The 112989-nt window shown below is 73.2% G+C and carries 103 protein-coding genes, 1 tRNA gene, 4 pseudogenes and 1 riboswitch (2 of these 109 cut by a window edge); of the genes and pseudogenes, 48 read left to right on the forward strand and 60 right to left on the reverse strand.

Features of this window, described 5'->3' with window-relative positions:
- The 9 genes from ACLQ2V_RS06140 to ACLQ2V_RS06180 form a co-directional block, all read right to left on the reverse strand.
- Positions 1 to 535, reverse strand: partial view of an ABC transporter permease gene (locus tag ACLQ2V_RS06140; RefSeq protein WP_425717378.1) — the 5' portion only. The gene continues 395 nt to the left of window position 1, outside the view; 535 of the gene's 930 nt are visible here — the first part of the coding sequence; it begins with the start codon at positions 533 to 535; its stop codon lies off the left edge, out of view.
- A complete protein-coding gene (locus tag ACLQ2V_RS06145; protein WP_425717379.1) occupies positions 532 to 1482 on the reverse strand; it encodes an ABC transporter permease in 951 nt (316 codons plus the stop codon). Before ACLQ2V_RS06145 ends, ACLQ2V_RS06140 begins: the two co-directional genes overlap by 4 nt.
- Positions 1483 to 1497: 15 nt before the next feature.
- Entirely contained in the window at positions 1498 to 3105 is a 1608-nt protein-coding gene (locus tag ACLQ2V_RS06150; RefSeq protein WP_425717380.1) for an ABC transporter substrate-binding protein, read from the reverse strand.
- 188 nt (positions 3106 to 3293) lie between these two features.
- Complete coding sequence (locus ACLQ2V_RS06155) at positions 3294 to 4040, reverse strand: thioesterase II family protein (protein WP_425717381.1); 747 nt, start codon at positions 4038 to 4040, stop codon at positions 3294 to 3296.
- Between the two features lie 4 nt (positions 4041 to 4044).
- Positions 4045 to 4965, reverse strand: a complete 921-nt coding sequence (locus ACLQ2V_RS06160; RefSeq protein ID WP_425717382.1) for an alpha/beta hydrolase — start codon at positions 4963 to 4965, stop codon at positions 4045 to 4047.
- Complete coding sequence (locus ACLQ2V_RS06165; RefSeq protein ID WP_425717383.1) at positions 4962 to 5516, reverse strand: GNAT family N-acetyltransferase; 555 nt, start codon at positions 5514 to 5516, stop codon at positions 4962 to 4964. The genes ACLQ2V_RS06160 and ACLQ2V_RS06165 overlap by 4 nt, the downstream gene beginning before the upstream one ends.
- A 16-nt stretch (positions 5517 to 5532) precedes the next feature.
- The gene (locus ACLQ2V_RS06170; RefSeq protein WP_425717384.1) at positions 5533 to 7341 is read right to left on the reverse strand and encodes a non-ribosomal peptide synthetase; all 1809 of its coding nucleotides are present in this window, start codon (positions 7339 to 7341) and stop codon (positions 5533 to 5535) included.
- Positions 7342 to 7569: 228 nt separating this feature from the next.
- Complete coding sequence (locus ACLQ2V_RS06175; RefSeq protein ID WP_425717385.1) at positions 7570 to 9192, reverse strand: hypothetical protein; 1623 nt, start codon at positions 9190 to 9192, stop codon at positions 7570 to 7572.
- Positions 9193 to 9778: 586 nt separating this feature from the next.
- Positions 9779 to 10099, reverse strand: coding sequence for an antibiotic biosynthesis monooxygenase family protein (locus ACLQ2V_RS06180; RefSeq protein ID WP_425717386.1), 321 nt, complete (start codon positions 10097 to 10099; stop codon positions 9779 to 9781).
- A gap of 277 nt (positions 10100 to 10376) precedes the next feature.
- On the opposite strand from ACLQ2V_RS06180, the gene ACLQ2V_RS06185 reads away from it, so the two are divergent.
- From ACLQ2V_RS06185 to ACLQ2V_RS06210, 6 genes are all read left to right on the forward strand, one after another.
- Complete coding sequence (locus tag ACLQ2V_RS06185) at positions 10377 to 11120, forward strand: LPXTG cell wall anchor domain-containing protein (RefSeq protein ID WP_425717387.1); 744 nt, start codon at positions 10377 to 10379, stop codon at positions 11118 to 11120.
- Between the two features lie 230 nt (positions 11121 to 11350).
- Entirely contained in the window at positions 11351 to 11929 is a 579-nt protein-coding gene (locus ACLQ2V_RS06190; protein ID WP_425717388.1) for a TIGR03086 family metal-binding protein, read from the forward strand.
- 422 nt (positions 11930 to 12351) lie between these two features.
- A complete protein-coding gene (locus tag ACLQ2V_RS06195; RefSeq protein ID WP_425717389.1) occupies positions 12352 to 12552 on the forward strand; it encodes a hypothetical protein in 201 nt (66 codons plus the stop codon).
- Positions 12549 to 12953, forward strand: coding sequence for a type II toxin-antitoxin system VapC family toxin (locus ACLQ2V_RS06200; protein ID WP_425717390.1), 405 nt, complete (start codon positions 12549 to 12551; stop codon positions 12951 to 12953). Before ACLQ2V_RS06195 ends, ACLQ2V_RS06200 begins: the two co-directional genes overlap by 4 nt.
- Before the next feature lie 45 nt (positions 12954 to 12998).
- On the forward strand, positions 12999 to 13316 hold the full coding sequence (locus tag ACLQ2V_RS06205; protein ID WP_425717391.1) for a hypothetical protein: 318 nt from the start codon (positions 12999 to 13001) through the stop codon (positions 13314 to 13316).
- Positions 13317 to 13348: 32 nt separating this feature from the next.
- Positions 13349 to 13645 carry a DivIVA domain-containing protein gene (locus ACLQ2V_RS06210; protein ID WP_425717740.1) on the forward strand — a complete coding sequence of 99 codons (297 nt, stop codon included), beginning with the start codon at positions 13349 to 13351 and terminating at the stop codon, positions 13643 to 13645.
- A gap of 31 nt (positions 13646 to 13676) precedes the next feature.
- Here ACLQ2V_RS06210 and ACLQ2V_RS06215 read toward each other — a convergent pair.
- The 3 genes from ACLQ2V_RS06215 to ACLQ2V_RS06225 form a co-directional block, all read right to left on the reverse strand.
- A tRNA-Arg gene (locus tag ACLQ2V_RS06215) sits at positions 13677 to 13749 on the reverse strand.
- Between the two features lie 244 nt (positions 13750 to 13993).
- Positions 13994 to 15454, reverse strand: a complete 1461-nt coding sequence (locus tag ACLQ2V_RS06220; protein ID WP_425717392.1) for a protein adenylyltransferase SelO — start codon at positions 15452 to 15454, stop codon at positions 13994 to 13996.
- Positions 15455 to 15675: 221 nt separating this feature from the next.
- Positions 15676 to 15984 (reverse strand): hypothetical protein, encoded by a 309-nt coding sequence (locus tag ACLQ2V_RS06225; protein ID WP_425717393.1) that lies wholly within the window; start codon positions 15982 to 15984, stop codon positions 15676 to 15678.
- Between the two features lie 269 nt (positions 15985 to 16253).
- Between ACLQ2V_RS06225 and ACLQ2V_RS06230 the strand changes: the two are divergent.
- Positions 16254 to 16960: pseudogene (locus ACLQ2V_RS06230) on the forward strand (ATP-binding protein); the annotation flags it as partial.
- A 186-nt stretch (positions 16961 to 17146) separates the two neighbouring features.
- Here the strand turns inward: ACLQ2V_RS06230 and ACLQ2V_RS06235 are convergent.
- Positions 17147 to 17326 carry a hypothetical protein gene (locus ACLQ2V_RS06235; RefSeq protein ID WP_425717764.1) on the reverse strand — a complete coding sequence of 60 codons (180 nt, stop codon included), beginning with the start codon at positions 17324 to 17326 and terminating at the stop codon, positions 17147 to 17149.
- An 848-nt stretch (positions 17327 to 18174) separates the two neighbouring features.
- Between ACLQ2V_RS06235 and ACLQ2V_RS06240 the strand changes: the two genes are divergently transcribed.
- The 13 genes from ACLQ2V_RS06240 (at position 18175) to ACLQ2V_RS06300 (ending at position 33212) form a co-directional block, all read left to right on the forward strand.
- Entirely contained in the window at positions 18175 to 18297 is a 123-nt protein-coding gene (locus ACLQ2V_RS06240; RefSeq protein ID WP_425717394.1) for a hypothetical protein, read from the forward strand.
- A gap of 107 nt (positions 18298 to 18404) precedes the next feature.
- Complete coding sequence (locus tag ACLQ2V_RS06245; protein ID WP_425717395.1) at positions 18405 to 19775, forward strand: ABC transporter substrate-binding protein; 1371 nt, start codon at positions 18405 to 18407, stop codon at positions 19773 to 19775.
- Between the two features lie 10 nt (positions 19776 to 19785).
- Positions 19786 to 21723, forward strand: coding sequence for a B12-binding domain-containing radical SAM protein (locus ACLQ2V_RS06250; RefSeq protein ID WP_425717396.1), 1938 nt, complete (start codon positions 19786 to 19788; stop codon positions 21721 to 21723).
- Positions 21720 to 22832, forward strand: a complete 1113-nt coding sequence (locus tag ACLQ2V_RS06255; RefSeq protein ID WP_425717397.1) for a HesA/MoeB/ThiF family protein — start codon at positions 21720 to 21722, stop codon at positions 22830 to 22832. The genes ACLQ2V_RS06250 and ACLQ2V_RS06255 overlap by 4 nt, the downstream gene beginning before the upstream one ends.
- Positions 22833 to 22838: 6 nt before the next feature.
- Positions 22839 to 24134 (forward strand): MFS transporter, encoded by a 1296-nt coding sequence (locus ACLQ2V_RS06260; RefSeq protein ID WP_425717398.1) that lies wholly within the window; start codon positions 22839 to 22841, stop codon positions 24132 to 24134.
- Positions 24131 to 24931 carry a class I SAM-dependent DNA methyltransferase gene (locus ACLQ2V_RS06265; protein WP_425717399.1) on the forward strand — a complete coding sequence of 267 codons (801 nt, stop codon included), beginning with the start codon at positions 24131 to 24133 and terminating at the stop codon, positions 24929 to 24931. Before ACLQ2V_RS06260 ends, ACLQ2V_RS06265 begins: the two co-directional genes overlap by 4 nt.
- 73 nt (positions 24932 to 25004) lie before the next feature.
- The gene (locus ACLQ2V_RS06270; protein WP_425717400.1) at positions 25005 to 25979 is read left to right on the forward strand and encodes an aldo/keto reductase; all 975 of its coding nucleotides are present in this window, start codon (positions 25005 to 25007) and stop codon (positions 25977 to 25979) included.
- A 58-nt stretch (positions 25980 to 26037) separates the two neighbouring features.
- Positions 26038 to 26778, forward strand: coding sequence for a 2OG-Fe(II) oxygenase (locus tag ACLQ2V_RS06275; protein ID WP_425717401.1), 741 nt, complete (start codon positions 26038 to 26040; stop codon positions 26776 to 26778).
- A 19-nt stretch (positions 26779 to 26797) separates the two neighbouring features.
- On the forward strand, positions 26798 to 28717 hold the full coding sequence (locus ACLQ2V_RS06280; protein ID WP_425717402.1) for a RiPP maturation radical SAM C-methyltransferase: 1920 nt from the start codon (positions 26798 to 26800) through the stop codon (positions 28715 to 28717).
- Positions 28714 to 29319 (forward strand): DUF5825 family protein, encoded by a 606-nt coding sequence (locus tag ACLQ2V_RS06285; protein ID WP_425717403.1) that lies wholly within the window; start codon positions 28714 to 28716, stop codon positions 29317 to 29319. The genes ACLQ2V_RS06280 and ACLQ2V_RS06285 overlap by 4 nt, the downstream gene beginning before the upstream one ends.
- A 16-nt stretch (positions 29320 to 29335) precedes the next feature.
- Positions 29336 to 30094: a 2OG-Fe(II) oxygenase gene (locus ACLQ2V_RS06290; RefSeq protein WP_425717404.1), complete on the forward strand. Its 759-nt coding sequence runs from the start codon at positions 29336 to 29338 to the stop codon at positions 30092 to 30094.
- An 18-nt stretch (positions 30095 to 30112) separates the two neighbouring features.
- Positions 30113 to 31510, forward strand: coding sequence for a hypothetical protein (locus tag ACLQ2V_RS06295; RefSeq protein ID WP_425717405.1), 1398 nt, complete (start codon positions 30113 to 30115; stop codon positions 31508 to 31510).
- A gap of 82 nt (positions 31511 to 31592) precedes the next feature.
- Positions 31593 to 33212: an ABC-F family ATP-binding cassette domain-containing protein gene (locus ACLQ2V_RS06300; RefSeq protein WP_425717406.1), complete on the forward strand. Its 1620-nt coding sequence runs from the start codon at positions 31593 to 31595 to the stop codon at positions 33210 to 33212.
- Between the two features lie 8 nt (positions 33213 to 33220).
- Here ACLQ2V_RS06300 and pabB read toward each other — a convergent pair whose 3' ends face one another.
- The gene (gene pabB / locus ACLQ2V_RS06305; RefSeq protein WP_425717407.1) at positions 33221 to 35356 is read right to left on the reverse strand and encodes an aminodeoxychorismate synthase component I; all 2136 of its coding nucleotides are present in this window, start codon (positions 35354 to 35356) and stop codon (positions 33221 to 33223) included.
- 378 nt (positions 35357 to 35734) lie between these two features.
- Between pabB and ACLQ2V_RS06310 the strand changes: the two genes are divergently transcribed.
- Positions 35735 to 37522 (forward strand): N-acetylglutaminylglutamine amidotransferase, encoded by a 1788-nt coding sequence (locus ACLQ2V_RS06310; RefSeq protein ID WP_425717408.1) that lies wholly within the window; start codon positions 35735 to 35737, stop codon positions 37520 to 37522.
- Between the two features lie 22 nt (positions 37523 to 37544).
- On the opposite strand, the gene ACLQ2V_RS06315 is transcribed toward ACLQ2V_RS06310, so the two are convergent.
- Entirely contained in the window at positions 37545 to 38690 is a 1146-nt protein-coding gene (locus tag ACLQ2V_RS06315) for a carboxylate-amine ligase (protein WP_425717409.1), read from the reverse strand.
- A 361-nt stretch (positions 38691 to 39051) separates the two neighbouring features.
- On the opposite strand from ACLQ2V_RS06315, the gene ACLQ2V_RS06320 reads away from it, so the two are divergent.
- Positions 39052 to 39765: a GAF and ANTAR domain-containing protein gene (locus tag ACLQ2V_RS06320; RefSeq protein ID WP_425717410.1), complete on the forward strand. Its 714-nt coding sequence runs from the start codon at positions 39052 to 39054 to the stop codon at positions 39763 to 39765.
- A 71-nt stretch (positions 39766 to 39836) separates the two neighbouring features.
- Positions 39837 to 40244 (forward strand): four-helix bundle copper-binding protein, encoded by a 408-nt coding sequence (locus ACLQ2V_RS06325; protein ID WP_425717411.1) that lies wholly within the window; start codon positions 39837 to 39839, stop codon positions 40242 to 40244.
- Between the two features lie 75 nt (positions 40245 to 40319).
- Here ACLQ2V_RS06325 and ileS read toward each other — a convergent pair whose 3' ends face one another.
- The 3 genes from ileS to ACLQ2V_RS06340 form a co-directional block, all read right to left on the reverse strand.
- Complete coding sequence (gene ileS / locus ACLQ2V_RS06330) at positions 40320 to 43442, reverse strand: isoleucine--tRNA ligase (protein WP_425717412.1); 3123 nt, start codon at positions 43440 to 43442, stop codon at positions 40320 to 40322.
- A 384-nt stretch (positions 43443 to 43826) separates the two neighbouring features.
- Entirely contained in the window at positions 43827 to 44162 is a 336-nt protein-coding gene (locus tag ACLQ2V_RS06335) for a YnfA family protein (protein ID WP_425717413.1), read from the reverse strand.
- A 140-nt stretch (positions 44163 to 44302) separates the two neighbouring features.
- Entirely contained in the window at positions 44303 to 45835 is a 1533-nt protein-coding gene (locus tag ACLQ2V_RS06340) for a glycosyltransferase family 2 protein (protein ID WP_425717414.1), read from the reverse strand.
- Between the two features lie 260 nt (positions 45836 to 46095).
- Here ACLQ2V_RS06340 and ACLQ2V_RS06345 point away from each other — a divergent pair, with 260 nt between their 5' ends.
- Entirely contained in the window at positions 46096 to 46545 is a 450-nt protein-coding gene (locus ACLQ2V_RS06345) for an ATP-binding protein (RefSeq protein WP_425717415.1), read from the forward strand.
- A 116-nt stretch (positions 46546 to 46661) separates the two neighbouring features.
- On the opposite strand, the gene ACLQ2V_RS06350 is transcribed toward ACLQ2V_RS06345, so the two are convergent.
- The 3 genes from ACLQ2V_RS06350 to ACLQ2V_RS06360 all read right to left on the reverse strand — a co-directional run bounded on the left by ACLQ2V_RS06350 (position 46662) and on the right by ACLQ2V_RS06360 (position 48474).
- Positions 46662 to 47018 carry an STAS domain-containing protein gene (locus ACLQ2V_RS06350; RefSeq protein WP_425717416.1) on the reverse strand — a complete coding sequence of 119 codons (357 nt, stop codon included), beginning with the start codon at positions 47016 to 47018 and terminating at the stop codon, positions 46662 to 46664.
- A gap of 160 nt (positions 47019 to 47178) precedes the next feature.
- A complete protein-coding gene (gene trpS / locus ACLQ2V_RS06355; protein WP_425717417.1) occupies positions 47179 to 48237 on the reverse strand; it encodes a tryptophan--tRNA ligase in 1059 nt (352 codons plus the stop codon).
- A gap of 63 nt (positions 48238 to 48300) precedes the next feature.
- Entirely contained in the window at positions 48301 to 48474 is a 174-nt protein-coding gene (locus tag ACLQ2V_RS06360) for a hypothetical protein (RefSeq protein WP_425717418.1), read from the reverse strand.
- Positions 48475 to 48857: 383 nt separating this feature from the next.
- Here ACLQ2V_RS06360 and ACLQ2V_RS06365 point away from each other — a divergent pair, with 383 nt between their 5' ends.
- Positions 48858 to 50105, forward strand: a complete 1248-nt coding sequence (locus ACLQ2V_RS06365; protein ID WP_425717419.1) for a DUF2786 domain-containing protein — start codon at positions 48858 to 48860, stop codon at positions 50103 to 50105.
- 25 nt (positions 50106 to 50130) lie between these two features.
- On the opposite strand, the gene ACLQ2V_RS06370 is transcribed toward ACLQ2V_RS06365, so the two are convergent.
- The 5 genes from ACLQ2V_RS06370 to ACLQ2V_RS06390 all read right to left on the reverse strand — a co-directional run bounded on the left by ACLQ2V_RS06370 (position 50131) and on the right by ACLQ2V_RS06390 (position 54629).
- On the reverse strand, positions 50131 to 50631 hold the full coding sequence (locus tag ACLQ2V_RS06370) for a hypothetical protein (protein ID WP_425717420.1): 501 nt from the start codon (positions 50629 to 50631) through the stop codon (positions 50131 to 50133).
- A gap of 154 nt (positions 50632 to 50785) precedes the next feature.
- A complete protein-coding gene (locus ACLQ2V_RS06375) occupies positions 50786 to 50959 on the reverse strand; it encodes a CsbD family protein (protein ID WP_425717421.1) in 174 nt (57 codons plus the stop codon).
- A gap of 128 nt (positions 50960 to 51087) precedes the next feature.
- Positions 51088 to 53346 (reverse strand): heavy metal translocating P-type ATPase, encoded by a 2259-nt coding sequence (locus ACLQ2V_RS06380; protein ID WP_425717422.1) that lies wholly within the window; start codon positions 53344 to 53346, stop codon positions 51088 to 51090.
- A gap of 14 nt (positions 53347 to 53360) precedes the next feature.
- Positions 53361 to 54326, reverse strand: a complete 966-nt coding sequence (locus ACLQ2V_RS06385; RefSeq protein WP_425717423.1) for a hypothetical protein — start codon at positions 54324 to 54326, stop codon at positions 53361 to 53363.
- A 93-nt stretch (positions 54327 to 54419) separates the two neighbouring features.
- Positions 54420 to 54629, reverse strand: coding sequence for a heavy-metal-associated domain-containing protein (locus ACLQ2V_RS06390; protein WP_425717424.1), 210 nt, complete (start codon positions 54627 to 54629; stop codon positions 54420 to 54422).
- Between the two features lie 150 nt (positions 54630 to 54779).
- Between ACLQ2V_RS06390 and ACLQ2V_RS06395 the strand changes: the two genes are divergently transcribed.
- Positions 54780 to 55082 carry a metal-sensitive transcriptional regulator gene (locus ACLQ2V_RS06395; RefSeq protein WP_425717425.1) on the forward strand — a complete coding sequence of 101 codons (303 nt, stop codon included), beginning with the start codon at positions 54780 to 54782 and terminating at the stop codon, positions 55080 to 55082.
- A 309-nt stretch (positions 55083 to 55391) separates the two neighbouring features.
- A riboswitch (cyclic di-AMP (ydaO/yuaA leader) is annotated at positions 55392 to 55522 on the forward strand.
- Positions 55523 to 55526: 4 nt separating this feature from the next.
- Positions 55527 to 56549, forward strand: coding sequence for a coiled-coil domain-containing protein (locus ACLQ2V_RS06400; protein ID WP_425717426.1), 1023 nt, complete (start codon positions 55527 to 55529; stop codon positions 56547 to 56549).
- 102 nt (positions 56550 to 56651) lie between these two features.
- On the opposite strand, the gene ACLQ2V_RS06405 is transcribed toward ACLQ2V_RS06400, so the two are convergent.
- The gene (locus ACLQ2V_RS06405) at positions 56652 to 57428 is read right to left on the reverse strand and encodes a carbonic anhydrase (protein ID WP_425717741.1); all 777 of its coding nucleotides are present in this window, start codon (positions 57426 to 57428) and stop codon (positions 56652 to 56654) included.
- A 237-nt stretch (positions 57429 to 57665) separates the two neighbouring features.
- Between ACLQ2V_RS06405 and ACLQ2V_RS06410 the strand changes: the two genes are divergently transcribed.
- The 4 genes from ACLQ2V_RS06410 (at position 57666) to ACLQ2V_RS06425 (ending at position 60051) form a co-directional block, all read left to right on the forward strand.
- On the forward strand, positions 57666 to 57995 hold the full coding sequence (locus tag ACLQ2V_RS06410) for a helix-turn-helix transcriptional regulator (protein ID WP_425717427.1): 330 nt from the start codon (positions 57666 to 57668) through the stop codon (positions 57993 to 57995).
- Between the two features lie 88 nt (positions 57996 to 58083).
- Entirely contained in the window at positions 58084 to 58521 is a 438-nt protein-coding gene (locus ACLQ2V_RS06415) for a hypothetical protein (protein WP_425717428.1), read from the forward strand.
- 248 nt (positions 58522 to 58769) lie between these two features.
- On the forward strand, positions 58770 to 59630 hold the full coding sequence (locus ACLQ2V_RS06420) for a hypothetical protein (RefSeq protein WP_425717429.1): 861 nt from the start codon (positions 58770 to 58772) through the stop codon (positions 59628 to 59630).
- Positions 59631 to 59715: 85 nt separating this feature from the next.
- A complete protein-coding gene (locus tag ACLQ2V_RS06425) occupies positions 59716 to 60051 on the forward strand; it encodes a YkvA family protein (RefSeq protein WP_425717430.1) in 336 nt (111 codons plus the stop codon).
- A 142-nt stretch (positions 60052 to 60193) separates the two neighbouring features.
- On the opposite strand, the gene ACLQ2V_RS06430 is transcribed toward ACLQ2V_RS06425, so the two are convergent.
- Together ACLQ2V_RS06430 and ACLQ2V_RS06435 are read right to left on the reverse strand one after the other, a co-directional pair.
- Positions 60194 to 60442 (reverse strand): ferredoxin, encoded by a 249-nt coding sequence (locus ACLQ2V_RS06430; RefSeq protein WP_425717431.1) that lies wholly within the window; start codon positions 60440 to 60442, stop codon positions 60194 to 60196.
- A 292-nt stretch (positions 60443 to 60734) separates the two neighbouring features.
- Positions 60735 to 60920, reverse strand: coding sequence for an antitoxin (locus ACLQ2V_RS06435; RefSeq protein ID WP_425717432.1), 186 nt, complete (start codon positions 60918 to 60920; stop codon positions 60735 to 60737).
- Between the two features lie 487 nt (positions 60921 to 61407).
- Here ACLQ2V_RS06435 and ACLQ2V_RS06440 point away from each other — a divergent pair, with 487 nt between their 5' ends.
- Positions 61408 to 62526, forward strand: coding sequence for an AI-2E family transporter (locus ACLQ2V_RS06440; protein WP_425717433.1), 1119 nt, complete (start codon positions 61408 to 61410; stop codon positions 62524 to 62526).
- Between the two features lie 85 nt (positions 62527 to 62611).
- Here the strand turns inward: ACLQ2V_RS06440 and ACLQ2V_RS06445 are convergent, their stop codons facing one another.
- Entirely contained in the window at positions 62612 to 63295 is a 684-nt protein-coding gene (locus ACLQ2V_RS06445) for a dienelactone hydrolase family protein (protein WP_425717434.1), read from the reverse strand.
- Positions 63296 to 63453: 158 nt separating this feature from the next.
- Here ACLQ2V_RS06445 and ACLQ2V_RS06450 point away from each other — a divergent pair, with 158 nt between their 5' ends.
- The 3 genes from ACLQ2V_RS06450 to ACLQ2V_RS06460 all read left to right on the forward strand — a co-directional run bounded on the left by ACLQ2V_RS06450 (position 63454) and on the right by ACLQ2V_RS06460 (position 64495).
- On the forward strand, positions 63454 to 63846 hold the full coding sequence (locus tag ACLQ2V_RS06450; RefSeq protein ID WP_425717435.1) for a MerR family transcriptional regulator: 393 nt from the start codon (positions 63454 to 63456) through the stop codon (positions 63844 to 63846).
- Entirely contained in the window at positions 63816 to 64187 is a 372-nt protein-coding gene (trxA, locus tag ACLQ2V_RS06455; RefSeq protein WP_425717436.1) for a thioredoxin, read from the forward strand. Before ACLQ2V_RS06450 ends, trxA begins: the two co-directional genes overlap by 31 nt.
- Positions 64188 to 64312: 125 nt before the next feature.
- Positions 64313 to 64495 (forward strand): hypothetical protein, encoded by a 183-nt coding sequence (locus ACLQ2V_RS06460; protein ID WP_425717437.1) that lies wholly within the window; start codon positions 64313 to 64315, stop codon positions 64493 to 64495.
- Positions 64496 to 64682: 187 nt separating this feature from the next.
- Here ACLQ2V_RS06460 and ACLQ2V_RS06465 read toward each other — a convergent pair whose 3' ends face one another.
- The 3 genes from ACLQ2V_RS06465 to ACLQ2V_RS06475 form a co-directional block, all read right to left on the reverse strand.
- Positions 64683 to 67055: a glycoside hydrolase family 65 protein gene (locus tag ACLQ2V_RS06465; RefSeq protein WP_425717438.1), complete on the reverse strand. Its 2373-nt coding sequence runs from the start codon at positions 67053 to 67055 to the stop codon at positions 64683 to 64685.
- The gene (locus tag ACLQ2V_RS06470) at positions 67052 to 67804 is read right to left on the reverse strand and encodes a beta-phosphoglucomutase family hydrolase (protein WP_425717439.1); all 753 of its coding nucleotides are present in this window, start codon (positions 67802 to 67804) and stop codon (positions 67052 to 67054) included. The genes ACLQ2V_RS06465 and ACLQ2V_RS06470 overlap by 4 nt, the downstream gene beginning before the upstream one ends.
- Before the next feature lie 83 nt (positions 67805 to 67887).
- On the reverse strand, positions 67888 to 68355 hold the full coding sequence (locus ACLQ2V_RS06475; protein WP_425717440.1) for a DUF4442 domain-containing protein: 468 nt from the start codon (positions 68353 to 68355) through the stop codon (positions 67888 to 67890).
- 624 nt (positions 68356 to 68979) lie between these two features.
- Between ACLQ2V_RS06475 and ACLQ2V_RS06480 the strand changes: the two genes are divergently transcribed.
- On the forward strand, positions 68980 to 71184 hold the full coding sequence (locus ACLQ2V_RS06480) for a protein kinase domain-containing protein (protein WP_425717441.1): 2205 nt from the start codon (positions 68980 to 68982) through the stop codon (positions 71182 to 71184).
- 76 nt (positions 71185 to 71260) lie between these two features.
- Here the strand turns inward: ACLQ2V_RS06480 and ACLQ2V_RS06485 are convergent, their stop codons facing one another.
- From ACLQ2V_RS06485 to ACLQ2V_RS06515, 7 genes are all read right to left on the reverse strand, one after another.
- The gene (locus ACLQ2V_RS06485; RefSeq protein ID WP_425717442.1) at positions 71261 to 72496 is read right to left on the reverse strand and encodes a hypothetical protein; all 1236 of its coding nucleotides are present in this window, start codon (positions 72494 to 72496) and stop codon (positions 71261 to 71263) included.
- Positions 72497 to 72610: 114 nt separating this feature from the next.
- Positions 72611 to 73915, reverse strand: coding sequence for an ABC transporter ATP-binding protein (locus ACLQ2V_RS06490; RefSeq protein ID WP_425717742.1), 1305 nt, complete (start codon positions 73913 to 73915; stop codon positions 72611 to 72613).
- Between the two features lie 107 nt (positions 73916 to 74022).
- Positions 74023 to 76248 carry a bifunctional glycosyltransferase/CDP-glycerol:glycerophosphate glycerophosphotransferase gene (locus ACLQ2V_RS06495; RefSeq protein WP_425717443.1) on the reverse strand — a complete coding sequence of 742 codons (2226 nt, stop codon included), beginning with the start codon at positions 76246 to 76248 and terminating at the stop codon, positions 74023 to 74025.
- A gap of 16 nt (positions 76249 to 76264) precedes the next feature.
- Positions 76265 to 78373 (reverse strand): DUF5941 domain-containing protein, encoded by a 2109-nt coding sequence (locus ACLQ2V_RS06500; RefSeq protein ID WP_425717444.1) that lies wholly within the window; start codon positions 78371 to 78373, stop codon positions 76265 to 76267.
- On the reverse strand, positions 78370 to 79152 hold the full coding sequence (locus ACLQ2V_RS06505; protein ID WP_425717445.1) for an ABC transporter ATP-binding protein: 783 nt from the start codon (positions 79150 to 79152) through the stop codon (positions 78370 to 78372). The genes ACLQ2V_RS06500 and ACLQ2V_RS06505 overlap by 4 nt, the downstream gene beginning before the upstream one ends.
- A 34-nt stretch (positions 79153 to 79186) precedes the next feature.
- Positions 79187 to 80014, reverse strand: a complete 828-nt coding sequence (locus ACLQ2V_RS06510; protein ID WP_425717446.1) for an ABC transporter permease — start codon at positions 80012 to 80014, stop codon at positions 79187 to 79189.
- A gap of 44 nt (positions 80015 to 80058) precedes the next feature.
- Positions 80059 to 81429 carry an L-serine ammonia-lyase gene (locus tag ACLQ2V_RS06515; RefSeq protein ID WP_425717447.1) on the reverse strand — a complete coding sequence of 457 codons (1371 nt, stop codon included), beginning with the start codon at positions 81427 to 81429 and terminating at the stop codon, positions 80059 to 80061.
- A gap of 325 nt (positions 81430 to 81754) precedes the next feature.
- Between ACLQ2V_RS06515 and ACLQ2V_RS06520 the strand changes: the two genes are divergently transcribed.
- Positions 81755 to 81958, forward strand: a complete 204-nt coding sequence (locus ACLQ2V_RS06520; protein WP_425717448.1) for a PspC domain-containing protein — start codon at positions 81755 to 81757, stop codon at positions 81956 to 81958.
- Positions 81959 to 82036: 78 nt separating this feature from the next.
- Here ACLQ2V_RS06520 and ACLQ2V_RS06525 read toward each other — a convergent pair whose 3' ends face one another.
- The 7 genes from ACLQ2V_RS06525 to pdxH form a co-directional block, all read right to left on the reverse strand.
- Positions 82037 to 82774, reverse strand: a complete 738-nt coding sequence (locus tag ACLQ2V_RS06525; protein WP_425717449.1) for a DUF4230 domain-containing protein — start codon at positions 82772 to 82774, stop codon at positions 82037 to 82039.
- A gap of 155 nt (positions 82775 to 82929) precedes the next feature.
- The gene (locus tag ACLQ2V_RS06530) at positions 82930 to 84099 is read right to left on the reverse strand and encodes an acyl-CoA dehydrogenase family protein (RefSeq protein WP_425717450.1); all 1170 of its coding nucleotides are present in this window, start codon (positions 84097 to 84099) and stop codon (positions 82930 to 82932) included.
- Positions 84100 to 84163: 64 nt separating this feature from the next.
- On the reverse strand, positions 84164 to 84469 hold the full coding sequence (locus ACLQ2V_RS06535) for a type II toxin-antitoxin system VapB family antitoxin (protein ID WP_425717451.1): 306 nt from the start codon (positions 84467 to 84469) through the stop codon (positions 84164 to 84166).
- 223 nt (positions 84470 to 84692) lie between these two features.
- Positions 84693 to 85295 (reverse strand): nitroreductase family protein, encoded by a 603-nt coding sequence (locus ACLQ2V_RS06540; protein ID WP_425717452.1) that lies wholly within the window; start codon positions 85293 to 85295, stop codon positions 84693 to 84695.
- Between the two features lie 40 nt (positions 85296 to 85335).
- Positions 85336 to 86265: an aldose 1-epimerase family protein gene (locus ACLQ2V_RS06545; RefSeq protein WP_425717453.1), complete on the reverse strand. Its 930-nt coding sequence runs from the start codon at positions 86263 to 86265 to the stop codon at positions 85336 to 85338.
- 10 nt (positions 86266 to 86275) lie between these two features.
- Positions 86276 to 87577: an MFS transporter gene (locus ACLQ2V_RS06550; RefSeq protein ID WP_425717454.1), complete on the reverse strand. Its 1302-nt coding sequence runs from the start codon at positions 87575 to 87577 to the stop codon at positions 86276 to 86278.
- A complete protein-coding gene (pdxH, locus tag ACLQ2V_RS06555; RefSeq protein ID WP_425717743.1) occupies positions 87574 to 88263 on the reverse strand; it encodes a pyridoxamine 5'-phosphate oxidase in 690 nt (229 codons plus the stop codon). Before pdxH ends, ACLQ2V_RS06550 begins: the two co-directional genes overlap by 4 nt.
- 246 nt (positions 88264 to 88509) lie before the next feature.
- Here pdxH and ACLQ2V_RS06560 point away from each other — a divergent pair, with 246 nt between their 5' ends.
- The 4 genes from ACLQ2V_RS06560 to ACLQ2V_RS06575 all read left to right on the forward strand — a co-directional run bounded on the left by ACLQ2V_RS06560 (position 88510) and on the right by ACLQ2V_RS06575 (position 93952).
- Complete coding sequence (locus ACLQ2V_RS06560) at positions 88510 to 89616, forward strand: citrate synthase 2 (protein WP_425717455.1); 1107 nt, start codon at positions 88510 to 88512, stop codon at positions 89614 to 89616.
- A gap of 318 nt (positions 89617 to 89934) precedes the next feature.
- The gene (serC, locus tag ACLQ2V_RS06565; RefSeq protein ID WP_425717456.1) at positions 89935 to 91062 is read left to right on the forward strand and encodes a phosphoserine transaminase; all 1128 of its coding nucleotides are present in this window, start codon (positions 89935 to 89937) and stop codon (positions 91060 to 91062) included.
- Between the two features lie 185 nt (positions 91063 to 91247).
- Positions 91248 to 92339, forward strand: coding sequence for a septation protein SepH (gene sepH, locus ACLQ2V_RS06570; RefSeq protein ID WP_425717457.1), 1092 nt, complete (start codon positions 91248 to 91250; stop codon positions 92337 to 92339).
- Positions 92340 to 92965: 626 nt separating this feature from the next.
- Positions 92966 to 93952: an aldo/keto reductase gene (locus tag ACLQ2V_RS06575; RefSeq protein ID WP_425717458.1), complete on the forward strand. Its 987-nt coding sequence runs from the start codon at positions 92966 to 92968 to the stop codon at positions 93950 to 93952.
- 76 nt (positions 93953 to 94028) lie between these two features.
- Here ACLQ2V_RS06575 and ACLQ2V_RS06580 read toward each other — a convergent pair.
- The 6 genes and pseudogenes from ACLQ2V_RS06580 to ACLQ2V_RS06605 form a co-directional block, all read right to left on the reverse strand.
- A pseudogene (locus tag ACLQ2V_RS06580) lies at positions 94029 to 94451 on the reverse strand (2'-5' RNA ligase family protein); the annotation flags it as partial.
- A 171-nt stretch (positions 94452 to 94622) separates the two neighbouring features.
- A pseudogene (locus tag ACLQ2V_RS06585) lies at positions 94623 to 94820 on the reverse strand (2'-5' RNA ligase family protein); the annotation flags it as partial.
- 18 nt (positions 94821 to 94838) lie between these two features.
- On the reverse strand, positions 94839 to 95348 hold the full coding sequence (locus tag ACLQ2V_RS06590) for a hypothetical protein (RefSeq protein ID WP_425717459.1): 510 nt from the start codon (positions 95346 to 95348) through the stop codon (positions 94839 to 94841).
- Between the two features lie 91 nt (positions 95349 to 95439).
- Positions 95440 to 96720: an MFS transporter gene (locus tag ACLQ2V_RS06595; protein ID WP_425717460.1), complete on the reverse strand. Its 1281-nt coding sequence runs from the start codon at positions 96718 to 96720 to the stop codon at positions 95440 to 95442.
- A gap of 64 nt (positions 96721 to 96784) precedes the next feature.
- Positions 96785 to 97234, reverse strand: coding sequence for a MarR family winged helix-turn-helix transcriptional regulator (locus tag ACLQ2V_RS06600; RefSeq protein ID WP_425717461.1), 450 nt, complete (start codon positions 97232 to 97234; stop codon positions 96785 to 96787).
- A gap of 128 nt (positions 97235 to 97362) precedes the next feature.
- Positions 97363 to 98841 (reverse strand): NCS2 family permease, encoded by a 1479-nt coding sequence (locus ACLQ2V_RS06605; RefSeq protein WP_425717462.1) that lies wholly within the window; start codon positions 98839 to 98841, stop codon positions 97363 to 97365.
- 136 nt (positions 98842 to 98977) lie between these two features.
- Between ACLQ2V_RS06605 and ACLQ2V_RS06610 the strand changes: the two genes are divergently transcribed.
- Positions 98978 to 99211, forward strand: coding sequence for a DUF2530 domain-containing protein (locus ACLQ2V_RS06610; protein WP_425717744.1), 234 nt, complete (start codon positions 98978 to 98980; stop codon positions 99209 to 99211).
- A 209-nt stretch (positions 99212 to 99420) separates the two neighbouring features.
- On the opposite strand, the pseudogene ACLQ2V_RS06615 reads toward ACLQ2V_RS06610, so the two are convergent.
- Positions 99421 to 100263, reverse strand: a pseudogene (locus tag ACLQ2V_RS06615) (DUF3027 domain-containing protein); the annotation flags it as partial.
- Between the two features lie 88 nt (positions 100264 to 100351).
- On the opposite strand from ACLQ2V_RS06615, the gene ACLQ2V_RS06620 reads away from it, so the two are divergent.
- Positions 100352 to 102163, forward strand: a complete 1812-nt coding sequence (locus tag ACLQ2V_RS06620; RefSeq protein ID WP_425717463.1) for an MFS transporter — start codon at positions 100352 to 100354, stop codon at positions 102161 to 102163.
- On the forward strand, positions 102160 to 102906 hold the full coding sequence (locus ACLQ2V_RS06625; protein WP_425717464.1) for a futalosine hydrolase: 747 nt from the start codon (positions 102160 to 102162) through the stop codon (positions 102904 to 102906). Before ACLQ2V_RS06620 ends, ACLQ2V_RS06625 begins: the two co-directional genes overlap by 4 nt.
- Here the strand turns inward: ACLQ2V_RS06625 and ACLQ2V_RS06630 are convergent.
- On the reverse strand, positions 102900 to 103760 hold the full coding sequence (locus tag ACLQ2V_RS06630) for a GNAT family N-acetyltransferase (RefSeq protein ID WP_425717465.1): 861 nt from the start codon (positions 103758 to 103760) through the stop codon (positions 102900 to 102902). The two genes, ACLQ2V_RS06625 and ACLQ2V_RS06630, sit on opposite strands and share 7 nt — an antisense overlap.
- A gap of 674 nt (positions 103761 to 104434) precedes the next feature.
- Between ACLQ2V_RS06630 and ACLQ2V_RS06635 the strand changes: the two genes are divergently transcribed.
- Positions 104435 to 105379: a 1,4-dihydroxy-6-naphthoate synthase gene (locus ACLQ2V_RS06635; protein WP_425717466.1), complete on the forward strand. Its 945-nt coding sequence runs from the start codon at positions 104435 to 104437 to the stop codon at positions 105377 to 105379.
- Here the strand turns inward: ACLQ2V_RS06635 and ACLQ2V_RS06640 are convergent.
- Both ACLQ2V_RS06640 and ACLQ2V_RS06645 read right to left on the reverse strand, forming a co-directional pair.
- Complete coding sequence (locus tag ACLQ2V_RS06640) at positions 105376 to 105762, reverse strand: cold-shock protein (protein ID WP_425717467.1); 387 nt, start codon at positions 105760 to 105762, stop codon at positions 105376 to 105378. The two genes, ACLQ2V_RS06635 and ACLQ2V_RS06640, sit on opposite strands and share 4 nt — an antisense overlap.
- A 28-nt stretch (positions 105763 to 105790) precedes the next feature.
- Entirely contained in the window at positions 105791 to 106414 is a 624-nt protein-coding gene (locus ACLQ2V_RS06645) for an HAD family hydrolase (protein WP_425717468.1), read from the reverse strand.
- An 84-nt stretch (positions 106415 to 106498) separates the two neighbouring features.
- Here ACLQ2V_RS06645 and ACLQ2V_RS06650 point away from each other — a divergent pair, with 84 nt between their 5' ends.
- Positions 106499 to 108955 (forward strand): helicase-associated domain-containing protein, encoded by a 2457-nt coding sequence (locus tag ACLQ2V_RS06650; RefSeq protein ID WP_425717469.1) that lies wholly within the window; start codon positions 106499 to 106501, stop codon positions 108953 to 108955.
- 64 nt (positions 108956 to 109019) lie between these two features.
- On the opposite strand, the gene ACLQ2V_RS06655 is transcribed toward ACLQ2V_RS06650, so the two are convergent.
- Together ACLQ2V_RS06655 and ACLQ2V_RS06660 are read right to left on the reverse strand one after the other, a co-directional pair.
- A complete protein-coding gene (locus ACLQ2V_RS06655; RefSeq protein WP_425717470.1) occupies positions 109020 to 109256 on the reverse strand; it encodes a hypothetical protein in 237 nt (78 codons plus the stop codon).
- Between the two features lie 75 nt (positions 109257 to 109331).
- On the reverse strand, positions 109332 to 110219 hold the full coding sequence (locus ACLQ2V_RS06660; protein ID WP_425717471.1) for a L,D-transpeptidase family protein: 888 nt from the start codon (positions 110217 to 110219) through the stop codon (positions 109332 to 109334).
- A gap of 197 nt (positions 110220 to 110416) precedes the next feature.
- Between ACLQ2V_RS06660 and ACLQ2V_RS06665 the strand changes: the two genes are divergently transcribed.
- Positions 110417 to 112096 carry a DNA repair helicase XPB gene (locus ACLQ2V_RS06665; protein ID WP_425717472.1) on the forward strand — a complete coding sequence of 560 codons (1680 nt, stop codon included), beginning with the start codon at positions 110417 to 110419 and terminating at the stop codon, positions 112094 to 112096.
- A 51-nt stretch (positions 112097 to 112147) separates the two neighbouring features.
- On the opposite strand, the gene ACLQ2V_RS06670 is transcribed toward ACLQ2V_RS06665, so the two are convergent.
- Positions 112148 to 112720, reverse strand: coding sequence for a hypothetical protein (locus ACLQ2V_RS06670; protein ID WP_425717473.1), 573 nt, complete (start codon positions 112718 to 112720; stop codon positions 112148 to 112150).
- Between the two features lie 264 nt (positions 112721 to 112984).
- Here ACLQ2V_RS06670 and ACLQ2V_RS06675 point away from each other — a divergent pair, with 264 nt between their 5' ends.
- Positions 112985 to 112989: the beginning of a ricin-type beta-trefoil lectin domain protein gene (locus ACLQ2V_RS06675; protein ID WP_425717474.1), read on the forward strand. It continues 1138 nt past the right edge of the window; 5 of the gene's 1143 nt are visible here — the first part of the coding sequence; its start codon is at positions 112985 to 112987; the stop codon falls past the right edge of the window.

Consider the following 112989-nt stretch of genomic DNA (forward strand, 5'->3'; position numbering starts at 1 on the left):
CCGCGATCGCCACGTTCATGGTCCCGAAGCCGAGCACCGTCACGACGGCCAGGGAGAGCAGCAGGCCGGGAATGGCCAGCAGGACGTCGACGAGGCGCATCGCCGCGTCGTCGAGCCACCGGCCGACGAAGCCGGCGACCAGTCCGACGGTGCCGCCCAGCAGCAGCGCGACGAGGACGGCGACGAGCGTCGCCCGCAGCGACAGCGACGCGCCGTGGACCACCCGGGTGTACAGGTCCCGGCCCAGCTGGTCGGTGCCGAACCAGTGCGCGGCGTCCGGTGGCTGGAGGCGCTGACTCGGCACGCCCGTCAGCGGATCCCCCGGCGCGAAGACCCCCGGGAGCAGGGCCCAGCCGGAGACCACCAGCACCACGACGACGGCGATCACGAACCCGGGTCGGGACAGCCCCGACCGGGCCGCGCGCCGGATCCACGGCGGTCGGTCCGCCGCCGGCGTCGCCGGGGAAGGGCCCTGCCACGCCTGCGCCGGGTCGGCGGCCAGGGCGGTCGCCTGTCGCGGCTCCGGCCCGGTCATCGCCGCCCCGTCCCCACGTGCGCCGTCACCCTCGGGTCGAGCAGCGGGTAGAGCAGGTCGACGATCAGGCTGACCGCCACGAAGACCACCGCCCCCAGCACCACGACGGCCTGGACCACGGGCACGTCCTGGGCCGACACCGCCGTAGCGGTGAGCCGGCCGACGCCGGACCGGGAGAAGACCGTCTCGACCACGACGGATCCGGCGATCAGGTTCCCGACGACGATGCCGGCGAGCGTCAGCGCGGGCAGGGCCGCGTTGCGGGCGGCGTGCCGCAGATGGATCCGGGCGCGGCCCGCGCCCTTGGCCCTGGCGGTCTCCACGAACGGCTCGGCGAGCGCGGTCCGCATGCTCTTGGCGAAGACCTGCCCCAGCAGCGCCGCCGACGGAAGGCAGAGGGTGATCGCGGGCAGGATCAGCGCTCTCCCACCGCCCTCACCGGTCGCCGGCACCAGGCCCCACCGGAACGACACCACCTGCAACAGCAGCAGCCCCACCCAGAACGACGGCAGGGAGACCGCGGCCGCCGGCAGCGAGAGCAGGGCGTTGCGCAGCGGCCGCCAGCGTACGAAGGTGCCCCAGAGCCCGATGACCGCGCCGGCCGCCACCGCCAGGAGGAGCGCGACGCCGCCGAGCCGCAACGTGAACGGCAGCGCGTCGAGCAGCATGTCCCGCACCTCGGCACCGGTCTGCACGGAGCGGCCGAAGTCGCCCCGCAGCGCCCGGCCGAGCGCGGTCAGGTACTGGACCGACACCGGCTGGTCGAGGCCGTACTCGACGCGCAACGCCTCGAGCTGCTCGGGCGAGTAGGTGTTGGTGTCACTGCCGCTGACCATGATCTCGACCGGGTCGCTCGGCAGCAGGTACAGCACGACGAACGTGACGGTGAACGCCGCCCAGAGCACGAACACCGCCTGGATCGCACGACGTATCAGGTAGCGGGTCATCGACTCGGGTCGGTCTCAGCCCGTGACCCAGGCGTCGTGGAACGTCAGCCGCGAGGACGCGTCGAAGCGCAGCCCGTCCGTCCGGCCGAGCCCGTGCACCTGGGCGAGCTCGAAGACCGGGATCGAGTAGCCGCGCTCGACGATGAGCTTCTGGGCCTCGGCGACGTGCCGGTTGCGCACCTGGGGCTCGGTCGTGGTGGCCTGCGCGTCGAGCGCTTCGTCGAGCGGACCGGGCGCGATCCTGGTGCGGTTGGTCGCCTTCGTGGAGAAGAGGGCCCGCAACACGTCCGGGTCCGCGCGGGTCTGGTTGTACCACAGGAAGTCGTAGTCGCCGGACGACTGCCGCTTCGCCTGCTCGGCGACGGTGAGCTGGCGCAGCCGTAGCTCCACCCCGATCTTGCGCAACTGCTGCTGCACCAGCTCGAGGACGCTCTGACTGCCGTTGTACGCGGTGTTGAAGAGCACCTCGACGCTGAGTCGACGCCCGTCCTTCGCCCGTACGCCGTCCCCGCCGGGAAGCCACCCCGCGGCGTCGAGCCGGCGCTTGGCGCCATCCGGGTCGTACGCCAGCCGCTGGCCCAGGTCGGTGTAGCCGGGCGTGGTGCTGGAGAGGATGCTGGTGGCGGGCCGGTAGTTGCCGCTGAGGACGGTCTGCACCACCTCGGCCCGGTCGATGCCCTGTTGGATGGCCAGCCGGACCGCCTCGTCACCGAGCACCGGCCGGGACGCGTTGGGGTGCAGGTTGAAGGGCACCCCCGGGTTGCCGCGCACCATCAGCCGCAGGCCGTTGCCGTCGGACTGCGGCTCGTCCTGCGGTGGCACGTCGCTGATGGCGCTCACCTGCCCGGACGCGAGGCTGCCGGAGCGGACCCCGGACTCCGGGACGACCTTGTAGACGATCTTGTCGAGCACGGCGTCGCCCTGGTGACCGAAGAGCGCCGAACCCCAGGCGTAGCCCGCGCGCTTGCTGATCGACACTTCCTGGTTGGGCCGGTAATGGTCGAGCTTGAAGGCGCCGGAGCCGACAATGGCACCCTGGCAGCGCTCGTCGGCGCTCTTGGCGAGGCTCGCGTCGGAGAGCAGCCCCAGCACCATGGTCGAGGCGGCCTGCAGGAACTGGGCGCTCGGCCGGTCGAACGCGACCCGTGCGGTGCGCTCGTCCACCACGGTCGTGCCGGTGTAACCGGCGAGGTAACCGGCGCCGAGCTGCGCCCGGGCTCCCAGCTTGGCCACCGCGTCGAGGTTGGCCTTGACCGACGCCGCGCTGACCTTCGTGCCGTCGGCGAACGTCACGCCGTCGCGCAGCCGGAAGGTGAAGGTGGTCGCCTTGGCGTCGACCTGCCAGGACTCCGCCAGCCACGGCTTGAACTCGCCGGTGGTGGGATCCTGGTCGACCAGGGAGTCGACGAGCTGACGACCGATGTTCAGGCTGGCCGTGAGGGTGGTCTGCTGCGGGTCCAGGCAGGTCGGGTCGATCGCCAGGGCGAAGGTGAGCGTGCCCCCGGTCTGTCGCGCGCCGGCGCCGGTGGCATCGCCGGCCGAGCAGCCGGCGCCCAGCAGGGCGATGGCCAGGGCGACTCCCAGGGAACCGCGGAAGGCGGCGACGCGAGGCCGCCGAGACATGTCAGACAAGAAACGACTCCCACAATTGGGAACAACGACGGCCTTTGATGCGCGACGCTGAATCTACCGCCCCCTCTGGTTGCCCTCAACCGTCATTCCAGTCCTAAGTGGATCGACCAAAGGTCGGTCGAAAGCGTCGGTTCATCGGCCCGCGAAAGCCGGCCGGCCGACCGGCCGACCGGCCAGGATCACCGGTCGCCGGCGGCGAGGCCCAGTGCCCGGTCCCGGACCAGCATCACGGCGTCGGTGCTGTCCCGGAGGAAGAAGTGCCCCCCGCCGAACGTCCGCACCTCGAACGCCCCGGCGGTGTGCCGGCCCCAGCCCCGCATCGCCGCCGCGTCGACGTACGGGTCGGTGGCCCCCACCAGGGCCACGACGTCACTCGGCAACGGATCCTCGGCCCGGTACACGTACGTCTCGAAGAGCGAGAAGTCCGCCCGCAACGTGGGCAGCATGAGCTCGAAGAGCTCGTCGTCCTCCAGCACCTCCGGGCTCACTCCACCCACCTCGGCCAGGCGACCCCGCAACGCCTCCTCGTCCCGGTCGTGGTACGGCTCCGTGCTCCGCAGCTCGTCCGGCGGCAGGTACGAGGCGACCATCAACGCCGACGGCAGGGCGGCCCCCCGGCGCCGCAACTCCCGGGCCACCTCGAAGACCACCAGCGAGCCCATGCAGTCACCGAAGAGCACCGTCGGCAGCTCGGCGCAGTCGGTCAACGCGGTGGCCACCTCGGCGGCCACCGCACTCAGCGAGGTCATGGGCGGCTCCCGGAACCGGCTGAGCCGGCCGGGCAACTGCACCGCGCAGAGCTCCACCCGGGGCCCCAGGACCGCCGGCCAGTAGTCGAAGTCGCGCGCGCTGCCGCCCGCCCTCGGCACGCAGCACACCCGCACGGCCGGGTCGTCCACCCGCTGCACCTGCAACCAGCGCGTCACGCCGTCACCTCCGCCCGGGACCGGCCTCGGCCGGCGCGTCGGCCAGCACCTCCGCGACGAACGAGCCGATCGCCGCGATCGCGGCCCGCGCCTCGGCCAGCACCGGGAAGTAGTAGTGCCAGACGTGGAACATGTCCGGCCACTCCTCCAGCCGTACCGGCCCACCCGCCGCCTCCACCCGGGCGGCCAACGCCCGCGCGTCGTCGAAGAGGATCTCCTCGGTGCCGACCTGGATCAGCAGCGGCGGCAGCCCGGACAGCTCCGCGAACGCCGGCGACACCTGCGGGTGCCGGGGGTCGGTGCCCGCGTGGTACAGTGCCGCCATCTCGCGCAGGTCGGCGCCGTCGAGCACCGGGTCGCGCGCCGCACGGGTGCGGTGGCTGTCGAAGCCGCAGGTCAGGTCCGTCCACGGCGAGATGCAGACGCCGGCCCCGGGCTGCGCCACGCCGGCCTCGCGCAGCGCCAGCATGGTGGCGACGGTGATGCCGGCACCGGCCGAGTCCCCGGCGAAGAAGATCCGGTCACTCGGCACGCCGCGGTCGAGGAGGTACCGGTAGCACGCGACGGCGTCCGTCACGGCGGCCGGGAACGGCGCCTCGGGCGCCCGCCGGTAGTCCACGGCCAGGGCGGAAGCGCCACAGACCTCACCCAGCTCGCGCACCAGGTGGCGGTGTGAGGCGGCCGAGCCCATCGTGTACGAGCCGCCGTGGAAGTAGAGCAGCACGGGGCTCCCGGGTCGCAGCGGAAGGACCCACTCGGCCGTGCACTCGCCCACCGCGACGAGCTCCCCGGGCGCCACCCCCGGGCCGCCGAAGGCGGCGTCGGCCCGTTCGTAGTATTCCCGGCGCTGCGACAGCGGCTGCCCCCGCCAGGTGGAGTGCAGCTCGAAGAGCTCCCGCAGCAGCTCCACCTCGTCGCCGCTCACGTCGACCACACTGCGGAGACCGGCAGCAGGTCGCCCGGCGGCGTCTCGGCGTGGGCCACCCGCCGCTGCCAGAACCCGATGTCGCACCAGCGCCCGTGCTTGTAGCCGACCGACCGCAGGGTGCCGACGTGCTCGAACCCGTGGGCCTCGTGGAGCGCCACGCTGGGGTCGTTCGGCAGCGCGATCACGCCCATCGTGCTGCGGTAACCCTGCTGGTCCAGGACCTCCAGCAGCCGCCCGTACAGCAGCCGGCCGATGCCGCGCCGGTGCTGACCGTCGGCGACGTACACGGTCGCCTCGGCGCACCAGTCGTACGCGTTGCGCGCCTTCCACGGCACCGCGTACGCCAGGCCGACCGCTTCGTCGCCGTCGACGGCGAGGAGCCACGGGTACCGCTCGTGCAGCGGCTGCCAGTCCTGCTGCCATTCGTCCGGGCTCTGGGTGACGGTCCGGAAGTTGAACCTCGTCGTCTTGATGTAGTGGTTGACGATGTGGCTGAAGGCCGCCATGTCGTCCGCCCGAGCCCGGCGCACCACGACAGACCCGGTCATCGCCATGTGGTTCCCATCATTGCGGGGCTCTTTCCTGTAGCAGGTCCACCTCTGCGGCGAGCGCGGCCACGGTGGGCGTCCGGAAGAGCACCGCCAACCGCACCGGCACACCGAGCTCCTTGCGAATCCGGGCAATCACCGTCAATGCCGAGATGGATGTCCCGCCGAGGTCGAAGAAGTCGTCCTCCGAGGTGACGCCCCGGGTCCGCAGCACCGCCTGCCAGATTTCCGCGATCCGCCGTTCGGTCTCCGAGCCGGCCGCCCGGCTGTCGGCGGCAACGGTGACGGTGCCCGCCGAGGTCGCCGACGCCCGCCGCGGATCGGGCAGCCGCCCCCGGTCGACCTTCCCGTTGGGGGTACGCGGCAGGGACGGCAGCACCGACAGCGCCGCCGGCACCATCGCCCGGGGCAGCACCTTCGCGAGCTGCCCGCGCAGCTCCGCCGAGCTCGGCGCCGGGCCGCGCGCGACGACGTACCCGGCGAGCTCCGTCTGCCCGGGTGCCGGCTGGTACGGCACGACGGCCGCCTCCGCCACGGCGGGCAGCGACCGGACGGCGGCCTCCACCTCGCCGAGCTCCACCCGGAAGCCGCGGACCTTGACCATGCCGTCCGCGCGGCCCCGGTGGTAGAGCAGCCCGTCGTCGTCCAGTGCGCCCCGGTCGCCGGTGCGGAACTCGAAGAGCCCGGCGGAGGCCTCCCGGCTCGCCTCGACCGGGCCGTCGGGAGTCCACCACAGTGGCCGGACGAAGGCGCTACGGACGACGATCTGACCCGGCTCGCCGGGCGGCGTCGGCGCGCCGGTCTCGTCCTGGATAACGACGTCCACCCCCGGCACGGGGCCCCCGACGGGGACCCGGTCGGGGGCCGGTCGGCCCGGCGGCACGAGGTGCAGCCGGGTCAGGCCGGTCTCGGTGGAGTTCAGGCCGACCGCCGCGACGGCCGCCGGGAAGAGCCGCCCGACGGTGCCGAGGTCGTCGGGGAGGACCGGCTCGCCCCCGAGGTAGGCGAGCCGGACACCGGGTGCCGCCTGACCCTCGGCGGCCACCGACGACAGTTGACGCAGAAACGACGGAAAGGAGTAGTACACCGTGATCCCGGCCCGGTCGAGCCAGTCGAGAACGCCGTGCGCCCCGTCGTGCTGGAACGAGTACGGTGCCAGCGCCGCGCCGTTGAACAGCGCGACGACCACGTTGGAGACCGCGGCGACGAAGCCGTCGGCGCTGATCAGCGTCACGCGGTCGGCGTAGCCGACGTCGAGGGCGGCGTGCCGCAGCGCGTTCTGCGCCACGTCGCCGCGCCGCTGCGCCACACCCTTCGGGGTGCCGGTCGACCCGGAGGTGTACAGCACGTAGGCCAGCTCCTCCGGGCCCACCGCGAGCTCCGGCCGCGACGGGTCGGCGTCGGGTCGCACGCCCGGCTCGATCGTCACCTGCTCGACGGCGCCGGGATCGGCGACGAGGTCTGCGAGGGGAAGCTGCGTCTGGCTGTCGGTGACCACGACCCCGGGGCGCACCTGGTCGAAGATCGCGCGCAGCCGGGGCACCGGAAAGGCCGGATTCGTCGGCACGTAGTACCGGCCGGCCTTGAGCACGCCGAGCAGGGCGGCCAGCATGAGCCCGGGGTCGCGGACGGCCAACGCCACCGGCTCGCTGCGCCGCCCGCGCCGCTCCAACAACTGGTTGGCGAGTTGGTTGGCGAGATCGTCCAGCTCGCGGTAGCGCAGCTCGCGATCGGCCAGGACGACGGCCGGGCGGTCGCCGTTCCTGTCGACCTGGCTCTCGAACGCCGAAACCACCGGGCAGCGGGCATCGGGCAGCGGTGTCATCGCGCCTCCCCGTCGTCGTCCCGAACGCCGCCCGGAGGTCAGTCTCCGGCTCCGACCGCGCCAATGGGCGGCCGGACGGCATCGAACTGCACGTCGGATCACCGTAGCAACTCAATGGCCATGCTTGTCCAGCCTGACGCCTTGTCGCACGCCCGGCCGGAAGAGCAGGTCAGCGACCCGCAGGACATTTACTGTCAACAATGCGACAGTTTCTTGCGTGAGGGCGTCTCACCACAGCACCCGCGCCGCCACGACGGCCGTCATCACCAGCCCCTCGCCGATGACCAGCCCGGAGGCGACGGTACTGACCGTGACGGCGCGCTCCGGCCGACGCCGTACCAGCAGCCAGCTGGCCACGCCGCCGGCGGCCATGGCCACCGTGTACGCCGGCGGCAGCAGCACGCCCAGGCCGATCGAGGTCACCGGGGCGGCGCTGAAGGCCAGGCCGAAGCCGAGGGCGGCGGCCATCCCCAACGCGGGCGACGCCCGGCTGTCCAACTCGGACGTGGCGATGAACTCGACGGTCTGCACCACCGGCACCGGGAAACTGGCGCTGCCCACCGCCCCGTAACGGACCAGCAGGACGACGGCGAACATGCCCACCAGCGCGCCGAGCACCCCACCGACCGCCTGTGTCCAGGTCACCGTGCGCCGTGGCGGTCGCTCCACCTCCGGCGGTGCCTGCATCCCGATCCGCGCCGCGTAGACGTAGTACACCGAGGCGATCCCCGTGCACGTCACGAACGCCGCCAGCAGGACCGCGTCGGTGGACGGCAACCCCACCAGCCGCAGCACGACGACGCCGAGGAAGAGCACCGGCGCCATCGGCGCAATGCCGATCTCGGCTCCCGCGCGGACGAGGAAGAGCGCGAAGAGCAGCACCATCGCGGCGAGCAGCGCGGCCAGCGCCACCCCACGCGCCGGGCCGTACCGCAGACCGAGCGGCACCGTACCGAGCACGGCGACGCCGGCGAAGAGCAACCGTGCCGTGCCGGCGCGGGCGTCCCGGGGGCCCCGGGACCAGCCGCCGGCGATCCGGCTGCCGCGCAGCAGCGTGGCCACCGAGTACCCGAGGACCACGCCCACCCCGACCGGCAGGATCCACGGATCGGCGAGGTGCTGCGAATAGCTGACCGGCCCCGTCGGCAGCAACAGCCACAGCGCGACCGTGTAGGCGCAGCCGGCCAGGAGCCAGGCGGCCGAGCGGACACCGATCAGCGCGCCCACGCCGAACAACAGCGGCGACAGCGCGACGCTCAGGTACGGCGGCAGTCCCGGAAGATCGGGCGTGGCATCCGAGCCGGCGAGGGAGGCGACGAGACTGGCCGTGGCGCCGGCCGCCACCGCCAACAGCAGGACCCGGCCGGAGCGCGCCGCCTCGCCGGTCAGGGTACGCATCAGGGTGATCGCCGGCACCAGCGCCGGGAACGGCAGGCCCTGACGGAGTGCCGAGCCGGTGAGCAGGATGCCGAGCAGCGCCCCGAGCAGGTTCGCGGCGACCGCCAGCCCGACGAGCACCGCCACCGGCGGGATCGCGCCCCCGCGCAGGGCGATCGCCGCCACGCCGGTGTCCACGGCGGCGGTCGCCAGGTACCCGCTGGAGGCGATGGAGAAGGTGGTGAAGAGCAGCGGCCAGCTGAGCTGGTCGCGGACGCGCAACAACGCCGCGCCGAGCAGCACCACGAACGCCGAACCGCCGAAGCCGATGCCGGTCTTGAAGCTCACCAACAGGTTCAACACGCACATGACGCCGCCGATGGCGAGCCCGGCCAGCACCGCCCAGCTCGTCGTCGTACGCTCCCGCAGCTCCCGGCGTAACTCCGGCTCCGTCCCGACCCTGCCCGCGCTCACGACCGCCCCGGGCGGATCTGTCGCGCGAAGGCACCTGGGGTACGCAGACGCCAAGTGATCGGCCCGGCCGAGACCGGACGCGGCGTGTCGACGCCCACGGCCGGCCGCCGCGGCCCGCCTGGCGTGGCTGCCGCCCGGATCCCCGCGATGCGATGCGGTGACCGGGCCGGCTCCGGTGCGGCTTTGGCCTCCTTCATCCTGCTGCCCCCGTTCGATCGTTGCCACCCCTGCGCTGGCTCTCCAGGCTGAGAGGTGGCGTGGCCTGGGTTCGATATCGCAGCCGCTGTTGGAGTTGTCGCTGGCGGAGAGGCCGGACACGAGGCGGCAACCGCGTGATCGTTTGTGCCGCGCACGTGATCCAGGCCGGCCGATGGCTGCGTGGACAGCGTAAACCTGGCCGCTTTCCGACCGGGTGGGACGGGCTCGGGGAATAGCGCCGATCTTGCGGTGCCTCTGGTCCGGCGCTGGATCCTAGCTCTACGGCTGTTGCCAACCCCGCCTGTCCCTGCCCGTCCAGCGCCGTTGCCGTCAATGCCATGTCGGGACTCGGGTCTGACGGGGATGGGCATCCCGAACCTCTGGACCCCTAGGCGGCCGGGGCGTCGACGTAGTTGGCCAAGTCGGCCTCGATGCCGGCGTGTTCGAAGAACACAGCCGGCTCGAACCCCTCAGCTCGGTGTGCCGCGTGCACGGCGGCCCGTGCCGCGGGCAGGTCGTCCGCCGACGCCCAGCGCACAATGGTCACGGCGTTGAAGCGACCGGGGCCGGAGTGCTGCTCCAGCAGGGCGTCGTCGAGGAATCCCGGTTGCGTCCGCAGGATTGCGTGGGTGCGCCGCACCTGCCGCCAGAACTCCTCTCGAACCGGCTCCGGAACAGCGAACTTGTCTACTCGGTAGACGACGGCCATCAGGCCCTCCTTGGTGCTCAGAAGTAGGTGGACCGAGGCTAGAACTTCAACCCACCTTGAGATCAAGCAGCCCGTCGGTGGTTGTCCGGTCAGGGTCAGCGTTTGCTTGCGGTCGAGCAGCCATGCGGAGGACTGACTGGAGAGCGGTGGATCTCCCCGGACGTGACCCTGGCTTCTCGTAACGCAAGCTGAGCGAGCACTGCGACACGGGGCCGTGGAGATGCTCCAGTGACGGTAGTATCTGCACGTTTTGGCCTGCAACGGGGAGGAAGACCACATGCGATGGAGAATTCCGGCCGGCGTCCTGATGGCGCTGGCTTTTCTGATTCCGGCAGCACCTGCGATGGCGCAAACCGCGTCACCTGGGCCGAACGACGCCTGCCAGACGGTCGAGCGCAAGGTATACAAGGACATCCGCGAGCTGCTCACCATCGACCTGGATACCGCCACTGATGTGCAGGTGCGGGTGCTGGCGGCCCAGATCCTGCACGCGGCAACCGTCAACTCGTTGCCCATTCTGCCTCGCAAACTACAGGAGCGGTTGGACGGCACCAAGGACGATCTCCGCGCATTCCTCAAGGCGGACGTGCAGAAGGTTTGGTCGACGGATCTGCGGATAACGGTGGTCCGGACGTTGACGGGCGCTGGCACCAACGTGAAGGCGGCCGCGCAAAAGACGCTCGACGACGCAACCATCGATGCCTACCTGGCCTACCTGAACGACGGCCTGTACGTCGCACGTGAGCTCGACTGCGCGTCCCAGCCCACGCCGACACCGACGTCCCGGCCCACCATGGCACCGACGTCCCAGCCCACCACGGCACCGAGCGCCACGAAGACCGGCGCACCGACCCCTTCCTCCTCCCGCAGCCCGGCCGCCGCCCCCGGCGGCGAGGGCGGCGGGCTCCCCGTGACCGGCGCCAACACCGCGACCGTGGCCGGCGTTGCCGGTGGGCTTCTGCTCCTCGGCGGCGCGGCCTACCTGATCGGACGCCGACGCCGTACCCGTTTCGTGGCGTAGCCCAATCGACGTGCCCGGCCCGACGCTTCCTCGGGCCGGGCACGCAACGGGCACGCTGGGCACGGGCCGACTGTCAGCTTGGGAATTGCCGATGAGGGACTGCCTAGCTGCCTGGCCGCCACGGTCTCTCGTGGCCTCGGTTGGCCTTGCTTGTCCTGCCCCAATGCCACGCCGTACTGCACTACTCGGTGGCCGGGCATCGACTTCGCCGGCAGATAACATCACGGACCGTGACTTTCGCGCAGCAACTTCAGGACTACTCCGACGCTTGCTACTGGGTCGGCGCGCTGGCGGCCGCAACTCAGACCCGACAGCTCGACGCCCCGACTCCCTGTGAAGACTTCGACGTACGAAGCCTCCTGGGGCACCTTCTCGGCACCGCGCACCGCGCGCTCGGTACGGCACGAGGCGCCTCGACGCGCGGGATTCCCCATGTGATCACCGATGTCGCCGATGACCAGCTGGCCGCGACGTACACCGCCTTGGCCAGTGAAATCTGTGAGACGTGGACGCAGATGGCTGCTGCCGACCCCGTCATTGCGCCGTGGGGACCGGGCACGGCCTTGGCGGCCGCTCGAGGTTTCACCGTCGAAACCATCACGCATGGATGGGACTTGGCGGTGGCCACCGGGCAAAGCAGCGAGGCACCCAACGGCATCGCGGACCGCTGCCTCGGGTACGCCGCCGCAGTCATCCCGGACCGGCTGCGGGGCGTCATGTACGACGCCCCGGTCATTGGAGTCGACACCGCATCCCCGACGGAACGACTCGCACACTTTCTCGGCCACAAGCGCCCCGGGAACGAATGACTTTCTCGACCGCTGGCACACGCCGTGCTCAACCGCCAATGGCAGCCGTTGATGCATCGAGGTGAGTGCGGGTAACGGTCGCGGATCTCTGAGGAGGGCCGGGGTTCGGGGCAGAGCCCCGAGGTCTTCAAGGGCTTGTGTCCGTCCAGCGTGGCCGGCCGGCCCGGCCGATGCCAGCCGAAGGTCGCCAGCAGGGATGCCGGCCGCGAAGAAGCGCCGATCCGGCAGATTTCGGCAACTGCCCTCCGGCCGTTGGCGGCTCGCTACCGGGGCCCGGACGGGCAGGATCACGCCGCCGGCCGATCAAGATCATTGCACGTATTCTGCACGGCGGGCGATGTGCCCGACAGCCGGCGTGACGTGCGCCGTTTCGACGTCGAAGGTGCGAGAATTGACGACGACCGGAGAGCAGGAGGTGAGCCGTGACGTCGAGCAACGCCGAGCAGGTGCCTGATTGGCCGACCGCTGAGCACGTACCGGCGGCGGAGCTGGCCCGCCGTCAGGGCGTCCGCCCGGTCGCTTCCATCGACGACCTGGCCCGGCCGGACCTGTTCGAGTCCGACGACGAGCTGGACGACTTCCTCGTCGACCTGTACGCCTCCAGGCGGGCCGGCGCCGCGTGAGCCTCGTCGTCCTGGACACCGACGTAGCGTCGGCGATCCTCCGGGGGCGGCTGCCTGACCGTCTTCGTGCCCGGCTGGCCGGTAAGACCCTCTGCATCACCTTCGTGACGCTCGGGGAGCTGACCAAGTGGACCGCGCTGCGGAGCTGGGGGCCACGCAAGCTGGCCGACCTCGCCCAGTGGCGGTCTGGGGTCGTGCTGCTGCCCTTCGACGAGGCTGTGGCGACGACCTGGGGGCACCTCCAGGCGCGGGCGCAGCATCGCGGGCGGCCCCGGCCGACGAACGACTCGTGGATTGCGGCCTGTTGCCTGGTCGACCGCCTGCCGCTGGCGACCTTCAACGGCAAGGACTACGCCGACTTCGCCGAGTATGACGGCCTCCGGCTTTTCGACGTCTCCTAGCTTTCGGCAACACCCTCGGCGCGGCTGTCCGGCGGCGTACGGCTCATGACCGCTGGAGACCGCCAGTGGTACGGCATGATTCCGAAGCCGGGAGACGTGCTGTACGTCAACCGGCACGCGTCCGTGCAGTTCGGCGGCGACAGGGCCTTGACCTTCCGGGTCATCAAGGTCTCCGACCAGCCGACCTACTACGGCTGGATCTGGCTGACCGGCTACGTGCTCGACCCGAAGGGCAACGCGCTGGACCGGCGAGAGATCTACGTCCAGGAGGCGGGCCTCCAGCGGGCGGCCCCGCCACCGGTCACGGTCCGGCAACCCAGACCGGCGGCCCGCGCCACGGCCAGGAACACCCTCCGGCGGTGAGCACGTACGGGCGGCCTCGATCGGAGAACTCGATGGCAGTGAGAGTCCTTCACACGGCATCGCGGCTCACGCCGCTACATCCCGAGCAAGTGCGACGACTGCGGTTCCGACATGCGGCGCTCGGGCGACGCGGCCTGGCCGAGGAGCACGTCTACGCATTTCTGCGCCGCGTCGTCGACGAACTGACCGCCAGGAACGCCGTCGAGGCGGGCCTTCGCGAGGAGAACACCCGCCTGAGGAACGCTCTCCGGGACTGGCCTGGCGAGTCCGCGCCGACGCATGGTCACACGGCCGACAGCGCAGGGACAGGGAGTCAGCAACGCAGATGACCTGTTGGCGCGTTTTGGCTGATCTTGGAGGTGCCCCCGGCAGGATTCGAACCTGCGACACACGGTTTAGGAAACCGATGCTCTATCCCCTGAGCTACGAGGGCGCGAGGGCCTAGTCTAGCGACCTGGGGGTCACCTGGGATGGCAGGGAGTGGCCCACGTTCTCCGGACCCCTGTTCGCCCAGCCCAGGACCAAACCCGGAGCACACGAGCCCCGGGCTGCGATCGGCGGTGTGCCGCGGCGCTTAACCCGCGGGTTCGCCCTGGTGACCGCCACCACCCTCGCCGACCGGACGACTCGACACTGACTCGTGCCGGGTGGCACCGGGCCGCCGCCCGGGGCCGTGCTCAGGTGCCGCAGAAGGTGCGGTAGGCGCCGAAGTCCGGTGGGGCGGCAGCGGCGTGGCGCTCGAACCCGGGGCGCTCGTCGTAGGGGGCGGTCACGGCCTCGACCAGCCGGTGCAGCGGCGTCAGGTCCCCATCGGTCGCCGCGGCCAGGGCCTCTTCGATGAGGTGGTTGCGGGGGATGTAGACCGGGTTGACCCGGTCCATTGCGTCGGCGGCTGGGCTTAGGGCGAGCCAGCGCGTCAGCCAGGCGTCGATCGCGCGGTGGTCCGGGAAGAGACGCCGCGTGGGCTCCGCGTCGCCGCGTGCGGCACCGGCCAGCACGCGGAAGAACGACGTGAAGTCGACGTGGTCGTCCCGGAGCAGGGCGAGCAGTTCCTCGGCCAGCGGTACCACGATGGCGGGATCAAGGTCCTCGGGCAGCCCGAGTTTGGCCCGCATGCCGAGCGACCAGGCGGCCTCGTACCGACCGGGAAACCGGTCGAGCGCCGTCGTCGCCAGCACGACCGCCCGCTCCGGATCGTGGTGCAGGAGGGGCAGGACGGCCTCGGCGAGCCGGGCGAGGTTCCACTGGGCCGCCAGCGGCTGGTTGCCGTAGGCGTAGCGTCCACCGTGGTCGATCGAGCTGTAGACGGCGGCTGGGTCGAAGGCGTCGAGGAAGGCGCACGGACCGTAGTCGATGGTTTCGCCCGAGATCGTCATGTTGTCGGTGTTCATGACGCCGTGGACGAAGCCCACGAGCATCCAGCGGGCCACCAGCGACGCCTGGACGGCGATTACCGCGTCGAGCAGCGCGACGTACGGCTGCTCGGCCTCGGCAGCGGGGTGGTGCCGGACGATCGCGTGGTCGGCGAGGCGGCGGAGAAGGTCCACGTCACCCGTGCCCCGGGCGTACTGGAAGCTGCCCACTCGCAGGTGGCTGCTGGCGACCCGGGCGAGCACCGCGCCCGGCAGCAGGGTCTCCCGCCGCACCGCACGCCCCGTCGCCACCACGGCTAGGGAGCGGGTCGTGGGGATGCCGAGGGCGTGCATGGCCTCGCTGACGACGTACTCCCGCAGCATCGGGCCGACCGCGGCCAGGCCGTCGCCGCCGCGCGCGAACGGGGTCCGCCCGGAGCCCTTCAGGTGCAGGTCGCGGAGGTGACCGTCGATGTCGACGAGCTCGCCGAGCAGCAGCGCCCGCCCGTCCCCGAGACGCGGGACGAACTGGCCGAACTGGTGCCCGGCGTAGGCCTGCGCCACCGGTGTGGCGTCGTCGGGCACACCGACGCCGACCAGCAGGCGCACCCCCGCAGGCGTCTGCAGCCAGGCCGGATCCAGGCGTAGCGCGGCGGCCAGCGGCTCGTTCAGGACGAGCAGCCGCGGGTCGGTTGGCTCGTCGGCCTGCCAGGGCACGGCCAGCTCCGCGAGCTCACGCGCGAAGCGGCCGTCGAGGGCCACCGTCGGTGGCGAGGTGCTGCTCACCCCATCGACAGTACGGGGAGCACCGGCACCGCGCAGAGGCGGCGGTGGGTCGGTGGCCTCGTGCCGCAGCGGCCCCCAACCACGGCACCCGGCCCGCCGTTCGCCCAGCCCAGGAGCACATCCGGAGTCTCCATGTGGCTTTGGTTGATCTTGGTGGGCAGGGTGGTACGGCTGGCGAAACCGGGGTCGCGTCGGGCGGTGTCAGCCGCCGGCCGGGCTGCTCACTCGCGCCCGCCGATGGCGTCGATCGGCGCGGGTCGCATGGCGAACCGGGTGGCCATCGCGATCGCGCCCCAGGAGAGCGCGACGGTGAGCGCCACGATCGCGATCGCGCCGATGATCGAGATGCTGGGCGTGGGCGACCGGGTCAGGCCGAGGCTGAACCCGACCAGCGGGGGAACCGTCGCGATCGCGCCGAACAGCAGCGCCGCGAGGACCACGATCCTGGCCTCGCCGTTCTCGATGTGGTCGGCCGCAGTGAGCCGGGGGCGGCGCGGCGCTCGACCAGTTCTCCGAGGACGAGCTTGCATGCGGTTGTCTCCAGGTACGAGGCGACGCGGGCGGCCGCGTTGACCGAGCGGGACGAGCAGTTGCGGGCGTTCCACGCGGCCGGCTGGCGGCCGGTGGACCTGCAACGCATCACCGGGTACAGCCGGCCCACCCTCTGGCCGCCGACCCAGCTCCGCCGACGCTGGGAGGAATCCTTTCCCGAACTCGCCGCGACCCGCAGCGACGCGGCACAGCGGTGGGCCTCTCACGGACGCTTCAAAGGCCCCGCGAGTCGACACCAAGGGCCCGCATTTCAGCACGCAGCTGTGCCGCAAATCGAATGCGTCTGCTCTCGCAGATCGAAACCAGCGGGGTTCGCGTCGTCGCCGGCGATCGTCTCGCCGAGCGCCGTGATCTCGACTGGGCGCAGGACCGGGCGGCGGCGCTCGCCGACCCGGTCGGCTTCGTGGACTCGCCCGAGCTCCTGGTCATCGACGAGATCCACCGCGCTCCGGAGCTGTTGCTGGCCATCAAGGCAGCGTCGACGAGGATCCCCGCCCGGGCCGTATCTGCTCACCGGCTCGTCTCGCCTGTTCGGCATGGTGGCTGCCCCGGACGCGTTGCCCGGCCGGATGGAAACCGTCGAGCTCTGGCCGTTGTCCCAAGGCGAACTCGACGGCGAGCCGGACGGGTTCGTTGACGCCCTGTTCGCGCCACCACCCGCACCGGCCCGCGCCGCCGCCAACGGTTCCTCGACGCCTATGTCCAAGCGCTCATCGACCGCGACGTCCGGCAGCTGTCCGACATCCAGCACGAGGGCGAGCTAGGCAGCTCGTACGCCTCCTCGCGGCAAGGTCCGCGACCGTCATCGCCGCCAGCTCCCTCGAATCCGCCCTCGGACTGAGCCGGCCAACGATCGCCCGCTACCTCCATGCCCTGGAAGAGATCTTCCTGATCAAGCGGATCCCCGGCTGGTCCCGCAGCCTCGGCATCCGCGCCACCGCCGCGCCAAAACTCTGCCGACCCGTCCGCGGCAGCCTGCCGGGGCGCAGGCCGAAGCGCGCGCTGAGCTGGCCGAGCCGTACCGGGCCTGGGTCCAGAGCGTCGAGCAGTCCGACGGCCAGGGAGGTTCCAGTGCATCGATGGCCTTGGTGCCGTGGGCGGGGAGGCTCATCAGCGCCCGAGGGGGCAGCGCCATGCCGGTCATGGCTGCACCTGCTGCAGTTGCAGTTCGACCGCGTCCATCCGCGCGGTGGCGCGGTCGCCGTTGTCGCGGGTGAGGTCCGTCGGGTCGAGGAAGACGACGTCGACGTCGCGCCCGGACGACGGGTCGAAGCGGCATTGTCCGGCCGGCAGCGAGCCACCCGCGCCCGGCTGGTTCATCGGGTGACGATCTCGTCCGCCAACTCATCGAGGAGCAGCGCCACAAAGCTCGAACGACTCCAATGCCACCGGCAATCGGCGCAGGCGTGGAAGCCCGGCCGGCGCCAGGAGACAGGCAAGCCGAGGGCACAGTGACGTAAGGCGCCGCAATTGCTTTGACGGCCCATGACGAAAGGCGGAGCGGCCACCCCGCCAAGAACCCCAAGGGCCACTCGGAAACATCACCCAGGAAACGGGACCGACGACTCGAATAGCGGAGATATCCGAGGACGTGGACCTGGACCCGAGGGTTCCCGGTCAATGTCCGGGCTTGCGCCGCTCAGCCAGTGCCGCTGTGGCTCGGGCCGGATTAGGAGCGCGGCGGGCGCAGCTGCGCATCCGCAGCACCAGGGACATCGGGCGGGTGCAGCGCCCGGAGCGCGCCGGGCCGGACGGCGGGGCCCGGCCCTCCAGTCAGCAGTGAACCGGCGTTCGGTCTCGTCATACGGACCCCCGTGGTCGCCTGAAGGGGCAGGTCCAAGCGTCACCGCCCACCCCGTGCCAACGGATCGTAACCCAAAAGTCACACTTCCCGCTGCCCCGGCGGCAGCCGGGAGCGTGACCGAGGGCCGCCCTTGGGGGGCCGCCGGAGCCCGCCGCGGGCACGCCGGGCGACGGGGCGACAGGGCGACAGAGCGACGGAAAAAGCAGGAAAAACGAAACCGGAAAACGATATCGGTCTTTGCGACATGATGCCGCACCGCCACATGACTGCCACACAATTAAGGTGTGATCCAGGTCACATTCATATCTAGCAATATCCGTCTAGTCTGGCCACAGGTTGTCACTCACCAGGGAAGGAGGATTCTATGGAGCAGATCGTGGGCCTCGCTCAGGAGGTCGAGATCGAGAACGTCGCCGATGAGGCGGACGAGCTCGAGTTCGACCGCGAGACGCTGAGCGACTATCTCGCCATGGTGCATCGCTGCTAGTCCGAAATCCCTGGGCGGGCGTGCTGCCCGCCCAGGGATTTCCGCTCCCAACAGAAACCCCAGGGGAAGGTATCTTGTCACCCGCCATTGTGTTTGCGTTGGACTCGATGCCGCTTTCGCGGACCTTCCACCGCCCAATCGACTACGACTCGCGGTTCGTCGGCGAGGCCGTCGTACGCACCCTGCTCACCGAGGCCGACGGACCGCCCGTGCCCCGGGCCGCGCGGCACGCCGAGACCCTCGACGACGGGCGACGCCTCCGGGTCCACCTGGACACCTCCCTGCGCTGGTCCGACGGCGAGCCGCTGCGGGCGGCCCACCTGGTCGACACGATCGGCGTCCGGGCCGATTCCGTCGAGCGACCCGTGGACTTCCTGCCCACCGGCGCCGACGCGGTCGACGAGGGCACGGTCGACATCCACTTCGCCTGCCCGACCGTTTTCGCGCCGGCGCTGCTCACGCTCCCCCGCCTCGCGCCCTACCGCGACGGGCCCGTCCTCGGCTCCCACGTTCCCGTGCACCGGGCCGCGCGGTCGATCCGCCTCGCGCGGCACCCGTTCGCGTGGGACAGCCCGGACCGCCCCGACGAGTTGATTTTTCGCGCCTTCGCGAGTTTCCGGGAGGCGCTCGACGCCTTCGAGGCGGGCACCCTGGACGTCACGCCGACCCTGGGCTTCAACCAGGCCGGGATCGACGCGTTCCGCGACCATCCGCGGCTGACCAGTCGGGACCTGGCGCTCTTCGGCAGCCTGGAGTTCGGCCGCCGCGCCGGGGCGCTGCGCGAGTCACCCGCGACACGACGCGCGCTCAGCGGCCTGCTGGACCGCGACGACCTGGTCGCCTCGCTTTCGGACCTGCTCTCCCCCTGGCGGCAGCAGGTCGACCCGTGGTCCGGAGCCCCGTTGAGCGATGACCCACCGGGGGGCCGGTCGACGGCCACCGTTCACGAGCTCGACGAGCTGCGTAGCGCGCTCACCGCCGCTCCTGAGCTCGCCTACGCCGACTTCGCCCCCAACGGCGGGGTGGTCGAGGCGGTCTGCCGGCAGGTCGAAGCGCAGCTGGGCGTACGCCTCGCCCCTCGCCCGTTGAGCTTCCCGCAGTACGTCCGGGCCGCCGCGACCGGCGAGCACGACCTGCTGTACACCCTCACCACCGCGGACTTCCCCGATCCGGCGGCACTGCTGACGCCCTGGCGCTCGAGCAGCCCGGCGGCCCGTCGCGCCGGGCTGGCCGACCAGGAGCTGGACCGGCTCATCGGTGTCGCGGCGGGCTGCCTCTCGGTGGAGCAGCGGCACGCCGCGTGGCGGGCCGCCAACCAGCGCTGGCTGGAGCTCATGCCACGGATCCCCCTGGTCAGGGCCCGCTCGCACGTCCTGTGCTCGGAGCGGGTCGGGGCCCTGGCCCTCTCCGGTTCCGGCTTCGTGGACTTCGACCTGCTGACGACCGCGCCGGCGACCGTCCACGCGACGAAGGAATGAGGGCCGCAGGATGACCGACGACATCTCGATCGACCGTGCGGCGGCGACGCCGTCGTCCTCCCACGTCACCCTGATCTTCCCGCCGCTCGTGGAGTCGAACTTCGGCAGCCTCTACCCGGCGCCCGCCGTGCTGGCCGGTTTCCTCGGCGCGGAGGGCATCCGCTGCCAGCAGCTCGACCTCAACGAGGAGTTCGCGGAACACCTGTTGAGCTCGGAGATGACCGCCGCGCTGAGCGCGGGCCGGCTGCCGGGGGTGCCGGCGGACTCGCTCTGCGCGGCGGTCGCCCGGTGGAGCGCCCGCAACCCCGGCCGCTTCCTCGACGCGGAGGGCCGGCACGAGTTCAGCCCGCAGTCCACGTACGGCTATCTCCTCGAGATCCTCGCCAAGCCCTTCTCGGTCGACCCGGACGCGACGGTGCTCGGCCGGCTACCCAGCGGTGCGCAGCCCGCGTCGACCTACTTCGAGTTCTACGAGCGGTCGGGGGTCGCCGACCGGGTGGACGCCGGCACCGCACTGGTCGGGATCTCGGTCCCGATGGGGCCCCAACTGCTCCCGGCCCTGGTTCTCGCCGCACACCTGAAGTCGGCGCGTCCCGGCCTGCGCTGTGTGCTCGGTGGCCCCGCCCTCAGCCTGATGGACCTCGCCAGCCTCGACACCCTGCTCCGCAACCATCGCGCCGTCGACTGCGTCGTACGCTTCGACGGGGAGCGGCCCCTGCTCGCCCTGGCGCAGCAGGCCCGCGACGGCGGCTGGGCACCGCAGAGCGTCCCCGGTGTCTCGTGCCTGCACGACGACCAGGTCCTGCACGCCGCGCCGGGGCCGGGGCCCGACCTCAATCGGATGCCCTACCCGGAGTATCCCGTCGAGGCACTCGCCCGGCTGGCCAACCCGACGCTGAGCATCACCCAGGCGCGCGGTTGCTACTGGGGGAAGTGCGACTACTGCGACTTCGTGGAGTTGTACGACGGCAGCCAGCCCTTCCGGGGGCGGCATCCGGCGAACTTCGTCGACGAGATCGAGTGGCTGGTCTCGACCTTCGGCGTGCGGCGGTTCAGCTTCGTCACCGAGTCGATCCCGCCGGCCTTCGCCCGGCGGATGTGCCGGCTGCTGCTCGACCGGGGGGTCTCGATCAGCTGGAACTCCTTCGCCATGGTGGACCGTCGGTTCGACCGGGAACTCCTGGCGCTGATGGTCGAGGCGGGCTGCGAGTTCCTCGTCATCGGCATGGAGACGATGGTCACCCGGGTGCTGAAGCTCGTGCACAAGTCCGCGGACCGCGAGGAGAACATCCGCTTCCTCAAGGACGCCCGTGACGTGGGGATGCGGCTGCGCGTCAACCTCATTCCGGACCTGCCCTCCACGACGTACGAGGAGGCGCTCTCGGCGCTGGCCGACGTGGAGAGCCTCACCGACTGCCTCGACGGGGTCTCGGTCTTCCCCTTCGAGGCGACCCGCTCCTCGAACGTCGGCCGTAAGCCGGGGAGTTTCGGGCTGATCCCGGTCGCGGTGACCGACGCCGCCGGGCAGTCGCAGTACGCCCTCAACCACTTCGACAACGTCGACCCGGGCATGACCCCCGAGCAGCGGGCCGAGGTGCACCGCCGGTACCGGGCGTACGCCACCAGGGTGAACACCCGCGACGCGGTGCGGGAGAGCCTGGACCTGCACGCGGCTCGGGCCCGCTCCGGGGTGCGTCTCGCCGGGGAGGAGCTGGACGTCGTCGAGGCGGACGGGAAACTCGTCTGCACCCACGTGGGCACCCGGGAGCGGGTCGTCATTCCGGCCGCCTTCGCCGGTGCGCTGGCCCCCTACCTGGACGGTTCCCGCTTCACGCTGGCCGACCTGGCCGGCCGCCTGGGTGCCGCCCGGGCCGAGGTGCTGATGCGCAACCTGCTGTCGGCGCACCTGCTCGCCCCGGTCGCCGTCGCGGGCGGTGAACGGGGATGACCGGCTCCGAGCCGCTGGCGGCGCAGCCGTCCGGCGTCCCGCCGGTCAGCCGCCTGGTCGACGCGGTCACGGTGGTGCCCGGCCAGGCCGGTGTCCGGTTCTGTCTCGGCAGCCGGGCGCTGACGGTCAGGGGCCCGGCCGACGTGCTGTCCCGGGCGGTCGCGGCCCTGCGCGCCGGGCTCGACGAGGCCACCCTGCGGGCCACGCCGGCCACCAGCGCGCTGGGTCGGTTGGTCGGCGAGTTGACCGGGCTCGGCTGGATGACCAGCGAGCCGGCTGCCGCGGCGACCAACCCGACCGTCGAACGACAGGTCGGCTACCTGTCCGTCTTCGGACCGGACGCGGCCGCCATGCAGCGCCGGATCGAGGGCGCCCGGGTCGCGATCCTCGGGGTCGGTGGGGTCGGCACCGTCCTCGCCCAGCACCTTGCCGGCGCCGGGGTGGGTGAGCTCTGGCTGGTCGACTTCGACCGGGTCGCCCCGCACAACCTCAACCGACAGTTCCTCTTCGCGTACGACGACATCGGCGTGCCCAAGACCGAGGCCGCCGCCCGGGCCCTGCGGCGGCTCGCGCCCGCCCTCGTCGTCCACACCGTCGACGCGCGGGTGGCCGGGGCGGCCGACCTCTCGGCCCTGCCCGCAGAGCTGGACCTGCTGGTGGTCGCCGCCGACACCCCACCGGGAATCCACGACTTCGCCTGGCAGTGGGCCCGGGGGCGGCGGATCCCGCTGCACATGTCGGCGGTGGGTCTGGAGACCGGCTACTGGGGCCCGCTGCTCGTGCCGGCCCGCGCGCACTGCTGGGACTGCTTCAGCCGGGACCGGCGGGACGCGCTCCCCGCCGACCAGGTCGATCTCGAGGAGCGTGGGCTCGGGCCGACCCCCTACTCGTTCGGCCCGAGCAACACGGCCGTCGCTGCGCTGCTCGCCCACGATGTGCTCCGCTATCTTGCCTCGGGAGACTCTCCGGCGCTGAACCGTCGGGGACAACTCATGCTCTCCGAGGGCCGGATCTCGTACTTCGCAGGCCAGTCGTGCCGTTGTTCCCCGGCTGCCGGTGGTTCCGTCGAGGCTGCGAACCCGGCTCCACCCCGTGTGGACGAAAGGTAGCGGCGCGTGTTCAAGAATTCTCCGTTGCGGGAAACCGGCTTCTTCCGGCTCTGGTCGGCCGAAGCGGTCTCGCTGGCCGGGGCCCAGGTGACGGCGTTCGCCCTCCCCCTGGTCGCGGTGCTCACCCTGGACGCCAGCGCCTGGGAGATGGGCCTGCTCAGCGCGGCCGGCTCCGCGGCGGTCCTGGTCTTCGGGCTCTCCGCCGGGGCCTGGGCCGACCGCTACGAACGGCGGGCGGTGATGCTCTTCGCCAACCTGCTCCGCGCCGTGGTGCTCCTGATCGTGCCGGTCCTCTACCTGCTGGACTCGCTGAGCCTCGCGGTCCTGGCGCCCGTCGCGTTCGTCGTGGCGGCGCTGAGCCTGCTCTTCGACAGCGCCATGGCCAGCTACGTTCCGCGCCTGGTGGGTAAGCAGCAGCTCGCCCCGGCCAACTCGTGGATGCAGGGCACGGTCTCGGTCGGCGAGGTGGCCGGGCCGGGCCTGGCGGGGGCCCTCGTCCAGGTGCTGGGCGCTCCCCTGACGCTCCTGGTGGACAGCCTGAGCTATCTGGTCAGCAGCGCCACCCTGCGTACCCTGCCGAAGGCCGAGCCCGAGCGGACGGCGGCGGACCACTCCGAGTCCCACCTGAAGGCGATCCTCGCCGGGCTCCGGATGCTGCGCCACGACCGGGTGCAGGGCCCGCTGGTGCTCGCCGCCGCGCACTTCAACTTCTTCACCGCCATGTTCTTCGCCCTCTACACCCTCTTCGTCATCCGGGTGCTGGGCATCAACTCGCTGCTCTTCGGTGCGCTGACCATGATCGGCGGGGTTTCCGGCCTGATCGGCGCGGCCATCGCCGCCCGGCTCGGGCGCCGCTTCGGCCTGGGGCCGACGCTCATCGGCGCCTTCACCCTCCCCGGCATCACCGGGCTGCTGGTGCCGGCGGCGGTCACCGTGAACCGGCCACTGGCGATGTTCTTCGTGGCGGTGTCGGCCTTCTTCTGGTCGTTCGCGGTGGTGATCAACCTGATCCTCAGTGAAACGATCAAGCAGGCCCTGGTGCCGGACCGGTACCTGGGCCGGGTCACCGCGACCTTCCGCTTCGTGGCCTGGGGCGTCGAGCCGTTCGGCGCGCTGGTCGGTGGCGCGCTGGCCGCGAAGGTGATCGGGATTCCCGCCACGCTCACCCTGGCCGCGGCCGGCATCACCCTCTCCGGGCTGTGGCCGCTGTTCAGCGCGGTGCGCGGGGTGCGGGACATCACGTCGTCGTCCGAAGACACCCCGGTGCAGGCCGGGGTCGGCGAATCCGGGGAGGCACCGTGATCGACCACGCGGAGGGCAGCACAGCGGTCGGCCCGCGGGGCACCGGGTACGACGGGACCGCGGCCCGCGTCTACGACCAGGTCTACTCGGGACGCGCCCAGCGCTGGGCGCCGCTGATCCAGGCGTTCCACGAGGCGGACCGGCCCGCCCGCATTCCGTCGACCATCGTGGACCTCTGCTGCGGCAACGGCCAGCTGCTCCGCCACTTCCTCGGCCAGGGCTACCGGGCCTACGGGGTGGACGGCTCGCCCGACATGCTCGACCAGGCGCGCAAGAACCTCCGGCACGTCGACCCGGACCGCTTCGACCTCGTCGAGGCCGACGTCTCGCGGTTCCGTCCCCCGCCCGGCCTCTCGGCGGGGCTGGTCGTCTCCACCGTCGACGCCCTCAACCACCTGGCCGGCCCGGACGCGCTGCGCGAATGCATCGACACGGTGGCCGCGCTGCTCGTCCCGGGGGGACATTTCATCTTCGACCTGTTGACCGAGACCGGGCTGGTCGACGCCAACCAGGTGGGGGCGACCGTGATGCCGGACTCCGCCGTCATCAGTCGCGGCCTCTACCTGCCGGAGGAGTCCCGGTCCTACACCCGGACCACGGGCTTCCTCCGGCGCAAGGACGGCCTCTACGAACGCTTCGACCTCAACGCGGTCCGGTACGCCTTCGTACCGGAGCAGGTGGAGCAGGACCTGCTCGACGCCGGCTTCCGACAGGTGCACCAGGCCCACGTCGAGGACCTGGCCACCCCGGCGGCCGGCCGGCACACCGACCGGGTCTTCCTGGTGGCCCGCCGATGAGCCGGACCTGGCCCGCGCACCCGCCCCGGACACCCCGTCGTGGGCGTCACCACCTGCACTGGACGGAGACCCGTTGAAGTACCGAAACCTGGGCCGCACCGGGGTCGTCGTGAGTCGACTTGGCCTCGGCACCATGAACTTCGGGCCGTTGACGCCGGAGCCCGAGGCCCACGAGATCATGAGCGCGGCCCTCGAGCTGGGCATCAACTTCTTCGACACGGCCGACGTGTACGGCTGGGAGACCGGCGCGGGCCTCACCGAGCAGATCATCGGGCGCTGGTTCGCGCAGTCGCCGGCCCGGCGCGACCAGGTCGTCCTGGCGACCAAGCTGTACGGCCCGATGGGCACGACGCTCAACACGAGCCGGCTCTCCGCCCTGCACATCCGGCGCGCCTGCGACGCCGCGCTGCGCCGCCTGCAGACCGACCACATCGACCTGCTCCAGATGCACCACATCGACCGCTCGACGACCTGGGACGAGATCTGGCCGGCCATGGAGCTGCTGGTCGCCCAGGGCAAGGTCCTCTACGTCGGGTCGTCGAACTTCGCGGGATGGCACATCACCCGCGCCCAGGAGATCGCCCGGCAACGCCGGTTCCTCGGTCTGGTCAGTGAGCAGTCGGTCTACAACCTGATGGAGCGAACGGTCGAGCTGGAGGTGCTTCCCGCCTGCCGCGAGTACGGCATCGGCCTGCTGCCGTACAGCCCGCTCCAGGGGGGCCTGCTGGCCGGGGCGGTGAAGCGGGGCACGGCGACCGGACGGGGCGCGGACAAGAAGTCCCAGGAACTGCTCGCCCGACACCGCGACCGGTTGGAGAGCTACGAGAACTGGTGCGCCGAGCTGGGCCAGGCACCGTCCACCGTCGGCCTGGCCTGGCTGCTCCGCCAGCCGGGCGTCACCGCCCCGATCATCGGGCCGCGCACCCTGGCGCACCTGCAGGGTGCCGTCAAGGCGACCGACCTGACCCTGAGCAGGGACCAGCTCACCGCGCTCGACGCGATCTTCCCCGGCCCCGGTGGGCCAGCCCCGGAGGCGTACGCCTGGTGAGCCTGCCGTCCCCAGCCGACCGATGACCGCGTGAGCCGCGCCCAAGGAGGGAACCCGCGTGAAGATAGATGCGACGATGGACAACTGGCGACGAACGGCCACCCGGTTCATCAGCCAGCCATACCTGACGGCCGAGCGTGGGGAGGAGCTCAACGAGTGGTACCGCAGCGGCACCGGTGGACCGCTGACCCTGCCCGACTTCCTCGACGAGGAATTCGCCCGCTCTCTCGGGCGGGCCCTGCGCGAACACCCCTACTGGCGGCGGCACACCACCGCCTACGACGGTGACCTGCGCTCCTACGACGTGCCGGAGCGCGACTGGGCCGACAACCCGGCCCGCGCCGCCCGCCACTACCAGCTCCAGCCGCTGGTGCAGGCGTTGGAGGCCCCCGAGGTGCCGGCGGAGCTGCGCGCCGTCCTCAAGCGCTTCGTCGCCTTCGCGATCACCGGGCCGTACCTGCTCTCCTGGGTCTCCTCGGTCATCGGCGAGTCGCTGGAGCAGCGCACCTCCTTCGAGTTCACCCGGTACGGCCCCGGCGACCAGATCACCCCGCACCACGACCTGCTGCCCGGCCGGGTGCTCGCCGCCAACTTCTACCTGGACGAGCTGTACCACCCGTCCGCCGGTGGCCGGCTGTGGTTCCGGGCCGCCGACGGCACGGAACACGTCGCGACGCCGACGTTCAACAGCCTCACCCTCATCCCGATCCGGGTGGGCTGCGTGCACTGGGTGGAGCCCTACACGGCGGAGATACCCGGCCGCTACACCGCCAACCTGCAGATCCATCGCGACTACTGAGGCGCAAGGAGCGAGGATCATGACCACGAGTGCTGTTGTGCCGTCGTCGGCGGTCAAGCTGCGGGTGCTGCTGGTGTGCATGCCATGGGCTTCCCTGGACATGCCATCCCTGGCGCTGAGCACCATCCGGCCACTGGCCGACGCGTCACCCGACGTCGAATCGGTCAGCGTCCGGTACGGCAACCTGGAGTGGGCCGACCACGTCCTGGCGGCCAGCGCCGGCCGGATCGACGAGCAGGCGTACGACAAGATCGCCCGCGGCGACTACGTCGCGATGGGTGAGTGGATCTTCTCCTCGGCGTTGTACGGCCCGGAGCCGGCGGAGCAGACCCCCTTCTACCGGGCGTCGGCGGCGAACGGGGCCGACCCCACGGACCTCGCCCACGCGGTGCAGATGTACGGGCTGGCCCCCGACTTCGTCCGGCAACTGGCCCGGGAGGTGGTCGCGGACGCCCCGCACGTGGTGGGGCTGACCTCGACCTTCGACCAGAACATCCCCTCGATCGCCCTGGCCGCCGAGATCAAACGCCTCGATCCCGGCATCACCGTCATCCTCGGCGGGGCGAACTGCGACGGCGTGCAGGGCGAGGCGCTGCACCGCAACTTCCCGGCGCTGGACCACGTCGTGCGGGGCGAGGCCGAGCTGGTCTTCCCCAAGCTGTTGCAGGCGCTCTCCGGTGCCCACGGCGGCTCGGGTCCCGGTGCCGACCCGGTCACCGCGACCCGGCTGGCGGCCATCCCGGGCCTCTGTTGGCGCACCGATGACGGCACGGCGGTGGCGAACCGGCTCGGTCACACCATGGTCCCGATGACGAAGGTCCCGCACCCGGACTTCTCCGACTACTTCCGCGCCTTCCACAACTGCGCGGCGGTCCGGGAGGTCCTGCCCAAGGTGCAGGTCGAGGGCGGGCGGGGTTGCTGGTGGGGCGAGAAGCACCACTGCACCTTCTGCGGCCTCAACGGGTCCCTGATGACGCACCGGTCGAAGCCCGCCGAGCGGGTCCTGGCGGAGATCTCCAGCGCGGTGCAGCGCCACCGGGTCCTGGACGTCGTCTTCGCCGACAACATCCTCGACATGGGCTACCTCAAGACCCTGCTGCCCCAGTTGGGCGAGCTCGGCTGGGACCTGCGGATGTTCTTCGAGGTCAAGTCGAACCTGACCTACCCGCAGTTGCAGGGGCTGGCCGACAGCGGGGTGACCCAGATCCAGCCGGGCATCGAGAACCTGAGCTCCCGGGTGCTGAAGCTGATGCGCAAGGGCGTCAGCGGTTGGCAGAACATCCGGCTGCTGCGGGACTGCCGGACGTTGGCGATCTATCCGGGCTGGAACCTGCTCTACGGCTTCCCCGGCGAGACGGAGCAGGACTACGACCCGCTGCTGCGGCAGTTGGACAACCTCACCCACCTCTTCCCACCCGAGCGGGTCGGCCGGATCATGCTGACCCGGTTCAGCCCGTACTTCGACGACCCGAGCCTGGGAATGCGCAACGAGGGGCCGTCGCGGTTGCTATCCCACGTCTACCGGCTGCCGGCCGACGAGCTGCGCGACCTCGTCTACATCTTCGACAGCGCCGACGCCGGCATACCGCGCGACGTGGCCGGGGCCCTGGAGGAGGGCGTCTCCCGGTGGCAGCAGTCCCACCCCGGTGCCCGGCTGGTGTCGCTGGCGGAGGGGGACGGGCTGCGCATCATCGACGAGCGCCGCCGTGGCACCAGCCGGGAGCACCTGCTCAGCGACCCGGTCCAGGTCGCCGCGTACCGGGCCCTGCTCAAGGGCCGGTCGTTCCGGGCCCTGCTGGACCAGCTCCGGGCCGCCACCGGCGTCACCCCGTCCGAGGATGCGGTGCGGCAGCTGCTCGACGACTGGCTCGAGCTCGGCCTGGTCTTCCGCGAAGGAGATCACCACGTGGCACTGGCCACCGGATTGGGGTACCGATGACCGGCTCCGCCGACACCCTCCGCGGCCGAGCGGCGACCGGTGGGCCCGAGGGCCGCCGTGGCCTGATCGTCAGCCGACCGCCCGACCTCCCGTACACCCGCGGTGACCTGGTCGCCCTGGTGCGGGCCGGGATTCGCGGCATCCGGCTCACCGGGCGGACCCACCTCACCAGCTCGGCTCCGGAGGCCGCCACTCGGCACCTCTGCTTCCTCAGGGACGCGGCCGGAGTCGGGCTGCGGGTCGTCTGGCACGGCTCGGTGGAGGGGCTGCCCGTCGACCCGTTGGCCCACCTCGATCCGCCCCGGGTGCCCGACGCCGCCCCGGTGTGGCCCGTGCCGACGCGCCCGCTGCTCACCATGCGTCACGGGCCGGGCTACGTCCTCGTGGAGGACCGCCGCGCCCCCGACGGGATCTCGCGGACGCTCTACGACGGGAACGAGGCGCGGCTGCTGATGGACCCCGCCATGGCCCGGGTCGTCGAGGCGGACCTCACCCGCGCCGAACTGGCCGCGGTCGGCATCCTGGCCGAGCGCGGTCTCTTCCTCAAGATTGGCCAAATCTGGTGCGCCCTGCCGGTCCGCTTCCGGTACGCCCGGGCCTAGCCGAAGGAGAATGGGCATGACAACGACGCCGCAGAGCCCCGTGACCACCGACCGCTTGCTGCGGCAGTGTGCCACTTTCGTCCGCCCGGAACACCTCTATCCGCAGGCGCTCGAGGAGCTGGCCGACTGGTACCACAGCGAGCCGTCGCGCCCCCTGGTGATCCGGAACTTCCTGAAGGACCGCTGGGCCCTCGGGGTGGCCGACGCCATGCGCGACATCGACGTGTGGTCCCGGTGCGCGACCACCTACCACGGGACGCAGGGCTCGGCCGAGATCACCGACGAGGAATGGCCCGACCACCCGGACCGGGCCGCCCGGCACTTCGTGGCCCGGCCCCTCACCCGGGTCTTCGAACCCGGGCACTCCCTCTCCGAGGCCCAGCGCGCCGTGCTCGAACAGTTCCTGGCCTTCGCCGTGGTCAGCGGCCCGCTTCGGAGCTGGCTCTCGGCCGGCACCGGCGTCTCGCTGACCAGCCGGACCTCGGTCGAGTTCGCGAGCTACCAGGCCGGTGACGAGATCCGCCCGCACCAGGACCTGCTTCCCGGTCGGGTGATGGCGGTCAACTTCTACCTGGACGAGGCGTACCAGCCGGGCACCGGTGGCCGCCTCGGCTACCGCAACGAGAGGGGCCAGGAATTCCACGTCGACCCCCTGTTCAACAGCTTCTCCATCATCCCCATCCGGGAGGAGTGCTGGCACTGGGTGGAGCCGTTCCGGGGCGCGGGGCAGGGCCGGTACACGGTCAGCATCGGCGAGCATCGAGCCGATGACTAGCGGACGCCGGGCGGGGTCGTGCTGACCGGCGCGGCCCTCGCTGAAGCGGTGGCGGGGTTCTTCGCCGGCCGGAAGGTCGTCGTCGTGACGCCCTGCCTGTCCTACTGCCCGCCGCTGCTGGCGGCACTCGACCGTTTCGGGGCAGCGCCGCCGTTCGTGGTCGCGGGCAGCGCGGGACCAGACCGGGCCGGGGCCCTGGCCGAGGCCCCGATCGCCGGTCTCCACCTCGTACCAATGGGGGGCGGCAGTCACACCGCCGTCGCGCGGGCGACCGAGGGGCTGCTCGCCAACCCCCCGGCCGCGCTGCGGGCCGCGCTCGACCGGTACGACCCGCAGGCCACGGCGCTCGTGCTCGCCGAGACCAACGTGTCCCGCAGCCACCTGGGCGGCCGGCGGATCGTCGACTCGATCCCCGAGGACTGGTGGGGCCTGCTGACCGGGGAGGACCAGTCCGCTCCCTGGGCCTCGCTCGGCGTGTCGGGCGCCCCGTCCGGCATGGTCCCGACGACCCCCGAAGACCTGGCGGCGGCGCACGAGCGGTACGACTTCGGGCACGGCACCGTGTGGCATGCCGACCACCGCAGCACCGTCCACGTGGCGACGGACGAGGCGCGACTGGTGCAGGACGGCGCCTCGTTCGGTAGGGCGGTCCGGTGGGCCCAGACCGGTGGTCCGCAGGTCCGGGTCACCACCTTCGTCGAGGGGCTGCCGTTGGCGTTGAACGGCATCGTCCTGCCGACCGGCACCGTCGCCCTGCGTCCCGGCGAGGAGCTGCTGTACCGGCAGGGTGATCGGCTCCGCTTCGCGGGCTGCTCCCTGTACTACTCGCCGGGGCCGGCCGATCTGGAGCGGCTGCGCCAGTTGGTCGTCGGGATCGGCGACCAACTGGCCGACCGGGCCGGTTTCCGGGGCGCGTTCTCGGTCAGTGGCACGCTCCGGGCCGCCGGATTCCTGCCGTACTCGCTGTCGCTGCGGCCCGGCCCGGCCCACGCGTTGCTGTCCCGGCACCTGCCCGGTGTGCCGATCCGACTGCTCCAGGCCGCCCTCATGGCGGGGCACGACGTCGCGGTGACGGCGGCCGATCTGGAACGGGATCTGCGGGGCCCGCTGGACGCCGATCCGGGCGCGGCGATAATGCTCCATTCCCGGGCGGCTCCTCGCGAGGAGAAGAAGGTGCTGTGGTTGACGCGGGAATCCCAGCGCATTCGGCCGACTCGCGGGAGCGACCGCAGTGCTGCTTGCTTGATATACTCCCGCAACGGTGATCTGGGGGGCTTCGTCTCGTTGCTGGCCGGGCCTGGCTTTCTGGCTGCCGACACCCCGGCCGCGCCGCACGTGGCGGCGGCGATGGCCCTCGCGGACGAGCACTGGGAAGCGGGCATCGGGCCTCTGACGCCGGTCGCACGGAGGTTCTGAGGCAGCCGTACGCGCCCCGCCGGTCGGCACGACCCACGCCGGTCCCGCCCGATCGGAGCAACTACGCGAAGAAGGTCGGTCAATGGGCTTCCTCCAGTTCAACAGCGTCGGGTGGGAGCTGCCCGACGGCCGCACCCTGCTCACCGATGTCAGCTTCTCGGTCAGCTCGGGCGAAGTCGCCGCACTGGTCGGCCAGAACGGCGCCGGCAAGTCGACCCTGGTCAATATCGCGTGCAATCGCGTGCCGTCCCAACAGGGCAACGTCCACGTGCAGGGCGGCCTGGCGATGATGCCGCAGTTCATCGGTTCCATCCGGGACGGGATGCAGGTGCGGGAGCTGCTGCTGGCCGCCGCTCCGCCACGTCTCGCCGAGGCCGCCGCCGAGTTGGACGCGGCCGAGCGGGAGCTGACCGGAAGCGACGACGTGGCCACCCACATGCGCTACGCCGAGGCGCTGACGAACTGGGGCGAGGCCGGCGGGTACGAGCTCGAGGTGCTGTGGGACGTCGTCACCGTCGCCGCCCTGGGCCTGCCGTACGACAAGGCCCGCAGCCGCTCGATCAACACCCTCTCCGGCGGCGAGCAGAAGCGACTGGTGCTGGAGGTCCTCCTGCGGGGGCGGGAGCAGGTCCTCGTGCTCGACGAACCCGACAACTACCTGGACGTGCCCGGCAAGCGGTGGCTGGAGGACCAGCTGCGCAACACCGACAAGGCGGTCCTGCTGATCAGCCACGACCGGGAGCTGCTCAGCACCGCCGCGACCAAGATCGTGACGCTGGAGGGGCGCACCGTCTGGGTGCACGGCGGGTCCTTCTCGGGCTGGAAGGAGGCCCGGCAGGCCCGCCGGGACCGGCTGGCCGAGCTGCACCGAAGGTGGGACGAGGAGCACGAGCGGCTCAAGGAGCTCGTCCGGATCCTCGGCGAGCAGGCGAAGATCAGCGCCGCGATGGCCAGCCGCTACCGCGCGGCGAAGACCAGGTTGGCCAAGTACGAGCAGGCCGGTGGCCCGCCCGAGCTGCCCAGGGAGCAGCGGGTGGTGCCCCGGCTCACCGGTGGGCGGACGGGCAGCCGGGTGATCACCTGCGAGCGCCTGGAGCTGACCGGCCTCATGCAGCCCTTCGACACCGAGATCTACTTCGGCGACCGGGTGGCCGTGCTCGGGTCGAACGGCTCCGGCAAGAGCCATCTGCTGCGCCTGCTGGCCGGTGACGAGGTCCGGCACTCCGGCAGCTGGAAGCTGGGTGCCCGGGTCGTGCCGGGCTTCTTCGCGCAGACGCACCAGCATCCCGAGTGGGTGGGCCGCACGCTGGTCGAGATCATGGGTCGTGGGGAGGGCACCCGCGACGGTCTGGATCGGGGAAACGCCGTCGGCGCGCTGTCCCGCTACGAGCTGGCGAGCGCCGCCGACCAGCGCTTCGAGACGCTCTCCGGTGGTCAGCAGGCGCGCTTCCAGGTGCTCCTGCTCGAGCTCGGCGGCGCCACCCTGCTGCTGCTCGACGAGCCGACCGACAACCTCGACCTGGTCTCCGCCGAGGCGTTGCAGCAGGCGTTGGAGGAGTTCGAGGGCACCGTGATGGCGGTGACCCACGACCGGTGGTTCGCGGAGTCGTTCGACCGGTTCCTGCTCTTCCGGTCCGACGGCACGGTGGTGGAGACCACGGAAGCCGTCTGGGACGAGCACCGGGTGCACCGCCCCGCCTGACCCGTCAGTCATGCCGGTGGCCCTTCGTCGGCCACCGAGACGTCGACCGTGGCGAGGACCGCCTCCGCCTTCAGCCGGATCTCCGCCCACTCCTGCTCGGCCTGCGACAGCACGGTCAGGGCGCCACCGGCGCCGACGTGGATGCGATCACCCTGCTGCACGAGGGTCCGGATCACGATGTTGAGATCGGCGGCGCCGTTGACGCTGAGGAACCCGATCGTGCCGGAGTAGACGCCCCGCGCGTGGCCCTCCAGCTGGCGCAGGATCTGCATGGTCCGTACCTTCGGCGCACCGGTCATCGAGCCGCCGGGAAAGGCCGCCCGCACGCAGTCCACCGCGCTCCGGTCCGGCGGCAGCTGACCCTCGACGGTCGAGACGAGCTGGTGCACCGTCTCGAAGGACTCCACCTCCATCAGCCGGCTGACTTCGATCGATCCGGGCTGGCAGACGCGGCCGAGGTCGTTGCGGAGCAGGTCGACGATCATCAGGTTCTCGGCGCGTTCCTTCAGGTCCACCGCGAGGTCGGCGGCGAGGCGTCGGTCCTCGGCGGCGTCACCGCCCCGCCGACGGGTTCCCTTGATCGGTCTGGCACTGACCCGCCCGGCCGCGTCCACCCTCAGGAACCGCTCCGGTGAGGAGCAGGAGACCTGGGTGTCACCGAAGTCGAGGAAGGCGGCGTACGGGGCCGGGTTCAGCCGGCGCAGCCGGCGGTACACGTCCACCGGCGGCATCGGCAGGGAGGCCTCGAAGCGGGTGGTCAGGCAGACCTCGTACGTCTCACCCGCGCGCAGCAGGTCCTGGCACACCTCGACGTCCTTCAGGTACTGCCGGCGGCCCCGGGTCGGGTGGGCGACCGCCCGGCCGGGCACCGGCGGCAGCGGTCCGGGTTCCTCGGCCCGGCACTGCTCGAGGCGGGCGGCGGTGGCGGCCAACCACCGCTGCGCGCAGCTCGCCCCGCCGGGTGCGACCAGCGCCACCAGGTACGCGTCGCCGCCGGCGTGGTCGAGCACGACGAGGCGGTCGGCCAGGAGCAGGGCGGCGTCGTCGGTCGGGGCGCGGTGCAGCGCGCTGCTGACCGGCTCCGGGGTGCACTCGTAGCCGAGCCAGCCCACGTAGCCACCCACGAAGTCGAACGGCAGCTCCGGCGCGTCCTGCGGGTCCACCCGCAGCTCGTCGAGGCGTTCGGCCAGGTGCTGGTAGATGTCGGTGTCCGGCAGGACCCGCCGCCCCTCCGGGCCGTCGATCCGCACCCGGCGGCTGGCCGCGTCGAAGCGCACCACTTCGTGCAACGGCCCGCCGGGGACGAAGGCGAGGTAGGAGAACCGGCCGGTCTGCACGCCGGTGCGGGCACTGTCCAGCCAGACGGCCTCGGCACCGGCGCGCAGTCGAAGGAAGACCGATTCGGGGTCGAACGGGCCGGGGATCCGCCGGTGCTCGACGTACGGCCTGCGGCGGGCCCGGTCGGGCGTACCGGGACGGGGAGCCTCGGGGTGTGCCGCCGGGGAGCGGCGTGCCACGCGCCGGCCCCGGCCGCGGCGCCCCGCCCTGGCCAGCGTCAGGTCCCGGAAGTTCTCGATGATGCGGTCGCCGTGCCGGGTGAGGATCGACTCGGGATGGAACTGCACGCCGTACTGCGCCCGGTCCTCGCGGGCCAGGCCCATGAGCACGCCGTCGTCCGCCCAGGCGATGGGGACAAGGCCCGGTGGCAGCGGCTCGGCGATGACCAACGAGTGGTACCGCACGACCTCGAAGTCCTGGGGTACGCCGGCGAAGAGCGGATGCCCTCGGTGCCGCACGGTGCTGATCCGGCCGTGCATGACCTCGGGGGCGGGCGTGGTGTGCGCCCCCCACCCCACCGCGATGCCCTGGTGGCCGAGGCAGACGCCGAGGATCGGCACCCGCGCCGTGGCGATGGCGTCCCGGCAGAGTCCGAAGTCGCTGGGCACCTCGGGCCGACCGGGACCTGGCGAGATGACGATGTTGTCGGGCCGGAGCGCAGCCAGGACGTCCCAGTCGCACTCGTCGTTGCGCACCACCGTCGGCTCGCCGCCGTTCACGCCCGCGAGCTGGTGGAAGAGGTTGTAGGTGTAGGAGTCGTAGTTGTCGATCAGCAGGGTCCGGACCGGAGCCTCGCCATCCGTCATGGTGTCGTCACCCGACTCCCGGGGTCGGTCACGGACCCGTGCCTGGCGAAGCGGGTCTCGATCTTCAGTGCGGAGCTGCGCAAGGAGGACTCCCGAGCGGTGGGCGGGTCGGACGTGCGGGTGGAGGTGGTGACAAGGCGTCGCGCCCGGCCGCCGACGACCCGGGCCGCTTCCTCGTACCGGGCACGAATGTTGCCACTCCCGGGCATCTCGCCGATCCGCCCTCGTCCGGGACGTGCCGGACGTACCGTCAGGGCAGGCCGGCGCCCTCAGGCACGGGCCCACGGCCCGGCGGGGCCGGCAAGCGGCACGCCGTCCCGACCGGCCTGATCCGCGGTGGCGGCTCGGGCGCCTGACAGCGGAACGGGGGCACCGCTGATGTGCGGGATCGGTGGTGAGGCGCGGTTCGACGGCACCCGGCCCGACGCCGACGCGGTGACCCGGATGAGCGCGGCGATGCGGTCCCGGGGCCCCGACGGCGAGGGGCTGTGGCGCGACGACGGCTGGGTGACCCTCGGGCACCGCCGGCTGACCGTCATCGACCTCTCCGACGCGGGCGGGCAGCCGATGGCGCGCGACGACCTGGGCCTGGCGCTGGTCTTCAACGGCTGCGTCTACAACTACCCGGAGCTACGCGCGGAGCTGCGGGCCGCCGGGCACACCTTTCACTCGACCAGCGACACCGAAGTGATCCTGGTGGCGTACGCCCAGTGGGGTGAGGACTTCGTCGACCACCTGGTGGGCATGTTCGCCGTCGGCCTGGTCGACCGGGCCCGGCGGCGGCTGGTCCTGGCCCGGGACCGGCTCGGCATCAAGCCCCTGTACCTGGCCGAGACGCCCGGCCGGCTGCGTTTCGCCTCCACCCTGCCGGCGCTGCTGGCCGCACGAGACGTGGACACCGGCGTCGACCCGGTCGCGCTGCACCACTACCTGTCGTGGCACTCGATCGTCCCCGCGCCCCGCACCATCCTGCGCGGCGTCCGCAAGCTGCCCCCGGCGACCGTGCGGGTCGTCGAGGCCGACGGGCGCAGCCGCGAGCGCGTCTACTGGCGGCCCGACTACGTACGCGATCCCGCCCACGCCGGCTGGGACGCCGAAGACTGGCGGGGCGCGATCGGTGACGCGCTGCGCACCGCCGTGCGGCGGCGGCTCGTCGCCGACGTGCCGGTGGGCCTGCTGCTCTCCGGCGGCCTGGACTCCAGCCTCATCGTGGCGCTGCTGGCCGAGGCCGGGCAGGAGCAGCTCCGCACGTTCAGCATCGGCTTCGACAGCCGGGGCGACGAGGCCGGCGACGAGTTCCACTACTCGGACCTGGTGGCCCGCGCCTATGGCACCGACCACCACCGCATCCGGCTCTCCGACGACGACCTGGTGCCGGCGCTGCGGCACGCCGTCGAGGCGATGACCGAGCCGATGGGCAGCCACGACGTGGTCGCCTTCCACCTGCTCTCCGAGCAGGTCGCCCGGCACGTCAAGGTGGCCCAGTCCGGGCAGGGCGCCGACGAGGTCTTCGCCGGGTACGGCTACCACCAGCCCTTCCCCGGGGTGCCCCGCGAGACGGCGGCGGCGGCGTTCGCGTCCGCCTTCTTCGACCGGGACCACGCGGAGCTGACCGGGCTGGTCGGCCCCGCGTACGCCATCGACGCCGACGCCAGCCGCGAGCTGGTGGTCGCGCATCTCGGCGCGCCCGGCGCGGAGACCGCGCTGGACGCGGTGCTGCGCCTGGACACCCACCTGATGCTCCCCGACGACCCGGTCAAGCGGATCGACGCCATGAGCATGGCGTGGGGGTTGGAGGTCCGCACCCCGTTCCTCGACCAGGACCTCGTCGCCCTCGCGGCGGCCTGCCCGCCGGAGCACAAGGTCGCCCAGGGCGGCAAGGGCGTGCTCAAGGAGGTCGCCCGCCAGGTGCTGCCGGCGGAGGTGATCGACCGGCCGAAGGGCTACTTCCCGGTGCCGACGCTGCGCAACGTCGACGGGCCGGTGCGCGACCTGGTCGTGGGGGCGCTGCGGGCGCCGGCAGCGCGGGAGCGGGGGCTGTTCCGGCCGGCGTACGTCGATCAGTTGCTCGCCGCGCCGGACCGGGCGCAGGCGGCGGCGGGCAGCAACAAGCTCTGGCAGCTGGGCCTGCTGGAGCTCTGGCTGCAGACCCACGGCATCCGCTGACGGACGCGCCGGTGCCGGCCGCTCAGCCGGCGGTGGTCTGGGCGGCGAGGTGGTCCAGGACCGCGCGCACGTCGCCGCCGGTGCGCGCGATGATCCGCCGCTGTCGCGCCGCGCCGGTGCCCTCGCGGCGCAGCCGGGCCAGCTGCTCGCCGACGTACGGCAGGTCGCCGTGCCGGGCCAGCGCGGGCGTCACCGTGGCCAGCAGCTCCGCCACCAGCTCCCAGGCCGGGCGCGCGCCACCGGCGCGCAGGTCCATCAGCCGCCCGTCCAGCCCTTCGTGGGCGGCCCGCCAGTGGGCGGCGGCGACCAGGCAGCCGCGCAGCCGGGGCGCGGGGCGGCCGGCGTGCACGTCCTCGACCATGGTGGCGACCAGCGCCCGCACCAGTGCGGCGACCAGGACGGTGTCGTCCACGGCGGGGCAGACGTCCCCGACCCGGACCTCCACGGTCGGGTAGCTGGCCGATGGCCGGGCGTACCAGTAGACCATCGCCGGGTCCAGCATGATGCCCGCGTCGACGAGCGCCGCCACGGTCGCGTCGTAGTCGGCGGCGGAGGCGAAGTACGGGGTGGGGCCGATGCTGGGCCAGCGCTCCAGTTGCAGGGACCGCCAGCTGGCGTGGCCGGTGTCCCGCCCGTCGTGCAGCGGCGAGTTGACGGTGAGCGCCTGCATCACGGGCAGCCAGGGCCGCAGGTGGTTGCAGACCTGCACCGCCAGCTCCCGGTCGGGCACGCCCACGTGCACGTGGCAGCCGCAGACGGCCGGGTCGTGCGCGACGGGGCCGAACCGGCGGGACATGGCGTGGTAGCGGGCTTCGTCGGGCACCGTCCGGTGCGCCTCGCAGACCGGGGTGGCGCCCACCGCCACCAGCCGCGCCCCGGCCGCCCGCGCCGCGTCGGCGGCGGCACGGCGCAGCGCCACCAGGTGCGCCCGCAGCTCGGCCAGGTCCGCGCAGACCGGGGTGACCATCTCCACCATGCTGTGCCGGAACTCCTGCCGGCTCTGCTGCCGGGCCGCGCCGCGCAGCGCGGTGAGCACCCGGTCGGCGACCGGCAGGCTCTCCCCCGTGGCCGGGTCCAGCAGCAGGAACTCCTCCTCCACCCCGAGGGTGAGGCGCGCCGTCGGCTCCACGGCGCGCGGGGGCGCGGCGGTGGCCGGGCGCTCGGTCATCCTCGGCATCTCCTCGTCCCCGGCGACTCGTCACCGGCGAGGGCTCCGCCGCCGGGCGAGGGCTCCCGCCGCCGGGCGAGTCGACTTCCCGGCCGGGGCCGGCGCAAACGACCACGGGCTTCCTCCTGGTCGGCCGCAGCCGCGCGTCGGGGTGCTTAGCACAGGAAGGAGTACTCTGGCGGACCTGTAGTCCGTGTCCGCGACAGCGGTTGCGGCGAACCGGCGTCGAGCCAGCGGCGTGGGTCCCGGCTCCGCCTCGGCGGGTTCGTGCAGCAGCCCGCGTCAGGCGGGCTGCCATCCGCGCCCCACGCCGGTTCCAGCACGTTGTGGCGGGGGCGCGCCAGCCTGAGGACCCGGTGCCATGACCAGCCCGCTCGACCCCACCGACGCCTTCGCCGAGCTCGGCCGCATCAAGCTCGCCGAGGTCTCCCTCGACGACGTCCTGCAGCGCGTCGCCGAGCTGGCCAAACACGTCCTACCCATGCCGGTGGAGGTGTCGGTCACCCTGACCCGCAACGGCACCGGGCACACTGCGGCGTTCACCGACGGGCTCTCCCGCGACATGGACGAGCGGCAGTACGCCCTGGGGCACGGCCCGTGCCTGGACGCCGCCGCCGGCGGTGTCGTCATCTCCGTGCCCGACCTCGCCGCCGACGACCGGTGGCCCGACTGGCTCGAACGTGGCCAGAAGGCCGGGGTGGGCAGCTCGTTGTCGATCGGCCTGCCCATCCAGGAGGCGGTCGTCGGCGCGCTCAACGTCTATGCCCCGACCCCGCACGCCTTCGACGACGACAGCATCGCCGTGCTGGAGACCTTCGCCGCGTACGCCGCCGTCGCCCTCGCCAACGCCCACCTCTACGAGAGCACCGCCACCCTGGCCCGAAGGATGCAGGAGGCGATGGCCAGCCGCGCGGTGATCGAGCAGGCCAAGGGGATCATCATGGCCGACCGGCGCTGCTCCCCCGCCGAGGCGTTCGCGGTCCTGTCGAAGGTGTCGCAGGACTCCAACCGCAAGGTCCGCGAGGTGGCGCAGGCCCTCGTCGACCGGGCCAGCGGCACGCGGGGCGTGCCCTGACCACCCCGGCCCGTTCGTGTACGCCGGCGGTCGACGGGTACGTGAGGGAAAACCGGAGAAGGGACCAGCCGATGTCGAGCACCACGATGCCCATGCTCAAGGCGTACCCGAAGTCGATCAACCTGGATCGGGCGAAGCTCGCGGCGACGATCGACGCCCTCAACGACTGCGCCCAGGCCTGCACCGCGTGCGCGGACGCCTGCCTGAGCGAGGAGATGGTCGCCGAGCTGACCACCTGCATCCGCACGGACCTGGACTGCGCCGACATCTGCGCGGCCACCGCCCGGGTGCTGTCCCGGCACACCGGCTACGACGCCAACATCAGCCGATCCCTGCTCGAGGCGTGCGCCACGGCCTGCAAGTCCTGCGGCGACGAGTGCGCCGCCCACGCCGACATGCACGAGCACTGCCGGATCTGCGCCGACGCCTGCCGCGCCTGCGAGCGGGCCTGCCGGGACCTGCTGGCCACCATCGGCTGAGCGCCGGGGCCCCGGCACGCGGCGGGCCACCCGGTCGACCGGGCAACCCGCCGCGCTTTCGCTCGGGTCGGGCCGTCAGGCGCGGCGCAGCCAGAACGTCAGGCCCAGCGCCTCGTCGGTGAACGCCTCGGCGTCGGCCCACGACGGCTCGCCGTCGGCGCACTCCGCCGCCAGCACCTCCTCCGCGACCAGGTCGCGGTGCTCGGCCAGCGCCAGCACCGTCTCCTCCCGGGTCGCCCGGTAACGCAGGACGATCCGGTCGGTGACCTCCAGGCCGCTGGACTTGCGGGCCTCCTGGACCTGCCGGATCACGTCCCGGGCCACCCCGGCCCGGCGCAGCTCCGGCGTCAGGTGCAGGTCCAACGCCAGGGTGGCCCCGGCGTCGCTGGCCACCGCCCAGCCCTCGCGCGGGGTGTCGACGACGACCACCTCGTCCGGGCCGAGGGTGACCGGCTCGCCGTCCACCAGCACCGTCGCCGTGCCCGAGGACCGCAGGGCGTCGCGCAGGGCCGCCGCGTCGGCCGCCGCGATCGACTTCGCCACCTGCTGCACGGCCTTGCCGAACCGCTTGCCCAAGGTGCGGAAGTTGGCCTTCGCGGTGGTGTCGACCAGGGAACCCCCGGCCGCGCCCACGGCGGTGACCGACCCGACGTTCAGCTCGGCGGCGATCTCGCCCAGCAACTCCGGGCCGAGCTCCGCGAAGCCCTGGGCCGAGGCCAGCGCGCGCGACAGCGGCTGGCGAACCTTCATCCCCGAGTCGGCGCGGGCGGCGCGGCCCAGCTCGACCAGGCGACGCACCAACGCCATCTGCCTCGACAGCGCCGGGTCGATCAGCGACTCGTCCGCGCTCGGGTACGTCGCCAGGTGCACCGACGCCGCCGCGTCCGGGGTGACCGGGACGACCAGGTCCTGCCAGACCCGCTCGGTGATGAACGGGGTGATCGGGGCCAGCAGCAGCGTCACGGTGCGCAGTGCCTCGTGCAGGGTGGCCAGCGCCGCCGGGTCGCCGCGCCAGAACCGCCGCCGGCTGCGCCGGACGTACCAGTTGGAGAGGTCGTCGATGAAGGTCGACAGCAGCCGGCCGGCCTGCTGGGTGTCGAAGGCCGCCATCGCGGCGTCGACCTGCTGGACCAGGCTGTTGAGCTCGGAGAGCACCCAGCGGTCCAGCACCGTGCGGTCCGCCGGGGCCGGGTCGGCCGCCGACGGCGACCAGCCGGCGGTCGCGCCGTAGAGGGTCTGGAAGGAGACCGTGTTCCAGTAGGTCAGCAGGATCTTGCGGACCACCTCCTGCAGGGCGGTGTGCCCGACCCGGCGCGCCGACCAGGGCGAGCCGACTGCGGCCATGTACCAGCGCACCGCGTCCGCGCCGTGCCGGTCCATCAGCGGGATCGGCTCGAGGATGTTGCCCAGGTGCTTGGACATCTTGCGGCCGTCCTCGGCCAGGATGTGCCCCAGGCAGACCACGTTCTCGTACGACGACCGGTCGAAGACCAGCGTGCCGATCGCCATCAGCGTGTAGAACCAGCCGCGCGTCTGGTCGATGGCCTCGGAGATGAACTGCGCCGGGTAACGCTTGTCGAAGAGCTCGGCGTTGCGGTACGGGTAGCCGAACTGCGCGAACGGCATGGAACCCGAGTCGTACCAGGCGTCGATGACCTCGGGGACCCGCCGCGCGGTCTGCCCGCAGTGGCAGGCGAAGGTGACGTCGTCGATGAACGGGCGGTGCGGGTCCAGCCCGGTCACGTCGGAGCCGGTCAGCTCGCTCAGCTCGGCCAGCGAGCCGACGCAGGTCAGGTGCTCGTCGGGGCAGCGCCAGATGGGCAGCGGGGTGCCCCAGTAGCGCCGCCGCGACAGCGCCCAGTCGACGTTGTTGTTGAGCCAGTCGCCGTACCGGCCGTGCTTGATGGTGGCCGGGTGCCAGTTGGTGCGCTCGTTCTCGCGCAGCAGCGCGTCGCGCACCACGGTCGTGCGGACGTACCAGGAGGGCTGGGCGTAGTAGATCAGCGCGGTGTGGCAGCGCCAGCAGTGCGGGTAGCTGTGCTCGTACGGGGTGTGCCGGAACAGCAGCCCCCGGGCGGTCAGGTCGTCGATCAGGGGCCGGTCGGCGTCCTTGAAGAACAGGTCGCCGACGAGGGGCAGGTCGGCCTCGAAGCGGCCGTTGGGCCGCACCGGGTTGACCATCGGCAGCCCGTACGCCCGGCAGTTGACCAGGTCGTCCGCGCCGAACGCCGGGGCCTGGTGCACCAGGCCGGAGCCGCTGTCGGTGGTCACGTAGTCGGCCAGGATGACGATGTGCGCGCCGGTGACCTCGACCAGGTCGAAGGGGGCCCGGTAGCCCCACCGCTCCAGCTCCTTGCCCTGGAACGACTCCCCGGTCAGCTCCCAGCCCTCGCCGAGGGCCTGGGCCAGCAGCGGCTCGGCCACCACCAGCTGCTCGGTGCCGTCGGTCGCCACCACGTACGTCACGTCGGGGTGCACGGCAACCGCGACGTTCGACACCAGCGTCCACGGGGTGGTGGTCCAGACCAGCAGCGCCGCCCGACCGGCCAGCGGCCCGGAGGTGAGCGGGAAGCGGACGTAGACCGACGGGTCGACGACCGTCTCGTACCCCTGGGCCAGCTCGTGGTCCGACAGGCCGGTCTCGTCGCGGGGGCACCACGGGGCGACCCGGAAGTCCTCCACCAGCAGGCCCTTGTCGAAGATCTGCTTGAGCGACCACCAGACCGACTCGATGTATTCCGGGTCCATCGTGCGGTAGGCGTCGTCCATGTCGACCCAGTAGCCCATGCGCCGGGTCAGCTCGGCGAAGGCGTCGGTGTGCCGGGTGACCGACTCGCGGCAGCGGGCGTTGAACTCGGCGACGCCGAAGGCCTCGATGTCCTGCTTGCCGGTGAAGCCCAGCTCCTTCTCCACGGCCAGCTCGACGGGGAGGCCGTGGCAGTCCCAGCCGGCCTTGCGGGCGACGTGGAAGCCCTTCATCGTCTTGTAGCGGGGGAAGACGTCCTTGAAGACCCGCGCCTCGATGTGGTGCGCGCCCGGCATCCCGTTGGCGGTCGGCGGGCCCTCGTAGAAGACCCACTCCGGTCGGCCGTCGGACTGCTCCAGGCTGCGGGCGAAGACGCTGTTGGCCTGCCAGAAGTGCAGCACCTCGTGTTCGAGGCCGGGCAGGTCGATCTGGGTCGGTACGCTGCGGTACATCGTTCCTCCGTCGGGCGTTGTGCCAATGCTCCGGCAGAGGGACGAGGCCTTTACGGCCCCGCGGTACCACCCTCCTTGGCCGCAGTCGCGGCCCTCTCGTTCGGTTGCGGTCGGTTCTACTCGGCCTCGCGGCCTTTCCTCCGACGGCTCCGGGGTGATCTTCCCGTCGCGCAACACCCCCGGGCTTCCACCGCCCCCGGGTCGCTCCTGGCTGCGTGCGACCGTACTCGTCCCCATCTACGCCCTGCGCCGGCAATTCTAGCCCACCCGAGGGTGGCCCCGAAGCCGCCGCCAGCACCTCGCCGGCCGAAGGGGCCCAGGCCGGCACAGCCGAGGGGCCCAGGCCGGCACAGCCGAGGGGCCCAGGCCGGCACAGCCGAGGGCTCAGGCGTCGCGGGGGGCGTACATGATCACGGCGACGCCGAGCAGGCAGAGGGCCGCACCCGTCAGGTCCCAGCGGTCGGGGCGGAAGCCGTCGACGAGCACGCCCCAGCCGAGCGACCCGGCCACGAACACCCCGCCGTAGGCGGCCAGGATGCGGCCGAAGTTCGGGTCGGGCTGGAAGGTCGCCACGAAGCCGTACGCGCCCAGGGCCACGACGCCTGCGGCCACCCACCAGAGGCCGCGGTGCTCGCGCCAGCCCTGCCAGACCAGCCAGGCACCGCCGATCTCGGCGAGCGCGGCGAGGGCGAAGAGCGCCAGGGAACGCAGGACGGTCACCCGAGGGACCGTACCCCCGCCGCGACGGCCCGCGCACCGCGACCGACGACGCGCGGGCAACCCGCTGCCGGGTCGGGACCGCACGGCCCCGGCTCCCGACGTCGCCCGGCCGGCGGTCAACGGCCTCGCCGGGCCGGCGGTCAGCGGCCGAGCAGGCGCTTCAGGGCCCGGCGGAGGCGGGCCCGGGCCCTCGGCTTCTTCTTCGCCGCCGGGGGCACCCGGGTCGGCACCGCGCCGTCGGCCGCGCACCGGAAGGTCAGCGGCACCCGGGCGTCCTCGGTCCACCCGCTCTCGGTGAGCCGCGCCTTGATCATCCAAGCGCCCTCGGTCCGCCCCTCGTTCAGGGTGGCGAAGTCGACCGTGGCGGTGGCGTGGTGCACGAGGTGCACCCGGCCCGGCCCGGCGGAGGCGACCGGCTCCTGCTCGGCGTGCTGCTCGACCGGCAGGAAGAACTCCTCCCCGCCCTCCTTGCGGCGCAGGACGATGTCGAGCCGCGCCTTCGACACCCGGTCGGTCACGTCGAGCACGTCCGGGTCGACGTCGTCGACGGGCAGCACGAGCCCGTACCGCCCGTCGGAGACGGCGAGGGTGACCGGCTCGTCGCCCGACTCAAGCTGGGCGGTGATGCGCACGGTGAGGACCGACCCGGTGAGCTGGTGCTCGTCGACCGTGGCCCGGACCCGGACCCCCGCCTCCCACTCGGCGAGCCGGCGCAGGTCGGCCAGCCGGTCCTGCGCGGTCAGAGTCGTGATCGTCCGTTGCAGCGGCGGCAGCCCGGCGGCCACCCCGGGCGCGAAGCGCTCCCGGATGATCTTTCCGCACTCCGACACCACCTCGGCGATCCAGTCCTCCGGGGCGTTCAGCAGTCGCTTCCCCCGCAACCGGCTGACCATCTCGTTGCGCAGCCAGCGCCGGTGCAGCCGGTCGCGCAGCGGGCCCGGCTCCACGTGCGCGTCGACGATGTCGAGCACCTCGCGGAGGTTGGCGTAGTAGCCGGCTGCGTTCAGCGTCTGGGCGGTCAGGTTCCCGGCGTCGCCGCGTCGGATGTGGTGGTAGCAGACGTAGTCGGCCAGCACGCAGGTGCGCTTGGACAGCAGCAGGGCCCGGACCACCATGGAGTGGTCCTCCAGCCGGCGCGGGCCCTCCGGGAACCGGATCTCGTGCTCGTTCAGGAAGGACCGGCGGAAGAGCTTGTGCGCGGTCAGGCTGTCGATCAGCGGCGAGTTGGCCAGGGTCGCGTCGAAGCGGTTCCGGCGGAACAGCTCGCGCGGCACCGAACGGTTGTGTCCGGCCATCTTGCCGACCACGATGTCGGCGTCGTTGGCGGCGGCCACGTCGTAGAGGCGCTCCAGCGCCTCGTCGCCGAACCAGTCGTCGTCGTCGGAGAAGAAGACGTACTCGCCCCGGGCGTGGGCGACGCCGATGTTGCGCGGCCGCGACGGCCAGCCGGAGTTGTCGATGTGCAGCACGCGAATGTGTGGGTGCGCGGCGGCCAGCTCGTCCAGCCGGGCGGGGGTCGTGTCGGTGGAGCCGTCGTCGACGAACACCACCTCGAACTCCTCCACCGGCAGCGACTGACGCAGCAGCGAGGCGATCAGATTCTCCAGGTGGGGGCCCGAGTTGTAGGCCGGCACCACCACACTCACCTTTGGAACTCTCGTGCTGTCGCTCATCGTCATCCTCCCCGTCGGAACGAGACCCGTCGGCGCTCGTCTCGGACAGCCGAAAGCACCTCGGGTCGCCTCCCAACGTGTCGCGGCCATTATGCGAACCACCCCTGCCGAACTCGGACACCGGACAGTGGTGCGGGTGATCCGGTTGGCGGTCGCAGTGGGGGGAATCATCCCATCCGTTGACGGCGGGGCGAGAAAGGGATACGACCGCGCCGCGACGGGGCCGTGTCAGCGGGAACCACGGGGGGTAGAACCAGATCATGGGATCGCTGCGCACGTCGTCGCCACCGCCCCACGCCATCGAGGTCAAGCGCTGGGCGTTGGCCAGCGGCGCCGATCTGCGCGGCCTCCGCGCGTCCCTGCACGAGGCCATCACCGGGCTCGCCCTCGGGGCGGGCGAGGAACTCGACGGCATCCCCGAGCGGATCGCGCTGGTCGCCACGGAGTTGGCCACCAACGCGCTGATGCACGGGCTGCCGCCGACGACCGTGCGGCTGCTCCGCGACGACGACGTGCTCATCCTCGACGTGGCCGACCACGACCTGAGCACCGTGCCCGAGCTGGCCGACACCCGGCCGCTGGACGTGGGGGGCCGGGGCCTGCAACTCGCCCGGGCCTTCTCGCTCGACGTCGGCTGGTACGCCACCGCCGGCACGAAGCACATCTGGGCGTCCTTCCCGCGCGGGGAGAGCCCGCAGGCCGAGAACTGAGCCGCCGAGGCCGCCGAGGGCTGGCCCACGAAGGCCGGGCGGGCCGAGGTCGGGTCGTCGAGAGCCGGGCGGGCCGCGCAGGGCACGCCGCAGCCGTGCCGGGCGATGCGGTGCGGTCAGCGGGCCTGGGAGGTGGCGTCGAGGCCCAGCGTGGCCAGCACGCCGGTGATCTCCAGGACCCGGCGCACGGTGGGCTGCACGTCGGTGACGGTCAGTCGGCAGCCCTGCCGGGCGGCCCGGCCGTGGGCGCGCAACAACGCCAGGATGCCGGACGAGTCGAGGAATCGCACCCCGCTGAAGTCGACCTCCAGCGCGGCTAGTGGCGGGCCCTCCAGGGCGTCGGCCAGGGCCGCCGTCAGCTCGCCGGAGGTGGCCAGGTCGATCTCGCCGGTGACGGCCAACCGGCCCCGGTTCTCGACGACCGCGAGCGGGGTGATCGACAGGTCACTCGGCCTCGGTGGAGGAACGGACATGGGTGTAGCGGGGCTCAACAAAGCACTCCCCAGAATCGACTACCGGCAACGAGCCCTCCCAGTGGGAGGCGGGTGTCGGCTCCCCCCAGGGTAACCGCCGCCCCGCTGCCGCCACGAGGCCGACCCGGCCGGCCTCGTGGCGACTGTCGAGGTTCCGCCCCTACAAGGTGGTGGCTGCGGGTCTGCGGGACCGTTCGGCCTTGCGGCGCAGCTGCGTGTAGACCCCGGTGAGGCCCATCGCCTTGCGTGCCTCGAAGACGGTCTGCTGGACCACGCGCCGGGTGCGTTCCGTGCCCTCGACGATCAGCTCGTCGACCAGGCCCCGGTCGGCCTCGTAGCGGGCGCGCCGCTCGCGCATGGGATCGAGGAACGCGTTCAGCGCGGTCGCCAGCTTCTCCTTCACCTCCACGTCGCCGACCCGGCCCGCCCGGTAGCGGCTCTTGAGGTCGTCGACCTCCGACCGGTCCGGGTTGAACACGTCGTGGTACTCGAAGACCGGGTTGCCCTCGATCGTGCCGGGCACGTCCGCCCGGACCCGGTTCGGGTCGGTGTACATGCCCATGATCTTGCGGCGGACCTCGGTCGGGGAGTCCGAGAGGGCGATGGCGTTGCCGAGGCTCTTGCTCATCTTGGCCCGGCCGTCGGTGCCGACCAGGGTGGGCGTCTCGGCGTGGACCAGCTCCGGGACGGGGAACACCTCGCCGTAGAGGTGGTTGAAGCGCCGGGCGATCTCCCTGGTGACCTCGACGTGGGCGGCGTTGTCCTTGCCGACGGGGACCACGTGGGCCTTGACGCAGAGGATGTCGGCGGCCTGCAGGACCGGGTAGCCGAGCAGGCCGTACGGCATCTCCTCCTTGCCGGCGGCGCGGGCCATGTCCTTGAGGGACGGGACCCGCTCCAGGCGCGGCACGCTGACCAGGTTCTGCAGGAGGGTGTTGAGGTCGCCGACCTCCTGGATCGCCGACTGGAGGTAGAAGGTGGCCGTCTGCGGGTCGATCCCGGCGGCGAGGCAGTCGACGACCATGTCCCGGGCGTTCTGCGTGGCCGCCGCGATGTCGTCGCGGGTGTTCCTGGTGGTGAGCATGTGCAGGTCGGCGATGATGAAGAAGCTCTCGTACCGCCGGTGCAGCTTCACCCGGTTGGCGATGCTGCCGACGTAGTGGCCGAGGTGCAGTCTTCCGGTGGGGCGGTCACCGGTGAGCATCCGCTGAGCGGGCATGACGATGGGGCCTTTCGGGCGTGACGGATCGACGAGGGTCGCGCGGGGCGCGCACCGACGGGGCTACGGTCGCCCCGCCGCTGGGTGGGCCGGGGGCATCGTCGGAAGCCGCCATCGTGAGCCGTCACGGAACCGCAGCCCTCGGGCCCGCAGCAGCGCGAGGACCTGGTCGCGCCGGTCCCCGAGAGCGCCGCGCTGCTCGGGCAGCCGCGGCGGCAGCGCGGGCGGAGGTGCCATAGACCTCACCGTAGCCGCTGTCGATGATCAACTCTGCCCCGCCGGGCGAGAGGCGCGACGACGACGGCCCGGCCCGTGCGACAGCCGGCGGCGCGTACGACCGGGCGCCGGTGGCGCGGGTGGCGGCGCTCACGCCCGGCCCGGGGCGGCCCGACGGTACGGTTTGCGGGGGCGGACCGCCGCCCGACCGGCCCGCCGGTCACCGCCCGACCCTCGGGCACTGCACCCACCGCCCGGAGCTTCGGGCACTGCACCCACCGCCCGACCCTCGGGCACTGCACCCACCGCCCGGAGCTTCGGGCACTGCACCCACCGCCCGGAGCTTCGGGCACTGCACCCACCGCCCGGACATCGGGGACCAGGAACGACGAAGGGACAACCCCGTGCCGGACGCCGACGAGTTGATCGCCGACGCCCTGACGGCGGCGCGCGGAGCCGACGTACGCGCGGCGGAGCGGCAGCTGGACCGGCTCGTGGTCGGCGCGGGCGTCGCGGACGGCCCCGCCGCGGTCGACGCCGCCCTGGTGGCCCGCCTGGTACGCGCCGTGGGCCGGCTCTGGCCGCGCGGTTGGCAACCGGCCGACCTGGTCCGGATCGCGGCCCGCCGGCTCGGCCCGCCGGCCGGGCGGCTGGCGGTCGACCTGGTCGCCGCCCAGCGTCGCGCCCTGCCCGACCCGGTTCCCGAATGGTGGGACGACCAGCTCGCCGGCCTCGACGCGGCGGTGTGGTGGGACGACGACCGGGCGTACCTGACGGCCTGGGCGGCCCGGGAGGGCACCGACCGGATCGCCGCCCTGCGCGACGCGGTCGACGTGCTGGCGCTGGTGGAGGGCCTGCCCCCGATCGCGGTGCTCCGCCCCCCGCCCGGCTCGACCGCCGCCGCGACGGCGACGCCGCGCGGCGGCAGCGGTTCCCGGATGCTCGACCGGGTGCGGGCGCTGCTGGCCAAGGCCGAGTCGACCACGTTCCCGGCCGAGGCGGAGGCGCTGACCGGCAAGGCGCAGGAGCTGATGGCCCGGCACAGCCTCGACGAGGCCCTGGTGGCGGCGACCGCCGAGCGCTCCGACCGGCCCGGCGGGGTGCGGCTGGGCACGGAGCCGCCCTACCCGGGGGCGAAGGCGCTGCTGGTGCAGGAGGTGGCGGCGGCGAACCGGTGCGAGTCGATCTGGTCCGACGACCTCGGCTTCGCCACCGTGCTCGGCTTCCCCGCCGACCTGGCCGCCGTCGAGCTGCTCTACACCTCGCTGCTGGTGCAGGCCACCGCCGCGATGCTGCGGGGCCGCACCGAGCGCCGACCGAAGGGCGGCAGCCGGCGCACCAAGGCGTACGACGAGTCGTTCCTGAACGCGTTCGCCCTGCGCATCGGCGAGCGGCTGCGCTCGGCAACCGAGGAGGCCGGCCGCGACGCGGCCCGGGAGCCCGGGGCGGAGCGGCTGCTGCCGGTGCTGGCGGCCCGCACCGACGCGGTCCGCGAACGGCTGGACGACCTCTTCCCCGGCGTCACCAGCAAGCGGCTCACCATCGCCGACGAGGAGGGCTGGAGCTCCGGCACCTCCGCCGCCGACCGGGCGTCGCTGGCGGCGTCCGGACGCCCACCGAAAGCCGTACGCGGCGGCCGCCCGCCCCGCTGATCGCGCCGCCTCCGGCGAGGGCCGGTCAGACGTGGCAGTTCCGGGTGAGCTTCGGCGGGATGTCGACGAACGTCGAGCTCAGCCACTTCACCGGGTCGCTCGAGCGGGCGCCCGCGTCGAGCTGCTTCGCGGTCTCGGTGAGCAGTTCCTCGATCTCGCCCTCCTCGGCCCGCTTCGCCTGCGCGCGCACCTCGTCGGCGAGGTCGTCGAGGGTCCCCTTGAGCCGGGCCTCGAGCTGCTCGCCGGTCTCCTCCGCGCGGGTGGCCGCCGCCGAGTCGGCGGCCAGCTTCTTGCTCCCGGCCAGGAGCAGCTTGTCGACCGCCCGGCAGACCTTGTCGGTGTTGGCGGCCGTGCCCGCGCTCGGCGACGAGGCCGGTTCGTCGTCGGTCGGCGCGGCCGGGGCGGTCGTGGGCGACACGGCGGCCGGTTCCCCCGCGCCGTCGGAGCCCGACTGGCAGCCGGCGGCGAACGCGGCCAGGCTCACCAGGGCGGTGGCGCGGAGCATGGTCACGGCAAGACGAGACATGTTCTCCCCGTTCGGGTTGTGGGCCGTCCAGCATGCCGCAGCCTGCCACGACCCGGGCCCGCCGGGCCCCCACCACCCCGCACGCGCCGTAGGCGGCCTGGGACGCGAAACGCCGGGCCGGCGAAGGGCCGGCCCGGCGCGCGTACGAGCTGGTTCAGCTCTTGAAAGCGTCCTTGATCTTCTCGCCGGCCTGCTTGAGCTTGGCGGTGGCCTGGTCGTTGCGACCCTCGGCCTCCAGGCGCTCGTTGTCGGTGGCCCGACCCGCGCCTTCCTTGAGCTTGCCGGCGGCGTCCTCGGACGTGTTGGCGATCTTGTCGTCGATACCCATGTGAACCTCCAGCGATTGCGGCTTGTTCAGCTCTTTCGACGACTTGGATGTACCCGGCAGCCCGGCCGTTCAACCATCAGTCACCGAAAGTGACCGCCGTCGCAGCGAGGCCGCCGGGCCGGGGCCGGTCAGGCCGCCGGCCGGAAGCGCCGCAGGCGGAGGCTGTTGGCGACGACGAAGACCGAGGAGAAGGCCATCGCGGCACCGGCGATCATCGGGTTGAGCAGGCCGGCGGCGGCCAGCGGCAGGGCAGCCACGTTGTAGGCGAAGGCCCAGAACAGGTTGCCCCTGATGACGGCCAGGGTGCGGCGGGCGAGCCGGATCGCGTCCACGGCGGCGGTCAGGTCGCCCCGGACCAGGGTCAGGTCGCTGGCCTCGATCGCCACGTCGGTGCCGGTGCCCAGGGCCAGCCCCAGGTCGGCCTGGGCCAGCGCGGCGGCGTCGTTGATCCCGTCGCCGACCATCGCCACGGTCCGCCCCTGCTCCTGGAGCCGCTTGACCACGTCCACCTTCTCGGCGGGCAGCACCTCGGCGGTCACCTCGGTGATGCCGACCTCGCGGGCGACCGCGTGGGCCACGGTGGCGTTGTCGCCGGTGAGCAGCACCGGGCTCAGGCCGAGGGCGCGCAGCCCGGCGACCGCCGCCGCACTGGTCGGCTTGACGACGTCGGCCACCGCCAGGACGCCCCGGGCCCGCCCGTCCCAGCCGGCCAGCACCGCCGTCCGGCCGGCGGCCTCCGCGCCGGTCGCCGCCCGTTCGACGGCCTCCGGTACGTCGAGTCCGCGCTCGACCAGCAGCCGCAGGCGCCCGACGATCACCTCGCGCCCCTCGACGGTGCCGGTGACGCCGAGCCCGTCGACGTTGGCGAAGCCGGTGACCGGGGCGAGCGGCCCCGCCTCGGCGGCCCCGGCGGCGACGGCGCGGGCGATCGGGTGCTCGCTGGCCGCCTCCAGCGCCCCGGCCAGCCGCAGCAGCTCGGCGGCGTCGGTGCCGTCGGCGGGGAGCACGTCGACCAGGGTCATCCGCCCGGTGGTGACGGTGCCGGTCTTGTCCAGCAGCACGGTGTCGACCCGCCGGGTGGACTCCAGCACCTCCGGGCCCTTGATCAGGATGCCGAGCTGCGCGCCGCGCCCGGTGCCGACCAGCAGCGCGGTCGGCGTGGCCAGGCCGAGGGCGCACGGGCAGGCGATGATCAGCACCGCCACGGCGGCGGTGAACGCGGCGGTCGCGCCGGCTCCGGAGCCGAGCCACCAGCCGAGCGTGCCGACGGCCAGCGCGATCACGATGGGCACGAAGACCCCGGAGATCCGGTCGGCCAGCCGCTGCACGGCCGCCTTGCCGGTCTGGGCCTGCTCGACCAGCTTCGCCATCTGGGCGAGCTGGGTGTCGCCGCCGATGCGGGTGGCGGTGACCACCAGCCGACCACCGGCGTTCACGGTCGCGCCGACCACGGTGTCGCCGGGGCCGACCTCGACGGGGACCGACTCGCCGGTGAGCATGCTCGCGTCGACGGCGGAGGTGCCCTCGTCGACCACCCCGTCGGTGGCGATCTTCTCGCCGGGGCGGACCACGAACCGGTCCCCCACCGCGAGCTGGTCGACGGGGATCCGGGTCTCCGTCGCGCCGCGCAGCACCGCGACGTCCTTGGCCCCCAGCTCCAGCAGGGCCCGCAGGGCGGACCCGGCGGTCCGCTTGGCGCGGGCCTCGAAGTACCGGCCGGCGAGGATGAACACGGTCACCCCGGCCGCCGCCTCCAGGTAGATGTTCCCGGCGCCGTCGGTGCGGGTGATGTCCAGGCGGAACGGGTGGGTCATGCCGGGCATCCCGGCGTCGCCGAGGAAGAGCGCCCAGAGCGACCAGCCGAACGCCACCAGGGTGCCCAGCGAGACCAGCGTGTCCATGGTGGCCGCGCCGTGCCGCAGGTTGATCAGCGCGGCCCGGTGGAACGGCAGGCCGCCGTAGACCACCACGGGGGCGGCCAGGGTCAGCGACAGCCACTGCCAGTACTCGAACTGCCAGGCCGGGACCATGGCGAGCGCGATCACGGGCACGGCCAGCACGACCGACACCCACAGCCGGGTACGCAGCCCGCGCAGCTCGTCCACCGCGACGGCGGCGGCCGGTTCCGCGCCGGCCGGGGCGGGCGGGGGCGGCACGACGGCGGTGTAGCCGGTCTTCTCGACCGTGGCGATCAGCTCGTCGGTGCTGACCTCGTCGGCGTACGAGACGGTGGCCTTCTCGGTGGCGTAGTTGACCGTGGCGGTCACGCCGTCCATCCGGTTGAGCTTCTTCTCGATCCGGGCGGCGCAGGACGCGCAGGTCATCCCGCCGATGGTCAGCTCGATCCGGTTCGGTGCGACCTGCAACGGTCGTGTGGGCGAGGTCATCGCCGCCCTCCTGGTCAGTCGTGCTCGTGCCCGGTGCCGCCGTGTCCGGCGGTCGGGGTGGCGGCGGCGGCCGACGCCGGGGTGCCGACGACGACGGTGAACTCGGCGGTGTGCACCGCCCCGCCGTGCCGGAAGTCGAGATAGAGCCGGTAGGCGCCGGCCGAGGGGAAATCGGCGGAGAAGGTCACCGCCGGCCCGGCCGGGGTCCGCCCGTCGCCGGGTGCCCCCTCCGGGTGCACGTGCAGGTACGCCAGGTCACCCTGGCGCAGCGCGACCAGGTGCCCGTACGCGCCGAGGTAGGGCTCCAGGTCGTCCACGGGCGCGCCGCCCCGGCTGACGCTCAGGGTCAGCTCGGTGGCCCGGCCCGGTTGCGGCGCTCCGGCCAGGGTGACGGTGTAGCCGTCGACCGTGCTGCTGGTCGCCGGGGCGGGCAGCGGCCGGGCCGGCACCGGGCCGGGCACGGTGACGTCGACGCCGAGGGTCAGCGCCGGGCCGCCGGTGGGGGTGAAGTCGGCGAACGCCCGCCAGACGCCGGGGCCGGCGAGCGGGGAGGCCACCCGCCAGGTGCCGTCGAGGGTCAGCTCCGGGTGGACGTGCCGGAACCCGGAGAGGTCCCGCCGGGCGACGATCAGGTGCATCCGCCGGTCGTGGGCGACGTCGTAGCGGGTGACCGCCGCGCCGTCCGGGCCGGTGATCTTGAAGGCGAACTCGCCGGCCGGTGCGGTCAGCGGGGCGAGGGTGTAGCCCTGGTCGGCCACGAGGAGGCCGCCGGGCAGGCGGGTGCCGGCCGGTGCCGCGCCCTCGTCGGGGTGGCCCTCGGCGTGGGCGGGGTCACCGGCGGCGTGGGCGGGGTCACCGGCGGCGTGGCCGCTCTCGGCGGCCGGGGTGACGGGGCCGGTCAGGTGGCCGGCCCCGTACGCCGCGCCGAACATCGCCGCGAGGCCGAGGGCGAAGCCGCTCAGCTTCGTCGCCGTGTTCATCGTGGCACCTCGTTCCCTGCGTCCGGCGGCGTCACGCGCCGCGTTCCTTGGCTCGGGCGGCGTCACGCGCCGCGTTCCTTGCGTCGGGCGGCGTCACGCGCCGACGAGCTCGTAGCCGGCCTCGTCGACGGCGGCGCGCACGGTGTCGGCGTCCAGCGGGGCGTCGCTGGTGACGGTGACCCGGCCGGCGGCCAGGTCCACCTGGACGTCGCTGACGCCCTGGATCGCGCCCACCTCGGCACTGACCGAGCTGGCACAGTGCCCGCAGGTCATGCCCTGCACCTGGTACGTCGTGGTGACCATCGAAATCTCCTCTCCGCCGCGCCCAACGTTACCCCCGGGGGGTAGACGTGGCGCGGACCACCGGCATTCCTCACCAACCCATACCCCGTTGGGGTATTGGCGGCACGGACGACCGTAACATACCCCCGAGGGGTACGCTATCCTCGGCCCATGACCGGACCGACGCCCGCCCCCGTCCGGGGGTACACCGCCAGCAAGGATCAGCTGCTCGCGCGGCTCCGCCGCGTGGAGGGCCAGGTCCGTGGCATCGAGAAGATGGTCGACGAGGACCGCTACTGCATCGACGTGCTCACCCAGATCTCCGCGATCCAGGCCGCCCTGGACAAGGTCGCCCTGGGCCTGCTCGACGGCCACGCCCGGCACTGCATGCGCGAGGGTGCCGCCGAGGGCCGCGCCGACGAGGTGGCCACCGAGATGATGGCCGCCGTCGGCCGCCTGATGAAGCGCGGCTGACCCCCACCCGCCTCGTGGATCATGGACTCGTGGTGCCGGGAATGTGAAGATCTGCGCCTTTCGCCAGGCACCACGACTCCAAGATCGACGAAGGACGTCGTCGCGGCGGGCGAAGGTTCGACGTGCACGGATGGGGAGCAACGGCACTGCGGAGCGTGACCGGGCGCGGGGCGCGCGTGAGAGCAACGTCACTGGCCACCGAGGGTGAACACGAAATGACGCTTTTAGTCGGCATCCGGACGTAGATCCCCAGCGGCGATCTCGGGTAACCTCGCTGCCGGTCACCGCCGAAGGCGCGCAGCGGCGCCTGCGGTGCCGCCGCCCAATCGTCGCGAGACGAACCGGGGAACCAGGTAACTGGGGTGAATCCGCACCAGCGGTAGGGGCCACTTCCGCCCCGAACCCGTCAGCTAACCCGGTCGGCGGTCGACGGAAGGGAACACTGTGACGGCACCCCTACGCCGCTGGTTGACGCCCGTGGTGGCCGTGTTCGCGGCGTTCGCGGTCCTCGCCGGGCCGGCAGCCCCGGCGCTGGGCGCGCCCTCGGCACCCAAACCCTCCGGGCACGAGGAGGACGACGAGCCCAAGCTGATCACGGACGTCATCGAGGCGGCCAACCGCGACTACACCCAGGCCAAGTCGAAGCTCGCCAAGTCCAAGAAGCGCCAGACCCAGCTCGCCAAGGAGGTGGAGCGGGCCGAGAAGGAGTTGGACTCGCTCGCCCCGCAGGTCAGCGAGATGGCCGCCCAGGCGTACCGGACCGGGCGGATCGGCGCGATGAGGATGCTGCTGGACAGCGGCACCCCGGACTCGTTCGTCGAGCGCGCCACCGCCCTGGATCAGCTCAACATGATCAATGCTCGGAAGCTCGGTGAGGTCAACCGGGCCAAGAAGGACGCGGAGCTGGCCAAGCTCGCGCTCGACGCCGAGATCCGCGAGCAGCAGAAGCAGACCGCGGTCATGGCGAAGAAGAAGCAGGACGCCGAGGAGTCCCTTGCGCTGGTCGGCGGCGAGGGGTTCACCGGCGGGCTGGTCAACGCCACCTCACCGACCGCCCGGATGGCACCGGGCCGCGACTCGGACGGCGGCTGGCGCCCCGAGTCGTGCAGCGAGAACGACCCGACCACCTCCGGCTGCATCACCCCGCGCACGCTGCACGCGTACAAGGAGACCAGGCGGGCCAACTTCAAGCGGTTCGTCGGCTGCTACCGGCCGGGCGGGCCGTGGGAGCATCCCAAGGGCCGGGCCTGCGACTGGTCGTTGCAGAACAGCGGCTTCTCCCGCTGGCACAACAACGACACCCGGATGTACGGCAACAACCTGGCGGCCTTCCTCATCCGCAACGCCGACAGGCTCGGCATCTACTACGTCATCTGGAACAGGCAGATCTGGTTCCCGGCGACCGGTTGGAAGTCCTACAGCGGGCCCTCCGACCACACCGACCACGTGCACATGTCGCTGCTCTGACCGAGCGCACCACGCCAGCGAGGGCCGTCCCGCCGAAGCGGAACGGCCCTCGCCGCGTCGTCGGACCCGACCGAATTCCCGTCGCGGGCTCGGCCGGGTGGCTCAGGCGGCGGCCACGGCCGAAGCTGCCGGGGCCGGGGCGCCGGCCGCCGCCATCGCGTCCGGGCCCGCCGGGCCCGCCGAGGCGTTGCCGACGGTGGGGACGATGCCGGCGGGCACCGCAGCCACCGTCCGCACCCCGCCCGCGCTGAGCCGGTACGACATCCCGACCACCGTGCACCGCCCGTTGGCGACCTCGGCGGCCAGCACGGAGGAGCGGGCCAGCATCGCCTCGACGGTCTGCCCGATGTGGATGTCCACGATGTCGTTGATGTCCTCGACCCCGCGCTCGGCGGCCCGTTGCAGGCTGGGCACCACGGCGTCCACCACGGCCCGCAGGTGGCCGACGGGTGGCTCACCGGTGCTGGCCGCCGCCCTGGCGGCCTGCACCGCGCCGCAGGAATCGTGGCCGAGCACCACGACCAGGGGGGTGCCCAGCACGGTCACCGCGTACTCGACGCTGCCGAGCACCTCGGGGCCGACCGTGTGCCCGGCGGTGCGGACCACGAAGAGGTCGCCCAGCCCTCGGTCGAAGATGATCTCGGCGGCCAACCGGGAGTCGGAGCAGCCGACGATCACCGCGAACGGGTGCTGACCGTCGGCGACGGCGGCGCGGCGGTCGGCGTCCTGGTTCGGGTGGTGCGGCACGCCGGTGACGAAGCGGTGGTTGCCGTCGTACAGCTCGGCGAGCGCCCGCCCGGGGTCGCACGCGGCCCGGCGGTCGCCGGGGGGTGCGGCCTCCGGCGGGGGATCGGCCCACTCGACCGGGGACCCCACCATCGACGTGCTCAGCTCGCTCATGCCCCACCACCTGCCCTTTTGCCCGCGCGAACAGTCCCCCAACGGTCACACGCAGTTAAAGGTACGTCAAGCTTTACGTGATATGCATTTCATACGTAATGAGGGGCTTGCGCCCGGCGGCGACAGGGGTCCCACCGCGGCAACGATCTTCGGCCGGGGACCGAATCTCGGCCGCCCAGGAACATACGAATCGCGGATGCGCCATAGCATGTCGGAATGACGACGACGGCAGGCGCAAGTGGGAGCGCCCGAAACTGGACCTTCCTCACCAATCACGCCCACGTGCTGCTTGCCATCGCCAGGAACCCCACCGCACGGCTCCGTGACGTCGCCGAGGAGGTGGGCGTCACCGAACGGGCCGCCCAGGCGATCGTGGCGGATCTGGAGGCCGGTGGCTACCTGCGGCGCACCCGGGTGGGCCGGCGCAACGAGTACACGGTCAATCCGAGGGGCCACTTCCGCCACCCGGCCGAGTCCGACCGGCAGGTCGGCGACCTGCTCGCCCTCTTCACGGTCGACGGGGCCGAGGCAAGCCCCGGATCCTGACCCTCGGCACCGATCCGCCCCCGCCCACCCCACGGGACGCGGGCTCGCCGAAGCTGCGAGCCGGACGCGACGGGGCTAAGTTGGTGTGGTGCAGTCCGTAGCGTTCGCCCGCCCCTCCCGGCGGGCGCTGCTGCGCGAGTCCCGCCCGCCGTGGCAGACGACGCTGCGCCGCCTCGGGGAGTTGGGGCGTCTCGCGCTGACCGCCCTGGTCCTGGCCGTCGGCCTCGGTGGCGTCTCCGCCCTGACGACCGCCTCCCCCGCCGTCGCCGCCTCCCCTGCTCCCGCCGTCCACGCCGGGGCTTCTCGCCCCGTCGTGGTGACCAGTCGGGTGGACGCGCTGCGCCCCGGCCCCACCGAGCTGCGTGCCGAGCCGGCCGCCCGCCGGGCCCCGCGCACCCTCGAGACCGCCCTGCGCCCGGCCGTGACCCCGCTGACCGGCGCCCCGGCCGAGAGCATCTCGCTCGGCCGTCCCGCCGTCGACCCGACGGCCGGCATCGTCGTCCGACGCGGTCCGCCCCGGCGCTGACCGGGCCGCCCACGCCGCTCCGCCCCGCCGGAGCACCGCGCTCGCCGGCACCGCGCCGGATCCCGGCGCAGCGGCGTGGACGCCGCCCCTGCGCCGCGTCGGGTCCCACGAGGGGTGCCGACGCCCCTGCGCCGCCGGCGGCCACGCGCAACGCCACCCGCCGTCATCCGCAGCGCTGACGGCCCGGCCCGCCGCCCGCACACGTCTGATCCCGCCCGCCCCACGTCGTCCCACCCGAGGTGCCCCTCATGCAGACCGCACTCTCCTCCGTCCTGATCGACGTGCCCCGGGCCGCCGTCATCTGGCTGGCCCTGCTCGGCATCGTCGCCATCGCCGTGACCTGCCTGATCGTCCGGCCGGATCTGCTCCGCTCCGCGATCGGCGGGCGGTTCCGCGACGCCGCCATGCCAAGCCCGTTGGAGCAGGCGGCCCAGGACCGGGAACACCTCCGCTACGCCGAGGAGGTGGCGACCGCGGCGCAGCGGGCGGCGGTCACCGCCGGCCGGCTGCGGGCCGAATGGCTCGCCGCCCAGGAGGAGGCCGAGGCCGCCTGGCAGGCATGCGAGGCCGCCGAGGCCGCCGTCCGCCGGTTGGCCGGTGCCGCCGCCCATCGCCGCCCGCTGACCGAGCGCACCCCCGCCGAGTACGCCGACCGCGAGCGTTACCTGCACCGGGCCGCGCTGGCCGCGTACTGGCGTCGGGAGCTGTCGGAGGAGCAGCTCAGCGACGTCTTCGCGCACCGGGGTGGGTGGGATCCCCGGTTGCACCCGGTCGAGCAGGAGTTGGTGCTGCGCCGTGCCGTGCGCGACCATCTGCACGCCCGGCAGCAGGCCGCCCGGGTGCGGGAGCAGGCCGCCTGGCGCACCGCCGAGCAGGCCGCCGTCGCCGCGCGCAGCCTGCGGGAGGAGGCGTTCGCCGCCACCGTGCCCGCCACGCCGGAGGAGCCCCTGCTGCCCGGGGTGATCGACGAACCGTCCCCGGCCGTCGAGCAGACCCGCCCGCTGCCGGCGATCGGCCGCGCGGTGCCGACCGCCACCCGGGAGGCGACGACCTCGCCTCGGGGGCGCGCCACCGTCGTCGCCCGGGGCCGCGCCGCTGTCCCGGCCTGACACCACCGGCCGCCCCGACCCACGTCCCCCGATCGGGCGATCCTCTGATCGAGCGCGATCGGGGTATCCCGGCTAGCGTGGCAGCATGTCGCAGGAGCAGTGGGTCTTGGTGGGGCTGGCCGGGCTCGTCGCCCTGGCGACGCTGGTCGGTGCCGTCCTGCTCGCCATCCGGCTCGTCCGCACCCGCAAGATGCTCGGCACGCTGGGCGTCGGCGGCAAGGTCGCCTTCTGGGGCGCGCTGGTCTACACGATCTTCCCGGTCGACGTGCTGCCCGACCCGATCTACCTGGACGACATCGGCGTCCTCGCCGCCGCCGTGCTCTACCTGGGCGGGCTCGTGCGGAAGCACCGCGCCGCCCGCCGGCAACTGCCCGGCCAGCCGGAGCCGCGCGCCGAGGAGTCCCACCGCCGAGTGACCTGACGCCGGGCGGCAGTCGGACCCGCCCCTGCGGATCGGGGTCAGCGGTTCTGTGGCGAGCTTCGCTGCGCCTGACGGGTAAGACGGCCGCCCCGTCGCGGGCGAGACGGCCGGCATCCTGTCGGCACCCGGGCGGCTCGCCGGGTCAGGGGCTGGGGGCGATCCGCCGACGACTCTCCACGTCGGAGACGAGGATCGCCTCCATCGGGCAGGAGTCGGCGGCGTCGACCACCGCTCCCGCCGGCGTCACCCGCTCGGCCAGCGGCCGGGACAGCCCTTCCACCAGCCCGAAGTGCTCGGGCGCGGCGCTGGCGCAGATTCCCGAGCCGATGCACCGGGTCGGGTCGACGTGCAACCGCCACTCGGCGGCGGTCGCCTCCTCCTCCGCGTTCACCTGATCCTCCTCCGTCGCGCGTCCGAGCACCCGGACGCGGCCCACGCCGAGTCATGCCACGAATGCGGATCGTAGCGAGGAAGGTCGATTCCGTGCCAGTGGCCGGAGCGGATTTCGTCCGTCCGAACGGGACCCGCCGGCGCGCAACCGGCGCTCGGGCGACGCGCAACCGGCGCTCGGGCGACGCGCAACCGGCGCTCGGGCGACGCGCAACCGGCGCTCCGGCGGCGCTCACGCGGAAGACAGTTTCCGGGGTCGCCCAGAACGGCGACCCCGGAACGCGGGGGCGGTGTCAGCGGGGCGCGGTGTCGCCCTCGCCGGTGCGCTGCTGGGCCGCGTCGACGCCCTTGTCGATCTGGCTGTCGTACTTGCCCCCGGTACGCTGGTCGGCCGCGTCGCCGGCCTTGTCGATGCCCTGGTCGACCTGCTTGTCGTGCTTGTCGGCGAGATTCTTGGCCTTGTCCATGAAGTCGCTCATGCGGTCCTCCTCCACTGGGTCGTACTCAAAGCCTTCCCCAGGTCACCCCCCACAAACCGAGCACCGGACCGGCCGGCTCACCGGCGGGGACCCCACAGAGTTCACATCACCGCGCCATTGGACTCGACCCGCCGTTGATCGACTTCATGTGCCTGACACGGCGGCCTCCGCCCGCTCGACGTGCGCGATGTCAATGACGCCGTGTTGATCACCCCGCCCACCCCCGGTCGCCGCGACGGTTCAACGGCTCATGCCCCTCCGACGGCGGGCCCGCGGGAGGGCCTACGATCCGCGCGCACGGCCGGACGACAACCCTGCGGGGCCGCCGCGCGGGCGGCCGGGGTGTCGCAGAGTGGACGGAGGGGTACGGACACCGCCGAGATCGAGGAGGGCCAACGTGGTCGAGGACGGTGCCGGGCAAACACCCGGGGGTACGACGGGCGACGCGAATCCCACGGCGCGGCCCGGGGTGGCAACACCCCTGACGGTGGGAGCCACGACGGCGGGGACCGAGGCGGCCGGGGTACCGGCCGGGGCGGGTCCCCGGCAGGCGTGGGCCGGCCTGCCCTGGCTGGTCCGCTCGGTGGTGCTGTGGAGCGCCTGCCTGGTGGTGGTCGTCGCCGGCCTGTACCTGGTCGGGAAGATCGCCGTGCTGCTGGCGCCGCTGGCCATCGCGCTGGCGGTGACGCTCTTCCTCACCGCGCTGCTGGACCCGGTGCTGCTCCTGCTGCGTCGGCTACGGCTGCCGGCGGGGCTGGCCGCCCTGTTCAGCGTCCTGCTCCTGCTGGGCATCCTGGTGGGCCTCGGGGTGCTGGTGTGGAACCTGACGGCGAGCCAGTTCGGCGAGCTGAGCCAGGAACTCGACCAGGGCCTGCAACGGACCCGGGACTTCGTCACCTCCACGCTCCCGGTGACCGACGCCCAGCTCGACAAGCTGGTCCAGCAGGCCCGCGACGGGATGGGCGGGAGCACCCCCGACCCGGTCGGCGGGGCCCGCACGGTCACCGAGGTGCTCGGCTCCGTCCTGCTCTCCCTGGTGCTGCTCTTCTTCCTGCTCAAGGACGGCCGCTCGATGTGGCAGTGGGTGCTGCGCCGCACCACCGGGCCGAAGCGGGAGGTCGCCGCCGAGGCGGGCCGGGCGGGCTGGCGGACGCTCGGCTCGTACAGCCGGGGGACGATGCTGATCGCGGCGATCGACGCAATCGGGATCGGCGCGGCCCTGGTGCTGCTCGGGGTGCCGCTGGCCCTGCCGCTGGCCCTGATCACCTTCCTCGGCGGGTTCGTGCCGATCATCGGGGCGACCGTGGCGGGGGCGGTGGCGGTGCTGGTGGCGCTCGCCGCCAAGGGGCCCGCCATCGCCCTGTTCACCCTCGGCGCCGTGATCGTCGTGCAACAGGTCGAGGGGAACCTGCTGGAGCCGCTGGTGATGAAGCGCCAGGTCAGGTTGCACCCGGCGGTGATCCTGGTGGCGGTCACGGCCGGCACGCTCATCGCCGGGATCGCCGGGGCGTTCGTCTCGGTGCCGATCACCGCGGTCGCGTACCGGGTGATCGACACCGTGCAGCGGCACCGGGAGGGCGCGCGGCGCCCGGCCGAGCCCGCCTGAGGCCCTGCGGCCCGGCGGGGCTGAGCGGCCCGGCGGGGCGGTAGGCGACCCGCCGAGGCGGGACTAAGCGGCCCGGCGGGGCGGGTCAGCGACGCGGCGGCAGGTGGTCGGCGAACCAGCCGGCCGCCGCGTCGGCCACCTGCTCCAGCGTGCCCGGCTCCTCGAACAGGTGGGTGGCACCGGGCACCACCCGCAGCTCGCCCACCTCGCCCAGGTCGGCCATCGCCTGCTCGTTGAGGGCGATCACCTGCTCGTCGAGGCCGCCGACGAGCAGCAGCGTCGGGGCACGGACCTCGGACAGGGCGGGGCCCGCGAGGTCGGGTCGGCCGCCCCGGGACACCACCGCGCGTACCCGATCGGGGCGGGCGGCGGCGGCGACCAGGGCGGCGGCGGCCCCGGTGCTCGCGCCGAAGAGGCCCACCGGGAGCCGGCCCAGGGTCGGCTCCGTGCCCATCCAGTCGACGATCGCGGCCAGCCGGTTGGCCAGCAGCCCGATGTCGAAGCGGAGTTCGGCCGTGCGGGCGTCCACCCGGTCCTCCTCGCCGGTGAGCAGGTCGACCAGCACCGTGCCGAGCGCCCGCCCGTGCAGCACCCCCGCGACGGCGGTGTTGCGGGGGCTGTGCCGCGAGCTGCCGCTGCCGTGCGCGAAGAGGACCGCCCCCACCGCGCCGTCGGGGAGCAGCACGTCGGCGGCCAGCCGGGCGTCCCCCGCCGGGATCGTGACCGCTTCGCCCCGGGTCGTCGGGCTCACCTCTCCGCGTGTCGCCATCGCACCCACCCCTTTCGCTGCCGGTCCCGCCCGGTTACCCGGCCCGGCGGCCGGGATGCGTCGTCGCCCCGACACCGAGGACGAGGTGTTGCCCTGACGCCGACGACAAGGTTTAGCGTGGCGGGCAGGGATCGGGCGGAAGGGCCGGAGGGGGCCGGATGCGGATCGGCGAGCTGGCGCAGAGCACCGGCACGAGCACCCGGGCGCTGCGGTACTACGAGACGCAGGGGCTGGTCCGGCCCCGCCGGTCGGCCAACGGCTACCGGGTCTACGACGAGGCGGAGCTGCGGGTCGTACGCGAGATCCGCGCCCTGCTGGCGGTCGGCTTCGGCCTGGACGACATCCGGCCCTTCGTGGCCTGTCTGCGGGCCGGTCACGCCTCCGGGGACGCCTGCCCGGACTCGGTGGCCGTGCTGCGCCGCAAGCTCGCCGAGGTGGACGACTACCTCGATCGGCTCGGGTCGGTCCGCCGGCAACTGCACGACCAGCTCACCCAGGCCATCATCAACCGGGAGAAGACATGCCTCAAGATACGGAAGCGTCCCTGCTGAAAGACACCGGAACGTCCCCGCTGACCGTCGTCACCGACGCCACGTTCGCCCAGACGGTGCTCGCCGCCGACCGGCCCGTGGTCGTCGACTTCTGGGCGGAGTGGTGCCCGCCCTGCCTGGCGATCTCGCGGAGCCTCGCCGAGCTGGCCGTGGAGTTCGGCAAGCGGCTGCGGATCGTCAAGCTGAACACCGACGAGAACCCGGCGACCACGCGGGCGTACCAGGTGATGTCGCTGCCGACGCTGCTGGTGTTCCGCGACGGTGCGGTGCTCGGCTCGATCGTCGGGTCCCGCCCGAAGAACCACCTGCGGCAGAGCTTCGCCCAGCACCTGAAGGGGTAAGCGGCGCCCCCGCGGCAAACGGGCCGTCCCCGTCGGGGCGTCGTTTGCGGCCGGGCCGACCGGGAAGGCGGGGGGTGTCCGCAGCACCGGCGCGCCCCGCGCCCCGACCGATCGCGAGGATCGTCATGGCCCGCAAGCAGGACAGCTCCCGCCAGCAGACCACCGAGCGGGACGACCGGCCGGAAACCGACGCCGAGCGCGGCGGGGACTGGGCGGACGAGGCGGCGCAGGCCCGCACCGCCGACGACCCGCGCACGGTCGCCCCGCACGACGCGACCGGCCACCCCTCCAACGGCCCCCAATTCTGACCCCCCACCCCCCGGCCCCACCCCCCCCCACCCACCCATCCCGTTGATCAAGAGGTTTGCGTCAACCGGGAGATCAAGATTGACGCAAACCTCTTGATCAACGGGGCCTAGGCCGGGGTGGGGTTGGGTGGGGTGGGGTGGGGTTGGGTAAGGGCCGGGGGCCGGGGGCGGGGGCCGGGGGCGACGGTCAGCTGACGTTTTCCGGGAGGTGCATCAGGGGGGCGCGGCCCGGCGGCTGCTCCGGCTGGTGCGTGGGCGGGGTGAACGGCGGCACCGGCACGGTGACCGGCTCGGCGTGGGTGACCCGGACCTTCTCCCCGTGGTGGCGCAGCTCGATCACGTCGTCGGCCCCGCCGTGCCGCAGCGCGTACGTCGTCTCGTGCTGCCGGACGTCGACGTGCAGCCGCTTGCCCCGCCACTGCAACGAGAACTCCAGCCGGTTGAGCCGGCTGGAGAGCCGGGGCGCGAACGTCAGCATCCCGTCGTGGTCGCGCAGCCCGCCGAACCCGGCAACCAGGGCGATCCAGGCCCCCGCCAGCGACGCCATGTGCACGCCGTCGCGGGTGTTCTCGTTGAGGTCGTGCAGGTCCATCAGCGCGCCCTCGCGCAGGTACCGGTGCGCCAGCTCCAGGAAGCCGACCTCGGCCGCCATGACCGACTGGGTGCAGGCCGACAGGGAGGAGTCCCGGACCGTCCGCCGCTCGCAGTAGAGGAAGTTGCGCAGCTTCTCCTCGTCGGTGAACGCGTCCCCGCGCCAGTGCATCGCCAGCACCAGGTCGGCCTGCTTGATCACCTGCTTGCGGTACAGGTCGAAGTACGGGTAGTGCAGCAGCAGCGGGTACTTCTCGGCCGGGGTGTGCTCGAAGTCCCACTCCTGGAGCCGACCGAAGCCCTCGACCGGCTCGTGCACGTCGAGCGCCTCGTCGTACGGCACCCACATGGCGTTCGCCGCGTCCCGCCAGGCCGCCGCCTCCTCCTCGGTGACCCCGAGGTCGATGGCCTCGTCGCGGAAGCGCATCGCGCAGTCGGCGGCGGTGATGAGGTTCCGCTGCGCCATCAGGTTGGTGTAGATGTTGTCGTCCTTGACGGCGGTGTACTCGTCGGGGCCGGTGACCCCGTCGATGTGGAACCGCCCGCGCCGGTCGTGGTGGCCGAGGGAGCGCCACAGCCGGGCCGTCTCGACCAGCAGTTCCAGGCCGATCTCCCGTTCCACCTGCTCGTCGCCGGTGGCCAGCGTGTACCGGCGCAGCGCGTCGGCGACGTCGGCGGCGATGTGGAAGGCCGCCGTCCCGGCCGGCCAGTACGCCGACGACTCCGGCCCCTCGATGGTGCGCCACGGGAAGGCCGCGCCGGCGAGGTTGAGCGTGCGGGCCCGGTCCTGGGCCTGGGCGAGGGTGGAGTGCCGCCAGTACAGGGCGTCGCGGACGGCGCTCGGCTGGGTGTAGGTGAGCACGGGCAGCACGAACATCTCGGTGTCCCAGAACGCGTGCCCGTCGTAGCCGGGGCCGGTGAGGCCCTTCGCGGCGATCGGCCGGCGTTCCGCCCGCGCCCCGGCCTGGAGGACGTGGAAGAGCCCGAAGCGCACCGCCTGCTGCACCTCCGGGTCGCCGTCGACCCGCACGTCGGCGTTGTCCCAGAACTCGTCGAGGTATTCGCGCTGCGCCCGGCGCAGCCCGTCCCAGCCGTCCAGGCGGGCCGCGGCCAGCGCCGCGCCGACCTGGTCGCGCAGCGCCGGCAGCGACCGCCGGCTCGACCAGCCGTACGCCAGGTATTTGACCACCCGCAGCGTCTCGCCGGGGGAGAGCACGCACCCGACGGTGGTACGGACCCAGTCCTCGTACCCCTCGGATTCCGTGCTGGTGCGGCCCGGCGCGTGCACGTCGTGGTCCATGGCGGCGGCGACCCGCAGGCCGCTGCGCTTGGTCCGGTGGATCAGCAGCCCGCCGTCGTCGTTGGTCAGGTCCTCCTCGGCCTGCAACGGCGATTCCAGCACCGCCGCCACCCGGGGGTCGCGGCTCTGCGCGGGAAGGGCCTCGTTGGCCACCAGCTCGGACTGGAGGGTCAGCCGGATGGGCCCGTCGACCGCCTCGACCTCGTAGTTGATGGCGGCCACGGAGCGCTGGGTGAACGACACCAGCCGGGTGCTGCGGACCTTGACCTCCCGGCCCGCCGGGGAGCGCCAGTGCAGCTCCCGGTGCAGGGTGCCGGCGCGCAGGTCGAGGATCCGTTCGTGGGCGAGCACCTCGCCGTAGCGGACGTCGAGCGGCTCGTCGTCGACCAGCAGTCGGATCAGCTTGCCGTTGGTGACGTTGACGACGGTCTGACCGGATTCGGGGAAGCCGAAGCCGGCTTCGGCGTACGGCAGCGGGCGCAGCTCGAAGAAGGAGTTCAGGTACGTGCCGGGCAGGCCGTGCGGCTCCCCCTCGTCGAGGTTGCCGCGCAGGCCGATGTGGCCGTTGGAGAGCGCGAAGACCGACTCGGACTGGGCGAGGACGTCCAGGTCGAGGCGGGTCTCCCGGACGTGCCACGGCTCGACCGGGTAGGCGCGTTCGCGGATCATGCGGGGGTCCCCCTGTCGATGAGGTCGGCGAGGTCGGTCACCACGATGTCCGCCCCATGCGCCAGCAGTTCGTCGGCCTGACCCACCCGGTCGACGCCGACGACGTACCGGAATCCCCCGGCCCGGCCGGCGGCGACCCCGGCCAGCGCGTCCTCGAAGACGACCGCCCGGCTCGGGTCCACCCCCAGCAACTTAGCCCCCGCGAGGAAGGTATCGGGGTGCGGCTTGCCGCGTAATCCCTGCTCACGGGCGATCACCCCGTCGATGCGGGCCTCCAGCATCGGCTCCAGCCCGGCCGCCGCGACGACCTCCCGGCAGTTGGCGCTCGCGGAGACCACCGCGCGGCGCAGGCCGGCGTCGGCCACCGCCCGCAGGTACGTCACCGAGCCGGGGTAGACCTCGACGCCGACGGTGCGCAGGCGGTCCAGCAGGACGACGTTCTTGCGATTGCCCACCCCGTTGATCGTGTCCGCCTCCGGCGGGTCGTCGGGCGAGCCCTCGGGCAGGGTGATCCCCCGGGAGGCGAGGAAGGAGCGCACCCCGTCGGCGCGGGGTCTACCGTCGACGTAGCGGTTGTAGTCCGGCCCGGGATCGAAGGGCCGGAACGGCTCCCCGGTGGCCTCGGCGTGTCGTTTCAAGAAGATGTCGAACGTCTGCGCCCAGGCGGCATTGTGCACTCGGGCGGTCTGCGTCAGCACACCGTCCAGGTCGAAGAGGCAGGCGGTCACGTCAGCAGGTAGCCCTAGCACGCCCCGAATCCTTCCACGGGAATCCCAGCAATCGTGATTCCCACCCCGCCCCTGCTGACGGGACTAAGGTCCCGGGTTCGCCCTCAGCGGTTGGGGCGCAGCGTCCAGGTCACGGTCATCGCGCCGGTCGGCGTGCCGTCCTCGGTGGCGATCTCGACCTCGACCGGGAACTCCGGCCGCCGACCGTCCTCCAGCTCGGCGACCACCTCGGGCGCGGGCCGCCCGAGCCGCGCGGTGGCGAGCACCGGCCCGAGCGCCACCTTCCGGTACGCGATCTCCGCCCGCACGGCCAGCGGCACCGCCCGGTCGAGGAGTTCCCCGAAGGCGGCCATCACCACCGCGCCGGAGGCGGTCTCGCCGAGGGTGAACATCGCCCCGGCGTGCGGGCCGCCGATGTGGTTGTGGTGGGCCGACGAGTCGGGCAGCCGGACCACGGCCCGCACCCCGCCCTGCGCCTCGGGGGCCACCTCGACGAACTCGATGCCGAGCGTACGAGCGAAGGGCACGGCCGCCAGCACACCGGCGGCCACCTGCCGAGAGTCGATACTCATGCCGGAACGCTACTCCCCAGTAACTTACCCGACAACCCATTCCACCCAAGCCGGCGCCCCGGGGCAGAGCCGCGCCGATCATGGAGTCGTGGTGGGTGACGCAAGCGACAAATTCGGAGATTCCCGGCACCACAACTCCATGATCGACGGGTGAGGGCCAGGGCGACGCCGCGCGGCACCAGGTGTAGGTGCATCCGGGGGTGGCGGGCCGCCTCGACCAGCCCGGCGGCACTGTTCGACCGCCGCCACCAGCGACGCCGAGTAGCTCACCCGCTCGCCGAGGGCCTCATGCGACGGCCCGCGTCGTCGCGCAGCCGGCGCATCTCCCCGGCGAAAAGGTCCACCATCGGCATTCGGGTCATCTGCACACCTCTACACACACGCGTCCGCCGAGTCGGACGGCTGGGCCGGTGGGGGTGCGACCCGGGACCTGTACCGGCTCAACCCCGACGACGGCCCCGCGCCGCGCGACCTCTTCACCCGCTTCGTCGCCTGGGGCCCGTACCGTCGCCCGGCCACCGGCCAACCCCCGACCCCGCCGTAGCCCCGTCTCGAAGGTCCCGTCGCAGGTCCGTCGGCGACGGCCGGCGCGTTCATCGACTTCCGTGCCGGTACCGTCTCTCTGTGCCCGACACTCCACAGCGTTCGATCGCAGGCCGGTACCGGCTCGTCAGCCTGATCGGACAGGGCGGCATGGGGCGGGTCTGGCTGGCCCGCGACGAGACGCTGCGCCGGGACGTGGCGATCAAGGAACTGGTGTCGCCGCCGGGTCTGACCGACGACGAGCGCCGCGAGCTGCGCGAACGGTCCATGCGCGAGGCGCGGGCCATCGCCCGCCTGGACCAGAGCAACGTGGTACGCATCTTCGACGTGCTGCACGCCGACGGCGAGCCGTGGATCGTGATGGAATTCGTGCCGTCCCGGTCGTTGCAGACGGTGCTCGCCGAGAGCGGCCCGCTGCCGCCGGCCCAGGTGGCGCGGATCGGCCTGGCCGTGCTCGCGGCGCTGCGCGCCGCCCACCAGGCCGGGCTGCTGCACCGCGACGTCAAGCCGGCGAACGTGCTGATCGGCGAGAACGGCCGGGTGAAGCTGACCGACTTCGGCCTGGCCACCACGCCCGACGACCCCAGCATGACCCGCACCGGGATCGTGCTCGGGTCACCCTCGTACCTCGCCCCGGAGCGGCTCACCGACGGCGAGACCGGCCCGGCCGCCGACCTGTGGTCCCTCGGCGCGACGCTCTACGCCGCCGTGGAGGGCCAACCGCCGTACGCCCGCTCGTCCTCCATCGCGACGTTGACCGCCCTCGCCACCGCCGAGCCGACGCCGCCGCAGCGCGCGGGCGCGCTGACCCCGGCGCTCGAAGGGCTGCTGCGCAAGGACCCCCGCCAGCGCATCGACGTCGAGGAAGCCGAGCGCCTCCTGCGGCAGGCGACCACCGAGCACCCCGCCCCGGCAGCCACCCCGCCCTCGGCGGCGGGCGCGGCCACGGTGACGACGCCGGTGGGCATCCCGGCGGGCTGGGGGCCGGGCCAGGAGCCGACCCAGCAGACGCCCGGCAGTACGACCGCCCGACCGGGTGACCCGGTCACGGCACCCATCGCCGCCGCCTCGACCGTGGGCGTGCCTAGCACCGCCTCGACCGCCACCGTGGCCACCGCCATCACCTCCACCGCTGCCGCCCCCGCTGCCGTTGCCGTTGCCGCTGCCGTTGCCGCGAAGCGGAAGCGTCGGTTGATGGTCGCCGTCGCCACCGTCGCGGCCGTGGTCCTGGTCGGTGTCGTCGCCGTACCGCCGCTGATCGGCAACGTCCTCGCCGACGACGCCACCGACGGGCCGGTGGCCGGCACCTCGACGTCGCCGACCCCGGCGGCGATGGCCGGTTGGCACTACTACACCGACAGTCCCGGCTTCTCCGTGCCGGTGCCGGACGGCTGGCAGCAGCTTCGTGACGGCACCCGCGTCGAGTTCCACGAGCTGGACAGCCGGCGGGTGTTGGCCGTCGACGCCCTCGGCACCCCGAAGGCCGATCTGCTGACGCAGGCCAAGGCCGCGGAGGCCGCCGACCGCAAGACCGGCCGGTATCCGGGCTACGAGCCGCTGCACCTGCACAGCGTCAACTACCGGGCGCGGGCGGTGGAACGCGAATGGGCCTACGCCCACCCCAGCGGTACGCGGATGCGCGCCCTCAGCCGTACCTTCGTCGCCGCCGAGAACGGCCAGACGTACGCGATCGAATGGACCACCCCCGACGCCGGGTGGGCGGCCGGGGAGAGCGCCCTCGCCCTGGTCCTGGACGGCTTCCGCGCGCAGCGGCCAACGGCCTCGCCGGCCCCGACCTCGGCGTCGGCCCGGCCGACCCGCAGCTCCACGCCCTCCCCGCGCGTCACCGTCACCCCGCAGCGCACGCCGCGCCCCGCGAACAGCCGCACGTCCGCGCCGCCCGGGTTCAGCGACCGGCTCATCGTCAACAACGCCAACGGCAAGTGCATCGACGTGCCCGGTGGCTTCCCGGACAGCCCTCATCCGATCCAGGCGTGGGACTGCCAGGGCGTCGTCGGGCAGCGATTCACCCTCGCCGCAGACCGCACGCTGCGGGCGCTGGGCAGATGCCTGGAGACCACCGGCACCGACAGCGGCGCGAAGCTGCGGATCGCCGCCTGCACGGGCAGCATCCGGCAGCAGTTCATCCTGAACAAGTGGGGCGACCTGGTCGCCCTCAACCCGGTCAAGTGCGTCGAGGTGCCCGGCGGCAGCCCCGACAACGGCACCCACCTCCGCCTCTGGGACTGCAACAGCACCCCCAGCCAAAGTTGGCGCACGGCATGATCGAGACCGCGTAGATCTTGGAAGATTCCGGCCCCCGGAGGGGCCATTTGCTTCCAAGATCTACTCAATTGGTCGGCTAGAACAGGTTGCCGATGGTGCGGATGATTTCGGCGTAGAAGTTGCCCTCGATGCTGCGGAACAGGGCGAAGCCCTCCCCAGGGCTGCCGAAGAACGGGCGCAGCGTCCAGGCGAGCTGGGTGCCGACGAAGCCGAAGAGCAGGATCCACACGTACAGCAGGGTCATGCTGGCCGGGCGCTCGGCCGCCGGCCGCCGGGCCTCCGGCCGGGGCCAGTGCTGGTACGGCCCCGCCGGGTACCCGCCGGGCGGCATCCCCAGCCCGGCCTGACCGGGTACGAACTGCACCGGCACGAACTGGCCGGGCTGACCCTGACCGGACACGAGGTACCCCGGCGCGAGCTGCCCCGGCCCGGCCTGACCGGGCACGGCCTGACCGGGCACGGCCTGACCGGGCACGGCCTGACCGGGCACGGCCTGAACAGGTGCGGCCTGAACAGGTGCGGCCTGAACAGGTGCGGCCTGAACAGGTGCGGCCTGAACAGGTGCGGCCTCGGGCGGGACTGCGGGTGCCTGCGCCGGGGCCGCAGCGGCAGTGCCATCGCCGGCCGACGCGGGCAGGGCGGCGGCCTCGGCGTCGGTGCCGTTCGCCCCGACCGCCACCGGCACCGGAACCACGACCGCCGGGGCCCCCACGGCAACGGGCGTAACGGCAGCCGGGGCGGCCACGGCGGCAGGCGCGACGGCAGCCGGGGTGACGGTGGCCGGGGACTCGGCGGGTGCGGCCTCCGGGGTGAGCAGGCCGTGCTCGTTGAGCACCTGCATGCCGCCCGTCAGGAAGCGCAGCCCGACCACCGCGCTCAGCGTCAGGATGGCGACGTTGAGCAGCTTGAAGAACCCGTAGTCGGGGGCGGTGATCAGGAAGAAGAGGCTGATCGGCGCGAACGCCACGGCCAGCATCGACGTGACGGTGATCGCCACCAGCACCAGCGCCAGCGACTGCCGCACCGACAGCCGGGCCCCGAAGACCAGGTTGAACAGGTAGAGCGTGGGGAGGCAGATGGCGAGCGTGACCAGGAAGAGCAGGGGCAGCTTGACCGCCGAGGTGAGCGCCATCAGCACGCTGTGGAACGAGCCCAGCACCGCGCCGTAGCAGGCCAGGGCGATGCCGGAGCTGACGAGCATCCGTACGGTCAGGGTGTTGAGGTCCTGGTCGGCCACGATCTGCTGCCAGATCCCCTGCCGGTCACGCAGGATGCGCTCGATGACGAGCGGGCCGGGGCGGTTCTCCGACACGGGCGAGCCTCTTCTCTCCTGCCGTACACCTTGGACTGGGTTTGCTGACCGTAGGGCATCGGCGGCCCGCCGGCTGCCCCGCCGCGCGCTCCAGCGTTGACCGCCGTCGACGGTCTAGCGCCAACCGACGTCGATCCGGTCGCCGCGCTCGTCGAAGAAGTGCAGGGCGTCCATGCGTACGGAGACGGCCAGCGGGTGACCGGGGCCGACCGCCGGGTACGGGGCGAGCCGGACCGCCAGCTCCGCCGGGCGGCGGTGGTGTCGGCCGGGGTCGCTGAGCACGCTGGCCCGGTTGTCCCCCGCAGGCTCGGCGGCGGGCTGCTCCGCCTCGCCGCCCCGGCCGGTGAGCCGCTGCATGACCTGCCCGAGCCTGCTCCGGCCGCGCGGACCGGCGACGTCCTGGACCGGGGTGCCCATCTGGTCGACCACGACCGCGGTGGCGCCGATGTCGACGAAGGCCAGCGACTCGTGGCCGTGGTGCTCCAGGTAGCGGATGCGGCCCATCAGCACGTGCCCCGGCGCGTCCGGGGCGACCGGGGTGAGCGCCTCCGCCCGCATCCCGATCACTATTCGCTCCCCGTGGTAGTGCGCGACCGCGCGACTGCGGATGTCGTCCCACGGCAGGTGCAGGGCCTGGTCGCCGAGGCTCAGCGTGATGTAGCGGTCCAGGTGGACGTAGACCGACGCCTCCAGCAGGTTCATCCGGGGGCTGCCGAGGAACGCGGCGACGTAGAGGGTCGCCGGCCGCCCGTACACCTGGGTGGGGGTGCCGACGTCCTGGAGCACGCCCTTGCGCATGATGGCCACCCGGTCGGCCATGGTCAGCGCCTCGGCCTGGTCGTGGGTGACGTAGATGGTGGTGACGCCCAGCTCCCGGGTCAGCCCGGAGATCTCCGCCCGCAGCTCGGCGCGGAGGCCGCTGTCGAGGTTGGACAGCGGCTCGTCCATCAGGAACAGGCCCGGTCGGCGGACGATGGCCCGCCCCATGGCGACCCGCTGGCGCTGCCCGCCGGAGAGCTGGCTGGGCTTGCGGCCCAGCATGTCGCCGATGCCCAGCGCGCTGGCCACGTCGGCGACGCGTTCCTCGCGCGGCGACGGCTCGATCCCGGCCAGCCGCAGCGGGAAGGCGAGGTTGCCGCCGACGGTCATGTGCGGATAGAGGGCGAAGTCCTGGAAGACCATGGCGATCCCCCGGTCGCCGGGTTCCAGGTCGTTGACCAGGTCGCCGCCGAGCAGCACCGCACCGGAGGTGGGCTCCTCCAGCCCCGCGATCATGCGCAGGACGGTGGACTTCCCGCAGCCGGACGGCCCCAGCAGGACCATGAACTCGCCGTCGTTGACGTCGAGGTTGAGCTTGTCGACGGCGATCGTCCCGTCCCGGAATACCTTGGTCACATCCTTGAGCGCGACGGTGGTCACCGTCACCTCCCCCGCTCCTAGGCACAGTCCCGAATGAATGACTGTGACCAGGGTCATGGCCTGCGCGCATCAGGTAAAAGTTTGATGTTCGCCCCGTGACAGATTTATTACCTCGACTGGCCGGGCCGGGCGGGGCGGTCAAGGAACACCCGGCGGACCACCCGCTCGGCGGCGTGGCCGTCGTCCAGGGCGCAGAAACGGGCCCGGAACCGCCGCCGGGCCTCCGTCGCGGCGGGGGCGTCGACCGCGCCGGAACGGAACAGGTCGAGCAGGCCGGGGAAGCTGGTCGTCACCGCGCCGGGCGGCTCGGCCAGCAGGTCCAGGTAGACGCCCCGGGCCAGCCGGTACGCCACCCAGTCGGGGGCGTAGACGACGATCGGGCGGTCCAGCACGGCGTAGTCGAACATCGCCGACGAGTAGTCGGTGACCAGCACGTCGGCGGCGAGGTAGAGGTCCTCGACCCGGGGGTGGCCGCTGACGTCGAGCAGCCGGAGCCCGCCGGGGGCGTCGTCCGGCGGGCCGCCCGTGGCCGGCCGGCGGCCCCGGTCGTGGAAGTAGTGGCTGCGCATGAGCAGCCGGCCGGTCGGGCCGAGCACGTCCAGCAGCACCCCCGGGTCGAACGGGGGCCGGTAGCCGGGCAGGTGCTCCCGGTGGGTGGGGGCGTAGAGCACCACCCGGTCGCCGGGGGCGATGCCCAGGCCGGCGCGCACCTCGCGTACCTCGTCGGGGGTCGCGGTGACCAGCCGGTCGTTGCGCGGGTAGCCCACCTCCAGGGTGGTGTACGCCGCCGGGTACGCCCGCTCCCACATCCGGGTGGAGAAGCTGTTCGAGGTGATGCTGTAGTCCCAGCGGTCCACCCGGCGCAGCAGCTTGGCGAAGTCCATCCCCACCGCGCCGACGGGGTAGCGCTGCTGGTCCAGCCCCATCACCTTGACCGGGGTGCCGTGGTGGGTCTGCACGTGCACCGAGCCGGGCCGCTTGCGTACGAAGTCGGGGAAGTTGACGTTGTTGACCAGCCAGGTGGCGCGGGCCAGCACCCGGTGGTACTCGCGGGTGCCGGCCACCACGTACTCGATGCCCGGCGGCAGGGCGTCGACGGCGTCCCGGCGGACGATCCACACCCCGCGCACCCTCGGCGCGAGCCGGCGGGCCGCCTCGTAGATCGCGGCCGGGTTGCAGGCGTAGCCGCGATACCAGTAGGCGGCGTAGACGGCCAGGTCCGGGTCGAGCGGCCGGCGCAGTTGGGCCCGGTAGTACTCGCGCAGCAGCGCGTCGCGGCCCCGCCTGGCGTTGCGCCGCAGCACCGGCTTGGCCCGGCGGACGCGCCGCCGCACGCCGTCGCGCGCCCGGTTGGCGGCGCGCAGCGCGCTGAAGGTCCGCCACCGGCCGGCGGCGACCAGCCGGTGCTTGAGCCCCTCCACGCCCTCCGGGGCGGGGTAGCCGCCGGGCGGCAGCCAGCGGGCGTGATCGGCGGTGATCTGGGCGAAGAAGGCGGGCCGCAGCTCGGGGGCGATCCGCTCGCCGTTGCCGAGCACGGTCAGGTAGTGCCAGATCATCCGCTCGAAGAGCACCGGCCGCAGGTCGTCGAGGATGGGGCCCGGGGCGCGCTCGTCGAGCCAGCGGAACACCCGGTGCCACTGGTCGAAGACCTCGAAGTGCCGGTCCCCCCGGGTGCGGGTGATCGCCCCGACCCGGCGCTGCCGGTAGTTCACGCAGACCCGGTCCAGCACCCCGATCCGCTCGGCGGCCAGCAGCACCGGGTAGCTGAAGGGCACGTCCTCGTACCAGCCGGGTTCGAAGCGCAGCCCCAGGGCGGTGAGGAAGTCCCGGCGGACCAGCCGGTTCCAGGCGGTGTGCAGCAGCCGCAGCGTCTCCGGCCGCTCCCGCAGCCGAAAGGTCGCCGCCGGATCGGGCGGGGTGGGGAAGACGTCGCGCATCGCGCTGCGGGTGGCCCGCTCGTTCCAGCGCACCCGGACGTGGTCGACGAGGAGCACGTCGGGGCGGGTGGCCCGGAGCCGGGCGGCCACCTCGATCAGGCAGTCCGGGGCGAGCCAGTCGTCGCCGTCGAGGAACCAGACGTACTCGCCGCAGGCCACGTCCAGCCCGGCGTTGCGGGCCGCGCCGAGGCCGACGTTGCGGGGCAGCCGCAGCGCGCGGACCCGGTGGTCGCGGGCCGCGTACTCGGTCAGGATGTCGCCGCTGCCGTCGGGCGAGTGGTCGTCGACGCCGATGACCTCGACGTCGTCGAAGGGCTGGCCGAGGATCGAGTCGACGCATTCGCCCAGGTAGGCCTGCACCCGGTAGGCCGGCACGACGAAGCTGATCAGCGTCATCGGCCGGCCCCCCACGTCAGCTCGGCTGGCGGACGCCTCCGCCGGCCGGGACCTCCACGGCCCGTCGGGCGCGGGCCGGCAGGACGACCCAGGCCAGGACCACACTCCCGACGAAAACCACGAACAGGTACGTACCGAGTGTAGCCATCCCCACCGCCGCGAAGCCGGCAATTGCCGCCACGGTCAGCAGCACCGAGCGCCCCTCCCAGCCCAGCGTCCACGGGTGCAGCGGCGGGGCCGCCTGCCGCTTCTCCAGCCGGGCCGTCAGGTCGTAGTGGTGCAGGGTGAGCACGAAGACGTACCCGAAGACGACCCAGGCCGGGACGCCGCCGACCACGCCGACCGCGACGGCGAAGAGGTATTCCCCCGCCCGCAGCGCCGCCGGGACCAGCCAGTCCAGCGGGCCGTCGTGCCCCGCTCGCGCCCCCAGGCCGGCGACCAGCAGCACCAGCAGCGCCACCGGCACCGCCCAGCGCAGCCCGCCGGGGTCACCGTCGGCGCGCTCGCGCAGCCCGGCCGCGACCAGCAGCACCGCCGGGCCGAGGGCGGCGAGCACCGCGAGGACCAGCGGGCCACCCGCCCGCAGCGCCGGCAGCCGGGCCGCGAGCGGCCCGTCGTCGCGGTGCAAGGTGGCGTCGACCGTGCCCAGCACCGGCACCCGCATCCAGCGGGCCCGCAGGGTCCGCAACGCCCCCGTGTACGCGAACGCCAGCACCCCCCAGGTCAGCACCGCGACCAGGGCGACCAGCGGGCTGAAGAACGCCACGGCCAGCGCGATCAGCGCCCACCGCTCCCCGATCGGGAACACCACCGTCCGCTTCAGCCAGTACGACAGCGAACCCGTGTCGGCCTGCACCCGCGTCGACGCGGCGTTCAGCTTGTCGCCGATCCCGCCACCGCCGGTGCCGGCCGCCTTCGGCCGGCGGGCCGCCTCGTCGTGCAGCACCCCGTACCAGGTGTCGGTCATGTGCCGGACGGTCTGCAACGTCATCGCGGCCACGGCCAGCGCCCAGCCGTACCGGAACCCGGCGGCCGTCGCCCCGTAGCCGAGGCCGGCGTAGACCACGTACTCCTTCGCCCGGTCGGCCATGGTGTCCAGCCAGCCGCCCCAGGCGCTGAAGTTGCGGGTGTAGCGGGCGAGTTGCCCGTCCACGCAGTCCAGCATGAAGCCCAGGTAGAGCAGGACCGCGCCGGCCACCAGCGCCGGCCGGCCGCCGACGCCGAAGAGCACCGCGGCGGCCACCGCGAAGAGCACCGAGATCGCGGTGACCCCGGTCGGGGTCAGCCGCAGCCGCGCCGACCACTTCGTCACGTACGGCGACCAGGTGCTGACGAAGTACGTGGTGAAGAAGTCGTCCCGCTCCTTCACCGAGAGCCGCAGCTCCGCCCGGTCCTCGTCCACCCCGCTGAGGGCGTCCTCGGCGGCGGCCAGCCCGGCCGGGTCGACGACCCGGTGGGCGACCAGCAGGCGTACCCGGTGGGCGAAGATCAGCGTGCCGCGCGCGGTGAGGCCGGCGAGGAGCCGGTCCACGGCGGGCCCGGCCGGTCCCTGCCCCCCGGCCTCCGGGCCGGCCATCAGCCGGGCGGCCGCCGAGCGGGCGGCGGCGGCGCGGGCCGCCTCGGCCAGGGTCGGCAGGTCGGCGCGCCCCACCCGCAGCGCGCCGCCGAAGACCCCGGTCGGCTCGCCGTCGAGCAACCCGGCCGGATCATTCGCCGACTGCCCGGCCGGATCTCCGGCCGACTGCCCGGCCGACTGGCCGGTTGGCGGCCCCGCCGGCTGGCCGGTCACGGCGGCGGCGACCAGTTGGCCGCGCTCCTCGCGGACCACGGCCCGGCCGGCGGCCGGCGGGTCGGTGAGCACCAGGGCCACCGTCGGCCCGACCGGGCTGGTGGCCAGGTGCCGCAGTACGGCGGTGTGCGCCACCAGGTCCGCCCCGCTGACGATCACCGGGCCGTCGGCGGCGTCCGCCAGGGCCGCCACCTCCGTCAGGTCGGCGGCGTGGCGCACCTGGGTCGCCCCGGCCCGGTGCCACTGGTCGGCGAGCCGGTCGGCGAGCGTCGCCCCGGCCCGGGTCGGCAGGCTCGCGGCCGGCGCACCGGCGGCGAGCACGATCACGAGCGTCACCGCGGAACCGCGGTGTGGTAGGCGTCGATCGCCTCGGCGATCGTCCCGTCGACGGTGAGCCGTCCGGCGTCGAGGTACAACCCCCGACGGCAGAAACGGGTCAGATCCTTTTCGTTGTGTGACACCAGCACCAGTGTGCGTCCCTCCCGCAGCAATCGGTCGATCGTCGCATAGCACTTCTTGCGGAACTCGGCGTCCCCGACCGCAGTCACCTCGTCCATCAGCAGTACGGGGTGGGGCAGGTGGGCGATGATGGCGAACCCCAGCCGCACCTTCATCCCCGACGAGTAGTGCCGCACCACCGTGTCGATGGACCGTTCGACCTGCTCACCGGCGAAGGAGACGATCTCGTCGAAGTGCCGCCGCAGGTAGCCGTGCGACAGCCCGTGCAGCCCGCCGACGAGGTACAGGTTCTCCCGCCCGGTCAGGTCGTTGGAGAAGCCGGCGGAGAGTTCCAGCAGGGGCGCGACGTCGCCCCGGACCCGGATGCTCCCCTCGTCGGGGATCAGCACCCCGGCGATCAGCCGCAGCAGGGTGCTCTTGCCGGTGCCGTTGCGCCCGACCACGCCGACGGTCTCCCCGGCGGCGACGTCGAACGACACGTCCCGCAGCGGCCAGAACCGCCCGTCGTCGGCGGAGCGGCCTTTGTCGGCGGAGCGGCCTTCGTCGGCGGCGCGGCCCGGCGGGCGGATGAAGAACTCGCGCAGCCGCAGTTGTCGCCGCCGGTTGCGCACGAAGCGGATGCCCAGCCCTTCGGCGGAGATGATCGGCTCCGCCATCACCGCCCCCCGCGCGTCGTCGCCACCGTCGTCATCACAGCTCCTTGAGCACGGCCGGTTCCAGCCGGCGGAACGCCCACCAGCCGGTCACCAGCACCAGCACGCTGACCGCGACCGTGCCGGCCAGCAGCCGGGCGTCCGGGAACTGGCCCGGATACCAGACCGCGTGGTGCAGCTGGAAGATGCCGACCAGCGGGTTCAGCTCGTACGCGGCCTTCACCCAGCCCGGCATCCCCGACTCCCGCACCAGGCTGAGCGGGTAGATGATCGGGGTGGCGTAGAAGAGCAGCCGGATGACCAGCCGCATGAACCGCTCGACGTCACGCATCAGCACGTTGACCGCCGACAGCAGCAGCGCCAGGCCGGCCAGCAGCACCGCCTGCACGGCCACGGCCAGCGGCAGGGCCAACATCGACCAGCCGGGGCGCACCTCGCCCCGCGCCGCGTAGAGCACGGCGATGGCGACCAGGATCGGCAGCCCGGCGGCGTACTCGGCGAACCGGCCGACGATCCGGCCGATCGGGAAGACCTGACGCGGGACGTTCATCGTGGTGATCAACCGGGCCTGCCCGGTGAGCGCGGTCGTCGCCTCGGTCAGCGCCGAGCTGGCCCACATCCAGGCGAAGATCCCGGTGATCAGGAACAACGGGTACGACCCGGCGGCCTCCCCGAGGTGCCGGCTGGTGTCGCGGGAGTAGAGCACCCCGAAGACGAACCAGTAGATCGCGCTCATCCCCAGCGGCTCGATCAGCGACCAGAGGTACCCGAGCACCGACTGCCGGTACTTCACCGCGAGGTCGCGCCGGACGAGGATGCGCAGCGCGTTGCGGCGCGCCCAGAGCGCCCCGACGGCCGATGTCACCTCGCCTCCTCGGCGCTCAGCACTCGATCACGTCTCCTCGGCGCTCAGCACTCGATCACGTTGACGGCCAGGCCGCCCCGCGCCGTCTCCTTGTACTTGACCTTCATGTCGGCGCCGGTCTCGCGCATCGTCTTGATCACCTTGTCCAGCGAGACGTGGTGCACCCCGTCGCCGCGCAGCGCCAGCCGGGCGGCGGTGATCGCCTTGATGCTAGCCACCGCGTTCCGCTCGATGCAGGGGATCTGCACCAGGCCACCGACCGGGTCGCAGGTCAGCCCGAGGTTGTGCTCCATGCCGATCTCGGCGGCGTTCTCCACCTGCTCCGGGGTGCCGCCCAGCGCCTCGGCCAGCCCGGCGGCCGCCATCGAGCAGGCCGAGCCGACCTCGCCCTGGCAGCCCACCTCGGCCCCGGAGATCGACGCGTTCTCCTTGAACAGCACGCCGATCGCGCCGGCCGCCAGCAGGAACCGGACCACGCCCTCCTCGGACGTCCCCGGCACGAACCGGGTGTAGTAGTGCAGCACCGCCGGGATGATCCCGGCCGCGCCGTTGGTCGGGGCGGTGACCACCCGGCCGCCGGCCGCGTTCTCCTCGTTGACCGCCAGCGCGAAGAGCGTCACCCAGTCCATCACCCGCAGCGGGTCGGCGGTCCCGGTGTCCGCCTCCAGGCTGCGCCGCAGCTCCGCCGCGCGCCGCCGGACCTTCAACCCCCCGGGGAGTACGCCGTCGCGCTCGCAGCCCCGCTCCACGCACTCGCGCATCGCCCGCCAGATCCCCAGCAGCCCCGCCCGCACCTCGCCCTCGGTGCGCCGGGAGCACTCGTTGGCGAGCATCACCTCGCTGATCGACAGCCCGTTGCCGGCGCTGACCGCCAGCAGCTCCGCCCCGGTGCCGAACGGGTGCCGGACCGCGGTGGCGTCGGCCACGATCCGGTCCGCCCCGGCCGCCGCCTCGTCGACCACGAACCCGCCGCCGACCGAGTAGTACGTCCGCTCGCGCGCCTGCGCGCCGTCGACGTCGTACGCGGTGAAGACCATCCCGTTCGGGTGGTACGGCAGCGACCGCCGCCGGTGCAGCACCAGGTCCCGGTCCGGGTCGAAGTCGATCTCCTGCGCGCCGAGCAGGCTGAGCCGCCGGTCGGCGCGGATCCGGGCCACCCGGGGCCCCACGGTGTCGGTGTCGACCGCCTCCGGGGCCTCCCCCTCCAGCCCGAGCAGCACCGCCCGGTCGCTGCCGTGGCCGTGGCCGGTGGCGCCGAGCGAGCCGAACAACTCGGCCCGCACCCGGGTCGTCTCGGCCAGCAGCCCGTCGGCCTTGAGCCCGGCGACGAACATCCGGGCGGCCCGCATCGGCCCCACCGTGTGCGAGCTGGACGGCCCGATGCCCACGCTGAAGAGATCGAAAACACTGATCATGTGTACGTCCTCGCCGTCGTCCCCGCCGCGCGGCCGGATCGCGGCTGCGCCGGTCGAGGTGGGGCGTCCCACCGCCGGTCTGGGTGCGGACGGCCCGACCGTCGACGATACCCGCCCAGCTCAGGCACCCCCCACCTCACGCGTGGGACCTGGGGAGCGGGTGGACCGGGGGAACGGGTGGGACCTGGGGAGTCAGGGCGGGGCCGCCCGGGTACGCAACAGGTACGGGCCGGTGCAATCCCCCTCGAAACGCAGGGCGGGTTGGCACCGCGCCCCTACCGTGGAGTGCAGAGGCGGCGGGTACGCCGCAGAGTGGGAGACGACGATGAGTCGCAAACTGGTCCGGCCCCGCGAGGGGCGCATGCTCGCCGGGGTCTGCGTGGGCCTGGCTCGCCGGTTCAACACGTCCGCCGGCATGATCCGGTTCCTGTTCCTGCTGTCGCTGCTGCTGCCCGGCACCCAGGTGATCGTCTACCTGGTGCTCTGGGTGCTGATGCCGAACGAGGACCGCTACGCCGCCCGCTACTGACCCCACCCGCCCGTCAACTGCCAAGCGCCCGCCCCGCAAGTTCGGGGGCGGGCGCTTCGCCGTGGTGGTCGCACCCGGTCAGGGGGCGGTGTAGGTGACCGTGACCTTTTCGTATCCCAGGGAGCGGAGCAGGCCCTCCAGCATCTTGCGGGTGTTCTCCTCGGCGCGGGCCTGCAGGCCGCTGTCCCGCGCGGCCGTGGTGATCCGCTCCTCGGCCATCCGGTAGACCTGCTGCTGACGGTTCGGATCGCCCTTGACCAGGTCGTTGACCCGGTTGAGCAGGCCCCGCTGCTCCGACACGACGTAGCTCTTCTCCAGGTCCAGGTTGGTCTGGTCGAGCTGCGGCGCGGGGAGCTTCACCTCGACGGACTTCCCGTCCGGCGACACCGTCAGCGCCCCCTCGGCGATCTTGCCGAAGTCGACGTACGCCTGGACGCTGCCCGCGCCGACGAAGAGGGTGCGCTGGTTGAGCAGGAACTCCGGCACGTTCTTCCGGTCGTTCTGCAGGTCGACCACGACCTGGAAGTTGCCCTCGGCCGCGACGTAGCGGCTGAGGTCCTGGATCGACTTGAGCAGCGGCGGCTGGCTGCGGTTGGTCTGCTCCTTGGTGAAGGGGTTGCGGAAGTCCGGGAAGACCCCCGTGGCCTGCGCCCCGAGCAACACCACCACGGCCAGCGCCGCGACGCCGAGCACCATCAGCAGCCCTCGCGCGGCCCCGGAGGGACCACGGGAGGGGGCGGGCTCGGCAGGACCCCGCAGGTCCCGCTCGGAGTAGCCCTGCGGAACCGGCCGGTCGACCTCACCGTCAGGGGACATCGCTCACCATCCTCGACCATCCTCGATCGGACACATCGTCTGCCGATGACGGTACGGCCCCGGTGCGACACGCGCGCGGCAAGCGCCCGGCGATCCGCACCTGTCGCGCCGCGCGGGGGCGTGCCCTGCGGCGCCGAGGCGGTCGTCGTGCCAGGTCAGGCGAACGCCGAGAGGCCGGTGAGCCGCTGCCCGATGACCAGCTGGTGGATCTCGGAGGTGCCCTCGTAGGTGAGCACGCTCTCCAGGTTGTTGGCGTGCCGCATCACCGGGTACTCCCCCGAGACGCCGTTCGCCCCGAGGATCGTGCGGCACTGCCGGGCGATGGCCAACGCCTCCCGGACGTTGTTCAGCTTCCCGACGCTGACCTGCTCGGGGCGCAGCTTGCCGGCGTCGGCGAGCCGGCCCAGGTGCAGCGCCAGCAGCAGGCCCTTCTGCCACTCGACGGCCATGTCGGCGAGCTTGGCCTGGGTGAGCTGGAAGCCGGCCAGCGGCCGGCCGAACTGGGTGCGGCTGGTCGCGTACGCCAGGGTGGTCTCCAGGCAGTCGCGGGCCGCGCCGAGCGCACCCCAGACGATGCCGTGCCGGGCCTCGGTGAGGCAGCTCAGCGGGGCCTTGAGCCCGGCGGCGTCGGGGAGCAGGGCGTCCGCCGGGAGCCGGACCTCGTCGAGGGAGATCTCGCCGGTCGCGGAGGCGCGCAGCGACATCTTGCGCCGGATCTCGCGCACCGACACCCCGGGGGTCTCCATGGGTACGGCGAAACCGCGCACCCCCTCGTCGGTGCGGGCCCAGATCACCGCGACGTCGGCGACCGGCGCGTTGGTGATCCACATCTTGCCGCCGTGCAGCACCCAGTCGCCGCCGTCGCGGCGGGCGCGGGTGGCCATCGACGCCGGGTCGGAGCCGTGGTCCGGCTCGGTCAGCCCGAAGCAGCCGATCGCCTCGCCGGCGGCCATCGGGGGCAGCCAGCGCCGCTTCTGCTCCTCGCTGCCGTAGCGCCAGATCGCGTACATCGCCAGGGAGCCCTGCACGGAGACCAGGGAGCGCACGCCGGAGTCGCCGGCCTCCAGCTCCAGGCAGGCCAGCCCGTACGCGACGGCGGAGGAGCCGGCGCAGCCGTACCCGGTCAGGTGCATGCCGAGCAGGCCGAGCGCGCCGAACTCGCGGGCCAGCTCCCGGACCGGGACGTGGCCCTGCTCGTACCACTCGGCGACGTGCGGGCGGACCCGGTCGGCGACGAGCCGGCGGACGACGGCCTGGACCTGCCGCTCCTCTTCGTCGAGCAGGGCGCCCAGGTCCAGCAGGTCGAACGGCGAGGCGGGACTCATGCCTGCCACCCTAACGAATCCTCAGGTGCCGGCGTCGACCCCGACGACGCGACCACTTCGGCCGTCAGTCGGCCTGGTCGCTGAGCGGCAGCACCCGGGCGTGGATCTGGTTGCGCTGCTGGAGGGCGGCGCGCAGCGCCCGGTGCAGCCCGTCCTCCAGGTAGAGCCCGCCGTTCCACTGCACCACGTGCGGGAAGAGGTCACCGTAGAAGGTGGAGTCCTCGGCGAGGAGCTTGTCCAGCGCCAACTCGCGCTTGGTGGTGATCAACTGGTCGAGCCGCAACGGGCGCGGCGGGATCTCCGACCACTGCTTGAGCGTCAGATTGTGATCCGGGTAGGGACGCCCGTCCCGAACCGCTCTGAAGATCACGACGACACGCTCCCCTTTCCGGACCACTCCGACCGACCGCCCCCGCTGCTGGACGCGGCACGGCACCGCGTGGCGGCACGACGACCATGCCAGCGTAGCCGCACGCACCACACCGCGTTCGACTCCCTCGTGGCGGCCCCTGCACCGTCCGTACCCCCGGCGGGCCACTCGAATCGGGCGAGCGGCCGTGAGATCGGGCGGGGCCTACCGCAGCGGCGGGCGGTCAGCCCCAGCGGCCACGGTGGACCACCTCGTCGACCGGGCGACGCCCCCGCCGCAGCGACGGCGAACGGTGGTCCGGCGCCCGGTAACCGACCGTGATCGCGCCGATCGGATGGTATTCCTGCGGCACCCCGAACGCCTCCCGGTACGCGTCGAGGCGCTGCGGCGGGATGCCGAAGAAGCACGCCCCCAGCCCCTCGTCGACCGCGGTGAGCAGCATCAGCAGCGCGGCGAAGCCGGTGTCGACGTACCAGTACGGCACCGGCCAGCGCTCCGTCGAACGGTCCGCCCAGCCCTTGTCCGGCTCGGCGTAGCGCTCCAGGTAGGCCGAGCGGTTGGCGTGCGGCACGACGATCAGCGGGGCCCGGCGCATCCCGGTCAGCCACCGCTCGCGCCCACCGCCGCCCGGGGTGGCCACCGCCCAGAACCGCTCCCGGTCGGCCGGGGCGTCCAGCACCAGGAACCCCCAGCCCTGGGCGAACCCGGCCGACGGGGCCCGGACGGCGTGGTCGAGCAACCGCTGCACCACGTCGGGCGGGACCGGGCGGTCCGGGTCGTAGTTGCGCACCATCCGGCGGCGCCGGAGCACCTCGGCGAATTCCATGCCGCTCCCCTCGTGCCCTCGGGCCCTCGTGCCGGCCCGGTCAGCCGCCGGGCCGGATGCCCCACACGCCCCGCCAGGTGTCCCCCGGCTCCAGCGTGATGACGTCCTTGCCGGAGCGGAACGCGTCCGGCGGGCAGGTCATCGGCTCGACGGCCACCGACCGCCGGTGCCGCTCCCCCTGCAGGGTGTCCCCGGTGAAGACCTGCCACCAGCCGAACTCGCGGTCGGCCCAGACGTGCACGGCGGCGGCGTCGTCCGGGGCGGCCAGGGTCACCGAGGAACCGCCGTCGGCGTCGCGCAGCACGTCGCCGAACGCCATGTCGAGCACGGCGTCGCCGATGCGGCGCGGGCGGGTGTAGTCGAAGTCGGTGCCGGCGACCGGGGCAGCGCCGATCGGCAGCAGCCGACCGTCCACCAGCACCCGCAGCTCTGCGGGCACCCGCAACGCCAGGTCGTCCACGGCCACCCCGGGCAACCGCAGGTACGGGTGCATCGAGTAGCCGAAGGGGCAGGGCTCCGCGCCGACGTTGGTCGCCTCGTGCTCGACGCACAGTCCGTCCGCCCCGACGGCGTACCGGGTGCGCAGCCGCAGCGGCCAGGGGTAGCCGGGCTGTGCGGGCAGGTCGTAGCCGACGGTCACCGCGTCGTCGTCCTGGGCGATGAGGTGCCAGCGCACCCAGTTGACCAGGCCGTGGAGGGCGTTGCTCCGGGTCGGCTCGGTCAGCGTGAGCTGCAACGACTGCCCGCCGAAGGCGTACTGCCCGTCGCGGATCCGGTTCGGCCAGGGCGCCAGCACCTGCCCGGCCCCGCCGGGGCAGAGCTCGTCCGGCTCGTACCCGTCGAGGTAGTCGGTCCCGTCGTGCCGGTAGCTGCGCAACCCGCCGCCCACCTCCACGACGACGGCCTCGTGGCCGGCTGCGGAAATGGTCCACTGGGCGCCCGAGAGCGGGCGCGATGCGACGTTCGGCATGCCGGTGACCCTAGCCGTTCGCCCCGCTGGGCGGGGCACTCGCGGCGCGGTAGCGGCGCAGGGCCGGGAAGACCGCCACCAGCAGCACCGCCAGCACCGCCGCGGCCAGGCCGCCGCCCACCCAGGCCACGCCCGTGCCCATCGCGGCGGCCATCGCCCCCGCCCGCAGGTCGCCGAGGCGGGGCCCGCCCGCGACGACCACCGTGTTGACCCCCTGGAGCCGGCCGCGCATCCGGTCCGGCGCGTACACCAACAGCATCGTCTGGCGCAGCACGGCGCTGACCAGGTCGGCCGCGCCGGCCAGGGCGAGCAGCCCCACCACCAGCCAGAGCTGGCGGGCCAGGCCGGCGGCGGCGATGGCGATTCCCCAGCCGACCACGGCCAGGACCAGCGCCAGGCCCTGCCGGCGCAGCCGGCCGATCCAGCCGGAGGTGAGCCCGCCGAGCATCGACCCGATGGCGATCGCGCTGTAGAGCCAGCCGACCGCCGCGCCGCCGCCGAAGCGTTCCTGGGCCATCTCCGGGAAGAGCGCCCGGGGCATGGCCAGCACCATGGCGATCAGGTCGATGACGAACGAGAGCAGCAGCACGGGCGTCGCGGCGAGGTAGCGGAAACCGTCCACGATGCTGCGCAGCCCCGCCCGCGCGGGCGCGGTGGCGTCCGGGTCGGGCTCCGGGCGCAGCGCCGGCAGCCGGAACGTCGCCCAGAGCGAGACGGTGAAGAACAGGGCGTCCGCCGCGTACGCCACCGGCAGGCCGACCTCGGTGCCCCAGGCGGCGAAGATCAGCCCGGCGGCCAGCGGCCCGAAGACCGAGGCGGCGGTGTGGGTGGTGAAGTTGAGCGTGCTGGCGGCCGACACCAGGTGCGTCGGCACCAGCCGGGGCAGGATCGCGCTGCGGGTCGGCGACGTGATCGCGAAGGCGGTGGACTGCACCGCCACCAGGGTCAGCAGCAGCACCGGGCTGCCCACCCGCAGCAGGGCCTGCACCAGCAGGGCGAGCGTCGACGCCCAGAGCAGCGCCCCGCCGGCCAGCAGCACCCGGCGGCGGTCCAGGGCGTCGGCGACCGCCCCGCCCCAGAGCCCGAAGACCAGCAGCGGCAGGAACCCGGCGATGCCGAGCAGCCCCACCCAGAGCGAGCCGCCGGTCAGCGCGTACATCTCCACCGGCACGGCGACCGCGGTGAACTGGAAGCCGAACATGGCCACGCCGTTGCCGAGCCACACCCGCCGGTACTCGGGCACGCCGAGCGGGCGCACGTCGATCGCCCAGCGGCGCAGCCCGCGCGCCCCGGTCTCCTTGACGGCGGTCACGGTGCCAGCCGCTCCACGACCCACCCGCCGTCGTCGGCCCGGCCGGGCGACGCCCCGGTGCGGCGGAACCGCAGCCGGTCGTGCAGCCGACTGGCCCGGCCCTGCCAGAACTCCACCGTCTCGGGGCGCACCCGCAGCCCGCCCCAGTGCGGCGGGGCGGGGATCGACTCCACGTCGGCGAAGCGCTGCGCCGCCGCCCGGTAGCCGGCCTCCAGCGCGGCCCGGTCGGCGATGACCCGGGACTGGGCGCTGGCCCACGCGCCGAGCTGCGAGCCGCGCGGCCGGCTGGCGAAGTACGCCTCGGTCTCGGCCCGGTCCACCGGCTCGATCCGGCCGGCCACCACCACCTGCCGGTGCAACGGCAGCCAGGCGAAGACCAGGCTGGCGTACGGGTTGGCCAGCGCCTCGACGCCCTTGCGGGAGCCGTGGTTGGTGAAGAAGACGAAGCCCTGCGGGTCGTAGGCCTTGAGCAGGACGGTGCGGCCGCTGGGTCGCCCGGTGGCGTCGGCGGTGCCGACCACCATCGCGTTCGGCTCGGTCAGCGCGGCGGCGGCCACGGCGTCGGCGAACCAGCGCGCGAACTGGGTGTGCCAGTCGCCGGCCAGCCCCGCCTCGGAAAGGCCGAGGTCGGCGGCGTACTCGTGACGCATCGCCGCCGGCATCGGTGTGTCACCCGTCACAGTCAGTCTCCCCCTCGCCGGGGCGGTCGCCTCCGCACCCTGGCCACCCCCCGCACCGCCCAGTCTCACCGACGCCCCACGGACGTCCACCGGCGGGGATGTCGCGTGCAGCACAGTCGCTGTGGGTCGCGCGGTCGATTACCCACCAGGCAAGATGTCACGAACACATCCCTGAGGATCGCCTAAGGCGCTCGACCGGCCGGCCCGGCTGAGCCCAGGCGGGCGCATCGAGCAGATCCAGGAGAGATCGACATGGCCGACTTCAAACCCGGGCTGGAGGGCGTCGTCGCCTTCGAGACCCAGATCGCCGAACCGGACAAGGCGGGGGGCGCGCTGCGCTATCGCGGCGTGGACATCGAGGACCTGATCGGCCAGGTCTCCTTCGGCAACGTGTGGGCGCTGCTCGTCGACGGGCGCTTCGGGCCGGGGCTGCCGCCGGCCGAGCCGTTCCCGGTGCCCGTGCACTCCGGCGACATCCGGGTCGACGTGCAGTCCGCGGTCGCCATGCTCGCCCCGTACTGGGGGCTCAACCAGCTGCTCGACATCTCCGACGAGCAGGCCCGCGAGGACCTGGCCCGGGTCTCGGTCACCGCGCTGTCCTTCGTCGCCCAGTCCGCCCGTGGGCTGGGGCTGCCGGCCGTGCCGCAGAAGGAGATCGACAAGGCCGAGACGATCGTCGAGCGCTTCATGAAGCGCTGGCGCGGCGAGCCCGACCCCCGACACGTCAAGGCCGTCGACGCGTACTTCATCTCGGCCGCCGAGCACGGCCTGAACGCCTCCACCTTCACCACCCGGATCGTCGCCTCCACCGGCGCGGACGCCGCGGCCTGCATCTCCTCCGGCATCGGGGCCCTCTCCGGGCCGCTGCACGGCGGCGCCCCGTCGCGGGTGCTCACCATGCTGGAGGCCGTCGAGCGCAGCGGCGACGCCGAGGGGTACGTCAAGGGCGTGCTCGACCGGGGCGAGCGGCTGATGGGCTTCGGCCACCGGGTCTACCGGGCCGAGGACCCCCGCGCCCGCGTGCTGCGGCGCACCGCCAAGGAGCTGGGCGCCCCGCGCTTCGAGATCGCCGAGGCGCTGGAGAAGGCCGCCCTCGCCGAGTTGAAGGCCCGCCGCCCGGACCGGGTGCTCGCCACCAACGTCGAGTTCTGGTCGGCCGTGGTGCTGGACTTCGCCGAGGTGCCGGCGCACATGTTCACCTCGATGTTCACCTGCGCCCGGATGGGCGGCTGGAGCGCGCACATCCTGGAGCAGAAGAAGCTCCAGCGGCTGGTCCGCCCCTCGGCCGAGTACATCGGCCCGGGCACCCGCAAGCCGCAGGAGGTCGAGGGCTGGGACGCCATCCCGCACGGGATGTAGTCCACCCGGACGACGCGTCGGGCCCCGCCGGTCGGCGGGGCCCTTTCGCGTACCGGGGCCGGTGCCCCGACTGCCGGCGACCGCGGCGGGCGGCTCCACGGGCGTTCGGCGGCGCGACGGGCGGCGGCGGTTCGATGTGGCACACGCCTCAGCGCCGGCGGCGGGACGCCGGGGTGTGCGGCACGGCCCGGGTGCAAGGATGAGGGCTCGGCAGTGCCGCCGGACCGGGCCCGGCTCCCGGGCCGCCCGTGCGCCCGCGCACGCGCCCCGCCGCCGGGCCACAACGGGCCAAACCCACGCGGAAGGATCTCGACAACCGTGGCTGACGAACCGACCATCCGGATTCCCGACGACCTCAGGCCCGAAGACGGGCGGTTCGGCTGCGGGCCGTCCAAGATCCGTCCGGCGGCCGTCTCCGCCCTCGCCGACGCGGCGAGCGGCTTCCTCGGCACCTCGCACCGGCAGAAGACCGTCCGCGACCAGGTCGCCCGGCTGCGGCGCGGCATCGCCGAGTTCTACTCCCTGCCCGAGGGGTACGAGGTGATCCTCGGCAACGGCGGCACCACCGCCTTCTGGGAGGTCGCCACCTTCGGCCTGATCCGGGACCGGGCCCAGTTCGCCAGCTTCGGCGAGTTCGGCGCGAAGTTCGCCAAGTCCGTCCAGGCCGCGCCGTTCCTCGGCGAGCCGACCGTGCGCAAGTCCGCGCCGGGCACCGCCCCGACGCTGGTCGCCGAGGCCGGCGTCGACGCGTACGGCCTGCCGCAGAACGAGACCTCCACCGGCGTGGCCGTGCCGATCAGCCGGGTGGCCGACGCCGACGCCGGCTCGCTGCTGCTGGTCGACGCCACCTCGGCGGCCGGCGGGCTCGCGGTCGACGTGGCCGAGACCGACGTCTACTACTTCGCCCCGCAGAAGTGCTTCGCCTCCGACGGCGGGCTCTGGCTGGCCCTGATGTCGCCGGCCGCGCTGGAGCGGGCGACCGAGATCAAGGCCTCCGGCCGGTACATCCCCGCGTTCCTCGACCTGGTCACCGCGATCGACAATTCGCGGCTGGAGCAGACGTACAACACCCCGGCGCTGGCCACCATCTTCCTGGCCGCCGAGCAGACCGACTGGATGAACTCCCAGGGCGGGCTGGCCTGGGCGGCCAAGCGCACGGCCGAGAGCGCCGGCATCGTGTACGGCTGGGCCGAGCGCTCCGCCGTGGCCACCCCGTTCGTCACCGACCCGGGGCTGCGCTCCAACGTGGTCGCCACCATCGACTTCGCCGACGGGGTGGACGCCACGGCGATCGCCAAGGCGCTGCGGGCCAACGGGATCGTCGACACCGAGCCGTACCGGAAGCTGGGCCGCAACCAGCTGCGGATCGCGCTCTACCCGGCGGTCGAGCCGGCCGACGTGGAGGCCCTGACCGCCTCCATCGACTACGTGATCGAGCGACTCTAGCCACCGTCACGGTGGGTGGCCGTCGCCCCGGCGGCCGGCCACCCACTGTGATCATTGCCGCAGCCACCGCGAACATGCGGGTGTCACATCCCCCACCTGCCGGCGGATGGGCGTACCGTGGTGCGAGACGCCCGGGTGGCCGACTCGTGGCGTGCGGCCAGCGGAGCGGGACGGAGGCAAGGCTCATGCGCCCAGTACGCTTCGTCGCCCTCTCGGAGGACGGCCAGGCTCTGGTGCTCGCCGACGAGGTCGGGCGACTGCTCGCCCTGCCCATCGACGAGCGGATCGCCGGCGCACTGCACGCAGAGCCGGGCGCGCCCCCGCTCGCCGTGGTGCCCAACAACGCCGATCCGGTGCCGTCGCTGTCCCCACGGGACATTCAGGCCAAGATCCGCTCCGGCGAGTCCGCAGAGGACGTGGCCCGCATCGCGGGCGTCCCCGTCGACCGGGTGCTGCGCTACGCCGGCCCGGTGCTGCAGGAGCGGGCGATGCTCGCCCAGCACGCCCGGCGCACCCGCCTCAAGGGTGCCGAGAAGCCGACCCCGCTGGCCGAGGTCGTCAGCGGCCGGCTGGCCCAGCACGGCATCGACACCGAGAAGATCTCCTGGGACGCGTACCGCCGCGACGACGGCACCTGGCGGATCATCGCCACCTGGCCGTCGGGCAAGGCCACCGCCCAGGCGGTGTGGGACCTCGACAAGACCCGGCAGAACGTCACCCCCCACGACGACATGGCGCAATACCTCTGCGCCGAGCGTCCCACCCCGATCCTCGGCCAGGAGCCGGCACCGGAGCGGGGCGGCCACGCGCTGCCCGGCCCGTCGCGTGTCGAGCCGGGCCGGGGTGGCCACGGGCTGCCCGCCGGTGCGGGCGAGCACGGCCGTCCGGCCCGGGACCCGATCCGCGCCGGGCGTGACGCCCTGCTCGCGTCGCTGGACCGACCGCTCGGCTCGACGTCCGGGCGCGGCCTTGAGCCGCGCAGCCCGGCCGCGCTCGGCGGCGAGACGCCCCGGCCCCGGCCGGTCGGCGGCGGAGCAGCGGCCCTGCTCGGCGGCGGCCAAGGCTCGGCGTTCGACGACGACTCGGACGCGCCGAAGGAGATCCCGGCCGTGCCGTCGCTGGCGGTGCTGCGCCCGCGCCGCACCGGCACCGCTGCCGCCGCGGCGGCGGCCGGCGCGAACGACTCGACGGACTCCACCGGCAAGCCGCGTAAGCGCCTGCCGAGCTGGGACGACGTGCTCTTCGGCACCGGCCCGGCCGCCCGCGAGTCCTCCTGACCCACCCGCTACATCTCGGCGACGACAGACGTATCCGCTTCGTCGGCGGCGGCGGCCACCCCGCTGCCGCCGACGGGCGTGGACCACCCGCCGCTTACGAACGGCGTGCGTGGTCGACCCGGCGCTTACGAGCGGCCCGGCCAGGCCCAATCGTCTTCTCGGTGGCGGTTCCCGTCCCGGTGCCGGTAGGCCCCACTCGCCCGCCCGGTCATTGGCCCGGCAGCCCTCGGACCACCCCAGGTCCCTTGGCCGGCGGAGCCGCGGCGTCTTCGGCCGTTCCACCCACTGACCGGCCAGGCCCGTCGAAGCTAACGGGCAAATAATAATCAATTACCTCATATCAGACCTGGTCCTCCCATGCCTCCGCCTCCGGCGAGGAGCCCGGCCGTCTTTGGGTGCAGTTCCTGTCGCTGTAGCGACAGGAACTGCACCCAAAGATCGACAACCCTCGGTTGAGTCCGCTCCCGCTGTCCAGCGGGGACCCGAAGCAGCGAGTACGGCACCCTAGGCGGGGTGCCCCAGCACGCACGGCAGCCCAGCACAGCGCGGCCCGTCCACAGCACCGCAGGCTGCGCGGGCCCAGCGCAGCCACAGCGCCCACCGGCCTTTCGTGGCAGGGTTGGTCCATGGAGTACACGAATCTGGGACGCACCGGCCTGTCGGTGAGCCGGCTCTGCCTCGGCACGATGAACTTCGGGCCGCAGACGAGCGAGCCGGACAGCTACACCGTGATGGACCGGGCGTTGGAACACGGCATCAACTTCTTCGACACCGCCAACGTGTACGGCTGGCAGCCCGGCGAAGGGCTCACCGAGCAGATCATCGGCCGCTGGTTCGCCCAGGGCGGCGGCCGGCGCGAGAAGGTCGTCCTGGCCACCAAGGTCTACGGCAAGATGGGTGAGTGGCCCAACGAGCAGGGGCTGAGCGCCCGGCACATCGTCCGGGCCTGTGAGGACTCGTTGCGCCGGCTGCAGACCGACGTCATCGACCTGTACCAGATGCATCACGTCTCCCGGGTCACCCCGTGGGAGGAGGTCTGGCAGGCGATGGAGACCCTCGTCGCCCAGGGCAAGGTGATCTACGTCGGATCGTCCAACTTCGCCGGTTGGCACATCGGTCAGGCCCAGACGGCCGCCGAGCGGCGCAACTTCCTCGGCCTCGTCTCCGAGCAGTCCATCTACAACCTGCTGACCCGGCACGTCGAGCTGGAAGTCGTCCCGGCCGCCCAGCACTACGGCCTCGGCATCATCCCGTGGTCGCCGCTGCACGGCGGGCTGCTCTCCGGGGTGCTGCGCAAGATGGCCGAGAACGGGGCCGCGCGGGGCACCAGCGGCCGCGCCGCCGAGGGCCTGGCGGAGCACCGGCCGACAATCGAGGCGTACGAGAAGTTCTGCGCCGAACTCGGTCACGACCCGGCGGACGTGGCGCTCGGCTGGCTGCTCTCCCGCCCCGGGGTGACCGCCCCGATCATCGGCCCACGCACCCTCGACCAGCTCGACCGGTCGCTCGGTGCGCTCGACGTCCGGCTGGACGCCGCCGCCCTGGCCCGGCTCGACGAGCTCTTCCCGCCGGTGGGCAAGGGCGGCCCGGGCCCGGAGGCCTGGGCCTGGTGACCGCCCACTGACGCACGGCTGAGTGGCCCGGCCCAGACCAGGCCACTCAGCTCAGCTCAGCTCAGGCCGGGCCGGCTCAGAGGGGCCAGGCGGCCAGGCGGTCGTACGTCGGTCGGGGGCCCTGGTGGCTGCGGATCAACACCAGCTCGGTGGCCGGCCAGCTCGGCCCCAGGTATCCGTCCAGGGCTTCCCGGTCGGCGGCCACGGCGGCGGGGTCGAGCCGGTCGCCGGGCCGGGCGATGGTCAGGTGCGGGCGGAACGGCTTCTCGTCGTGCGGCAGCCGGGCCCGGCGCAGCCCGGAGCGGACCAGCCGGGCCAGCACCCGCAGCGACTCGACCTCGCCGCGCACGTCCACCCAGAGGACCGTGAAGCGGCCCCGCCCGAAGCTGCCCCCACCGCCGAGCCGCAACACCGGGGACCCACCCGGCTCGCCGGGCCGCCCCTGCGACGCCTCCCCCAACCGGCCCTCAGCCGCCGCGCCGCGCTGGCCCTCGACCGCCTCAGCGGACCCCGGGAAGGCAGCACCGCCGGACCGGCCCGGGAAGGCCGCAGCACCGGGCCGGCCCGGGAAGGCCGCAGCACCGGGCCGGCCCGGGAAGGCCGCAGCACCGGGCCGGCCCGGAAGGGCCGCAGCGCCGGGCCGGCCACGGAACGTCTCGGCGGCGAGGCCCAGGGCGCTCTCGGTGTCGACCAGGCGACTCGCGTCGACGTCGCCGAGGAAGGCGAGGGTGAGGTGGGCGCGGGCCGGGTCGCAGAGGCGGACCGGGGTGCCGGCCGCCGCAGCCCGGCCGACCTGTAGCCGGGCCACCGCGGCGGTCAGGTCGGCGACCGCGTGGGGCGACGGAAAGACTGCGGCGAAGAGGCGCACGGGGACAAGTGTCGCCGCTCAGTGGTGCCGTTCGCGGTGCGGGGCGCGGGCGGCCGGCAGGGTCAGCCCGGCGGCGTGCAGCGCCCCCTCGACGCGGACGCGCTCGATCTGCCGGTCGACGCCGGTCAGCTCGCCCAGGTGCTCGGTGATCCCCAGGCACCGGCAGGCCGCGCGCAGGTGCTCGTCGTACGCGTCGAGGAGGCCGGCGTGCCAGATCGCCGCCCGGCGGCCCGGAGCGGCCCGGTGCCCGGCGAAGATGCGCAGGTCGGCCGCGATCTGTTGCAACGACCGGCGGTCGGGTCGGTCGAACTCGGTGAGGTCGACGCCGGCGGTCAGCGCGTCGGCCTCGACGGCCCGGTCGAGCCGGGCGATCATCCGGCGTTCGCGGCGGCGTTCGCGCCACTCGGCGTATCCGCAGGCGACCCGGTCGATGATCTCGTCGGCGCAGAAGAGCAGGGCGAAGGCGGCGGGCAGGCAGGCGACGGCGACGATCGCCAGGATCAGGACCACCGCACCACCCACCTCCACGTATCGACGCTAAGCCGTCGCGCGCCGCGCCGCCACCGCTTTGTCGATATTCGAGATGGTCGATATCAGGAGGGCCCCGGCCGCATCGCCCTCACTTGGGCGAGACGACGTAGAAGCGGGGCATCGGGAGCATCCGCAGGCGCAACCGGGCACCCGAGCGGCGCAGCTGCCAGGCGAGCGCGAAGAGCGCGGTGGCCAGCGAGAGAAGCCCGCCCAGCCAGATGCTCGCCCCGGCGCCGTAGGTCTCGGCCACCCAGCCCACCACCGGCGCGCCGACCGGGTTGGTGCCGAGGAAGACCAGCACCCACAGCGACATGACCCGGCCCCGGAACGCCGCGTCGGTGCCGAGCTGCACCCGCTGGTTGGCGGCCTGGGCGAAGAACACCATGAAGAAGCCGGCGGGCAGCAGCAACGCCACCACCATCCAGTACGCCGGGACGAGCCCGACCAGGGTGCCGAAGGCGGCGCAGCCGATCGCCGCGCCCAGCACCAGCCAGACCGAGGGGCGGCTGCGCCGCCCGGTGCCGGCCAGTGCGCCGACCAGCGCGCCGACGGCCAGCGCGGTGCTGAACAGCCCGAACGAGGCCGCGCCGGTGCGGAACACGGTCTTGGCCAGCGCGGCGAGGGTGAGCTGGAAGTTGAACAGGCTCATCCCGATCACCGACATCAGCGCCATCGGCAGCAGCAGGTCGGGGCGGCGGGCGACGTAACGCAGCCCGTCGACGACCTTCGCGGAGTCCCGCTCGCCGACCGGCGGGAGGTCCTTGCGGTACAGCTCGGCGGGGCGCATCCGGACCACGTTCGCCAGCGGGGCCAGCGAGGTGACCGCCGTGAAGAGGAAGACCGGGCCGACGTCAACGGCGGCGATGGCCAGGCCGGCCACGGCCGGGCCGACGATACGGGCGGAGTTGAACACGGCCGCGTTGAGCGAGAGCGCGTTGGGCAGCAGGGAGGTGCCGACCAGCTCGGAGACGAACGCCTGCCGGACCGGGGTCTCCACCGCGTTGGCGACGCCCAGCAGGGCGGCGAAGACGAAGACGTGCCAGAGCTGGACCAGGCCGCTGAGCACCAGCAGGCTCATCCCGAACGCCAGCACCGTCCAGAACACGTTCGCGACGAAGAGCAGCATCCGCTTGTCGTACTTGTCGGCGAGCCGCCCCGAGAGCAGGGTGAGCAGCAGCACCGGGGTGAACTGGAGCGCGGTGACCACGCCGAGCGCGGTGGCGGAGTCGTCGGAGAGCTCGAGGACGAGCCAGTCCTGGGCGATGAACATCATCCAGACGCCGACCAGTTTGATCAGCTGCCCGGACGCGAAGAGCCGGTAGTTTCGGACCTGCAGTGACTGGAACATCGTGCTCAGCTTCGCCCGCACCCTGAAGCGCCTCCCTCGGTCGTACGCGTCATCGACGGCGGACGGCGCGGGCGCGGTGGCGCGGTCAGGCGCGGGCGAGTCGCTGCAGGATCTCGGCGGCCTGCCGCAGCGTCTCCCGGTCGGGCTCGGTCAGCTCGGCCAGCCGGCGGGTCAGCCACTCGTCGCGGGCCCGCTCGAACTGGTCGAGCACCGCCTCACCCTGCCCGGTCGCCGAGAGGATGACCTGCCGGCCGTCGGTCGGGTGGGGGGTACGCCGCACGAGGCCGCGCTCCTCCAGCTTCCCGACGATCTTGGTCATCGTCGGCGGTTGCACCCGTTCGACGTCGGCCAACTCCCGGGGCGTCAACGCGCCGGCCAGCCGGAGGCTGGTGAGCGCGGAGAGCTGGGTGGCCGTCAGGTCGCCCACCGGGCGGGCCTGTCGGACCCGCCGGTTGAGCCGGGTGATCGCATCCCGCAACTGGGGGGCCAGTTGCGCCGGTGGCACGCGTTTCGCCGTCACCGTCCGCTCCGTCACGATAGTTAGCCTAACTAAGGAGTCTGCCCGGCGGCGACCGATATGACCATGCTCACCAGGGCGTTAGCGCCGCTGTGGCCGGGGTATCCGCACAGGACACCCCGGCCACAGCCGACCACGAGCGGTGGTCAGAGCACGATCGACTCGATCGGCCCGCGCAGGTAGTAGAGGACGAAGAGCACGGCCACCACGTACAGCAGGGGGTGGACCTGCTTGGCCTTCCCCTTCGCCAGCTTGATCACCACGTAGCTGATGATGCCCGCGCCGATGCCGTTGGAGATCGAGTACGTGAACGGCATGAACGCGATGGTGAGGAACGCCGGAATGGCGATCTCGTAGTCGGTCCAGTCGATGGTCCGCACCCCGGTCATCATCAGGAAGCCCACCACCACCAGCGCCGTCGACGCCGCCTCGAAGGGCACCACCAGCGACAGCGGCGCGAGGAACATCGCCAGCAGGAACAGGACGCCGGTGACCAGGTTTGCCGCCCCGGTCCGGGCGCCCTCGGCGACGCCGGCCGCGCTCTCGGTGAACGACGTGTTGCTCGACACGCTCGCCGCGCCACCGGCGGCGGCGGCGATCGAGTCGACCAGCAGGATCTCCTTGGTACGCGGCGGGGTGCCCTGCTCGTCGAGCATGTCCCCCTCCTGGCCGATCGCCACCATCGTGCCCATGGTGTCGAAGAAGTCCGTGATCAGCAGCGTGAAGACGAACATCAACGGGATCAGCCAGCCGACCCGGCTCCACGAGCCCAGCACGTTGAACTGACCCAGCAGCGACAGGTCGGGGAGGTCCACCACCTGCTTCGGCAGCTCCGGCACGTTCAGCGACCAACCGTGCGGGTTGGGCTTGCCGTCGACCACGGACGGGCCGACGTTCGCCACCGCCTCCACCACGATCGCCAGCACGGTCGAGGCGAGGATGCCGATCAGGATCGCGCCCCGGACCCGGCGGACCACCAGCACGATGGTCAGCAGCAGACCCAGCACGAAGACCAGCATCGGCCAGCTGACGATCTTGCCGTTGATCCCGAGCCCCACGGGGACGGTGGTGTTGGCCGCGTCCGGGATCCGCCGCACGAAGCCGGCGTCCACCAGGCCGATGATGGTCAGGAAGAGCCCGATGCCGACGCCGATGGCCGTCTTGAGCTGGGTGGGCACCGACCGGAACACCGCCGTACGCAGGCCGGTGAGCACCAGGATCGCGATGAGCACACCCTCGATCACCACCAGGCCCATCGCGTCGGCCCAGGTCATCTCGGGTGCGATCTCGTACGCCACCAGCGCGTTGACGCCCAGGCCCGCCGCCAGCGCCATCGGGAACCGGCCGACGACCCCCATCAGAATGGTCATCAGGCCGGCGACCAGCGCCGTCGCGGCGGCCAACGCGGGGATGGCCAACTTCTTGCCGTCGCCGTCCACGGCGCTGCCGAGGATCAGCGGGTTGAGCACCACGATGTACGCCATCGTGAAGAACGTCGCCAGGCCGCCCCGGACCTCGCGGCTCGGCGTCGAGCCCCGGGCGGTGATCTCGAAGAAGCGATCGAACCCGTTGCGGGGGTGAGCGGGATCGGGTGGTGTGCCGTTGTCCGGCGGCGCAATGGCCATCAGCGGTCCTCGTAAGTGATCTTCCGTTGTCGCGGGCATCGTCGCAGATCACCGGCCACTCGCCAAGAGTTGATCGCGTACGCTTGCCCCCGTGCCACAGCAGCGACAGCCGCGACCCGACCCGGTCGACCCGCCGATGGTGCCGTTCGCGGTCGCCGGGCTGGTGGCCTGGGCCGTGGCGGGGTTGGTGCTGCTGATCTTCTTTCGGGACTGGCTCACCGAGCACGGCCGCCAGGACTGGCTATGGACGTGCCTGGCCGGGTTCCTCTGGGGGTTCCCCGGTCTGGCGGTGATGATGCGTCACGACGCACACCGGCGTCGCCGCCGCGCGGCCGCCCCGCCGACGCACCCCGCCGACACCGACCGCTGACCGGCCGGCGCGCGGCCGACTCCCTGACCGGCCGGCACCTCAGCGCCCGGCCGGCACCTCAGCGCCCGGCCGGCACCTCAGCGCCCGGCCGGCTCTGATGCGGTCGGCTCCGCTGACGCCGCCGCTGCCTCCGTCGACGCCGCCGCCTCCGTCGAAGCCGCCTCCGCCACAGCCGCTTCCGGCTCCGGCTCCGGCTCCGGCTCCGGCTCCGGCTCCGGCTCCGGGGTCGTCGGCTCCGCTGACGCCGCCGGGTCCACCGGGGGCCGGTTCACCGGCATCTCCTCGACGGCGCTGTCGTCGTACACCGTGGGCAGCTCGACGACCGGGCTGTCGGCCGTCTCGATCAGCGTCTCCGAGTGCGCGCCGCAGCCGTGGTCGACGCTGACCACCCGGCCGTCGTCGGGGGCGTAGAGGTTGCCGCAGGCGCCGAAGGACTGACGCAGCGCGCCGGCCAACGGCAGGTAGAAACCGCAGGTGCCGCAGCGGGCCGCCGCCGGGGCGGCGGTGGAGATCGACGCCGAGGGGCCGTGGTCGCCGTCGTACCAGCGCTGGGCCGTCTCGGCCCGCCCCTCCCGGGACAGCACCCGGGGCCGGCCGAGGCCGAGCTCCCAGGTGACCTCCTCGACGGCGGGATCGTCGGAGAGGACGTACCCGGGGACCAGGCGCTCGTCGTCCGCCGACGTGGGGAGCAGGTCGCCGGGGCCGAGGTCACCCGGCTGGAGCCGCTCCTGCCAGGGCAGCCAGCCCGGGGCCAGCAACGCGTCGGGGCCGGGCAGCAGCACCGTCTCGCAGATGGTGACCTTGCGGCTGCGCGGCACCCGGGTCACGGTGACCGCCCACCGCCAACCCCGGTAACCGGCGAGCAGACACTCGAAGTAGTGGGTGACGACCCGGTCGGCCTCCGCCACGGCTTGGAGGTGGTCGCCGACGACGTCGGAGGGCTCCACCTCGGTGATGGCGTCGCGGGCCGCCTCGACGGCGGCGGCGCAGACCTGGTCGAGGCGGGCGGCACGAGCGGAGGCGAGCCTGGTCACCCGACCATTGTTCCCCATGCTTGACGAAGGCCGACAGGCACTCCCCGAAGCAGGTTCTCCGGCAGTGGTAGCGCGGGGGTGGGGTGGATGGGCGAGGATGGTGCACATGCCGCTGCGTTACCGCTCCGAGGGGTCCCTGTTCGGACGGACCGTCGGCACCGGCATCCGGGCCGTACGCCTGCTCTTTCGGGGTTCGGCGCGCGGCGGGCGCTGGGTGACCCGGCGGGCCGGATCGGCCCGGACCCGGGGCGCGGGCGGCGAGATCGGCATGGTCCGCCTCTTCGACCTGCACGCGATCTCCTGCGCGGGGGACACCCTGATCGCGATCGGGCTCGCCGGCACGATCTTCTTCGACGTGCCGCAGGGCGAGGCGCGCAGCAAGGTGGCGCTCTACCTGCTGGTCACGATGGTCCCGTTCGCCATGCTGGCACCCGTGGTCGGCCCGCTGCTGGACCACTTCCGGCACGGCCGGCGGTACGCGCTCGCCACGACCATGCTCGGCCGGGCCTTCCTCGCCTGGATGATCTCCGACCACATGAACGGCTTCGGCCTCTACCCGGCGGCCTTCGGTGTGCTGGCGCTCTCCCGGGCGTACGGGGTGGCCCGCTCGGCGGCGGTTCCCCGGCTGCTGCCGGAAGGGCTCGGGCTCTCCCAGGCGGGCGCGCGGGCCAGCGTCTACGGCACGATCGCGGGCGGGCTGGTCGCACCGCTCGGGCTGGCCGCGTTCTGGTTCGGTTCGCAGTGGCCGCTCCGGGTCGCCTCGGTGATCTTCCTGGTCGGCATGGTGATCGCACTGCGGCTGCCACCCCGGGCGGACTCGGAACCGCCCGAGCGGGTCCCGCGTCCGCTGCGGGCGTTCGGCCGACGCGCCTCCGGCGACCGCCCGCTGGGGCGGGGCCACCCCGCCGGCCGCCTCGTCATCGCCACCCTGCTCGGCGCGGGCCTGCTCCGCGCGCTCTACGGCTTCCTGCTGCTCTTCCTCGCGTTCGCGCTCAAGCAGGGCGACCTGACCACCGACTTCTTCGGCCGGGACCTGGGCGAGAAGACGGCGCTCGGCCTGGTCGGCGGGGCGCTGGTGGTGGGCAGCTTCCTGGCCACCGCCGTCGGCACCCGGCTGCGCATCCACCGGCCCACCGCCCTGCAGTCCAGCAGCACGGTCATCGTGGCCGGCACGGCGGTCCTCGCCACGATCGAGTTCTCCCTACCGATGGTGGCCCTGCTCTGCCTGGTCACCGCGCTGGCGAGCGGGGTGGCGAAGCTCTCCGTCGACGCCTCCATCCAGGAGCGCATCCCGGAACGGCTGCGGGCCAGCTCCTTCGCGCACTCCGAGACCGCGCTCATGATCGCCTTCGTCGCCGGCGGCGCCCTCGGCCTGGTCCCGTTCGAGGGCCGGCTGGGCATCGCCGTCGCCGCCGGGGTCGGCGTCCTCGCCGCCGCCCGGGGCGCGTACGTCGCCGCGAAGCTCCGCAACGAGCGCCTGGCCGGCCGCCCCCTCGGCGACGACGAGTTGACCGAGGAGTCGACCACCACGGAGCCGCCGCTGCCCGCCGACGACACCGCCGCGAACATCGCGCCGACCTCCCCCGCGCCGCCCTCCCCGGGGCCACGTCCACCCGCCGCGCCGGCGCCCGCACGAACCTCGCCCGGGTCACCGTCACCCACCCGCGCGTCGACCACCGCACCCGCACCCACCCGCGCGTCGACCTCCCCGCCCGCACCCACCCGCGCGTCGACCGGCCCGGCTCGTGGCCCCGACGGCCCGGCCGACGACCCGGCCCCACCCGGATACCACGTGTACCGGCCCTCCTCCGCCGTCACCGGCTCCAGCTCCGGCGGGGTGGGCGGCGTGAGCGGCTCCCGCAGGTCGGGCGGCCCGGACGAGGAGACCCGCCGGGAGACCCAGGGGCCGCTCTCATGACCGGGCTGCTCGTGGTCACCGCGGTCCCGGCCGAGGCGCAGGCGGTACGCGCCGGCCTCCCGGGCACCCAGCCGGGGCAGCCCGGCACCGCCTCGGGCCGGCCCGAGGCACCGGCCACGTCGCCGTTCTCCCGGATCACCGTCGTACCGGTCGGGGTGGGGCCGGCCGTCGCCGGGGCCGCCACGGCCCGGTTGCTGGCGCTCGCCGAGGCCGCCGGCCGGCCGTACCGCGCGGTCGTCAGCACGGGCATCGCCGGCGGCTTCGTCGGCCGGGTCGCGGTCGGCGGCACGGTGCTCGCCACCCGCAGCGTCGCGGCGGACCTCGGCGCCGGCTCACCGGCGGGCTTCATCCCGGTGGACGAGCTGGGCATGCCGCCCGAGCAGCTCGGCGGCGGCCCGATCGTGCCCGCCGACCCGGAGCTGCTCGCCATGCTGCGCGCCGCGCTGCCGGAGGCGACCGTCGGTGCGGTGCTCACGGTCAGCACGGTGACCGGGACCGCCGCCGACACCGCCGCCCTCGCCGACCGGCATCCGGACGCGGTGGCCGAGGCCATGGAGGGGTACGGGGTGGCGATCGCCGCCGCCCACGCCGGCCTGCCCTTCGCCGAGCTACGCACCGTCTCCAACCCGATCGGCCCCCGCGACCGGGGCACGTGGCGCCTACCCGAGGCGTTCGCCGCCCTCACCACCGCCGCTGCCGCCCTGGGCACCACCGCTCGCGCCCTCGATCCTGGGCGTCAGTAGTTTCTCCGCCCCACTGAACGGTCGAGGCACAGCGCGTAGGGCCGGGACGTCTCGATCCGGTACCCGCACTTGACCAGCAGATGTATCCCCGCCGCCTCGGCGACCGCGTGGGCGACGGTGATCCCCGCCCGGTCCATCTCCCCGGTCAGCGCCTCCATCAACCGCCGCCCGATACCGAGCCGGCGGCACGCCCCGGTCACCAGCACGCCATCGAGCACGATCTCCCGCTCGCCGGCGGGAACCAGGTCGCCGTACAGCAGGCGGGGGCTACGTTCGTGCGCCCGCAACTCCCCGAGCCGGCGGCCGTCGGGCAGCTCCGCCACGAACCGCCACTGCGTCGCCGGCAGCCCTTCGTCGGTGACCCGGCGCACCGACACCTCACGACGGACCTGGTTCGCCCACCGGCGCTGGTCCCGGTACCGGCGGTTCAGCTCGTACGTCGCCGCCGGCAGCGGCAGCGGGAACTGCTCCGGCGGCGCCAGCCGGCCGCCGGCCGCGTGCACCAACCGTTCCACGGTACGGAAACGCGGGTCGCCCACCCGTCCCGCCTCGATCCGCGCGAGCGTGGCCTGTGGCACTCCCGACCTCTCGGCCAGTTGCCGTTGACTGAGATCCGCCCGGCGTCGTAAGGCGCGGAGCAAATCGCCCAGGGGCACAGGCCCCGCCGCCTCGCGTGCAGGCCCCGCCGCCTCGCGTGCAGGCCCCGCCGCCTGGGGTGCGGGCTCCGCCGCTGCCGCAGGTTCCGCCGTCTGGGGTGCAGGTCCCGCCGCCTCGTCCACGCCTCGATGCTGCCGCTGGCCCGCCGGCCCATCAACAGGCACCGCATTCCTGTGGAAAACCTGTGGAAAACTCACACTCGGGCGATACGGGGATCCCTCCTTCGGACGCTATGGAGCTGAGTCGTTGACGTCATCACGACTACCTGGCCGGCTTGCGCCATTAAGCCCGACTTATACCGGTGCCCGTCGGCGCGGGTTGTGCCGCATCGAGCGGGGCGGCGCAGACCGGACGACCACGCCTCGATCGCGAGCCGGCGGAATCGCTCGCCTCCGCTTCAGGTCGATCGCGACCAGGTTGGCCACGGCGGTGACGATCGCGCTGGTCATTGCGATACCCGAAGGGGACCACGACCCCGCCCCTGCTGGCTGACTCGTATACGACATCAGCTCCAGATAGCGCGAAAGGCAACCCCCCGCCGCCCCCGCGCTGCGGCACCAGGGCCCAATGGATCACGGGCATCAGGTTCCGGACCCGAACCGTCGAGCAGATCGCAACGGCAGAACAGACGAGCAGATCGCCACGGCAGAAGAGAGCAGCCAGCGGCAAGCCAGACCAGGCCAGGAACGAGAGGCCGGGCATGAGAGGCCAGGAACCAGGAACGGGAGGGCAGGAGCCGCGAAGGGCCAGGAGCCGCGAGGAGGCAGGAGCGGACCGGGCCAGGAGCCGAAGAATCGGGCGGCCGGGGCAAGGGGCGGGGCAAGGGCTGGTGGCAGAAGGCCGGGATCGGGGGCGGGGATACGGTGGGGGTGTGGCGCTCACCCTGGCGATCTCGCCCTGCCCCAACGACACGTTCGTCTTCGACGCCCTGGTGCACGGCCGGGTGCCGGGCGCACCGGCGGTGGAAGTGACGTACGCCGACGTGGACGTGACCAACACCGCAGCCGAGCGGGGCGCGTTCGACCTGGTGAAGGTGAGTTACGCGGCGCTGCCGTGGCTGCTGGACGACTACCACCTGCTGCCCTGCGGGGGCGCGCTCGGCCGGGGCTGCGGCCCGCTGGTCCTGACCCGGGGCGACGCGGGCGCGAACAGCGGCACGGCAGGCGGGGGCAGCCGGGACAGCGCGGGCAGCGGGGACAGCGCGGGCAGCGGGGACAGCGCGGGCAGCGCGGGCAGCGGGGAGGGCGCGGACCTGAGCGGGGCAACGGTGGCGGTGCCCGGTGACCGGACCACCGCGTACCTGCTGTTTCGGCTCTGGTCGGCGCAGCGGCCGCCCGCGCGCATCGAGGTGGTGCCGTTCCACGAGATCATGCCGGCGGTGGCCGCCGGTCGGTACGACGCGGGGCTGGTGATCCACGAGGCGCGGTTCACGTACCCCCGGCACGGGCTGACCGCCCTGGTCGACCTCGGCGAGTGGTGGGAGGGCGACACGGGGCTGCCGATCCCGCTGGGCGCGATCCTGGCCCGCAAGGGGGCGGTCGATCCGGTCGAGGCGGCCGGGTGGATCCGCGAGTCCGTCCGGCAGGCGTGGGCCGACCCGCAGGCCAGCCGGGAGTACGTGCTGGCGCACGCCCAGGAGATGGAGCCCGACGTGGTGGACCGGCACATCGGGCTCTACGTCAACGAGTTCACCGCGGAGCTCGGGGACGCGGGCTTCGCCGCCGTGCGGGCGCTGCTGGGCCGGGCCGCCGACGCCGGGCTCGTGCCGCGCGGCACCGGCCCGCTCGACGCCGGCCCGCGCAGCACCGGCCCCTAGACCTCCAGCTCGTTGGCCACGGCGTGGACGAGCTGAGCGACCTTCTGCGCCGTCTTGCGGTCGGGGAATCGGCCCCGCCGCAGGTCCGGCTGGACCTTCGCCTCCAGGACCTTGATCATGTCCTCGACGAGGCCGTGCAGCTCCTCCGCCGGCCGGCGGCGCAGCTCGGCCATCGACGGCGGCGCGTCGAGCACCTTGACGCCCATCGCCTGCGCACCCCGGCGGCTGTCCACCACGCTGAAGTCGACCCGCTGACCGCCCTTGAGGTCGGTGACGCCCCCCGGCAGCGCACCCTTGGGCAGGAACACGTCGCCGCCCTCGTCACTGGTGACGAAGCCGTATCCCTTGGCCGCGTCGTACCACTTCACTCGACCCGTCGGCACCTGACAACCCCTGCTTCACTCGAGACGACTACTGCTCCAAGGCTAGCCGGAGCAGCCGGTCGAGCGCCGCTGGGAATCCGCTGAGGTCGTCCAGCACGAGGTGCGCCCCGGCGGAGCGCAGCTCCTCGGCCGGGCAGGGGCCGGTCGCCACCGCGATCCCCGGGATCCCGGCCGCCTCGGCGGCCACCATGTCGGCGGTGTGGTCGCCCACGTACAGGGTCGCGCCGTGCTCGCGCAGCGCCGTCGCCTTCCCCTCGGCGAAGAGGTCGCCGGCCAACTCGTCGACGGCCAGGCCGAGGTGGTCCAGGTGCAGCCGGGCCAGCCGGCCGATCTTGGAGGTGACCACCAGCACCCGGCCGCCGCGCGCGTGGACGGCCTCGATCGCCGCGACCGCGCCGGGCATCGGCCGGGTCGGGGTGATCGCGTACGCCGGGTAGAGCTCCCGGTACGCCTCGACCGCCGACTCGACCTGCTCGGGCGGGAACCAGCGGGCCAGCTCCACCCGCAGCGGCGGGCCCAGCCGGGTGACCGCCGCGTCGGCGTCCACGGGCACGCCCGTGCGGGCGGTGAGCGCCCGGTACGCCGCGGCGATGCCGGGACGCGAGTCGATCAGCGTCATGTCGAGGTCGAAACCGACCATCAGTGGGGGCATCCCGAGAACGTACCCGCCCATCAGCGGTCGAGCCGGACGTCCAGGGGGCACGTCGACCCCGAAGCGGGCTAGCGTGGAACGACGATGACCACCTCACTCGCCGATCACCTGCGGACGCTGCCCGACGAGTCCCTGGCCGCCCTGTTGCAGCTGCGGCCGGACCTCGTCGTGCCCGTGCCGGCCGACATCTCCGCGCTCGCCCTGCGGGCCCAGTCCCGGGTCTCGGTGGCCCGCGCGCTGGACGGGCTGGACCAGTTCACCCTCCAGATCCTCGACGCCGCCCGGCTGACCCGGAGCCCCGACGAGGGCACCACCTCCACGGCGGCGGTCCTCGCCATGGCCACCGCCGGCCCACGGCCGCCCGCCCCGGCGACCATCCGCGGCGCGGTCGACCGGCTGCGGGCGCTCTTCCTGCTCTACGGCCCGGAGTCCGACCTGCGCGTGGTGGGTGGCGTCGACGAGATCGCGCCGTACCCGGCGGGGTTGGGTCGGCCGGCGACGGAGCTGGACGCGCGCGCGGCCGCCCTCTGCGCGGACCCGGCGAAGCTGCGCCGCACGCTGCTGGCCGCGCCCCCGTCGGCGCGGGCGATCCTGGACCGGCTGGCCGCCGGCCCGCCGGTGGGCAGCGTGCCCGCCGGGGCGTTGCAGGCCCCGGCGTCGGGGGCGGAGGACAGCGTCCCGCCGGACCCGACCAACGGTGGCGCGCCGACCGGCTCGCCGGTGCGCTGGCTGGTGGAGAACCAACTGCTGGTGCTGGTCTCGGCCGGCACCGTGGAGCTGCCCCGCGAGGTCGGCCTGCTGCTGCGCCGCGACAGCGGTCCGCTCGGTCCGCTGCGCACCAGCCCGCCGCCGGTGGCCGCCGCGCCGCGCGAGGCGAAGGCCGTCGACTCGGCCGGGGCCGGGCAGGCCATGGAGGTGGTACGCCAGACCGAGGCCCTGCTGGAGCTGCTCTCCGCCGAGCCGGCGCCGGTGCTGCGCGCGGGCGGGGTCGGGGTGCGGGACCTGCGTCGGCTGGCCAAGGCGCTGGGCCTGGACGAGCCGGGCACCGCCCTGCTGTTGGAGGTGGCGTACGCGGCGGGGCTGGCCGGTGAGCTGGAGCTGACCGGTTCGGCCACCACCCGCTACGGCGCGGACCAGCAGGTCCTGCCCACCGGCGGGTACGAGGTGTGGCGGGCGATGTCGCTGGCCCGGCGCTGGGAGCAGGTGGCGCGGGCGTGGCTGGCGATGACCCGCCAGGCCGGCCTGGTCGGGCAGCGCGACGACCGGGATCGGCCGGTGGCCGTGCTCTCGGCCGAGGCGGAACGGGCCGGTGCGCCGGTGGCCCGCCGGGCGGTGCTGACGGTGCTGGCCGGTCTGGAGCCGGCCACCGCCCCGACGCCGGAGGAGGTGCTGGGGCTGTTGGAGTGGCGTTCACCCCGGCGCAGCCGGGGCCGGGAGGCCGCGTACCGCGAGGTGTTGACGGAGGCGGCGCGGCTCGGGCTGACCGGGCTGGGGGCGCTCACCTCCTACGGGCGGCTGCTGCTGGCCGACGCGACCGACGCCGACGAGCGGGGCGCCGACGACCCACTGGGGCTGCGCGCGGACGGCGACGGCGACGCCGGTTCCGCCGCCGTGCGGGCGCTGGACGCCCTGCTCCCCGCCCCGGTGGACCACTTCCTGATGCAGGCGGACCTGAGCGTGGTGGTGCCCGGCCCGCCCGACCCGGCGCTCGCCGGCGAGCTGGAGGTGGTGGCCGAGCACGAGTCGGCGGGCGGGGCCAGCGTGCACCGGATCACCCCGGGCAGCGTGCGCCGGGCCCTGGATGCCGGGTACTCGGCCGACGACCTGCACGCCCTGTTCCGCGCCCGGTCGCGCACCCCGGTCCCGCAGGGGTTGACGTACCTGGTGGACGACGTGGCGCGCAAGCACGGCGGGCTGCGGGTCGGCTCCGCCGGCGGGTACGTGCGCAGCGACGACGAGGCGCTACTGGCCGAGGTGCTGGCCGACCGGCGGTTGGAGCCGCTGGCGTTGCGCCGGCTGGCCCCCACGGTGCTGGCCACCCCGTACCAGGTGAACCGGATGCTGCTGGCGCTGCGCGACGCCGGATACGCCCCGGTGCCGGAGGACGGCTCGGGGGCTGCGGTGCTGGCCCGGCCGAAGATCCGGCGGGCCCCCGGTCGGGCCCCGGCCGCCCGGACGGTGGACCCGTTGGCGTCGCCGAGGCTGACCATGCCCCGGCTGCTCGGGGTGGTGGAGCAGGTGCGCCGGGGCGAGGCGGCGGCGCGGGCCGCCCGACGGGCCCCGGCGGTGGTGCGGGAGAGCACCCGCACCGGCCAGGCGCCGGCGAACAGCCACAGCGACGCCCTGGCCGTGCTCCAGCAGGCGGTGCGGGACAAGGCGCTGGTCTGGGTCGGTTACGTCGACACGCACGGGGCGACCACGTCGCGGCTGCTGCGGCCGGTGTCGATCGGCGCGGGCTACCTGCGGGCCGAGGACGAGCGCACGGAGATGCTGCACACCTTCGCCCTGCACCGGATCACCGCGGCGGTGCTGGAGAGCTGACCGCCACCGTCATCGGTGCGCCGCAGCGCCGTCCCCGGCCGAGCCGCCGTCCCCGGCCGAGGCGTCAGCGGCGGCTGCGGCGGATGGTGCCGATCACGGAGACGGCCAGCAGCAGGGCGAAACCGGCCCCGGCGGCCTCGCCGACCGAGGCGACGAAGCCCTGCTGCTGGACCAGCCAGCCGTAGAGGAACCAGGCCACCACGACGACGGTGGCGGTCGCGTACCCGAGCAGGACCAGGGCGGGGACCGCGTCGACCGGCGCGGAATCGTCCTCGGCGGCCACCTCGCGGTCGACGCTCAAGGCCACCTCCTCGGTGCCGGGGTGCTGCTCAGGTGCGGGTGCTGCTCAGGTGCGGGTGCTTCGACGGTCGGGTGCTCAGGTGCCGGGGCGGCGGCCGAAGAGGACCACCCGGCTGCCGACCTTGCCCAGTTCCCAGGCGCGGCGGGCGTCGGTGGGGAGCAGGTTGACGCAGCCGTGCGAGCCGATCGACTTCTCGTGCAGGTAGGTGGTGGTCTGGTGGTAGCCCATCCCCTGCGTGAAGTGCTGCCAGTACGGCAGCCACACCTCGTACGGGTTCGACCACTCCTTCAGGTTCCGATAATTGATCATGAACGTGCCGGCGGGGGTGGCGTAGCCCGGCATGCCGGTCCGGGTCACCGTCGGGCCCCAGACCACCTTGCCGCCGCGCACCGCCCACGTCGTCTGCCGGGTCAGGTCGATGCAGAAGGTGGTGCCGGACCCCGCCTTGCAGCGTCGCACGTCCGTGGTGGCCAGCCGCTTCGCCACGTCGTACGTGGTGGGGCCGGCGCGGCCGACGGCCGGGCGGATGTCGTACCGCTGCTGGAACTTCTTGATCGCGGCGCAGTCGGCGGCGGACTGGCGGCCGTCCACGGCGACCCGCCCGAACCCACCCAGCCTGGCCAGGTAGCTCTCCACCGCGCGCTGGTGCTCGCCCTGAGGGCAACCGGCGACCCGAGGCGGCCGCGCCGGGGTGCGCTCCCTGGTCACCGTGCGGGTCGGCCTGGGCTTCGGCGCCGCCTTCGTCCGGGTGGTTTTCGGCTTGGGCTTGGGTTTCGGCCGGGCCCGCTGGTCGGAGTCGGACGAACCGCCCGCCCCCGTGCCCTGCTCGGCAGAGCCGGCCTGGGCGTGCCCTCCTCCACGGCCACCCGGGCCGGCCTGCCGCTCGGGCGTGCACGCACCGACGCCGACCAGCGTGACCACGACCAGGGCGACGACCCGGGCGGTGAACCTAACCTGTCGCATGAGGCCTCCCCCGGGTGGTCGTCCCTCTGCTAGACGCGGGACGTTCGGGAATGGTTGCACCCGGTGTCCGATTTTCTGCCCTCATCCACTTCCGTGCAAGAGTCCCCATCCACTTCCGTGCAAGACTTGAGGGTCGGCCGGCCCGGATCAGCAGACCCGAGCGGCGGCCGGCGACGGGCCGAGGAGAGGGCGCTGGCGTGAGCGGTGGACCACTGATCGTGCAGTCGGACAAGACCCTGCTGCTGGAGATCGACCACCCCGACGCGCAGTCCTGCCGAATGGCCATCGCGCCCTTCGCCGAGCTGGAGCGCTCCCCCGAGCACGTGCACACCTACCGGCTCACCCCGCTCGGGCTCTGGAACGCCCGTGCCGCCGGCCACGACGCCGAGGGCGTGGTGGACACCCTGCTGAAGTACTCCCGCTACCCGGTGCCGCACGGCCTGCTGGTCGACCTGGCCGAGACGATGGACCGGTACGGCCGGCTCCAGCTCGCCAACGACCCCGCGCACGGGCTGGTGCTGCGGGCGCTGGACCGGCTGGTGCTGATCGAGGTCGCCAAGAGCAAGAAGCTCGCCGGGATGCTCGGCGCGAAGCTCGACGACGACACCATCGCCGTGCACCCCTCCGAGCGCGGCCGGCTCAAGCAGGCGCTGCTGAAGCTGGGCTGGCCGGCGGAGGACCTCGCCGGGTACGTCGACGGCGAGGCGCACCCCATCGAGCTGGCCGAGGACGGCGCGGACGGCGGGAAGCCGTGGACGCTGCGGTCGTACCAGCGCGAGGCCGTGGAGGCGTTCTGGGCGGGCGGCTCGGGCGTCGTGGTGCTCCCCTGCGGGGCCGGCAAGACCCTGGTCGGGGCGGCGGCGATGGCCGAGGCGAAGGCCACCACGCTGATCCTGGTCACCAACACGGTCGCCGGCCGGCAGTGGAAGCGGGAGCTGATCGCCCGCACCTCGCTGACCGAGGAGGAGATCGGGGAATACTCGGGCGAGCGCAAGGAGATCCGCCCGGTCACCATCGCCACGTACCAGGTGCTCACCTCGCGGCGCGGCGGCGCGTTCACCCACCTGGACCTCTTCTCGGCCCGCGACTGGGGCCTGGTCGTCTACGACGAGGTGCACCTGCTGCCCGCGCCGATCTTCCGCTTCACCGCGGACCTCCAGGCCCGCCGCCGGCTCGGCCTGACCGCCACCCTGGTCCGCGAGGACGGCCGGGAGGGCGACGTGTTCAGCCTGATCGGCCCCAAGCGGTACGACGCGCCGTGGAAGGACATCGAGTCGCAGGGCTGGATCGCCCCGGCCGAGTGCACCGAGGTCCGGGTGACCCTCACCGACACGGAGCGGATGACGTACGCGACGGCGGAGGCCGAGGAGCGCTACCGGATGGCGGCGACCGCCCGCACCAAGCTCCCGGTGATCCGGGCCCTGGTCGACCGGCACCCGGACGACCAGGTGCTGGTCATCGGCGCGTACATCGACCAGCTCCACCAGCTCGGGGAATACCTGGACGCCCCGATCGTGCAGGGCTCCACCACCAACAAGGAGCGGGAGCGGCTCTTCGACGCGTTCCGCACCGGGGAGGTGCGCACCCTGGTCATCTCGAAGGTCGGCAACTTCTCCATCGACCTGCCCGAGGCGGCGGTGGCGATCCAGGTGTCGGGGACGTTCGGGTCACGCCAGGAGGAGGCGCAGCGCCTGGGCCGGGTGCTGCGGCCGAAGGCCGACGGCCGGCAGGCGCACTTCTACACGGTCGTCTCCCGGGACACCATCGACACGGAGTACGCGGCCCACCGGCAGCGCTTCCTCGCCGAGCAGGGGTACGCGTACACGATCGTCGACGCCGACGACGTGCTGGGCCCGCCGCTGCCCAGCGTCGACTGACCGCCGCCGGCGCGCGCTCGGTGCTCGCGGTGGTCGGCGCGCGTTCGGTGGTCAGCGCTTGACCGACCTGCGCCACCACCACAGGCCGGTCGCCGCGACCAGCGAGACCAGCACGGCGGCCAGCACGACCCAGCGCCAACCGGGGGCCCCGCCCTCGGCGGCGGCCGCCCCGTTCCCGGTTGCCGCCCTCGGTCCGGTGCCGCCGGTCGGGTCGACCGACGGCAGCGCGACGGGGGACGGCAGCGCGCCCTCCCGGTCGGGCAACTGCCCGTACCGCACCTGGTCGCCGACCGCGTCCCACGGCAGCACCAGGAACCAGCCGGTGCGTAGCCGGTCGGCCTCCTTGAGGACGTCACCGTCCGGTTGGACCCGGTTCACGTTCAGCGTGTAGAGCTCGTCGGCCCGCGAGTCGTCGCCGAAGATCCGCTCGGCGACAGTGGTTAGCGTCTCTTTTTCGTCCGCTTCGTCCACGATGTAGTACTTGGCGAAGCGTGACTCAGCGGCGGCCTGGCCGGTGGACCGCCCCGGCAGCGCGACCTGACCCCCGGCAACGGCCAACACCAGGGCCATGACCAGCATGGACAGCCGGGCCAGCCAGGCCGACCTCGGGCGTTTCGCGCGCACCACATCCTCCTTCGGGAACCAGACGCCCGCGTCCGTGCCCTACCGACAGTGACGGCCTCGTCGACCGTCGCGCCCGGACCCGCGGCGCGACCAACGATCACATCCGGCAGGCGGAACGGGCAAGCTGAGCTCCCGGCTATCCTTCCACTGGCCCGAACCGATAGTCATCGACGCCGATGGCGCGTCACCGACCGTAGAGGGGCGCCGGTCGCCGGCTGAGCCCTCGCGACAACTGAGAGAGTGCCCGTGATGAGACTGCCCCGGATGGA

Source organism: Micromonospora sp. DT233 (assembly GCF_049841815.1).
Lineage (GTDB): Bacteria > Actinomycetota > Actinomycetes > Mycobacteriales > Micromonosporaceae > Micromonospora.

Excerpts from the sequence above, each read along its gene's own strand:
- ACLQ2V_RS06145 (WP_425717379.1), bottom strand. The coding sequence starts at position 1,482 with ATGACCCGCTACCTGATACGTCGTGCGATCCAGGCGGTGTTCGTGCTC.
- ACLQ2V_RS06150 (WP_425717380.1), bottom strand. The coding sequence starts at position 3,105 with ATGTCTCGGCGGCCTCGCGTCGCCGCCTTCCGCGGTTCCCTGGGAGTC.
- ACLQ2V_RS06165 (WP_425717383.1), bottom strand. The coding sequence starts at position 5,516 with ATGACCGGGTCTGTCGTGGTGCGCCGGGCTCGGGCGGACGACATGGCG.
- ACLQ2V_RS06170 (WP_425717384.1), bottom strand. The coding sequence starts at position 7,341 with ATGACACCGCTGCCCGATGCCCGCTGCCCGGTGGTTTCGGCGTTCGAG.
- ACLQ2V_RS06180 (WP_425717386.1), bottom strand. The coding sequence starts at position 10,099 with ATGGCCGTCGTCTACCGAGTAGACAAGTTCGCTGTTCCGGAGCCGGTT.
- ACLQ2V_RS06185 (WP_425717387.1), top strand. The coding sequence starts at position 10,377 with ATGCGATGGAGAATTCCGGCCGGCGTCCTGATGGCGCTGGCTTTTCTG.
- ACLQ2V_RS06205 (WP_425717391.1), top strand. The coding sequence starts at position 12,999 with ATGACCGCTGGAGACCGCCAGTGGTACGGCATGATTCCGAAGCCGGGA.
- ACLQ2V_RS06210 (WP_425717740.1), top strand. The coding sequence starts at position 13,349 with ATGGCAGTGAGAGTCCTTCACACGGCATCGCGGCTCACGCCGCTACAT.
- ACLQ2V_RS06225 (WP_425717393.1), bottom strand. The coding sequence starts at position 15,984 with ATGCAAGCTCGTCCTCGGAGAACTGGTCGAGCGCCGCGCCGCCCCCGG.
- ACLQ2V_RS06235 (WP_425717764.1), bottom strand. The coding sequence starts at position 17,326 with ATGAACCAGCCGGGCGCGGGTGGCTCGCTGCCGGCCGGACAATGCCGC.
- ACLQ2V_RS06240 (WP_425717394.1), top strand. The coding sequence starts at position 18,175 with ATGGAGCAGATCGTGGGCCTCGCTCAGGAGGTCGAGATCGAGAACGTC.
- ACLQ2V_RS06245 (WP_425717395.1), top strand. The coding sequence starts at position 18,405 with ATGCCGCTTTCGCGGACCTTCCACCGCCCAATCGACTACGACTCGCGG.
- ACLQ2V_RS06250 (WP_425717396.1), top strand. The coding sequence starts at position 19,786 with ATGACCGACGACATCTCGATCGACCGTGCGGCGGCGACGCCGTCGTCC.
- ACLQ2V_RS06255 (WP_425717397.1), top strand. The coding sequence starts at position 21,720 with ATGACCGGCTCCGAGCCGCTGGCGGCGCAGCCGTCCGGCGTCCCGCCG.
- ACLQ2V_RS06280 (WP_425717402.1), top strand. The coding sequence starts at position 26,798 with ATGACCACGAGTGCTGTTGTGCCGTCGTCGGCGGTCAAGCTGCGGGTG.
- ACLQ2V_RS06285 (WP_425717403.1), top strand. The coding sequence starts at position 28,714 with ATGACCGGCTCCGCCGACACCCTCCGCGGCCGAGCGGCGACCGGTGGG.
- ACLQ2V_RS06290 (WP_425717404.1), top strand. The coding sequence starts at position 29,336 with ATGACAACGACGCCGCAGAGCCCCGTGACCACCGACCGCTTGCTGCGG.
- ACLQ2V_RS06300 (WP_425717406.1), top strand. The coding sequence starts at position 31,593 with ATGGGCTTCCTCCAGTTCAACAGCGTCGGGTGGGAGCTGCCCGACGGC.
- pabB (WP_425717407.1), bottom strand. The coding sequence starts at position 35,356 with ATGACGGATGGCGAGGCTCCGGTCCGGACCCTGCTGATCGACAACTAC.
- ACLQ2V_RS06310 (WP_425717408.1), top strand. The coding sequence starts at position 35,735 with ATGTGCGGGATCGGTGGTGAGGCGCGGTTCGACGGCACCCGGCCCGAC.
- ACLQ2V_RS06315 (WP_425717409.1), bottom strand. The coding sequence starts at position 38,690 with ATGACCGAGCGCCCGGCCACCGCCGCGCCCCCGCGCGCCGTGGAGCCG.
- ACLQ2V_RS06320 (WP_425717410.1), top strand. The coding sequence starts at position 39,052 with ATGACCAGCCCGCTCGACCCCACCGACGCCTTCGCCGAGCTCGGCCGC.
- ACLQ2V_RS06325 (WP_425717411.1), top strand. The coding sequence starts at position 39,837 with ATGTCGAGCACCACGATGCCCATGCTCAAGGCGTACCCGAAGTCGATC.
- ileS (WP_425717412.1), bottom strand. The coding sequence starts at position 43,442 with ATGTACCGCAGCGTACCGACCCAGATCGACCTGCCCGGCCTCGAACAC.
- ACLQ2V_RS06340 (WP_425717414.1), bottom strand. The coding sequence starts at position 45,835 with ATGAGCGACAGCACGAGAGTTCCAAAGGTGAGTGTGGTGGTGCCGGCC.
- ACLQ2V_RS06345 (WP_425717415.1), top strand. The coding sequence starts at position 46,096 with ATGGGATCGCTGCGCACGTCGTCGCCACCGCCCCACGCCATCGAGGTC.
- ACLQ2V_RS06350 (WP_425717416.1), bottom strand. The coding sequence starts at position 47,018 with ATGTCCGTTCCTCCACCGAGGCCGAGTGACCTGTCGATCACCCCGCTC.
- trpS (WP_425717417.1), bottom strand. The coding sequence starts at position 48,237 with ATGCCCGCTCAGCGGATGCTCACCGGTGACCGCCCCACCGGAAGACTG.
- ACLQ2V_RS06360 (WP_425717418.1), bottom strand. The coding sequence starts at position 48,474 with ATGGCACCTCCGCCCGCGCTGCCGCCGCGGCTGCCCGAGCAGCGCGGC.
- ACLQ2V_RS06370 (WP_425717420.1), bottom strand. The coding sequence starts at position 50,631 with ATGTCTCGTCTTGCCGTGACCATGCTCCGCGCCACCGCCCTGGTGAGC.
- ACLQ2V_RS06375 (WP_425717421.1), bottom strand. The coding sequence starts at position 50,959 with ATGGGTATCGACGACAAGATCGCCAACACGTCCGAGGACGCCGCCGGC.
- ACLQ2V_RS06380 (WP_425717422.1), bottom strand. The coding sequence starts at position 53,346 with ATGACCTCGCCCACACGACCGTTGCAGGTCGCACCGAACCGGATCGAG.
- ACLQ2V_RS06385 (WP_425717423.1), bottom strand. The coding sequence starts at position 54,326 with ATGAACACGGCGACGAAGCTGAGCGGCTTCGCCCTCGGCCTCGCGGCG.
- ACLQ2V_RS06390 (WP_425717424.1), bottom strand. The coding sequence starts at position 54,629 with ATGGTCACCACGACGTACCAGGTGCAGGGCATGACCTGCGGGCACTGT.
- ACLQ2V_RS06395 (WP_425717425.1), top strand. The coding sequence starts at position 54,780 with ATGACCGGACCGACGCCCGCCCCCGTCCGGGGGTACACCGCCAGCAAG.
- ACLQ2V_RS06405 (WP_425717741.1), bottom strand. The coding sequence starts at position 57,428 with ATGGTGGGGTCCCCGGTCGAGTGGGCCGATCCCCCGCCGGAGGCCGCA.
- ACLQ2V_RS06410 (WP_425717427.1), top strand. The coding sequence starts at position 57,666 with ATGACGACGACGGCAGGCGCAAGTGGGAGCGCCCGAAACTGGACCTTC.
- ACLQ2V_RS06420 (WP_425717429.1), top strand. The coding sequence starts at position 58,770 with ATGCAGACCGCACTCTCCTCCGTCCTGATCGACGTGCCCCGGGCCGCC.
- ACLQ2V_RS06425 (WP_425717430.1), top strand. The coding sequence starts at position 59,716 with ATGTCGCAGGAGCAGTGGGTCTTGGTGGGGCTGGCCGGGCTCGTCGCC.
- ACLQ2V_RS06435 (WP_425717432.1), bottom strand. The coding sequence starts at position 60,920 with ATGAGCGACTTCATGGACAAGGCCAAGAATCTCGCCGACAAGCACGAC.
- ACLQ2V_RS06445 (WP_425717434.1), bottom strand. The coding sequence starts at position 63,295 with ATGGCGACACGCGGAGAGGTGAGCCCGACGACCCGGGGCGAAGCGGTC.
- ACLQ2V_RS06450 (WP_425717435.1), top strand. The coding sequence starts at position 63,454 with ATGCGGATCGGCGAGCTGGCGCAGAGCACCGGCACGAGCACCCGGGCG.
- trxA (WP_425717436.1), top strand. The coding sequence starts at position 63,816 with ATGCCTCAAGATACGGAAGCGTCCCTGCTGAAAGACACCGGAACGTCC.
- ACLQ2V_RS06460 (WP_425717437.1), top strand. The coding sequence starts at position 64,313 with ATGGCCCGCAAGCAGGACAGCTCCCGCCAGCAGACCACCGAGCGGGAC.
- ACLQ2V_RS06465 (WP_425717438.1), bottom strand. The coding sequence starts at position 67,055 with ATGATCCGCGAACGCGCCTACCCGGTCGAGCCGTGGCACGTCCGGGAG.
- ACLQ2V_RS06475 (WP_425717440.1), bottom strand. The coding sequence starts at position 68,355 with ATGAGTATCGACTCTCGGCAGGTGGCCGCCGGTGTGCTGGCGGCCGTG.
- ACLQ2V_RS06495 (WP_425717443.1), bottom strand. The coding sequence starts at position 76,248 with ATGACGCTGATCAGCTTCGTCGTGCCGGCCTACCGGGTGCAGGCCTAC.
- ACLQ2V_RS06505 (WP_425717445.1), bottom strand. The coding sequence starts at position 79,152 with ATGGCGGAGCCGATCATCTCCGCCGAAGGGCTGGGCATCCGCTTCGTG.
- ACLQ2V_RS06515 (WP_425717447.1), bottom strand. The coding sequence starts at position 81,429 with ATGATCAGTGTTTTCGATCTCTTCAGCGTGGGCATCGGGCCGTCCAGC.
- ACLQ2V_RS06520 (WP_425717448.1), top strand. The coding sequence starts at position 81,755 with ATGAGTCGCAAACTGGTCCGGCCCCGCGAGGGGCGCATGCTCGCCGGG.
- ACLQ2V_RS06525 (WP_425717449.1), bottom strand. The coding sequence starts at position 82,774 with ATGTCCCCTGACGGTGAGGTCGACCGGCCGGTTCCGCAGGGCTACTCC.
- ACLQ2V_RS06530 (WP_425717450.1), bottom strand. The coding sequence starts at position 84,099 with ATGAGTCCCGCCTCGCCGTTCGACCTGCTGGACCTGGGCGCCCTGCTC.
- ACLQ2V_RS06540 (WP_425717452.1), bottom strand. The coding sequence starts at position 85,295 with ATGGAATTCGCCGAGGTGCTCCGGCGCCGCCGGATGGTGCGCAACTAC.
- ACLQ2V_RS06545 (WP_425717453.1), bottom strand. The coding sequence starts at position 86,265 with ATGCCGAACGTCGCATCGCGCCCGCTCTCGGGCGCCCAGTGGACCATT.
- ACLQ2V_RS06560 (WP_425717455.1), top strand. The coding sequence starts at position 88,510 with ATGGCCGACTTCAAACCCGGGCTGGAGGGCGTCGTCGCCTTCGAGACC.
- sepH (WP_425717457.1), top strand. The coding sequence starts at position 91,248 with ATGCGCCCAGTACGCTTCGTCGCCCTCTCGGAGGACGGCCAGGCTCTG.
- ACLQ2V_RS06575 (WP_425717458.1), top strand. The coding sequence starts at position 92,966 with ATGGAGTACACGAATCTGGGACGCACCGGCCTGTCGGTGAGCCGGCTC.
- ACLQ2V_RS06605 (WP_425717462.1), bottom strand. The coding sequence starts at position 98,841 with ATGGCCATTGCGCCGCCGGACAACGGCACACCACCCGATCCCGCTCAC.
- ACLQ2V_RS06610 (WP_425717744.1), top strand. The coding sequence starts at position 98,978 with ATGGTGCCGTTCGCGGTCGCCGGGCTGGTGGCCTGGGCCGTGGCGGGG.
- ACLQ2V_RS06620 (WP_425717463.1), top strand. The coding sequence starts at position 100,352 with ATGCCGCTGCGTTACCGCTCCGAGGGGTCCCTGTTCGGACGGACCGTC.
- ACLQ2V_RS06625 (WP_425717464.1), top strand. The coding sequence starts at position 102,160 with ATGACCGGGCTGCTCGTGGTCACCGCGGTCCCGGCCGAGGCGCAGGCG.
- ACLQ2V_RS06645 (WP_425717468.1), bottom strand. The coding sequence starts at position 106,414 with ATGCCCCCACTGATGGTCGGTTTCGACCTCGACATGACGCTGATCGAC.
- ACLQ2V_RS06650 (WP_425717469.1), top strand. The coding sequence starts at position 106,499 with ATGACCACCTCACTCGCCGATCACCTGCGGACGCTGCCCGACGAGTCC.
- ACLQ2V_RS06660 (WP_425717471.1), bottom strand. The coding sequence starts at position 110,219 with ATGCGACAGGTTAGGTTCACCGCCCGGGTCGTCGCCCTGGTCGTGGTC.